The 115,343-nt window shown below is 67.6% G+C and carries 92 protein-coding genes (2 of these 92 only partly in view); 52 read left to right on the top strand and 40 right to left on the bottom strand.

The genetic code is table 11. The features are described 5' to 3' along the window. On the top strand, nt 1–602 hold the 3' portion of the coding sequence (locus tag AC1VVG_RS28345) for a SulP family inorganic anion transporter (protein WP_482836957.1). Its footprint begins 1,120 nt before the window's first position; 602 of the gene's 1,722 nt are visible here — the last part of the coding sequence; its start codon lies beyond the left edge, outside the window; the stop codon is at nt 600–602. Nucleotides 603–614: 12 nt separating this feature from the next. Here the strand turns inward: AC1VVG_RS28345 and AC1VVG_RS28340 are convergent, their stop codons facing one another. Continuing rightward, on the bottom strand, nt 615–1,490 hold the full coding sequence (locus tag AC1VVG_RS28340; RefSeq protein ID WP_482836955.1) for a LysR family transcriptional regulator: 876 nt from the start codon (nt 1,488–1,490) through the stop codon (nt 615–617). Nucleotides 1,491–1,532: 42 nt separating this feature from the next. On the opposite strand from AC1VVG_RS28340, the gene AC1VVG_RS28335 reads away from it, so the two are divergent. Beyond that, complete coding sequence (locus tag AC1VVG_RS28335) at nt 1,533–2,186, top strand: LysE family translocator (protein WP_082744623.1); 654 nt, start codon at nt 1,533–1,535, stop codon at nt 2,184–2,186. A 36-nt stretch (nt 2,187–2,222) separates the two neighbouring features. On the opposite strand, the gene AC1VVG_RS28330 is transcribed toward AC1VVG_RS28335, so the two are convergent. The 6 genes from AC1VVG_RS28330 to AC1VVG_RS28305 all read right to left on the bottom strand — a co-directional run bounded on the left by AC1VVG_RS28330 (nt 2,223) and on the right by AC1VVG_RS28305 (nt 6,655). After that, nucleotides 2,223–3,677, bottom strand: a complete 1,455-nt coding sequence (locus tag AC1VVG_RS28330) for a DHA2 family efflux MFS transporter permease subunit (protein WP_124608805.1) — start codon at nt 3,675–3,677, stop codon at nt 2,223–2,225. Further along, nucleotides 3,674–4,237, bottom strand: coding sequence for an isochorismatase family protein (locus AC1VVG_RS28325; protein WP_069704652.1), 564 nt, complete (start codon nt 4,235–4,237; stop codon nt 3,674–3,676). The genes AC1VVG_RS28330 and AC1VVG_RS28325 overlap by 4 nt, the downstream gene beginning before the upstream one ends. A gap of 68 nt (nt 4,238–4,305) precedes the next feature. Beyond that, nucleotides 4,306–4,749: a MarR family winged helix-turn-helix transcriptional regulator gene (locus AC1VVG_RS28320; protein WP_482837231.1), complete on the bottom strand. Its 444-nt coding sequence runs from the start codon at nt 4,747–4,749 to the stop codon at nt 4,306–4,308. Between the two features lie 85 nt (nt 4,750–4,834). Then, a complete protein-coding gene (locus tag AC1VVG_RS28315; RefSeq protein ID WP_200089013.1) occupies nt 4,835–5,068 on the bottom strand; it encodes a DUF7661 family protein in 234 nt (77 codons plus the stop codon). 42 nt (nt 5,069–5,110) lie between these two features. After that, complete coding sequence (locus AC1VVG_RS28310; protein ID WP_482836952.1) at nt 5,111–6,193, bottom strand: serine hydrolase; 1,083 nt, start codon at nt 6,191–6,193, stop codon at nt 5,111–5,113. A 183-nt stretch (nt 6,194–6,376) separates the two neighbouring features. Beyond that, nucleotides 6,377–6,655, bottom strand: coding sequence for a hypothetical protein (locus AC1VVG_RS28305; RefSeq protein WP_226252240.1), 279 nt, complete (start codon nt 6,653–6,655; stop codon nt 6,377–6,379). Between the two features lie 51 nt (nt 6,656–6,706). Between AC1VVG_RS28305 and AC1VVG_RS28300 the strand changes: the two genes are divergently transcribed. Both AC1VVG_RS28300 and AC1VVG_RS28295 read left to right on the top strand, forming a co-directional pair. Further along, nucleotides 6,707–7,582, top strand: coding sequence for a LysR family transcriptional regulator (locus AC1VVG_RS28300; RefSeq protein WP_049031348.1), 876 nt, complete (start codon nt 6,707–6,709; stop codon nt 7,580–7,582). A gap of 73 nt (nt 7,583–7,655) precedes the next feature. Beyond that, on the top strand, nt 7,656–7,940 hold the full coding sequence (locus tag AC1VVG_RS28295; protein WP_482836950.1) for a transcriptional regulator: 285 nt from the start codon (nt 7,656–7,658) through the stop codon (nt 7,938–7,940). Nucleotides 7,941–8,008: 68 nt separating this feature from the next. Here AC1VVG_RS28295 and AC1VVG_RS28290 read toward each other — a convergent pair whose 3' ends face one another. The 3 genes from AC1VVG_RS28290 to AC1VVG_RS28280 form a co-directional block, all read right to left on the bottom strand. Further along, on the bottom strand, nt 8,009–8,752 hold the full coding sequence (locus tag AC1VVG_RS28290) for a transporter (protein WP_482836948.1): 744 nt from the start codon (nt 8,750–8,752) through the stop codon (nt 8,009–8,011). Nucleotides 8,753–8,849: 97 nt separating this feature from the next. Beyond that, complete coding sequence (gene mgtA / locus AC1VVG_RS28285) at nt 8,850–11,615, bottom strand: magnesium-translocating P-type ATPase (RefSeq protein ID WP_034187994.1); 2,766 nt, start codon at nt 11,613–11,615, stop codon at nt 8,850–8,852. A 716-nt stretch (nt 11,616–12,331) separates the two neighbouring features. Next, the gene (locus tag AC1VVG_RS28280) at nt 12,332–13,993 is read right to left on the bottom strand and encodes a S8 family peptidase (protein WP_049034954.1); all 1,662 of its coding nucleotides are present in this window, start codon (nt 13,991–13,993) and stop codon (nt 12,332–12,334) included. A gap of 423 nt (nt 13,994–14,416) precedes the next feature. Here AC1VVG_RS28280 and AC1VVG_RS28275 point away from each other — a divergent pair, with 423 nt between their 5' ends. Further along, nucleotides 14,417–15,313 carry a glutamate/aspartate ABC transporter substrate-binding protein gene (locus AC1VVG_RS28275; protein WP_049034956.1) on the top strand — a complete coding sequence of 299 codons (897 nt, stop codon included), beginning with the start codon at nt 14,417–14,419 and terminating at the stop codon, nt 15,311–15,313. Between the two features lie 359 nt (nt 15,314–15,672). On the opposite strand, the gene AC1VVG_RS28270 is transcribed toward AC1VVG_RS28275, so the two are convergent. Then, entirely contained in the window at nt 15,673–15,810 is a 138-nt protein-coding gene (locus AC1VVG_RS28270; RefSeq protein WP_154233740.1) for a hypothetical protein, read from the bottom strand. Between AC1VVG_RS28270 and AC1VVG_RS28265 the strand changes: the two genes are divergently transcribed. The 4 genes from AC1VVG_RS28265 (at nt 15,809) to AC1VVG_RS28250 (ending at nt 20,055) form a co-directional block, all read left to right on the top strand. Further along, a complete protein-coding gene (locus AC1VVG_RS28265; protein WP_482836946.1) occupies nt 15,809–16,651 on the top strand; it encodes an ABC transporter substrate-binding protein in 843 nt (280 codons plus the stop codon). The two genes, AC1VVG_RS28270 and AC1VVG_RS28265, sit on opposite strands and share 2 nt — an antisense overlap. A gap of 77 nt (nt 16,652–16,728) precedes the next feature. After that, nucleotides 16,729–18,231, top strand: coding sequence for an amino acid ABC transporter permease/ATP-binding protein (locus AC1VVG_RS28260; protein WP_482836945.1), 1,503 nt, complete (start codon nt 16,729–16,731; stop codon nt 18,229–18,231). Between the two features lie 23 nt (nt 18,232–18,254). Continuing rightward, on the top strand, nt 18,255–19,595 hold the full coding sequence (locus AC1VVG_RS28255) for an amidase family protein (protein WP_482836944.1): 1,341 nt from the start codon (nt 18,255–18,257) through the stop codon (nt 19,593–19,595). Between the two features lie 61 nt (nt 19,596–19,656). Next, complete coding sequence (locus tag AC1VVG_RS28250) at nt 19,657–20,055, top strand: ectoine synthase (RefSeq protein WP_034187905.1); 399 nt, start codon at nt 19,657–19,659, stop codon at nt 20,053–20,055. Between the two features lie 49 nt (nt 20,056–20,104). On the opposite strand, the gene AC1VVG_RS28245 is transcribed toward AC1VVG_RS28250, so the two are convergent. The 3 genes from AC1VVG_RS28245 to AC1VVG_RS28235 form a co-directional block, all read right to left on the bottom strand. Beyond that, the gene (locus AC1VVG_RS28245) at nt 20,105–20,779 is read right to left on the bottom strand and encodes a GntR family transcriptional regulator (protein ID WP_034187904.1); all 675 of its coding nucleotides are present in this window, start codon (nt 20,777–20,779) and stop codon (nt 20,105–20,107) included. A gap of 85 nt (nt 20,780–20,864) precedes the next feature. Next, on the bottom strand, nt 20,865–21,725 hold the full coding sequence (locus AC1VVG_RS28240; protein ID WP_034187903.1) for an urea carboxylase-associated family protein: 861 nt from the start codon (nt 21,723–21,725) through the stop codon (nt 20,865–20,867). A 292-nt stretch (nt 21,726–22,017) separates the two neighbouring features. Continuing rightward, nucleotides 22,018–22,551 carry a hypothetical protein gene (locus tag AC1VVG_RS28235; protein ID WP_482836942.1) on the bottom strand — a complete coding sequence of 178 codons (534 nt, stop codon included), beginning with the start codon at nt 22,549–22,551 and terminating at the stop codon, nt 22,018–22,020. 295 nt (nt 22,552–22,846) lie between these two features. Between AC1VVG_RS28235 and AC1VVG_RS28230 the strand changes: the two genes are divergently transcribed. After that, nucleotides 22,847–24,094 carry a multidrug effflux MFS transporter gene (locus tag AC1VVG_RS28230; protein WP_034187900.1) on the top strand — a complete coding sequence of 416 codons (1,248 nt, stop codon included), beginning with the start codon at nt 22,847–22,849 and terminating at the stop codon, nt 24,092–24,094. A 17-nt stretch (nt 24,095–24,111) separates the two neighbouring features. Next, the gene (locus tag AC1VVG_RS28225) at nt 24,112–24,633 is read left to right on the top strand and encodes a GNAT family N-acetyltransferase (protein WP_482836940.1); all 522 of its coding nucleotides are present in this window, start codon (nt 24,112–24,114) and stop codon (nt 24,631–24,633) included. A 22-nt stretch (nt 24,634–24,655) separates the two neighbouring features. On the opposite strand, the gene AC1VVG_RS28220 is transcribed toward AC1VVG_RS28225, so the two are convergent. The 3 genes from AC1VVG_RS28220 to AC1VVG_RS28210 all read right to left on the bottom strand — a co-directional run bounded on the left by AC1VVG_RS28220 (nt 24,656) and on the right by AC1VVG_RS28210 (nt 33,788). Continuing rightward, on the bottom strand, nt 24,656–25,345 hold the full coding sequence (locus AC1VVG_RS28220; protein ID WP_482836938.1) for a hypothetical protein: 690 nt from the start codon (nt 25,343–25,345) through the stop codon (nt 24,656–24,658). Nucleotides 25,346–25,504: 159 nt separating this feature from the next. After that, complete coding sequence (pbpC, locus tag AC1VVG_RS28215; protein WP_482836937.1) at nt 25,505–27,742, bottom strand: penicillin-binding protein 1C; 2,238 nt, start codon at nt 27,740–27,742, stop codon at nt 25,505–25,507. 10 nt (nt 27,743–27,752) lie between these two features. Further along, the gene (locus tag AC1VVG_RS28210; protein WP_482836935.1) at nt 27,753–33,788 is read right to left on the bottom strand and encodes an alpha-2-macroglobulin family protein; all 6,036 of its coding nucleotides are present in this window, start codon (nt 33,786–33,788) and stop codon (nt 27,753–27,755) included. Nucleotides 33,789–34,093: 305 nt separating this feature from the next. On the opposite strand from AC1VVG_RS28210, the gene AC1VVG_RS28205 reads away from it, so the two are divergent. The 9 genes from AC1VVG_RS28205 (at nt 34,094) to AC1VVG_RS28165 (ending at nt 46,710) form a co-directional block, all read left to right on the top strand. Continuing rightward, a complete protein-coding gene (locus tag AC1VVG_RS28205) occupies nt 34,094–34,600 on the top strand; it encodes a sugar dehydrogenase complex small subunit (protein ID WP_049028374.1) in 507 nt (168 codons plus the stop codon). Continuing rightward, nucleotides 34,600–36,219: a GMC family oxidoreductase gene (locus tag AC1VVG_RS28200; protein ID WP_482836933.1), complete on the top strand. Its 1,620-nt coding sequence runs from the start codon at nt 34,600–34,602 to the stop codon at nt 36,217–36,219. Before AC1VVG_RS28205 ends, AC1VVG_RS28200 begins: the two co-directional genes overlap by 1 nt. A 2-nt stretch (nt 36,220–36,221) precedes the next feature. Further along, entirely contained in the window at nt 36,222–37,499 is a 1,278-nt protein-coding gene (locus AC1VVG_RS28195) for a c-type cytochrome (RefSeq protein WP_482836931.1), read from the top strand. Between the two features lie 172 nt (nt 37,500–37,671). Continuing rightward, entirely contained in the window at nt 37,672–38,091 is a 420-nt protein-coding gene (locus AC1VVG_RS28190) for a DoxX family protein (protein ID WP_034187892.1), read from the top strand. A gap of 63 nt (nt 38,092–38,154) precedes the next feature. Continuing rightward, the gene (locus AC1VVG_RS28185) at nt 38,155–39,258 is read left to right on the top strand and encodes a porin (RefSeq protein ID WP_034187891.1); all 1,104 of its coding nucleotides are present in this window, start codon (nt 38,155–38,157) and stop codon (nt 39,256–39,258) included. Between the two features lie 784 nt (nt 39,259–40,042). Then, nucleotides 40,043–42,547: a type VI secretion system Vgr family protein gene (locus tag AC1VVG_RS28180; RefSeq protein ID WP_175028123.1), complete on the top strand. Its 2,505-nt coding sequence runs from the start codon at nt 40,043–40,045 to the stop codon at nt 42,545–42,547. 59 nt (nt 42,548–42,606) lie between these two features. Continuing rightward, nucleotides 42,607–45,540 carry a glycoside hydrolase family 19 protein gene (locus AC1VVG_RS28175; RefSeq protein WP_482836929.1) on the top strand — a complete coding sequence of 978 codons (2,934 nt, stop codon included), beginning with the start codon at nt 42,607–42,609 and terminating at the stop codon, nt 45,538–45,540. Then, nucleotides 45,525–46,319, top strand: coding sequence for a hypothetical protein (locus AC1VVG_RS28170; RefSeq protein ID WP_156444727.1), 795 nt, complete (start codon nt 45,525–45,527; stop codon nt 46,317–46,319). Before AC1VVG_RS28175 ends, AC1VVG_RS28170 begins: the two co-directional genes overlap by 16 nt. 136 nt (nt 46,320–46,455) lie before the next feature. After that, a complete protein-coding gene (locus tag AC1VVG_RS28165) occupies nt 46,456–46,710 on the top strand; it encodes a PAAR domain-containing protein (RefSeq protein ID WP_059556635.1) in 255 nt (84 codons plus the stop codon). Nucleotides 46,711–47,329: 619 nt separating this feature from the next. Here the strand turns inward: AC1VVG_RS28165 and AC1VVG_RS28160 are convergent. Together AC1VVG_RS28160 and AC1VVG_RS28155 are read right to left on the bottom strand one after the other, a co-directional pair. After that, nucleotides 47,330–48,649: an MFS transporter gene (locus AC1VVG_RS28160; RefSeq protein WP_034187888.1), complete on the bottom strand. Its 1,320-nt coding sequence runs from the start codon at nt 48,647–48,649 to the stop codon at nt 47,330–47,332. Nucleotides 48,650–48,691: 42 nt separating this feature from the next. Beyond that, entirely contained in the window at nt 48,692–49,876 is a 1,185-nt protein-coding gene (locus AC1VVG_RS28155; RefSeq protein WP_034187887.1) for a M20 aminoacylase family protein, read from the bottom strand. A 180-nt stretch (nt 49,877–50,056) separates the two neighbouring features. Between AC1VVG_RS28155 and AC1VVG_RS28150 the strand changes: the two genes are divergently transcribed. Further along, a complete protein-coding gene (locus AC1VVG_RS28150; RefSeq protein ID WP_049034222.1) occupies nt 50,057–50,959 on the top strand; it encodes a LysR substrate-binding domain-containing protein in 903 nt (300 codons plus the stop codon). Between the two features lie 173 nt (nt 50,960–51,132). Next, nucleotides 51,133–51,453: a pyrimidine/purine nucleoside phosphorylase gene (gene ppnP / locus AC1VVG_RS28145; RefSeq protein WP_006478890.1), complete on the top strand. Its 321-nt coding sequence runs from the start codon at nt 51,133–51,135 to the stop codon at nt 51,451–51,453. A gap of 88 nt (nt 51,454–51,541) precedes the next feature. On the opposite strand, the gene AC1VVG_RS28140 is transcribed toward ppnP, so the two are convergent. The 4 genes from AC1VVG_RS28140 to AC1VVG_RS28125 all read right to left on the bottom strand — a co-directional run bounded on the left by AC1VVG_RS28140 (nt 51,542) and on the right by AC1VVG_RS28125 (nt 55,807). Next, on the bottom strand, nt 51,542–51,877 hold the full coding sequence (locus AC1VVG_RS28140; RefSeq protein WP_021162025.1) for a hypothetical protein: 336 nt from the start codon (nt 51,875–51,877) through the stop codon (nt 51,542–51,544). Nucleotides 51,878–52,289: 412 nt separating this feature from the next. After that, nucleotides 52,290–54,077: a chloride channel protein gene (locus tag AC1VVG_RS28135; RefSeq protein ID WP_482836926.1), complete on the bottom strand. Its 1,788-nt coding sequence runs from the start codon at nt 54,075–54,077 to the stop codon at nt 52,290–52,292. A gap of 20 nt (nt 54,078–54,097) precedes the next feature. Then, a complete protein-coding gene (locus AC1VVG_RS28130) occupies nt 54,098–54,511 on the bottom strand; it encodes a MarR family winged helix-turn-helix transcriptional regulator (protein WP_034187884.1) in 414 nt (137 codons plus the stop codon). A gap of 120 nt (nt 54,512–54,631) precedes the next feature. After that, nucleotides 54,632–55,807, bottom strand: a complete 1,176-nt coding sequence (locus AC1VVG_RS28125) for an HPP family protein (RefSeq protein WP_482836924.1) — start codon at nt 55,805–55,807, stop codon at nt 54,632–54,634. A 364-nt stretch (nt 55,808–56,171) separates the two neighbouring features. On the opposite strand from AC1VVG_RS28125, the gene AC1VVG_RS28120 reads away from it, so the two are divergent. Further along, nucleotides 56,172–57,140 carry a LysR family transcriptional regulator gene (locus AC1VVG_RS28120; protein WP_034187882.1) on the top strand — a complete coding sequence of 323 codons (969 nt, stop codon included), beginning with the start codon at nt 56,172–56,174 and terminating at the stop codon, nt 57,138–57,140. Between the two features lie 27 nt (nt 57,141–57,167). On the opposite strand, the gene AC1VVG_RS28115 is transcribed toward AC1VVG_RS28120, so the two are convergent. Continuing rightward, on the bottom strand, nt 57,168–58,532 hold the full coding sequence (locus AC1VVG_RS28115) for an MFS transporter (RefSeq protein ID WP_482836923.1): 1,365 nt from the start codon (nt 58,530–58,532) through the stop codon (nt 57,168–57,170). Between the two features lie 76 nt (nt 58,533–58,608). Then, nucleotides 58,609–59,547 (bottom strand): 2-hydroxyacid dehydrogenase, encoded by a 939-nt coding sequence (locus AC1VVG_RS28110; RefSeq protein WP_124608820.1) that lies wholly within the window; start codon nt 59,545–59,547, stop codon nt 58,609–58,611. Nucleotides 59,548–59,660: 113 nt separating this feature from the next. Between AC1VVG_RS28110 and AC1VVG_RS28105 the strand changes: the two genes are divergently transcribed. The 8 genes from AC1VVG_RS28105 (at nt 59,661) to AC1VVG_RS28070 (ending at nt 69,290) form a co-directional block, all read left to right on the top strand. Further along, nucleotides 59,661–60,569 (top strand): LysR family transcriptional regulator, encoded by a 909-nt coding sequence (locus AC1VVG_RS28105; RefSeq protein WP_482836921.1) that lies wholly within the window; start codon nt 59,661–59,663, stop codon nt 60,567–60,569. Nucleotides 60,570–60,845: 276 nt separating this feature from the next. Continuing rightward, on the top strand, nt 60,846–61,877 hold the full coding sequence (locus tag AC1VVG_RS28100) for a TRAP transporter substrate-binding protein (protein ID WP_034187878.1): 1,032 nt from the start codon (nt 60,846–60,848) through the stop codon (nt 61,875–61,877). A gap of 3 nt (nt 61,878–61,880) precedes the next feature. After that, nucleotides 61,881–63,767, top strand: a complete 1,887-nt coding sequence (locus AC1VVG_RS28095) for a TRAP transporter large permease (RefSeq protein ID WP_482836920.1) — start codon at nt 61,881–61,883, stop codon at nt 63,765–63,767. A gap of 8 nt (nt 63,768–63,775) precedes the next feature. Further along, nucleotides 63,776–64,858 (top strand): LacI family DNA-binding transcriptional regulator, encoded by a 1,083-nt coding sequence (locus tag AC1VVG_RS28090; protein ID WP_034187876.1) that lies wholly within the window; start codon nt 63,776–63,778, stop codon nt 64,856–64,858. After that, nucleotides 64,855–65,877 (top strand): NAD(P)-dependent oxidoreductase, encoded by a 1,023-nt coding sequence (locus tag AC1VVG_RS28085; protein WP_482836919.1) that lies wholly within the window; start codon nt 64,855–64,857, stop codon nt 65,875–65,877. Before AC1VVG_RS28090 ends, AC1VVG_RS28085 begins: the two co-directional genes overlap by 4 nt. Then, nucleotides 65,874–66,728, top strand: coding sequence for an amidohydrolase family protein (locus tag AC1VVG_RS28080; RefSeq protein WP_482836918.1), 855 nt, complete (start codon nt 65,874–65,876; stop codon nt 66,726–66,728). Before AC1VVG_RS28085 ends, AC1VVG_RS28080 begins: the two co-directional genes overlap by 4 nt. A gap of 637 nt (nt 66,729–67,365) precedes the next feature. Beyond that, nucleotides 67,366–68,136: a hypothetical protein gene (locus tag AC1VVG_RS28075; RefSeq protein ID WP_034187872.1), complete on the top strand. Its 771-nt coding sequence runs from the start codon at nt 67,366–67,368 to the stop codon at nt 68,134–68,136. Nucleotides 68,137–68,156: 20 nt separating this feature from the next. Beyond that, complete coding sequence (locus tag AC1VVG_RS28070; RefSeq protein WP_049028263.1) at nt 68,157–69,290, top strand: transporter substrate-binding and LysM peptidoglycan-binding domain-containing protein; 1,134 nt, start codon at nt 68,157–68,159, stop codon at nt 69,288–69,290. A 90-nt stretch (nt 69,291–69,380) separates the two neighbouring features. Here AC1VVG_RS28070 and AC1VVG_RS28065 read toward each other — a convergent pair whose 3' ends face one another. After that, a complete protein-coding gene (locus AC1VVG_RS28065) occupies nt 69,381–70,469 on the bottom strand; it encodes a calcium:cation antiporter (RefSeq protein WP_034187870.1) in 1,089 nt (362 codons plus the stop codon). A 549-nt stretch (nt 70,470–71,018) separates the two neighbouring features. Between AC1VVG_RS28065 and AC1VVG_RS28060 the strand changes: the two genes are divergently transcribed. From AC1VVG_RS28060 to AC1VVG_RS28040, 5 genes are all read left to right on the top strand, one after another. After that, nucleotides 71,019–72,575 (top strand): 3-hydroxyacyl-CoA dehydrogenase, encoded by a 1,557-nt coding sequence (locus AC1VVG_RS28060; protein WP_482836916.1) that lies wholly within the window; start codon nt 71,019–71,021, stop codon nt 72,573–72,575. A 55-nt stretch (nt 72,576–72,630) separates the two neighbouring features. Continuing rightward, complete coding sequence (gene paaK / locus AC1VVG_RS28055) at nt 72,631–73,953, top strand: phenylacetate--CoA ligase PaaK (RefSeq protein WP_059556627.1); 1,323 nt, start codon at nt 72,631–72,633, stop codon at nt 73,951–73,953. Nucleotides 73,954–73,991: 38 nt separating this feature from the next. Beyond that, nucleotides 73,992–74,792, top strand: a complete 801-nt coding sequence (locus AC1VVG_RS28050) for an enoyl-CoA hydratase-related protein (protein ID WP_049036087.1) — start codon at nt 73,992–73,994, stop codon at nt 74,790–74,792. A gap of 127 nt (nt 74,793–74,919) precedes the next feature. Next, the gene (locus tag AC1VVG_RS28045; RefSeq protein ID WP_034191227.1) at nt 74,920–75,600 is read left to right on the top strand and encodes a MarC family protein; all 681 of its coding nucleotides are present in this window, start codon (nt 74,920–74,922) and stop codon (nt 75,598–75,600) included. 145 nt (nt 75,601–75,745) lie between these two features. Further along, nucleotides 75,746–76,726, top strand: a complete 981-nt coding sequence (locus AC1VVG_RS28040; protein ID WP_482836913.1) for an aldo/keto reductase — start codon at nt 75,746–75,748, stop codon at nt 76,724–76,726. Nucleotides 76,727–76,761: 35 nt separating this feature from the next. Here AC1VVG_RS28040 and AC1VVG_RS28035 read toward each other — a convergent pair whose 3' ends face one another. From AC1VVG_RS28035 to AC1VVG_RS28020, 4 genes are all read right to left on the bottom strand, one after another. Further along, nucleotides 76,762–77,628: a CPBP family intramembrane glutamic endopeptidase gene (locus tag AC1VVG_RS28035; RefSeq protein WP_069704675.1), complete on the bottom strand. Its 867-nt coding sequence runs from the start codon at nt 77,626–77,628 to the stop codon at nt 76,762–76,764. 104 nt (nt 77,629–77,732) lie between these two features. Continuing rightward, nucleotides 77,733–78,389, bottom strand: a complete 657-nt coding sequence (locus AC1VVG_RS28030) for a VC0807 family protein (protein ID WP_034191647.1) — start codon at nt 78,387–78,389, stop codon at nt 77,733–77,735. 142 nt (nt 78,390–78,531) lie between these two features. Further along, a complete protein-coding gene (locus AC1VVG_RS28025; RefSeq protein ID WP_482836912.1) occupies nt 78,532–80,463 on the bottom strand; it encodes a sensor histidine kinase in 1,932 nt (643 codons plus the stop codon). A gap of 396 nt (nt 80,464–80,859) precedes the next feature. Further along, nucleotides 80,860–81,924, bottom strand: coding sequence for a 2,3-butanediol dehydrogenase (locus tag AC1VVG_RS28020; protein ID WP_069704677.1), 1,065 nt, complete (start codon nt 81,922–81,924; stop codon nt 80,860–80,862). 583 nt (nt 81,925–82,507) lie between these two features. Between AC1VVG_RS28020 and AC1VVG_RS28015 the strand changes: the two genes are divergently transcribed. Both AC1VVG_RS28015 and AC1VVG_RS28010 read left to right on the top strand, forming a co-directional pair. Beyond that, the gene (locus AC1VVG_RS28015) at nt 82,508–83,719 is read left to right on the top strand and encodes an MFS transporter (RefSeq protein WP_069704678.1); all 1,212 of its coding nucleotides are present in this window, start codon (nt 82,508–82,510) and stop codon (nt 83,717–83,719) included. A gap of 41 nt (nt 83,720–83,760) precedes the next feature. Beyond that, nucleotides 83,761–84,240, top strand: coding sequence for a DUF3331 domain-containing protein (locus AC1VVG_RS28010; protein WP_069704679.1), 480 nt, complete (start codon nt 83,761–83,763; stop codon nt 84,238–84,240). Nucleotides 84,241–84,269: 29 nt separating this feature from the next. Here AC1VVG_RS28010 and AC1VVG_RS28005 read toward each other — a convergent pair whose 3' ends face one another. Next, on the bottom strand, nt 84,270–85,472 hold the full coding sequence (locus AC1VVG_RS28005) for a GNAT family N-acetyltransferase (RefSeq protein WP_482836911.1): 1,203 nt from the start codon (nt 85,470–85,472) through the stop codon (nt 84,270–84,272). A 181-nt stretch (nt 85,473–85,653) separates the two neighbouring features. Between AC1VVG_RS28005 and pdxR the strand changes: the two genes are divergently transcribed. The 4 genes from pdxR (at nt 85,654) to AC1VVG_RS27985 (ending at nt 91,031) form a co-directional block, all read left to right on the top strand. Further along, on the top strand, nt 85,654–87,126 hold the full coding sequence (gene pdxR, locus AC1VVG_RS28000) for a MocR-like pyridoxine biosynthesis transcription factor PdxR (protein WP_482836910.1): 1,473 nt from the start codon (nt 85,654–85,656) through the stop codon (nt 87,124–87,126). 215 nt (nt 87,127–87,341) lie between these two features. Continuing rightward, on the top strand, nt 87,342–88,922 hold the full coding sequence (locus AC1VVG_RS27995) for a trypsin-like peptidase domain-containing protein (protein ID WP_482836909.1): 1,581 nt from the start codon (nt 87,342–87,344) through the stop codon (nt 88,920–88,922). Nucleotides 88,923–89,134: 212 nt separating this feature from the next. Next, entirely contained in the window at nt 89,135–90,361 is a 1,227-nt protein-coding gene (locus AC1VVG_RS27990) for an MFS transporter (RefSeq protein ID WP_482836907.1), read from the top strand. Between the two features lie 124 nt (nt 90,362–90,485). Then, on the top strand, nt 90,486–91,031 hold the full coding sequence (locus tag AC1VVG_RS27985) for a DUF4303 domain-containing protein (protein ID WP_034191238.1): 546 nt from the start codon (nt 90,486–90,488) through the stop codon (nt 91,029–91,031). Nucleotides 91,032–91,086: 55 nt separating this feature from the next. Here the strand turns inward: AC1VVG_RS27985 and AC1VVG_RS27980 are convergent, their stop codons facing one another. The 7 genes from AC1VVG_RS27980 to cobA form a co-directional block, all read right to left on the bottom strand. After that, complete coding sequence (locus tag AC1VVG_RS27980) at nt 91,087–91,785, bottom strand: fumarylacetoacetate hydrolase family protein (RefSeq protein WP_046548002.1); 699 nt, start codon at nt 91,783–91,785, stop codon at nt 91,087–91,089. A gap of 126 nt (nt 91,786–91,911) precedes the next feature. Continuing rightward, nucleotides 91,912–92,853, bottom strand: coding sequence for a helix-turn-helix transcriptional regulator (locus AC1VVG_RS27975; protein WP_482836905.1), 942 nt, complete (start codon nt 92,851–92,853; stop codon nt 91,912–91,914). A 91-nt stretch (nt 92,854–92,944) separates the two neighbouring features. Then, nucleotides 92,945–93,727, bottom strand: a complete 783-nt coding sequence (locus AC1VVG_RS27970; protein WP_482836903.1) for a YkgJ family cysteine cluster protein — start codon at nt 93,725–93,727, stop codon at nt 92,945–92,947. Between the two features lie 61 nt (nt 93,728–93,788). Then, on the bottom strand, nt 93,789–94,388 hold the full coding sequence (locus AC1VVG_RS27965) for a uracil-DNA glycosylase family protein (protein ID WP_482836901.1): 600 nt from the start codon (nt 94,386–94,388) through the stop codon (nt 93,789–93,791). A gap of 124 nt (nt 94,389–94,512) precedes the next feature. After that, a complete protein-coding gene (locus AC1VVG_RS27960; protein WP_343727173.1) occupies nt 94,513–95,565 on the bottom strand; it encodes a CmpA/NrtA family ABC transporter substrate-binding protein in 1,053 nt (350 codons plus the stop codon). A gap of 5 nt (nt 95,566–95,570) precedes the next feature. After that, nucleotides 95,571–96,167, bottom strand: a complete 597-nt coding sequence (locus AC1VVG_RS27955) for an ANTAR domain-containing response regulator (RefSeq protein WP_034191244.1) — start codon at nt 96,165–96,167, stop codon at nt 95,571–95,573. 120 nt (nt 96,168–96,287) lie between these two features. Then, on the bottom strand, nt 96,288–97,049 hold the full coding sequence (cobA, locus tag AC1VVG_RS27950; RefSeq protein WP_049030155.1) for a uroporphyrinogen-III C-methyltransferase: 762 nt from the start codon (nt 97,047–97,049) through the stop codon (nt 96,288–96,290). A 608-nt stretch (nt 97,050–97,657) separates the two neighbouring features. Between cobA and AC1VVG_RS27945 the strand changes: the two genes are divergently transcribed. From AC1VVG_RS27945 to AC1VVG_RS27930, 4 genes are read left to right on the top strand one after another with little or no spacing between them, the layout of a single operon-like run. Next, nucleotides 97,658–98,983 (top strand): MFS transporter, encoded by a 1,326-nt coding sequence (locus AC1VVG_RS27945; protein WP_175028562.1) that lies wholly within the window; start codon nt 97,658–97,660, stop codon nt 98,981–98,983. 21 nt (nt 98,984–99,004) lie between these two features. Then, nucleotides 99,005–101,590 (top strand): nitrite reductase large subunit NirB, encoded by a 2,586-nt coding sequence (nirB, locus tag AC1VVG_RS27940; protein WP_482836899.1) that lies wholly within the window; start codon nt 99,005–99,007, stop codon nt 101,588–101,590. A 31-nt stretch (nt 101,591–101,621) separates the two neighbouring features. Further along, nucleotides 101,622–101,966: a nitrite reductase small subunit NirD gene (nirD, locus tag AC1VVG_RS27935; protein ID WP_034191247.1), complete on the top strand. Its 345-nt coding sequence runs from the start codon at nt 101,622–101,624 to the stop codon at nt 101,964–101,966. Between the two features lie 16 nt (nt 101,967–101,982). Further along, nucleotides 101,983–106,170, top strand: a complete 4,188-nt coding sequence (locus AC1VVG_RS27930) for a bifunctional nitrate reductase/sulfite reductase flavoprotein subunit alpha (RefSeq protein WP_482836897.1) — start codon at nt 101,983–101,985, stop codon at nt 106,168–106,170. Nucleotides 106,171–106,215: 45 nt separating this feature from the next. On the opposite strand, the gene AC1VVG_RS27925 is transcribed toward AC1VVG_RS27930, so the two are convergent. After that, nucleotides 106,216–106,992 (bottom strand): SDR family oxidoreductase, encoded by a 777-nt coding sequence (locus tag AC1VVG_RS27925; RefSeq protein ID WP_034191249.1) that lies wholly within the window; start codon nt 106,990–106,992, stop codon nt 106,216–106,218. Between the two features lie 4 nt (nt 106,993–106,996). After that, on the bottom strand, nt 106,997–107,440 hold the full coding sequence (locus AC1VVG_RS27920; RefSeq protein ID WP_069704690.1) for a GlcG/HbpS family heme-binding protein: 444 nt from the start codon (nt 107,438–107,440) through the stop codon (nt 106,997–106,999). A 95-nt stretch (nt 107,441–107,535) separates the two neighbouring features. On the opposite strand from AC1VVG_RS27920, the gene AC1VVG_RS27915 reads away from it, so the two are divergent. The 6 genes from AC1VVG_RS27915 to mprF all read left to right on the top strand — a co-directional run. Further along, nucleotides 107,536–108,450: a LysR family transcriptional regulator gene (locus AC1VVG_RS27915; RefSeq protein WP_482837228.1), complete on the top strand. Its 915-nt coding sequence runs from the start codon at nt 107,536–107,538 to the stop codon at nt 108,448–108,450. Between the two features lie 83 nt (nt 108,451–108,533). Next, nucleotides 108,534–108,968 (top strand): hypothetical protein, encoded by a 435-nt coding sequence (locus tag AC1VVG_RS27910; protein ID WP_059556609.1) that lies wholly within the window; start codon nt 108,534–108,536, stop codon nt 108,966–108,968. A 516-nt stretch (nt 108,969–109,484) separates the two neighbouring features. After that, nucleotides 109,485–110,924, top strand: a complete 1,440-nt coding sequence (locus tag AC1VVG_RS27905) for a UbiA family prenyltransferase (RefSeq protein ID WP_124608874.1) — start codon at nt 109,485–109,487, stop codon at nt 110,922–110,924. Between the two features lie 15 nt (nt 110,925–110,939). Continuing rightward, nucleotides 110,940–112,130, top strand: a complete 1,191-nt coding sequence (locus AC1VVG_RS27900; protein WP_034191253.1) for a membrane protein — start codon at nt 110,940–110,942, stop codon at nt 112,128–112,130. Beyond that, on the top strand, nt 112,127–112,465 hold the full coding sequence (locus AC1VVG_RS27895; RefSeq protein ID WP_034191254.1) for a DMT family transporter: 339 nt from the start codon (nt 112,127–112,129) through the stop codon (nt 112,463–112,465). The genes AC1VVG_RS27900 and AC1VVG_RS27895 overlap by 4 nt, the downstream gene beginning before the upstream one ends. 494 nt (nt 112,466–112,959) lie before the next feature. After that, a protein-coding gene (gene mprF, locus AC1VVG_RS27890) for a bifunctional lysylphosphatidylglycerol flippase/synthetase MprF (protein WP_482836895.1) crosses the window boundary here: on the top strand, nt 112,960–115,343 show its 5' portion. Its footprint extends 211 nt past the window's final position; only the first 2,384 of its 2,595 coding nucleotides appear in the window; its start codon is at nt 112,960–112,962; its stop codon lies off the right edge, out of view.

Raw genomic sequence — 115,343 nt, 5'->3', positions numbered from 1 at the left:
ACGTGCGCAGCCTCGCGGCGATCCGCCAGGAAAGCCCCGGCGAATTCACGCTCGCGCTCGTGACGGCCACGGCCGTCGTGACCGTCGGTGTCGAGCACGGCATCCTGCTGGCCGTCGCGCTGTCGCTGATGCGGCACGTGCGCCACAGCTACCAGCCGCGTACGATGGTGCTCGAGCCTGTCGCGGGCAACGGGCGCTGGCTGCCGGTGCCCACGCGGCGCGGTGCGATGACGGCGCCGGGGCTGATCGTCTACCGGTTCGGTTCCGACCTGTTCTTCGCGAACGACCATCTGTTCGCCGGCGAAATCACCGAACTCGTCGACACGGCGCCGGTGCCGCCGCGCTGGTTCGTGATCGATGCGGGGGCGATCACCGATGTCGACTATTCGGCCGCGCGCACGCTGACCGATCTCGTCAAGACGTTGCACGCGCGCGGGATCGGCGTGCTGTTCGGGCGGGTGAACCGCTACCTGCGCGCGGACATGGATCGCCACGGGATCACCGACGTCGTCGGCGCATCGTGCATCTTCGCGACGCTGCATCAGGCGCTGGAGGCGGCGGGCACGACGCCGCCGGCGCCGCAGGAGCCGGGCACGGTGTAGCGCGAACGGGCGCTAGGCGGCCGCGCGCAAGCGCGCGAACCCGTTGCGCAGATAGCGGGCCAGTTCTGTCGCGGCCGGGGTGCGCTGGCCGCGCGGCACATGCAGGTCGATCGAGAAGTTCGGCAGCGCGGGCAGGCCGCTGCCGGCCGGCAGGATATCGAGGTCGGTCGGGACGGTGGACGCGAGCCAGACGGTCACGGCGAGATCGGAGCGCACGGTCGCGGCCGTGGCATCGAAGCTGCCGTTCTCGAACACGGTGCGCCAGGCGCGATCGCAGTCGCGCAGCGCGTCGAACACGGTCGGGCGGAACGCGCAGGTCTGCGCGACCATCGACACCGGCAGCGGCGTGTTGCGGTGCGCGGTGCCGCCTTTCGCGCCGACCCAGACCAGCCGGTCGACGGCAATGCACTCGCCGCGCGACGACCCGACCGGCGCCTCGATCAGCGCGACGTCGAGGTCGCCCCGCGTGAGCCCCCGGCGCAGTTCCGGCGACGCCGCGCACACGAGCGTGAGCGCGACCTGCGGATGCGCCTGTGCATAGTTTTTCAGGATCGGCGCGAGACAGGTGCCGACCAGGTCCTGCGGCGCACCGAGACGGACCGCGCCTTCCACGGCGCCCGCCGTCATGTCGGTGAGCAGCGCATCGTGTACGGCGAGCAGCCGGCGCGCCTGTTCGAGCAGCCGCTCGCCGGCCGCCGTGAGCAGCAGGTTGCGATGCTCGCGGACGAACAACGGGCCGGACAGCGCCTCGAGCCGCGCGACCTGCTGGCTGATCGCGCCTTGCGTCAGGTGCAGCGCGTGGCCGGCCGCCGTCATGCTGCGATGATCGGCGACCGAGACGAATGCGCGCAACAGCGCGATGTCGAGATTGCGTGCCATGCGTCGCATTATGAATGCTAATGGCAGGCATAAAAAGCTTTCGCTTTCGTAATGGAGGGATCGCGGGTAAAAACGGGGCTTCGACGACGACAACCGGGAGCCGCCGTGCCGCTTCACGACTACCTGCCGCTGATGCTGTTCGTGATCGTGTCCACCGTGACGCCGGGCGGCGCGACGACGCTCGCGACCGCGTCGGGCGCCCATTTCGGCTACCGGCGATCGCTGCCGCTGATGGCCGGGATCGCGGCCGGCCTGGCGTCGATGGCGGCCGCGGCGGCGGCCGGGCTCGGCAGTGTGCTGCTCGCGCTGCCGACGTTGCAGCTTGCGATGAAAGCAGCCGGTTCGCTGTACCTCGTGTGGCTGGCCGTCCGCATCGGGCGCGGCGGCAAGCCGCGGCTCGACGCCGCCGTGCACCGGCCGCAAGGGTTCGTCAGCGGGGTGTGGATGCTGTGGCACAACCCGAAAGGCTGGGCGATGACGCTCGGCGCGGCCGCGTCGTTTGCCGCGCTCGCGTCCGGCCCGGCCCGGCTTGGCGTGCTGCTCGGGCTGGCATTCGGCGTGGCCGCGATGGCGTCGTTGTCGTTATGGTGTTTCGCCGGGCTGCTGTTCGCACGCGTGTTGCGCACCGAGCGGCAGTGGCGTTGCCTGAATGCGGGACTGGGGCTGCTGCTCGTGATGTCGATCGTGCCGATGTGGCTGCCGTAGCGGGCCGCCGCGCCTGTCGCGCGACGCGCCCCGGGTTCAGCGCGAGCCGGCCCGCGCGGCGCCGGCAGGCTGGCTCCCGGCAGCGCTCGACCTCAACGGCAGCCGCAGCGTCGTGACGAAGCTCGCCGCATGCAGCGCGCACAGCAGGCCAAACGCCCATGCATACGCGACGGCCGGCGTGCCACCGGGCGACATCGATTCGGCCTGCAGTCGCCACGCGAGGAACAGCGTGCAGATCGTCGTGAACGTCGGGCCGCCGAGGCGCTGCACGATATTGAGCGAGGTGGTCGCCATCGGCAGGTTGCGGCGTTCGACCGATGCATACGCGGCCGAGATCGACGGCGCGCCGATCGCGCTCTGGCCCATGCCGCGCAGGAACAGCGCGGGCACGAGCACCAGCGGATCGTAGCCGGTCAGCGCGAGGAACACGAACGGCAGCGTCGCCGCCAGCGCGAGCAACGCGCCGGCGGCGGCCAGCCGGCGCACGCCGAACCGGCCCGTCAGCGCGCCCATCGACGGATAGGTGACGAGCATGCCGAGCCCGAGCGGCGCGAGCAGCCACCCCATCTCGCCCGGCGAGCGGCCGCACGCCTGGATCAGGAACACGGGAATCAGCATCTGGCCCGCGTACATCGCGCCGTTCGACAGGAACTGCGTGCCGGCCGCCGCGCCGAACACGCGCGAGCGAAACAGCGCGAGATCGATCAGCGCGTGCTCGCCCTGGCGGCGCTCGAAGCGCAGGAACGCGGCGAGCAGCAGCGCCGAGCACGCGAGCGCGGCGATGCCGGGTGCCGAGCCGATTCGTTCGGCGCCGTACAGGAACAGCACGAGGCCCGGCGACAGCAACGCGAGGCCGATCCAGTCGAGTGCGCGCGGCTGGACATCGTCGTGGTCGCCCGGCAGGAATCGCACGGCCAGGGCGAGTGCGAGCACGCCGACGGGCAGGTTCACGAGAAACAGCCAGCGCCACGACGCGTGCTGCAGGATCGCGCCGGCCACGACCGGCCCGAGGATCGGCGCAAGCAGCACGGGCACCGCCGCGTAGCCGATCACGCGCGCCATCTGCTGCCCGGCGACGCGCGCGATCATCATCTGCGCCATCGGCGCGAGCAGCCCGCCGCTGACGCCTTGCAGCACGCGGAATGCGATCAGCGACGGCGCGGACCACGCGAGCCCGCACAGCGCCGACGTGAGCGTGAACGCCGAGAAACACCACAGGTACAGCGCTTTCGCGCCGATGCGGTCGACGAGCCAGCCGTTCAGCGGCAGCACCAGCGTCAGCGCGAGCAGGTAGCCGCTCGTCACCCACTGGATCGTCGACAGGCCGGCATGCAGATCGGTCGCGAGGTTCGACAGCGACACGTTGACGATCGTCGCATCGAGCTGCGACAGCAGCGAACCGAGCGTCGCGACCGCGCTGACCTTCCAGATCGACGGATCGAGCCGGCCCGCCGCGAGGCCCGGCGCCGGCTGCGCGCGTTCGTCGCTCACGCGCCGCGCCGGTCGAGCAGCGCGACGATGTCCTGCGTCGTGCCGGTCTCGCCGAGGCGCGGGAACAGGCGCTCGATGCTGTTCACGTGTGCGTCCGCGTTGAGGTCGGTCATCGCATCGACCGCGAGCGTCACGTTGTAGCCGAGTTCGTGGGCCTGCCGCGCGGTCGATTCGACGCCGATGCTCGTCGCGACGCCGGTCAGCACGATCTGCGTGACGCCGGCGGCCTTCAGGTGCGCGTCGAGATCCGTGCCGGTGAATGCGCCCCAGGTCTTCTTCGTCACGACATGGTCGCCGGGTTGCCGGTTCAGCTCGGGCACGAGCTCGGTCCAGTCGGCGGGCAGCGCGTCCCGTCGCGCCGGCTGCTGCGTGCGTCCCGGCGCACCGCCGGCGACGTTGACGAGCACGACCGGCAGGCCGCGGCTGCGGAATGCGTCGAGCAGCGTGCGCGCGTGTGCGATCACCGGGGCGACCGGGTGGGCCGTGGGCAGGGCGACGATGCCTTTCTGCAGGTCGATGACGACCAGTGCCGTGTTCGTGTCGAGGCGGGTTGCGCTCATGATGGGGCTCCGTGGGAAAGGGCGGGGAACACCGGACGCGCGGATGCCGCGCGGCGCGCCGGCGGGATTCATTGCTCGCCGAGGCGGCGGATCAGCGGGATCGCGGCGGCGAGCGTGTCGATGTCCGCGGGCTCGAGCTTCTCGATCGCGGCGCCGAGCCACTTGTGTTTCGCGGCGTTGCGCTTGCGCCGGGCGTCGAGGCCGGCCGCGGTCAGCTTGAACAGGATCTGGCGGCCGTCGGTCGGATGCGGTTCGCGCTCGACGAGCGCGTCTTCCTCCAGGCTCGCGAGAATCGCCTTCATCGACTGCGGCTTCATCGCCTCGGCGCGCGCGAGATCGGCGGTCGTCATCGGCCCGTGCCGTTCGAGCCGCGCGAGCGCGCTCGTCTGGGACATGCCGAGCCCATCGGATTCGATCCCGGAGCGCAGACGGCGGATGAGCTGGCCGACCGCGAGGGTCAGGTCGGCGGCGACGGTTTCGGCGGAAGCGCCGGGTTTGCGTGGCGAGTTCATGCGGCGAATCTTAGAATACGACAGGAAAACTTGCAAGTTTAACTGTCGAATTATCCGCGAGACGACTGCGCGCGCCGGCGCGCGATTACGCGTCGTGCGGCGCGATCGGGACGACTTCGTTGTATTTCGGGGTCGCGCTCTCGTGCAGCAGGTCGCCGAGGTATTGCGCGAGTTCGTCCGCGCCGAGGGCGGACGGGACATGCAGGCCGGCGGGGCGCCGCTTGCCTTCGGCGCCGAGATCGAACACGGCCCAGCAGTCGTTCTTGCGTACGACGGCGAGCAGCCGTCCGAAGGCGTTGAAGCGGTATTCGTCCTGCATGGCGTCGCTCCCGTCGGTTGGGCGCGCCGGCTGCCCGCGCGCTTACTGGATCGAGCAGGACAGCCAGCGGTGGATCTTGAGCGCGTCGCTCGAGACGCCGGCCCGCGTCGGCGCGCCGAGCAGCACGACCGTTTCGCGGCGGCCCTTCACGCGCATGCGCATCACGACCCCGTGCCCGGATTCGTTGATGAAGCCGGTTTTCTGCAGCCGGATCGGCAGGCGGCGGTAGCGGACGAGCGGGTCGGAATTCACGTACACGAGTTCGCCGTCGCCGGGGCGCACGGTGGTCGACGTCTCCGTCGAGAAATAGCGGATCAGCGGATCCCGTGCGGCCGCGCCGACGAGCCGAGCGAGATCTTCCGCCGTCGACACGTTGTGCGGCGACAACCCGGTCGGCTCGCGGAAGTGCGTATGGCGCATGCCGAGCCGGCGCGCTTCGCGGTTCATCGCGTTGACGAACGCGGCGCGCCCGCCCGGATAGTCGCGGCTCAGCGCGGCGGCCGCGCGGTTCTCCGACGACATCAGCGCGATATGGAACATGTCGCGGCGCGACAGTGCCGAGCCGACCCGCAGGCGCGAGCCGGTGAACTTGATCGTGTCGCGATCGTGCGCGGTGACGCGCAGCACGCCGTTCAGCGGGCGATCGGCGTCACGCGCGACGACGGCCGTCATCAGCTTCGAGATCGACGCGATCGGCCGCACGGCGCGCGCGTTGCGAGCCAGCAGCGGTGTGCCGGAGTCGACGTCGAGCACGTAGGCCGCGCGTGAATGCAGCGCCCTGACCGCGCGCGGCGTGTAGCCGCAACTGGCGAGCAGCCTGGGTTTTGCGGCCGGGCGCGGCCGCACCGCGGTCGTGCGCTGCGCGCGCCGCTGTTGCGGCGCGGGTGCGGCGTGACGCTTGACGGCTTGATGCTTGACGCGCGGGCGACGGTGCTTGACGGCCTTTTTCGTGCGGTGAGGCTTCTTCTTGACGGCCTTCGAGTGCGCGTGCGCCTGGGCGTGTGCGGTGCGATGCGGCTGCACGTGCTGCGCGGACGCCTTCGCGGCGAACGCGAGCAGCAGGAACGAAAGGGCGAGGATCAGGGAGGTCCGGGTGCGAGGCAGGCGCGCGATGAGGCCGGTCAAGCGAAAGTCTCCTTTTCACGCGCAATGCGGCTGCGCGGAATGCGTGGGCGGTCGGCGGGTGCGGGAAATTATACGGTCGATCGCGTGGCGATGAGAGGGGACGAGTCGCAATGACGCGTGATGTGGGCGGATTCCGATCGTTTTCGTGCCGCCCGTCGGCGCGGCGCGCGGGGTGAAAGCCTTTCAGCGCGGCCAGTTCCGTCGCGACACGACCGCGAAACCGATCGCGATCGAGCCCGTCATGGTGCGCGGCGGCGGGTCTTCGATCGCATCGCCGAAGCGGAAACGCCGGCTGCGGCCGTCGGCGCGTTCGGCACGACGTTTCGGTGCGCGCGCATCGGTTGCGGCAGCGTGTTCGTTTGCGTCCGCACCGTCGCATGACGGCTCGGCCACACAATCAACGGCTTGATCGAAAGACATGACGGTGAATTCCGGGAAGGGCATGTCCGTATTGAACGTCACCGCGTTCAATCAGTAAAATGAATATTTCAATCGATCCGATTCCTTTCAAGAATGGAACTGAAACTGCTGCGCACGTTCCTGACGGTGACCGAGCTGTGCCATTTCAGCCGCGCGGCCGATGCGCTGCACATGAGCCAGCCGGCGCTGAGCAAGCAGATCGGCGCGCTCGAGGCGAGCCTGGGCGGCAAGCTGTTCGAGCGCGGCCGGCACGGCGCGGAGCTGACGCCGTTCGGCGAACGCTTCCTGCCCGATGCGCAGGCGCTCGTGCGAGACGCCGACGAGATCCTTGCGCGCGCGAGGGAAGCGACCAGCGGGCAGCGCGGGCATCTGCGGCTCGGTATCTGCCTGTCGGTGCTGATGCTCGTGCCGAAGCTCATCGCCGAGTTCCGGCGGCGCAATCCGGGCATTGCCGTCACGCTGAGCGACCTGTCGTCGTCCGAGCAGACGCGCCGGCTGCGCGCGGGCAAGCTCGACGTCGGGTTTCTGCGTTTGCCGTCCGACGAAGGATTGTCGTCGTTCAAGGTGGTCGACGAAGCGCTCGCGCTCGCGGTGCCGCCGCATCTCGGCTTCAAACGCGTGCCGGCCGACCTCGACGTGCTCAACGAGATCGGCTTCATCGCGCTGCAGCGTGCGCGCGGCCCCGGGCTGGCCGCCCAGATCGACCGGTGGTGCGTCGAGCGCCGCTTCGTGCCGCACGTGATGCAGCAGGCGGAGGACGTGCAGTCGGTGCTGACGTCGGTCGCGGCCGGCGTCGGCGTCGCGTTCATCCCGTCGAGCGCGCGATATCTGCTGCGCGATGCGACTGTGATACCGCTCGACGGCCGGGACGCGAAGTGGCGCGTGGGGCTCGCATGGTTGTCGGATCGCGACGATCCCGTCACCACGCGTTTCGTGTCGTTCATGCGCACCGCGCTCAAGGGCGCGTGACGCGGCGTATAGTATCCGCGATCGCCTTTCCTGAATGAAGGCCGGCCCGGCGCCGGCCGACGCACCCGAACCGATGACTTCAGAATCCGACGAATCCCTGCTCGATCCCGCGCTCGTTGCGACGCTCGCGACGCTGCACGAGGCCGCGAGCGATCCGGCTGGCAAGACGTGGTCGCTGCCGAAGATCGCGAAGCGCACGCAACTGCCGATGAGTACGCTGCGCCGCGTGCTGACGCAGCTCGACGCCGCGGGCCTGAGCGCCACGACGTTGAACGAGGACGGCACCGGTGGCGCCGCGCTGACCGACGAAGGGCGCGCGGTGTGCGCGCAACTGTTCGGCGCGAACGACGGCCCGTGAATGAAGAACGGGCCGCCGATGCGGCCCGTCGAATGGCGGCCCGCGCGTGCGCGGCGCCATGCCGCGTATTACCAGCGCGCCGTCACGCCGCCCATCACCGAATGACGATAGGTCTGGTCGTTCAGCCCGCGCCGGTAGCCGATGTCGAGATCGAGCCAGCGCGTCGGCGAATAGATCGCGCCCGCGAGCACGAATGCCGGATTCGCGCCGGCGGTGGTTTCCGTGTTGCGCGACGTGCCGATGTCGGCCACGAGTTGCAGCCGGTCGGTCGCCTTGTAGATCGCGGCGGCCGACACGGCCCAGGCCGACGTCAGGTCGCCCTGGCGATTCGGCTGGTACGCGATGCCCACGTTCGCGAGCAGCGAGACACGTGCGACGTCGGCCTGCGCGAGCAACGTCGCACCGGTGCCGACGCGGCCCGTGCCGAGCCCGCGGCTGTCGTTGCCGGTCGGCATCGTCACTTTCGGCTTCAGCGCGAGCGACAGCGGCCCGCGTTCGAAGAAGCGCCATTTCATGCCGATTTCGACATCGCCGATGCCGGCGCCGTTCTCGTCGGTGCGCGTTTGCAGATGCGTGTACGGCGCGTTGACGTACACGTCGGCGTGTTCGCCGAACCCGCGCGTGAGCGTCGCGTTCCACAACTGGTGGCGGCCGCTGTCTTCCTGTTTCGAGGTTTCCTCGCCGTTGAACTCGACCTGCCAGTTCGCGTTGCCCTGCGTGCCCGTGTCGTCGCTGACGAGCGGATGGGCGGCATGGGCTTCGAGGGGCGCAAGAAGGGCGCTCGCGGCGGCGAGCGGAAGGATTCTTTTCATCACATTACCCGTGGAGCGTCGTGAGTGTGCCGGCCCGCGGCGTGGCGCGGGCCGGCACGTCGTTATCCGGACGGAACCGGTACCGATCCGGAACGGATCAGAACCACTGCTTGTAGCGGCGCACGTAGATCGTCTTGACGATCTGCGCGAGCAGGATGTAGCCGATCATCGTCGCGGCGAGCCACAGCCAGTAGGTGCCCGGCAGGTGCATGAAGCCGATCGCTTCCGCGAACGGCGAGAACGGCAGCCAGCAGCCGATCGCGATCGCGGTGAAGGTCGACAGCAGCACCGGCAGCGACGCCGTGCTCTGCAGGAACGGGATCTTCTGCGTGCGCAGCAGGTGCACGACGAGCGTTTGCGACACGAGGCTCTCGATGAACCAGCCGGAGTTCATCACGACCTGGCCGCCCGTACCGCCGTTCAGGTGATACAGCGCGCCCGCGCCGAACACGGTCCACATCAGGACGTACGTCGTGATGTCGAATACCGACGACGTCGGCCCGACCCACAGCATGAAGCGGCTGATGTTGCCGGCTTCCCACTTGCGCGGCTTCTTCAGGAACTCGGGATCCATCCGGTCCCACGGCAGCAGCATCTGCGACGTGTCGTAGATCAGGTTCAGCACGAGCAGCTGGGTCGCGAGCATCGGCTCCCACGGCAGGAACGCGCTGGCGACGAGCACCGAGAACACGTTGCCGAAGTTCGAGCTGGCGGTCATGTTCAGGTACTTCAGGATGTTGCCGAACGTCTCGCGGCCCTTGATCACGCCTTCCTCGAGCACCATCAGGCTCTTTTCGAGCAGGATGATGTCGGCGGTTTCCTTCGCGATGTCGGCGCCGCTGTCGACCGAGATGCCGACGTCGGCGTCGCGCAGCGCGGGCGCATCGTTGATGCCGTCGCCAAGGAAGCCGACCGTGTGGCCGTTCGCCTGCAACGCCTTGACGATGCGCGCCTTCTGCAGCGGCGTGAGCTTCGCGAACACGGTCGTGCGTTCGACGACCTGCGCGAGCGTCGCGTCGTCGAGCGCTTCGATTTCCGTGCCGAGCATCGGCTTGCCGGGTTCGAGGCCGACCTGGCGGCACACCTTCATCGTGACGGTCGGGTTGTCGCCCGTCAGCACCTTCACCGCGACGCCGTTTTCGCGCAGCGCGGCGAGGGCCGGCGCGGCCGATTCCTTCGGCGGATCGAGGAAGGTCAGGAAGCCGCGCACGACGAGATCGTGTTCGTCGGCGGTGCGATACTGCGCGCGCTCGTCGCCGCGTGCAATCGTACGCGTCGCGAGCACGAGCACGCGGAAGCCGTCCTCGTTGTAGGCGGTCGCCTGTTCGAGCAGCCGCTTGCGCGCGACGAAGTCGAGCGGGCGTACGCCGTCTTCGTCCTGCACGTGGGTCGACACGGCGAGCATTTCCTCGACCGCACCCTTGCAGATCAGCAGGTGCGTGCCGTGCCGGTCCTCGACGACGACCGACAGGCGGCGCCGCACGAAGTCGAACGGCAGCTCGTCGATCTTCTTGTAGCCCTGCGGCTTCACGCGTTCGCCGATCTCGTCGGCACGCGCGACGACCGCGATGTCGATCAGGTTCTTCTGGCCGCTCTGGTGAAAGCTGTTCAGCCAGCCGAGCCGCAGGATTTCCTCGTTCTTGTGACCGGACAGGTCGAGGTGATGTTCGAGGATGATCTTGTCCTGCGTGAGCGTGCCGGTCTTGTCGGTGCACAGCACGTCCATCGCGCCGAAGTTCTGTACCGAATTCAGCCGCTTGACCACGACCTTGCGGCGTGCCATCGCCACCGCGCCGCGCGCGAGGTTCGCACTGACGATCATTGGCAGCATCTCGGGCGTCAGGCCGACGGCCACGGCGAGCGCGAACGTGAGCGCGCTCAGCCAGTCGCCCTTGGTCAGCCCGTTGATCATGAACACGATCGGCACCATCACGAACATGAACTTGATCAGCAGCCAGCTCACGCTCGCGACGCCGCGGTCGAAGCTCGTCTCGATGCGCTTGTGGCTCACGACGTTGCGCGCGAGCGAGCCGAAGTACGTGTCTTCTCCAGTCGCGACGACGACGGCCGTCGCCGTGCCGCTGACGACGTTGGTGCCCATGAAGCAGACGTTCTCGAGATCGAGCAGCGACGCCGACGCGTCGGGCGCCGAGCCGGCGGCCGGTGTACCCGCGGACTTGCCGGCCACCGCGCCGAGCGTGTCGTACTTCTCGACGGGCAGCGCTTCGCCGGTCAGTACGGCCTGGCTGATGAACAGGTCGCGCGATGCGAGCAGGCGGACGTCGGCGGGGATCATGTCGCCGGCCGACAGGTGCACGATGTCGCCGGTCACGACCTCGCGCATCGGCACCTCGCGCCGGGTCGGCTCGGACGTGTCGGTCATCGCGCGCTGCACGGTGGCCGTCGTGCGGACCATCGCCTTGAGCTTCTCGGCCGCGCGCAACGAACGGAATTCCTGCACGAAGCGCAGCAGCGCGCTGATCGTGACCATCGTCAGCAGGATCGTCATGCCGACATAGTCGCGATCGTCGGGCGCCGCGAAGTAGACGTCGGTGAAGAAGCTGATGGTGGCGAGCACCAGCAGCACGTAGACGAACGGATTGTGGAACGAGAGCAGCAACTGGCGGGTCCAGTGCGGCGGCTTGTCGTGCGCGATCTCGTTCGGGCCGTAGTGCTGCAGGCGGTCGGCGGCCTGGTCGTAGGTGAGGCCGCGCGTGCTGGTGTGCAGCGTCTTCAGCGTGTCCTCGAGCGGGCGGGCCGCTTCCTGTGCCGCGCGCATGATGCGCGGCGCGTTCTGCTGGCCGGCGCCGCTCTTGATGAAGCCGCGCTGTTTCTTCTGCGATGTGTTGTGTCGTGTTGTCATGAGTCGCTCCTTGCGCACGAGGCGGCGGGCGGGGAGCGACCGTGACGTTATCGACGCACGAGCGCTCCCCGCCGCGTCGCGCCAGGCGCGATCGGCTGTGGATCGGAAAAGGCGGGAACGCTCGCCGGCGCGCGTGAAGCGGTCGGCGTGTCGATGCGCGGCGTCGCATCGGCGAGCGGTAATCGACTACTGTCGTCTGAGTTCATCTGCACTCCTGTCGGTTGCGGATAATCGGCACGGGCGATCGGCGGCGCCGCGCGCAACGAGGCGCGCGGCCGGACGGCACGCGAACGGAGAGCGCGCGCGGCTGGCGCCGCGCGCAACGCGAACGCACGCGCGCAATGGCGCGTCGCGTGCATTCGACGATATCGAAAAATTCGGCGGGAGATCGGGCCGGTAGTCAGGCCGGAAGGACGCCGCATCCTGCTTCCCGGGATGCGGCAGAAGACGAGGCTCTGCGCGTTTTCCTCAGGCAGCAGTCAAGTTGGTCGAGCACCAACTACAACTCGCATCGGTGTTCACAGAACACTCCATGTATTGAGACGGGAGCGATGGTAATGGCTCGTCGTGCGAAGCGTCAACCCTTTTGTCAGGCGTTATTTCGAGATGCTTGGCCAGGCCGGCGTGGGTGCGCGGAATCGCCGGACGGACGGCAACGAAACGGCCGCGCGCACGCCATGCGGGCATGCGCGCGGCCGCGTCGGTCAGCGCGCCGGTTACTGGTTCGCCGACGCGATGGCCGCCCCCGCATCGAGGATGCCCGAGCCTGCCGGCATCGCGGTGCACGACGTCCCGGCTGCCAGCTTCGCCGCGCGCGTGCCGCCTTGCAGCTTCTGCTGGATCTGCGCGGGCGTGAGGTTGCCGTTCACCGACAGCATCAGCGCGGCGACCCCCGACACTTGCGGCGTCGCGAGGCTGGTGCCGTTCGCGGGGCCGTAGGTGTCCGTGCCCGGCGTCGTCGTGCCGGTGTTCGACGTCGACAGGATGTTGACGCCCGGTGCGCTCAGCGAGACATCGGCGCCGAAGTTGCTGAACGATGCGCGGCGGCCCGTCGCGTCGGTCGCGCCGACGGTGATCACGCCGCGGCAGTTCGCGGGCTGGTCGAGGCCGGTCGACAGGCCGTCGTTGCCGGCCGCGACGACCACGGTCACCCCTTTCGCGGTGACGTCGTCGATCGCCTGCTGGAACGTCGTGCTGCATGCGCCGACGCCGCCGAGGCTCAGGTTGATGACCTTCGCCGGCCGCGGGTTCGTCGGGACGCCGTTCACCGCAATGCCGGCTGCCCAGCGCATGCCGTCCGCGATGTCGCTCGTCACGCCGCCGCACTTGCCGAGGACGCGCACCGGCAGGATCTGGCCGAGCCACGACACGCCCGCGATACCCGTGCCGTTGTTGGCGGTCGCGCCGATCACGCCCATCACGCGCGTGCCGTGCCAGCTGCTGTCGCTCGGCTGGCTCGCGCAGTGATAGTACGGGCCGTTCGCGTTGTCGAGTTCCTGCTGCGTGACCCAGTCGCCCGGATCGGTTGCGTCGGGGCCGCGCGTCATGCCGTTGTTGCTGGTGTTGACGTTGCTGATGAAGCTGTAGCCGGACAGCAGGTTGCCCAGGAGGTCGGCGTGCGGCCGGTAGCCCGTGTCGAGCACGGCCGTGACGACGGTCGGCGAACCCTTGCTCACGTTCCAGGCGGGCGGCAGGTCGATCCCGGCCGTCGGGTCGGACAGGTACCACTGCTGGTTGTAGAGCGGGTCGCTCGGCGTGTCGCGAATCTGCATCGGGTGATCCGGTTCCGCGTAGTCGACATCGCTGTCGGCCGCGAATGCCTGCGCGAGTGCGGCTGCGTCGGTGGCCGCCATGCGCTGACCGAGCGACAGCACGGCCGCGCCGTTCGAGATCGTCCGTTCGACCTGCACGTTCACCGGCGCTTGCGCGACCGTGCTCGCATAGGCGCGCGCGCTGCCGGCCACCGGCGCCGTCCAGCGCGTCATCGCGCGCTGGATGACCGCGTCGAGCCGCGTCCCGTTGTCGATGGCCGACATCGCACGCGTGGCCGTCAGCGTCTTCAGCTTGACGATCAGGTGATCGACCGGCGGCTCGGCCGGTGCCGTCTGCGCAGCCATCTGCACGGCGGCCTGCTGCGTGGTGCATGCATTGCCGCCTGACGAGGCGGGCGGGGTCGCGGGGGGCGTGGGCGTGGGGGCCGGCGTCGGCGTCGGTGTCGGCGCCGGTGCAGCGTTGGAGGAGGAGGGGTTGCTGCCGTCGCCGCCGCCTCCGCCGCCGCAACCGGCGAGAGGCAGGAGGGCGGCGGCGGACAGCATGCCGGCGAGCATGCGCGCGTGTGCGGAGCGCGCCAGCGCAGAATTGAAACGTTTGGCTCTCATGTTGAAACTCGATCCTCGTAGATAACCGTCGTGCCGGCGGTGGCGCTGGTCCGGCTGATCCGGACCTAGTCTTTTTTGTCTGACGGTTGCAGCAGGGTTGCTGCGACGCGCCATGCACTGGGTAACGGCGTGCGCGGCGGCTTCTTGAGTGCGTTTCGCGAGAAAAACAGGGGGTGCCGCAAACGATTTCGTCGGTGCGGCGCAGCATGAACACGCGTTTGGAACGGGTGGCACAAAGGGCGGGGGCGAGCCCGTGCGAGGCCGGTCGGGGTGACCGTGCGGCGCGGAAGCGATTGGCGCGGCACGGAAAACCTCTTTCACGGTCCGGCCGGTGTTGAAAGTCGCTTACGCTTGCCCTGATGTGACGCGAATATTGTCGGGCGTACGATCGCGGTTCGATCAACGTTTCGTCAGGAGATACGCATGGATCGCCGTTTCCGTTGGCTGGCTGTCGCGCTGTCCTGCGCGCTGGCGGGCGCCGCGCACGCACAGGCCCTTACCGGTACGCTGAAGAAGATCAAGGAGACGGGCGTCGTGTCGCTCGGCATTCGCGAGTCGTCGGTGCCGTTCTCGTATTCGGACAACCAGCAGAAGAACATCGGCTACTCGCGGGACATCGCGTCGCGCATCATCGATCAACTGAAGACGGATCTGAATGCGCCGAACCTCACGGTGAAGGAAATCCCGATCACGTCGCAGAACCGGATTCCGCTGCTGCAGAACGGGACGATCGATTTCGAGTGCGGGTCGACGACGAACACGCTCGAACGGCAGAAGCAGGCCGCGTTCTCGAACAGCATTTTTCTGTACGGCATTCGCTTCAGCACGCGCAAGGACTCGGGCGTGAAGGATTTCGCGGACCTGGCCGGCAAGACGGTCGCGACGACGGCCGGCACGTCGGACGAGCGCCTGCTGCGCAAGCTCAACGAAGAGAAGGCGATGAACATGACGATCATCAGCGCCAAGGATCACGCCGAAGCGTTCATGAACGTCACGACCGGGCGCGCGGTGGCGTTCGTGATGGACGAGCCGCTGCTGTACGGCGAGATCGCGAAGGACCGCAACCCGGGCGCGTACACGGTGTCGGGCACGCCGCTCGTCCACGAAAACTACGCGTGCATGATGCGCAGGGACGATCCGGCGTTCAAGCGGGTCGTCGACGGCGTGATCGCGAAGATGCAGACGTCGGGCGCGGCCGAGAAGCTCTACGACCAGTGGTTCATGCAGCCGATTCCGCCGAAGGGCGTGAGCCTCAACTATCCGCTGTCGCCGGAGATGAAGCAGCTGTTCAAGAATCCGACGGACCAGGCGCAGTACTGATCGCTGCATCGTGGCGGTATCGCGCCGCACATGAAAAAACCGCCGGCACATGCCGGCGGTTTTGCGTTGCAGCCCCGGTGCCCGGATCCGCTGGCTTGCCGGCCTGCGAAGCAGCGGCGTCGGAGGCCGCGAACCCGCTCGGCGCCGTCCGTGCCGGATGCCGAAACCCGCCTCCTGATCCCCGCAACACGCATCGTGCCCGCGGCGCCGTATCTCGACGGACGCCGTCCCGGGCCTCGTCCGTGCGAGTTCCTTGCTCCTTTTTGATGACCCGTTCCATGCGCCGGGCGACCGGCTGTGCGTGCACGCCGGTGGCGTATCCGCCGGCGCCGTGTGCCGCGTAAACCCGAATTCAGATTTCAATTTGAACTGGTCAGAATCGGCCGAAATTGTTCAACAATCTTCGGCGAAAAATCCCGGAAAGCCGCGCAGGGCGGCGTGCGGGAGGCGTTGTGGCGTTTCAGCGCGGGAGCCGAATAACCCAGGAGCTTCGCCATGTCCGCTCGTCTTCCGCTTCGACGTTTCCTCCGCGGCGCGCTTGTGCCGCTGGCCTTCGCGTGCTCGCTCGCAGCGGCGTCGCCGCTGCAGACGGTGCGGCCCGGCACGCTGCTGGTGGGATCGGATCTCACGTATCCGCCGTACGCGTACCTGGATGCCGGCAAGCCCGCCGGCTTCGACGCCGAGTTCTCGCGGATGCTGGCGCACCACCTGCAACTGGAGCCGGTGTTCCTCGATACACGCTTTCCGGACCTCATCCTCGGGATGAAGGCGCGCCGCTTCGATGTCGTCGCGTCCGCGCTCTATGTGACGCCCGATCGCGTGAAGCAGGTCGATTTCGTGCCGTACCTGAAGACGGGCGCGTCGCTGCTCGTCGCAAAAGGCAGCGCATTTCTGCCGAAGACGCCGCAGGACCTGTGCGGCAAGCGGGTCGGCTCGATCAAGGGCGCGTCCTGGACGCCGAAGCTGCGCGCGGTCTCGCAGGACACCTGCAAGCCGGCCGGTCGCGACGAGATCGCGATCCTCGAGTTCCCGACGTCGCCGGAAGCGACGTCCGCGCTGATGGCAAAGGCGGTCGACGTCCAGATCGAGGATGCGGCCGTCGCGCAGGGGATCACGAAGCAGACGAACGAGCGCATCGAAATCAGCTCGACGACGCTGCTGTATCCGATCGTGATCGGCCTGGGCGTGACGAAGGGCGACAGCGGCCTGCAGGGCGCGCTCGAAGGCGCGCTGAGCGACGCGAAACGCAGCGGCGAATACGGCAGCCTCGTGAAGAAATACGGGTTGCAGGAGCCCACGCCGGCCGACGTTGCCGGGGCGCTGGGCGCCGCGAAATAAGCGCGAAGCAGGCACGACCCGACCATCGCGTGCCGCTCGGTGCGGCCGCAGCGCCCTTCGGGGTTGAGGAGTCTTCGATGCAGTTCGATTGGCACTATGCGTTTCAACTGTTGCGGGACACGGATTTCTGGCGCGCGTGCGTCGTGGTCGTCGAACTCAGTGTCGCCACGTGGGGGCTCGGCGTGTTGCTCGGGTTTCCGGTGGCGCTCGCGAGGCAGTCGCACCGGCTGCTGCTGAAGCGCGCGGCGGCCGGGTACATCTGGTTCTTCCGCAGCCTGCCGCTGCTCGTGCTGCTGGTCTTCATCTACAACCTCCCGCAGGTCTTCCCCGCGACCAGCGTGGTGCTGTCCGATCCGTTCACGGCCGGCCTGATCGCGATGGTGCTGAGCGAAACCGCGTATTTCGCGGAAATCCATCGCGGCGGGATTCTGTCGGTGCCGCCCGGGCAAATCGAGGCGGGGCGCGCGCTCGGGATCCGCTTTACCGGCATCCAGCGGCTGATCGTGATGCCGCAGGCGATCCGCATTGCGCTGCCCGCGCTCGCGAACGAGTTCATCACGATCGTCAAGCTCACGTCACTGGTGTCCGTGATATCGCTTGCCGAGATCCTGCTCGTCGGACAACGGCTCTACACGCAGAACTTCCTTGTGTTCGAAACGATGCTGGCCGTCGCGTTCTACTACGTGCTGATCGTCACGGTGTTCAGCCGGCTGCTGGGTTATCTCGAGAGGCACCTCGACGTCAGCCGCCGCACGCCCGCGCAGTCAGGCCACGCGGATCTCGAACTGCCGCTGTCGGTGCCTGCTGTCGCGCCCAGACCGCGGGCGAGCGCGGAATTCGCACTGCGCGTGAAAGGCGTGCAGCAGCGCTACGGCCGCCACGAGGTGCTGAAGGATATTCATCTCGACGTCGCGCCCGGGCAGGTCGTGTCGATCATCGGCCCGTCCGGCTCCGGCAAGACCTCGCTGATCCGTACCATCAACGGCCTCGCGCCGGTGAGTGCCGGCGAGATCGACCTGTACGGCGTATCGTTCATCCGCGCGTCCGCTTCGCATCCGCCGCGCGTGTCGGACGCGCGCATCCTGGATATCGGCATGGTGTTCCAGGGCTTCAACCTGTTTCCGCATCGCACCGCGCTTCAGAACGTGACGATGGCGCCGTGCTATCACCGGCAGGCCGATACGGCGGCGGTCCGGCTGCAGGCACTGTCGCTGCTGTCGAAGGTCGGGATGCTCGAACATGCGAACAAGTATCCGCACCAGTTGTCGGGTGGCCAGCAGCAGCGTGTCGCGATTGCGCGTGCGCTCGCGACACGGCCGTCGATCATGTTGTTCGACGAGCCGACATCGGCGCTCGATCCCGAACTCGTCGGTGAAGTGTTGAAGGTCGTCGAGACGCTGGCAGCAGAAGGGATGACGATGGTCATCGTGACCCACGAAATGAATTTCGCGTTCAAGGTTTCCGACCGGATCGTGTTCATGGAGAACGGACGCATCCTGTACGACGTGCCGCCGGAGCGGATCCGCGGCAGCGCGGACGCGCGCGTGAAGGATTTTCTGAAGCACGTTCACTTTGCATGACGGACCACTGGATCGGAGCAGGAATGGACCCGACGGCTTTCCGGCTGAGCGACATGCACGATCATGCGTGTGCCGAGCGACTGCGCGCCTGTCTGGAACGCGCGAACGCGCATCCCGGCGACATCGAAACGGCATGGCTCGCGCGTCGTGACGACGCGGCGACCCGCGAAGCGCGGGCAATGGACGCGTCGTTGCGCGCCGGGACGGCCGATGCGCCGCTGGCCGGGGTCGTACTGGCGGTGAAGGCCTGTTTCGATTGCGAAGGCTGGGTCACGCATGCCGGTTCGCGCGTGCTGGCGGACGCGCTGCCGGCGCGCGCCGACGCCGCACCGGTAGCGGCGCTGCGCCGTGCCGGTGCCGTCGTGGTGGCGCAGACGGCGATGACCGAGTTCGCGTATGGCGCGCTCGGCGTGAACCACGCGTACGGCACGCCGATGACGCCACTCGATGCACGGCGCGAGCGGGTCGCCGGCGGATCGAGTTCGGGCGCGGCCGTATCGTTGGCGCTCGGCGCGGCCGAGCTGTCGCTGGGTTCCGATACGAGCGGTTCCGCGCGCATTCCAGCCGCATTCTGCGGTGTGACCGGATTCAAGCCGTCGCGCGGACACTATGCGACCGGCGGCATGCAGCTTCTGTCGACCAGCTTCGACGTACCGGGCTTGCTGGCCGCGACGGTCCGCCTGTGCCGGCGTGCGGACGCGGTGCTGCACGGACGCGGCCCGCAACGGGCGGCGCCGGCAACCATTCGCGACTTCACGTTCATCGTGCCCGAGCCATTTGCGACCGACGACCTCGATCCCGTGGTCGGCCGCGCGTTCGACGGATGGTTGTCCCGGCTGTCCGCGCAGGGTGCGCGCATCCTGCGCAAGCGGCTCGATTGCGTGGCCGAGGCCGGTGCCGTCGCCCGCACGGGCGGCATCATCGCCGCGGAGGCGTTCATGCTGCATCGCGCGCGCCTCGCAACGGCCGCGGACCGCTACGATCCGCTGGTCGGGCCGCGCATCGCGGCGGGCGAGCACGTGCGCGCGCACGACTACGCGGCGGCTTTGCTGCGTCTCGCCGCGCTTGCCGATACATACCACGCCGAACTCGGCGACGCGGATGCGGTGTTGACGCCGACGGTGCCGATGCTGCCGCCGCGCCTGGCCGATCTGGCCGACGAAGCCGTGTATCTCGCACAGAATGCGCGGGCGTTCAGGCTGACCGAATTCGCCAACCGGCTCGATCTGCCGAGCATCAGTGTGCCGGGCGACCTGCGGAACAGGCAGCCTGTCGGCTTGCTGATCACCGGGCGCCGCGGCGAAGACGCACGACTCTTCGATGTCGCGGCCACGGTCGAACGGACGCTGACCGGTTTCGCATGACGCGTTTCCCCGCGGCAAGGATCGCCTTGTCATCTTTCATCGTCACTATTCAGAGGTACTTATGATCGTCGTGAGATCGGCCGATATTGCCAATACCGAACGCCATGCGCGCGGCCCGGGCTGGGACAGCAAGCGCATGATCGTCAGGCAGGACGGCGTTGGCTACTCCGTCCACGAAACGCGCGTGCATGAAGGCGCGGAACTGCATCTGCATTACAAGAACCACTTCGAGACCAACTACTGCGTGGCCGGGGAGGGCGAGGTGGTCGACACGGCGACCGGCACCGTGCATCGGATCACGCCCGGAACGATCTATGCGCTGAATTTGAACGATCCGCATATCCTGCGTGCGACGCGCGGCGACCTGCATCTCGTGTGCGTGTTCAATCCGCCGCTGACGGGGCTCGAGACGCATCGGGAAGACGGCAGCTACGCGCTTCCGGCTGAACGGCAAGCCTGACCCCGTGTGCGGTCGGGCCGTTGCGCACCGCATCGTGCGGTGCGTGGCGTCAGGCTGCGTCGCGATGGCCGCGCTTGATCGCTTCGACGAGCATCCGTTCGGAATCGTCGAGATAACGCGCCAGCGTGGTAACGGCTTCGCTGCGGCGGTTCTGCGTGAGCAGGTCGTAGATCTGGTATTCGCGCTGGATCCAGTCAGGCGTTTGCACGCGCTTCTCGTCGGGATCGGCCGCGAAGACGAGACGCAACTGCGCCGAGATGGTCCGGAAGAATTCGTCGAGCAGCGCCGACTTCTGAAGCGCGACGATGTGCTGGTGAAACCGCAGGCTGTGCGTGCCGACGGCTTGCCAGTTTTCCTTGTCGAGTTCCCGCTCGGCCGCGCGAATGGCGGTCTGCATCTTTTCGAGCAGCGCCGGCTGGGCGAGTTCGGCCGTGTTCAGCGCATGCAGTTCGAGCGTCCGGCGCGCGACATAGAGATCGCGCACGTCCTGGCGGTTGAGCGTGCGCACGACGACGCCCTTGTGCCGCACGAACGTGACGAGCCCTTCACGGCCGAGCTGATGCAGGACTTCGCGAAGCGAGTTGCGCGACGTGTCGTATTCGGCGGCGAGGTCCATCTCGATCAGCGCCGTGCCGGGCGGCAGCTTGCCGCTGATGATGTGCTCGCGCAGTTGATGGCTGATCCGGTCGGCGACCGACTGTCCTCTCGCTTTTTCGCTTGCCATTCCGTTCGTTCGCTCCTCTCCTGATCGTGCGCCGCCGGCGTGGCCGGCCGGCGGCGTTTCGCCATTCTACGGGCTGCGGCTCGGGTTACGCCGTTTCGCCGTGCTGCCAGTCGGCCTGCGGCTGCTGCATGCCGTGCTGGCCGCGGTACGGCGCGACGGACGGCGACGACCAGCCTTCGAGCAGGCTCGGGTCGAGCCGGTACACCTCGACGCCGAGTGGCCGGCACACGTCGATCGGATCGCGCGCGCCGGGCCCCCACATCGGCACCGACAGATCGCCGCCGGGGCAGGTGGACATCGCGCACAGCACGTCGATTTCGGCGAAGAATTCGAGGTAGTCGCCCGGTTTCGCGGGGCACGCCTTCATGAAGTACTTGTCGTCGTCGTTCAGGCCCGTGCACTGGAACACGTTGAGCACGTCGTGCACGTCGAATTCGGTGAGCCCGTACGGCGCGACCGCGCGCACGAGGTTCGAGTGGCAGTGGAAATGAAAATCCTCGCCGGTCAGCAGCTTGTTCACGTACGGGTCGCAGCGCGTGCCGAGCAGGTCGTGCACGCGGCCGCCGTCGCCGTCGACGCCGTAACCGGCGAGCGTGTCGTCGGTGATCGTGACCATCGGGCGCAGATACGGCAGTGTCGACCAGAGCCGGTCGAACGTCGTCACGTGCGCGGCCTGCAACTGGCGCGTGCGCGACGCCCACATGCGTTCGCGCGGATTGTGCAGGTTCCAGATGTTGAAATCCGCGACTTGCGGGCCCTCGAGCGTGACGATCCGGAATACGTGGCCGGCCGGCACTGTCCAAGCGAAGCCGCTGCGGATCGGCACGACGTGCGAGGCAATCCGTTCGCGCGCGTCCTGGCGCCGGGCAATCGCGGAATAAAAGGCTTCGTCGACGTTCAGGACGGAGCCCTTGGTGACCTGGTAGGCAGCGGGATAGTTCGACATGACGCGGTACTCTCGGGAAAGGTTGGCAGATGCGTCGATCCGGCTGTAACCCTTTATGGTGGCCGGTCAGGCGTCAATTCGCATGATTGATTGTTCAACAATTGATCGGCGCTCCGGGGAGTATAGGGGGAAGGCGGGGAGGTGTGTCAATCGGAGGAAAGTCCGGAGGATCGGGGGCGGTGGCGCACGCGCCGCCTCTGGCGACACGCCGGGCGTCGCACATGAAAAAACCGCCGGCACATGCCGGCGGTTTTGTTTTGCAGCCCGGTCGCTCGTGCGCCGGCGTCGCGCGTCAGGCCTTGATTTCGGGCCCGCGCGCAGCCGGCCGGGCCGGTGCCGACGGCGCCGCCGACCGCACCGAAGGCCGCGCCGGCACGATGACGAGCACCGGTTGGGGCACGGCCCACGCCGGCATCGCGAACCCGACCGGTTGCGGCATCGGCATGGCGAACGCGTTGGCGAGCGCGATGTGCTGGAGTGCCAGCATCTGCTGCTGCATCGCGACCATCTGCGCCTGGGCTGCCTGCATCCGGTACTGCACGGCCTGCATCTGCCGCAACGCTGCCGCAGGCGGAATGCCGCCCGACGACGACGTCTGCATCTCGAAGCTCGCGCCGCCTTGCGGGCCGTGCCAGCTCCACGTGCTGACCTTCATCGGGCCGACGGCCGTCTGGACGACGCGCGTTTCGGCTTTCACGGGCACGGCCTGCCCGTCGACGTCGACGAACATCGGTTGGGCGGCGGCTGCCGCGCCGGCCTGGCCGGCCAAGGCGAGCACGGGCACCAGTGCCAGCGCGCCCGCTGCCATATACGAACGGAATCGCATCTTCGTATCTCCATCAAACGAGACTGATCGAATCAACAATGACGTGCGGCTCACGGAGTGAGCCATCCGGGACAATGCCGCCGTCGGCTTAAATCAACATTAAAACCGCGGCCGGCCGCCCCGGTCAGCGCCTTTCCGGAAGGGCCGCGCGGCATTCAACCTCGCCCGCGCCAGGGGGAATCCGGTCGCCTGGCGCCACAACAGGCACAATACGGGATTCGCCACGATCGCACGCCTGTTCGACATTCGAACATCGACGGTGCGGCACCGCTGCCCGATCTCCTTCCCAGTCGTCATGAACGCCACGCTCACTCCCGCGCGCGAGTCGAATTCGCCGCGCTTCCTGCTGTTCCTGATCTGTCTGTTCGCATCCGCCGGCCAGCTCGCGATCGACATCTACGTGCCCGCGCTGCCCGACATGGCGCGCTCGTTCGCGACCACGCCGCAGGCGATCCAGTCGAGCGTGTCCGGCTACATGGCGGCCTATGCGCTCGGCCAGCTGATCTTCGGCCCGATCGCGGACGCGTACGGGCGCAAGCGCGTGCTCGCATTCGGGCTCGTGATCTACACGATCGGCTGCCTGCTGTCGCTCGGCGCGCCGAACCTCGAGACGTTCATCCTGGCGCGCTGCCTGCAGGGCTTCGGGATCGCGACCACCAACCTGCTGGCGAAGGCGATCATCACCGATTCGTTCTCGGGCCAGGCGCTGATGCACGCGTTCACGTACATGTCGATCGCGTGGGGGCTCGCACCGATCATTGCCCCGGTGATCGGCGCGCACCTGCAGGAATGGTTCGGCTGGCGGGCGTGCCTCGTGTTCCTGCTCGTCTACTCGCTGGTGATGTGGGCGCTGCTGTGGCACTACCGCGAAACCTTGCCGAAGCCGGTGCATCTCGAGCCGCGCACGCTGATGACGAACGCGGGCAAGGTGCTGGCGAGCCCGGTGTTCCAGAGCTGCTTCCTCGCCCAGGGGCTGTGCTACAGCATCCTGCTCGTGTTCAACATCGTCGGGCCGTTCATGGTGCAGACCACGCTGCACAAGCCGCCGACCTTCTTCGGTTATCTCGCGCTCGGGATCGGCTTGATGTATTTCCTCGGCGGGCTGTCGAACCGGATTCACGGGCGCGGGCTGCCGAGCGCCGAGCAACGGCTGCGCATCGGCGCGCGCGTGATGGCCGGCGCATCGGTCACGATGCTGGTGCTCGCGCTGACCGTCGGCCTGCGCGTGTGGACGCTCGCGACCCCGGTACTCGTGATGGGTTTCTGCGCGGGCGCGATGTACCCGACGCTGATGGCCAAGGGCAATTCGCTGTTTCCGCATATCGCCGGGCTGACGAGCGCGATCCTCGGCTGCGCGCTGCTGCTCGTGTCGTCCGCGATGATGGGGCTGGCCGGCTTCGTGTCGATCCATGTGCTGACGCCGCTTGCGGTGTTCTTCGTCGCGCTGTCGTTCATCGTCGTGTGGATGGTGACGAAGCTGCTGCGCTACCTGTCGCAGCAACAGGCCGCGCCGGTCGTTTGCGGGCGCGGGGAGGCCGCGTAAGCGCGGCCGGCCGACCCATGAGCCGAATCCTGCTGAACCGCGTCGCCCGATCCGACGCCGCCGACCTGATCGCCGCCAATCGCGCAAGCCGCAATCATCATCTGCCGTGGGTCGACTCGTTCGTCGACCAGGCGGGTTTCGACCCATGGTTCGCCCGCTGCCTGACGGGGCCGAACGTCGGCCTCGTCGCGCGCGAGCAGGCGTCCGGCGCGGTGGTCGGTGTCGTGAACCTCAACGAGATCGTCGGCGGCGTGTTCCAGAGCGCGTATCTCGCGTACTACGGGATGGCGGATTTCAGCTGCAAGGGGCTGATGACGGATGCGCTGCGCGCGGCGATCGCCGTCGCATTCGGCGAGCTGGGACTGCATCGGCTCGAAGCGAACATCCAGCCCGGCAACCACGCGTCGATCGCGCTGGTGCGGCGGCTCGGCTTCGCGAAAGAGGGCTTTTCGCCGCGCTATCTGCGCATCGGCGGCGAATGGCGCGACCACGAGCGCTGGGCGCTGCTGGCGGACGACGCGCGCGAAAGCGGCACCTGACGGCTGATTCGCGTCGCTCCCGTTACAGCGGATGCGCGGCGCCGGCCTGCTGCAACAGCGAAACGGCAACCGGATCCGGCTGTCCGTTCGAGTCGATCGCGCCGGCCTTGGCCAGTGCGACGAGGTCGCTGTCGACGCCCGGTTGCCCGACCACGAACGATGTGGTCAGGAACGCCGGCGCCGCGAGCGTGACCGCATAGCGCTGCTGCAGGTTCGACACGACGGCCGATTGCGCGGCCTGGACCGCGTTCGGGTCGTTCATCACCTGCTGATCGTGCAGGCTGCCCTGGAAATGACCGATCAGCCCGGCCGTGTTCGTGCCGAGCTGGGCCGCGAGATAGACCAGCATCAACTCGGTCTCGGGCGTCGTATTGAAGGTGCCGCCTGCATACGCGAGCGAATGAAGGCGCGTGCCGCCCGACGCCACGGTGATCACGCACGGCAGCGTCGCGTTGAGCGTCACGCGGTAGTTGCCGCCGCCGTCCGTCAGCGTCGTCGCCGAGCCGGCCGCGCAGTTGACCGTCACCTGCGCGCTCGCGAGCGCGCCGCCCGTCGCGGCCGTACCCGACAGCGCGACGGTTTGCGTATTGTTGTTGAAGCAGACATCGACGCCGAAGCAGGCATCGCCGTTGCACGCCTGGAGGGCGGCGAGCGTTGCGACGCACAAGACGCCCAGCGCGGGGCGGGTGAAGCGTTCGTGGCGAATGTTCATGGTCGCGGACGATCGGAAGAATGGGGCAACCGGTGCGCGTCGGGAAGGCGGCGCTGTTCTCATTCTAGGCCCCGGATCGGCGCGCTGCTGGCTCGTTTGACCCGGTCGCGACGACAGCGACGCACATGCCTCTGCACCGGGGTTGGCCGGTTCACGTGCTCAGGGCTTGCGCGCGGCCGTCTTCGCGAACGCGCCGCGCACCTCGAAGCTGATCGCATCCGCGACGTTGCCGCGTGCGTCGACGAGCTCGAGCCGGTGCCGCCCCGGCCACGGCAGCCATGCGATACGGTCGGCATGCCCGATCACCTTGTCGTCGAGCCGCCACGCGAACTTCGTCGCGCGCCCGGCCGAGCGCTCGAACCAGATGCGCTGATTCCTCGGCGGAATGTCCGGGTCGATCGCGAAGATCGTGCCGTCGGTCGGCGCGCCGATCGTCAGCGGCGCGCGCGCGCCGTCCTTGCCCGGCGCGACGGGCGCCGCGAGCCGGATCGTGTCGACCGCCGTCCCGGCGAGGAACCACTCGTTGCGTGCAGGCTCGATGTCGCGCTCGAACGCGATGCGGCGCGTCTCGACGCCGGCCGGCGCGCGCGGCGCGCGGCTCGGCAGGTCGCGGTGCAGATAACCGACGACGGCCGACCACACGGGCGACGCGCCCGTGACACCCGACACGTCCCACATCGGCGAGCCGTCCGCATTGCCGACCCACACGCCGACCGTATAGCGCGACGTGTAGCCGACGGTCCAGTTGTCGCGCATGTCCTTGCTCGTGCCGGTCTTGACGGCGGAGAAGAAGCGCGTCGCGAGCGGGTTGTCGAAGCCGAACGTGCGCACGCGCGCGTTGTTGTCGGACAGGATGTCGGTGACGATGAAGCTGGCCGCCTCGCTGAACACGCGCGTGCCGTCATTCGTCCCGGCGGGCGTCGATGCGCCGGATGCCGGTGCCGCGGCCGGCAGGTCGACGACCTTGCGCGCGACGCCGCCGTTCGCAAGCGCGCGATAGGCGTTGGTCAGCGAGAGCAGCGTGACGTCGGCGCTGCCGAGTGCGAGGCTGAAGCCGTAGTAGTCGCCTTCCTGCGCGAGCGGCAGGCCGAGCGCGGTCAGCGTGCGCGCGAAGCGGTGCGGCGTGACGAGCACGAGCGTGCGCACGGCCGGCACGTTCAGCGAGCCGCCGAGCGCGCTGCGCACGCTCACCCAGCCCTTGAAATCCTTGTCGTAGTTCTGCGGAATGTACAGGCCGCCGCCGGCGGCGAGGTTGATCGGCGCATCGTCGAGCAGCGACGCGGCCGTCAGCCGTTTCTCGTCGAGCGCCTGCGCATAGAGGAACGGCTTGAGCGTCGAGCCGGCCTGGCGCGGCGCGAGCACGGCATCGACGTCGCGCGCGCTCGACAGTGCGCCCGACGACCCGACCCATGCACGAATCTCGCCGGTCGCGTTGTCGATCACGACGACCGCGCCGTCCTGCACGTTGCGCCGGTGCGCGGGCGCATTGAGTTCGGTCAGCGCGCGCATCAGCGTGTCGCGCGCGAAGCGCTGCAGCGGCGCATCGAGCGTCGTGCGGACCTGCGCGCCGGCCGCCGGTTTGACCTCGGCCGCGATGCGCCGCGCGAAGTGCGGGGCGAGGGCGGCGCCGTCATCGCGCACGGCGCTGGCGGGGCGCGCAACGACGAGCTGCACGTAACCGTCGAGCGATGCGCACGCCGGTTCGGCGTGCATGTCGCGCAGGATCCGGCACGCACGTTCGGCGATCCTCGCGGGCGCCGCGTTCGGCGCACGCACGAGCGCAGCCGCGATCGCCGCCTCGCGCGCGTCGAGGCCCGACGGTGCCTTGCCGAACAGCACCTGCGACAGCGCGCCGAGCCCGACCGTCTCGCCGCGGAACGGCACCAGGTTCAGGTAGGCCTCGAGAATCTGGTCCTTGCGCCAGCCGCGTTCGAGCAGCAGCGCGTTCATCGCCTGCGTGGCCTTTTGCGGCAGCGAACGCTGGCCCGAGCGGCGCGGCGAATCGCTGAGCAGCCCGGCGAGCTGCATCGTGACGGTCGACGCGCCGCGCGTGCGCTCGTTCCACAGGTTGCCCCACGCGGCGCCGGCGATCCCGCGCCAGTCGACGCCGCTGTGTTCGTAGAAGCGCTTGTCCTCGGACACGACGATCGCCTCGCGGAACGCGGGCGAGACATCCGCGAGCGATACCCAGTCGCCGCGCCGTTCGGCGAGGTCGACGCGCGTGCGCTGCAACGGCGTGCCGTCGCGCGCGAGCAGCACCCAGTCGGAACTGCGCCAGTTGCGGCGCACGTCGTCGTAGCCGGGCAGCGCATGTGCAACCAGCGGCGCGGCGAGCACGACGGCGACGAATACGCGGCCGGCGAAACGCGCCGGCCGCGGCCATGCCAGATCGATCATCACGGTCTCGTTACTTGCCCGCGTCGGGCGCCTTCACGGTCATCGGCGGGTTCGGCCACAGGCCGTGGACGGACGGCGCGTACAGCGCCTCGACGCGCGTCGGCGGCAGCCCGAACGTGCCGACGTTGTTCAGCCGCACCGTGTACTCGACCGAGAATTTGCCCTTCGGCAGATAGTCGTAGTACGCGCGGTAGCCGTCGAAATCGCGCTCGATGAATGCCGGCCATGCGCCGTCCGGCGTCTTCTCGCCCTGCGTTGCCGCTTCGGAGTCGCGGCCGAGGCCCGAACCGAGGATCGTCGCGCCGGCCGGGATCGGATCGTTGACGGCGACCCACGTCATGTCGCTCTGCGCATCGATGTCGAGATGCACGCGCACGACGTCGCCGCGCGTCAGCACGCCCTTGACGGCCGGCGACACGGGCGTGACGGTCTTCGTGATCCGGTAGCCGGCCGCGAACGGCGCACGCAGCGGCACGGCCGCGAGGCTCTCGACCGTCGCCCACGGGCGGCCCGTGCCGTCCTGCGTGACGGACAGCGTGGCTGGCCCCTGCGACGCACGCGGCCACGGCAGCATCACGCTGCGCGCGGCGGCGGCGCGGGTCGCGGCGGTGGCCGACACCGGTGCGTCGGCAGGCGCCGGCGCCTGCGACCACGAGATCGAACGCTCGTCGCCGCCGAGCGCGACCTTCGTCGCGCCGGCGACCGGCGTGCTCTCGTAGGTGCGCGAGAAGCGCTCGACCGCGAGCAGCCCGAGGGCGTTCGACGTCGTCGTCTGCCATGCGCCCTGGCGCTGCAGCGCGAGCAGGCCGGCCGTCACCCGCGGCATCTCGTCCTTCCATGCCGGGTCGCCCGCGAATTCCAGCGCGAGACGCGCGGCGTTGGTCTCGTTGCTGGTCATCAGCCACCACAGTTCGTCGTCGCGCGCGGTCGAGAACACGAGCTGCGTGCCCTGGTACGTCAGGCGCGCCCGCAGGATCTGTTCGACCTGCGCGCGTTTCTCGTCGCGCTGCGGGATGTCCTTCACGCGCGTCAGGATCGCGTGATAGTCGATCACCGCCGACGTCGGCCACTGGTTCGGCGCGATCTCGATCGAGCCGAGCATGCGGCCCTGCGCGGCGCCGAAGCGCGACAGCGCCTCGATCGCGGCGAGCTTGCGCAGGTCGCGATCCTGGCGCGGCGCCCACGCGTTGCGCTCGATGCGGCCGTCGACGAAGCGTGCAAGCCCGGCCTCGAGCTGCGTGCGCAGGTCTTCCGGCAGCGCGAAGCGCGGGTCGAGGCGGCTGGCTTCGTCCGACACCACGAGCAGGTACGACGACAACGTCGGGCTGCCGTGGTGCGAATCGTCGGACGACGGCGGGAAATAGCTCGCCAGCCCGTCACCGTCGAGGTAGACCGGCATGCGGGCGATCAGCGCCTGCCATTGCGCCGGGTCGCGCAGGCCGATCGCGCGTGACGTTTGTTGTTCGAGGCAACGGTACGGATAACGCTCGAACCAGCGCCGCACGCCGGGCAGGCCGTCGGCGAGCTTCGACTGCAGCGAGACGGCGATGCCGCCGCGCGGCGAACCCTGCGCGTTGTTCACGGCGCCGGCCGGGGCCGACACGGGCACCGTCAGCGTGCCGTCGACCTGGGCGAGCGTGGCCTGCTGCACGGTCACCGGCAGGGCCGGCACGACCTTCTGCGCGACCGCCAGCGCGTCGGACGCGCGCTTGCCGCCTTGCTCGGCCGCCTCGATGCGCCAGTTCAGCGCACCGGCCGCATCGAGCGCCTGCTCGGGCACGGTGATGGTCCAGGCAACCTCGGTTGCCATATTGGCCGCGAGCGACACGGTTTGCGGCGCGACGTCGAGACCCGTCACGCGCGGCGTCACGACGACCTGCATCGCGCGGTCGGTCGTGTTGCGCAGCGTGACCTGCGCGCGGAACGCGTCGCCTTCGCGCACGAGCGGCGGCAGGCCGGAGATCAGCTGCAGATCCTGCGTGCTGCGGATCGACGTGCTGCCCGTGCCGAAACGGTCGGGGCCGACCGCCGCGATCGCGACGATCCGGAAGCGCGTGAGCGCGTCGTTCAGCGGCACCTCGACGGTCGCGCTGCCGCTTGCATCGAGCGTCACGCGCGGATTCCACAGCAGCAGCGTGTCGAACAGCTCGCGCGTCGGCGCGCTGCCGCCTCCGCCGCCGGCCGGCACGGCCTTGCGGCCGAAGTGGCGGCGGCCGACGATCTCCATCTGCGCGGTGGCCGTCTCGACGCCGTACGCGCGCCGGCGCAGCATCGCGTCGAGCAGGTCCCAGCTGTTGTTCGGCATCAGTTCGAGCAGCGCCTCGTCGACGGCCGCGACCGCGATCTGCGTGCCGGCCGGCGCAGGCTGGCCGTTCGGCAGCGTGACCTTCACGTGCGCCTGCGCCTTGCCGCGCACCGTGTAGCGCGTCGCGTCGGTCGTCACGGTCACGCCGAGGCGATGGACGCCCGTGCCGACCTTGATCTCGCCGAGACCATAGCGGAACGCGGGCTTCGACAGGTCGACGAACGCCGTCGGCGCTTCATAGTGGCGGCCTTCGCGCCAGAACGCGCGCGCCCATTCGACCGGCGCTTTCCAGCCCCACGTGAAGAACGAATACCACGGCACCTCGCGAATCCGGCCGCGCAGCGCGAGCACCGACACGTACACATTCGGCCCCCACGAATCGCCGACCTTCAGGTCGACGGTCGGATTCTTGCCGTTCAGCTCGACGATGTGCGTTTCCATCACGCCGCCGCGTTCGACCGCGACGAGCGCCGTCGCATAGCGGAACGGCATCCGCACCTGGAAGCGGGCCGTTTCGCCCGGTTCGTACGACGTTTTCTCGGGGATCACGTCGATCCGGTCGGTGTTGTCGCCACCGAACCAGAGTTCGTCCTCGCGTGTGACCCACACCGACGTCGACGCATTCGACGTGCGGCCGTCGCCGTCCTTCGCGACCGCGATCAACTGCACGTTGCCGGCCTGTTCGAGCGTCGCGTCGCAGGCCATGCGGCCCTTGTCGTCGGTCTTGCCCGAGCACAGCACGCCGAGCTCGCGCGTGTCGCTCTTGTTGTCGTACGCATAGAAGCCGCCGACCATCCGCTTGCGCGACGAGGTCGTGATGTGCGCGACGCCCTTGATCTCGATCGGCACGGACGCGCGCGGCTTGCCCTGCAAATCGACCGCCAGTGCCTGCACCGGCACGCGCTGGCCGACCGACACCCAGCGGCCGGCCTTGATGCCGGCCACCACCGCGGCCGGCCACAGGATCGTGTCGCCGCGGATCGTCTGCACTTCGCCGTTCGGATCGGCGAACGTCGCTTCCAGCGCGATGCGCTTCGGCGCGTCGACGTCGGGCAGACCCTTGAGCGTGACCGAGCCCGCGCCGTTGCGGTCGAGCGTCAGCGGCAGCTTGTCGGCGATCAGCTTCGTCGCGTCGGGATCGTGGTTCGACGAGGACGCGTTGTCGCCGTCCTGCGAATCGTCGTCGGCGTTGCCGTCGCTCGAGTCGGGACGGTACGGCGTGAAGCTGAAATCCTCGAAGCGGTCGGCGAACGGCGGCGATGCCCATTTCATCAGCGCCGATACCTGCACGGGCAGGTTCGATGCGCCGCCGCCCGACACGTAGTCGATCTGCACCGCGAGCGGCGCCTCCTTCGCGGCGACGAGCGGGCTCTTCTGCGCGTCGCGCGCGCCGATCGAGCCTTTCAGCACCGGCAGGCGAAACGCCTCGACGCGGAAGCTGCCGCTGTAGTAGGTGGCGGTCGGTGCATCTTCCGGGCCGCCTTCGAGCTCGACGCTGTATTCGCCGAGCTTCGCGGCGGCCGGCAGCGTGAACTGCGTGTCCGCGCTATGGTCGGCCGCCCACGTGAGCGGCAGCTTGTACGTCTGGCCCGTGCCGAGATGGCGGATCGTCACGCGCGTCGGGGTTTGCGACGGGAACGCGAGACTCTGCAGCGTCTCGGTGCGGATGAAATGCTTCATCGACACGGTTTCACCGGCGCGCAGCAGCGTGCGGTCGAACACCGTATGCGCACGCACGGTCGGCGCGCTGTCGGTGTCGGTCGGCACGTTGAAGCGCCACGATTCGATCCCGCGGTTCCAGCCCGAGCTGACGAACGCCATGTCGGGGCCCGTTTTCGGATCGTTGACGCGCGCCGACACGAAGTAGTCGTCGAAGCGCTGCTCCGACGAGCTGCATGCGCGCTTCGGCTCGAACGGCCCGTCGATCTTCAGCAGGCCCTGCGCGTCGGTCGTGCCGGCCGCGATTTCGTCGCCGTTGCAGTCCGACACGCGGATCTGCGCGTTCGGCACCGGCTTGCCCTTGTCGAGCGTCGTGACCCAGACGAGATTGTTCTCGCGGCCCTGTTTGAGGTGCACGCCGAGGTTCGTCACGAGCACGGCGGTGCGCACGTACATGCTCGACGGTTTCGCGAGCAGCGAGCGGCCGAGCGCGGGCGACGCGAGTTCGAGCACGTAGAAGCCGGGCTTGTCGATCGGCACGCCGACCACCTCGAACGGGCGCAGCGTCTTCGGATCGGCCTGCGGCAGCGTCAGCGTTTGCGCGCCGGGCTCGCCCTCGAGCAGCGACAGCGAGCGCACGTCGATGCGGCGATTCTTCGGCGCGGGTTGTTTTTCGCCGGCTTCGAGCGGCACGTAGACGGGGTGCTGGCCCTTGCGGTCGAGCAGGCCGGGAATCTGGCTGTCGATCGAGCCGGCCGTCATCGACCAGTTGTCGAAGCGGTCGACGGTGCGCATCCACTGGCGAATCGCCGTATCGTTCTCGACCTTCAGGTTCGCGAATTGCGCGCCGCCCGCGTTGAGGCCCGCGATATGCAGGTCGGCCTCGACGTTGCGCAGCGTGACGGGCACGAGCGCGGGCGTGTCGGGTTCGGCGAAGCGCTCGACGATCCCGAACGTGCCCGACGAGAATTTCGCGAGCGGCGGCATCGGCGCGGTGCGTGTCGCCAGCGGGAACAGGTCGGCGTTGGACAGCGAGCGGTCGGTCACGTCGCGCAGGCCCGACGGCAGTTCGATCGTCAGGCCGGCCTGCGCGGGCAGCGGCGGGTTGAACGTGACGGTCGTCACTTCCTCGCTGTGGTCGTCGGCCGCGAAGGTCGGGCTCAGCGAGCCGTCGGGGCCGCGCAGCTTGATCGCTTCGGCGTTCTTGCGCGAGATCGGCGCATTGAACGACAGCGTGAGCGGGCGCAACGGCGTGCAGGGCGCCTTCGCGTTCTCGCGTTCGCACGAGAAGCTCGCGGCGAACGGCGCGCGTACGGTGAAATCGAAGCGGCGTTCGGTTTCGTTCGCGATGCCGCTCGGGCTCGCGACGCCCTTGCCGTAGACGAGCTGCATCTTCGCGCTGGCCGGCAGCGCCTGCGAGCACGACAGCGTCAGCACGCGCGCGGCTTCCTTCTTGAACCCGAAATGATCGAGCAGCGCGTTGCGCGTATCGTCGTCGGCGGCCGTGACCGGAATGCGGTTGCCGATGCCCGCCGCTTCGCACCAGATGTTCGCGAGCGCCGAACGCGGCTCGGCCGGGCCGTTCAGCTTCAACACGAAAACCTGGTGTTCCTCGATTTCCCGCGAGCCGGGGCGCACCGACACCGGGAACGGGCCGCCCGTCTGGAACGTGAAGCGGCGCGGGCCGCTGGCTGCATTGCCGGCGACCGAGCGCAGCGTGTCGTTGAGCGCGACCGAGCAGCGCACGCCGGGCGGCAGGTCGTTTTCGAAGTCGTAAACCCAGGTCTTGTCGTCGAGCCAGTGACCCTGGCCGCGCGCGGCCGTCGAGTCGTTACAGGTCACGCGGGCGGGGTTCGGCGCGGAGGCCGAGCCGAACGCGACCATCGGTTCGTCGAACTTGACGACGCTCTGCCGGACTTCGGTGACGGTGCCTTGCGGCGACACGCTCACCGTGCGCGCCGCGCCCGCGTGCAGCGAAAGCGCCGCTGCGCCGCCGAGCGCCGCGACGGCGCCGATGTGCCAGAGCAGCCGGATGGTGCGGTCGGTTCGATCGGCTTTGTTGTGTTTGTCGTGCTGCTTCATCGCTCGATTGCCCTCGGAGGGAAGCTTTCTGTTTGATTGCACGCGATTCTAACCGACCGTCATGCGCGCGCATCGCGGCGCGCGGGGTGTCGCCGGCATGCGACACCGGGGTTGCGCGCCGCAGATTTGTCGCGCCGACGACACAAAAATGCATCGAAATTTCGATTGTCTCGGATTGCGGAACATTAAATGGACTATAAAAAGATTGTTCGATCCGATTTGTGCGCGTACATTTCAGGTCCGCGCCAATGTTTGAGAAATATCAAGCGTGGTTTTCCCGAATCCGGTGTTCGAGAGAAGGAAACATGCACAACGACAACACTCCCCACTCGCGTCGCGAAAGCGACGCAACCGCAAGCGGCATCACGCGGCGTCAATGGCTGCAGGGCGCACTGGCGCTGACGGCGGCGGGCCTCACCGGCTCACTGGCGTTGCGGGCCCTGGCCGACGATCCCGGCACAGCGCCGCTCGATACGTTCATGACGCTCTCGGAAGCATTGACCGGCAAGAAGGGGCTGAGCCGCGTGCTCGGCGAACGCTTCCTGCAGGCCTTGCAGAAGGGCTCGTTCAAGACGGCCGACAGCCTGCCGCAACTCGCCGGCGCACTTGCGTCCGGTTCGCTGAACCCCGATCAGGAAGCGCTCGCGCTGAAGATTCTTGAAGCGTGGTATCTCGGCATCGTCGACAACGTCGTGATTACCTACGAAGAAGCATTAATGTTCAGCGTCGTCTCCGATACGCTCGTGATTCCCTCGTATTGCCCCAACAAACCCGGCTTCTGGGCCGAAAAACCGATCGAGAGGCAAGCCTGATGGCCGATACCGATACGCAAAAAGCCGACGTCGTCGTCGTCGGATCGGGTGTCGCAGGCGCGATCGTTGCCCACCAGCTCGCGATGGCCGGCAAGTCCGTGATCCTGCTGGAAGCCGGCCCGCGCATGCCGCGCGGCGACATCGTCGAGCGCTTTCGCAACCAGGTCGACAAGACCGATTTCATGGCGCCGTACCCGTCGAGCGCATGGGCGCCGCATCCGGAATACGGCCCGCCGAACGACTACCTGATCCTGAAGGGCGAGCACAAGTTCAACTCGCAGTACATCCGTGCGGTGGGCGGCACGACGTGGCACTGGGCCGCGTCGGCGTGGCGCTTCATCCCGAACGACTTCAAGATGAAGACCGTGTACGGCGTCGGCCGCGACTGGCCGATCCAGTACGACGACCTCGAGCATTGGTACCAGCGCGCCGAGGAGGAACTCGGCGTGTGGGGCCCGGGCCCCGAGGAAGACCTGTACTCGCCGCGCAAGGCGCCGTACCCGATGCCGCCGCTGCCGTTGTCGTTCAACGAGCAGACGATCAAGAGCGCGCTCAACGGTTATGACCCGAAGTTCCACGTCGTGACCGAGCCGGTCGCGCGCAACAGCCGCCCGTACGATGGCCGGCCGACCTGTTGCGGGAACAACAACTGCATGCCGATCTGTCCGATCGGCGCGATGTACAACGGCATCGTGCACGTCGAGAAGGCCGAGCAGGCCGGCGCGAAGCTGATCGACAGCGCGGTCGTCTACAAGCTCGAGACCGGGCCGGACAAGCGCATCGTCGCCGCGATCTACAAGGACAAGACGGGTGCCGACCATCGCGTCGAGGGCAAGTACTTCGTCGTGGCCGCGAACGGCATCGAGACGCCGAAGATCCTGCTGATGTCCGCGAACCGCGATTTCCCGAACGGCGTCGCGAACAGCTCCGACATGGTCGGCCGCAACCTGATGGACCATCCGGGCACCGGCGTGTCGTTCTACGCGAACGAGAAGCTGTGGCCGGGCCGCGGCCCGCAGGAGATGACCTCGTTGATCGGTTTCCGCGACGGCCCGTTCCGCGCGACCGAAGCCGCGAAGAAGATCCACCTGTCGAACATGTCGCGCATCAACCAGGAGACGCAGAAGATCTTCAAGGCCGGCAAGCTGATGAAGCCCGCGGAACTCGACGCGCAGATCCGCGACCGCTCCGCGCGCTACGTGCAGTTCGACTGTTTTCACGAAATCCTGCCGCAGCCCGAGAACCGCATCGTGCCGAGCAAGACGGCCACCGACGCGATCGGCATCCCGCGCCCCGAGATCACGTACGCGATCGACGATTACGTGAAGCGCGGCGCCGTGCACACGCGCGAGGTCTACGCGACGGCCGCGAAGGTGCTGGGCGGGTCCGAAGTCGTCTTCAACGACGAGTTCGCGCCGAACAACCACATCACGGGCGCGACGATCATGGGCGCGGATGCACGCGACTCGGTCGTCGACAAGGACTGCCGCACGTTCGACCATCCGAACCTGTTCATCTCGAGCAGCTCGACGATGCCGACCGTCGGTACGGTGAACGTGACGCTGACGATCGCGGCGCTTGCGCTGCGGATGTCGGACACGCTGAAGAAGGAAGTCTGACCGTGCGGAAATCTACTCTCACCTTCCTCCTTGCCGGCTGCCTCGCGTTGCCGGGTTTCGCACGCGCGGCCGACTCGGCCGATCCGGCGCAGGTCAAGCGCGGCGAATACCTCGCGATCGCGGGCGACTGCATGGCGTGCCACACCGCGAAGGGCGGCAAGCCGTTCGCGGGCGGTCTCGGCATGCCGGTGCCGATGCTCGGCAAGATCTATACGAGCAACATCACGCCCGATCCGGATACCGGCATCGGCAACTGGACGTTCGACGACTTCGAGCGCGCGGTGCGCCACGGTGTCTCGAAGAACGGCGACAACCTGTACCCGGCGATGCCGTACGTGTCGTACGCGAAGATCAACGACGACGACGTGCAGGCGCTGTATGCGTACTTCATGCACGGCGTCGAGCCGGTCAAGCAGGCGCCGCCGAAGAACGAGATCCCCGCGCTGCTGAGCATGCGCTGGCCGCTGAAGGTCTGGAACTGGCTGTTCCTGAAGGACGGCGTGTACCAGCCGAAGCCGGCGCAAAGCGCCGAATGGAACCGCGGTGCGTATCTGGTGCAGGGCCTCGCGCACTGCAGCACATGTCACACGCCGCGCGGCATCGCGATGCAGGAGAAATCGCTCGACGAAACCGGCGGCAGCTTCCTGTCGGGTTCGGTACTCGCAGGCTGGGACGGCTACAACATCACGTCCGACCCGAACGCGGGGATCGGCAGATGGACGCAGCAGCAGCTCGTCCAGTACCTGCGCACCGGCAGCGTGCCGGGCCTCGCGCAGGCGGCCGGCCCGATGGCCGAGGCGATCGAGCACAGCTTCTCGAAGATGACGGAAGCGGACATCGGCGCGATCTCGACGTACATCCGCACGGTGCCGGCGGTGGCCAGCGGCGACGCGAAGCAGTCGCGCTCGTCGTGGGGCAAGCCGGCCGAGGACGGGCTGAAGCTGCGCGGCGTCGCGCTCGCGTCGTCGGGCATCGATCCGGCGCGGCTGTACCTCGGCAACTGCGCGACGTGCCACCAGATGCAGGGCAAGGGCACGCCGGACGGTTATTACCCGCCGCTGTTCCACAACTCGACGGTCGGCGCGCCGAATCCGACCAACCTCGTGCAGGTGATCCTGAACGGCGTGCAGCGCAAGGCCGGCAGCGAGGATGTCGGGATGCCGGCATTCCGTCACGAGCTGTCGGACGCGCAGATCGCCGCGCTGACGAACTACCTGACCGGGCAGTTCGGCAATCCGGCCGCGAAGGTGACCGAGCAGGACGTCGCGAAGCTGCGCTGACGCGGCGCGCGGCGAAGCAGGGCAACAATAGACAAGAGGAGGCGCACAGCACATCGGGCGGGCCCGATGCCGGTTGTTGCAGAGCGGGGCGGGCGGCGCAGGCGGCCGCCCGTCCTGGATCGTTGGCAATCCGGTGCGCGTAGACCGTGCATCGCTTTCGTTGATCGAGACCATGACACCGAATCAACCGTTTCTCGCGTCCCAGCGCGATGTGCTGCTGCTGTTGTCCCGAATCCTGCTCGTGATCCTGTTCGTGATGTTCGGCTGGAAGAAGATCGTCGACTTCTCGGGTACGATCGCGTTCATGGGTTCGGAGGGCGCGCCCGCGCCGATCGTGTCCGCGGCGATCTCCGTCGTGATGGAGCTGTTCGCCGGCATCGCGATCCTGGTCGGCTTCCAGACGCGCCCGCTCGCGCTGCTGCTGGCGCTCTATACGATCGGCACCGGCATCATCGGCCACCACTACTGGACGATGACGGGCGGCGAGCAGATCAACAACATGATTCATTTCTACAAGAACATCGCGATCGCGGGCGGCTTGCTTGCACTGTGCGCAGCAGGCCCCGGCCGATATTCGATCGATCGCGGATAAACGGACCCTGGGCGCGCGCATGGGGCGCGCGCGGGAAGGTCGAGACTCCGAGGGGGCATCATTTTGCGACTTAAACATTTCGCATGGCTGATCGCGGCCGCCACACCGGCGGCCGCCTTTGCACAGACGAGCGTGACGCTGTACGGCCGGATCGACGGCGGCATCGAATACCTGAATCACATCGCGACGCCGAACGGCAGCAAGTCGCGCTGGAGCGCGGAAGGCGGCGACTGGGGCACCAGCATGTTCGGCCTGAAGGGCGTCGAGGATCTCGGCGGCGGGCTGTCGACGGTCTTCAACCTGGAAACCGCATTCCAGGTGATGAACGGCACGACCGGCGGCGGTCGCATGTGGTCGCGGCGCGCGTATGTCGGGCTGAAGAGCAACACGTGGGGCCAGCTGCAGGCCGGCCGCAACCTGTTCATCGACAGCGACGGCGTGTGGGAATTCGACCCGTTCGTTCAGCAGGCGTTTTCGTCGGCGTCGCTCGTGCGTGGCCGCAACTGGCAGCAGAGCAGCAACAACATCGAATATCACAGCCCGGTGATCGGCGGCTTCGACGTGCAGGCGCAGTATGCGTTCGGCAACCAGTCGCGCGGCTTCAACTACGGCGCGGCCGACGATTTCGGCCGCTCGGACGGGATCATGATCTCGTACCATTCGCCGGTGCTCGACGTACGCGGCATCTACGACGAACTGCGCGACAACAACGGCAAGTTCAGCAACATCTTCACCGCGTCGCGCGAGTATTTCGTCGGCGCGAACGTGAAGGTGCAGAAGTTCAAGATCCAGGGCGCGTATACGCACTACCAGGCGCCAGACAGCCCGGCCGGCGTGGCCGATCGCGCCGATCACTACTGGCTCGGCGCGACCTATGCGGCGAATCCGCAATGGGCCGTGACGGCCGGCGGCTATTACGTGAAGGTGGGCGACGGCGGCAGCGACGCATCGCACGATCCGTCGGGGCACGCGATGATGTACGTGCTCGGCACCACGTACAACCTGTCGAAGCGCACGTTCCTGTACGGCACGGTCGCGTATGTGCGCAACGGCGGGAATTCGAACTTCTCGCTGCTCGCGACGCCGCGCGATGCGACGTCGGGCACGAGCCCGCTGGCGGGCGAGTCGCAGACGGGGGCGTATGTGGGGATGATGCATACGTTCTAAGCGGGCAACGGCAGATACGTAAAAGGCACGGGTGGTCGCACCCGTGCCTTTTTTGCGTTTACGGCGACTGCGAAGATGATTGCGGCGAGCATATTGGTGTCGACGCGGAATTCGAATGCATCTTGCGAGCCGGGACGGCTGTTATATCGCTGCCGTACATCGAGCGGCCATCGGTTCGCTCATAGCGTATGGCGTACCTGAGTAGTGCGCTGCCGGTGATGCGCACTCGATGGATTCACACTCCGAAACGTTTACGGTCCGGAAATCCGAAGCAGACAACGGATCCGCGATTCGTCGCTATCAACTGATATCGCCACTATTCGATCCGTTCGGCCGACAGCACGGACGTGTCCATGAAGATCGTGCACAGGCGACCATTACCGCACGAAAACCGAGGCTGGCGCCCGTACGGCATGCCATGTCCATCTTCATCCCGGCAATCACGACTTTGCCGACGCTGCCGAATGCAGCTGCTCGACCAGTCGCGAGCCGATGCTTCCCGCGACATTGCCGCAATCGAAAGCAGGATGTAAGTTGTGCGGGATTCATTCCGGCGCGTTGCGACGCTGAATGGGAAAGCATCATCAGCGTACGACGGGACGGATCACGATTGGATGCGATGAATGCCGATTCGGTCCGATTCAGTGGTTTGAATCGCGCCGGTGCCCGAAGGTTCTCACCAGTGGTGGCAATTCCGGGCCTTTTCCTCTTTTGACGAGATAGCAATCAGCTCGTGGCGTTGCCCGGCGGTCGTTTCTGTTACTACATGGTACGGGGTAGCCTGATGGTTTCCGATTTGCTGAACAAGGCGCTGCGCGCGCAATACACGCAACACGGACGGATTGTCCGTCTTGACACGCCGCTTGGCGAGGACCGGTTGATTCCGCTCTATGTCCGGGGGCGTGCGTGCTTGGGGCGAGACTTCGAATTCACGATCGATGCAACCTCGACCCGGCTCGAATTGATTCAGGCCAAGGCCCTGATTCGGCAATCCGTGACGCTGTGGATTCGGCAGACGGACGGGAGCGAAATGCCGATTCACGGTTATGTGACTGCGTTCAGTCGCTTGGGCGCGGACGGTGCCAACACCTACTACCAGCTTCGGTTCAATTCGTTCCTCGCGCTGCTTCGGCTGGGCAGCGACCGTCGGGACTGGGTCGAGGCGCCCGCACAGCAAACCGTGTCCGACGTGCTCGCAAAGTATCCGCAGGCATCCGGTAACGTGACCTGGCAATTGCGTCGAGCGCTACGTTCGTATTCTCAGCGCATGCAATGGGAATCCGACTGGAACTACGTCCACCGCACGTTCGAGGAACTCGGCCTGTTTCCGCGTTTCGACATTGCACCGGACGGCAAGTCGCATCGGGTCGTCATCATGGACGACCTTTTTTCAGTTCCCGAATTGAAGCGCAGGACCATCTCGTTTAGCGGTTCGGTGCAGGACGAGGAATTCGACGGCCTGAGCGAATGGATCGATTCGCAAGAAATCCAGTCCGCCGAACTCGACACGGGCACGTTCGATTACAAGCGTCCGGATCTTTCCAAACACGTCACGATGCCCGCATTCGATCTCGACGATGTTCCAGGCTTGGGCGAGCAATACGAATACACGGGGTCGCACACGTGGTCGGATCGCGACATGGGCGAGGCTCAAGCGAACTTTATCGCCGAGGAATGGCGCTCACGCGCTCAGCGCTTCTACGGAGTGGGTGCGCTGCGTTGCGCATGGCCGGGTCGCTATGGTCTGCTGACCGGGCACCCGGTGCACGATGCGCAGTTGGAACAGGATCGCGAGATGGCGATTCTTTCCGTGAGCTGGCTCATCCAGAATAACGTGCCGGGGCTGGAAAACCTGATGCGATTTCGCAAGAGCGTGCGCGCGGAGGTCGAGCAAGTGCGTACGAATGGTGCAGGTTCGGTGGTGCGCCATACCGACGGTGGCGTTGGATTTTTCCACGTCGAAATCGAAGCGCAGCGGCGTCGCGTCGCGTTTCGCAGTCCGTTCGAACACAAGAGGCCCGTCATGCAGCTTCAGACCGGCATTGTCGGCGGACCGGGCAGCGAGGAAATCCATACGGATGCGATGTTGCGAGCGAAGGTTCGATTGACATCCGATCGACTCAATGACGGCGACCAGAACGTCTCGGCGTGGATACGCGCGGCGATGCCCGATGCGGGCCACAAGCGCGGCGGCATGTTTCCGCTGCGCAAGAACGACGAAGTCCTGATCGGCTTCGTTAACGGTGATTGCGATCGCCCCGTGATTCTGTCGAGAATGCACGGTGGCGAAAGCATGCCGGAATGGCACACGCACGGGCTGACCTCGGGCTTGCTGTCGCGCGAATACGGGGGTGAAGGTTATAACCAGCTGATGATGGACGACGCCAGCGGGCAGAACCGCGTGCACTTGTATTCGACGAGTTACAGCTCGCATTTGCACCTGGGCTACCTGATCCAGCATTCGGGCAACACGCGCGGTGCATTCATCGGACAGGGCTTCGACCTCAAGTCATTGGGCTACGGTGCGGTGCGGGCCGAACAAGGGCTCTATGTGTCGACGCAACCGGCAGCCACGCAACCGATGCGTGCGACGGCGGCATCCGAACAGCTTACTCGCGCCGAAGCGATGCTGGCGACGACGTCGCAGGCGAGCCAGACGAATCGGGCGCAGAGTCAGCAAGACGGCCACGATGCACTGAAAACTTTCACGGACGCAACGCGGCACCCGGTGGCTGGCACGATCAAGGGTGGGCGCACGGCAGGCGGTGGCACGGGCAACGCGAACGGCTTCGCGAAGCCGATCATGCTGCTGTCGAGTCCGGAAGGCATTGCCGTATCGACACAAGGGTCGGCACACGTTACGGCAAACAAGCAAGCCAATGTGGTTGCCGGCGAGAACATCAACCTCGCGGCCGGGCGAGCATTGCTCGCCAGTGTGCTGGAGCGAATCAGCCTCTTTGCGGAAAAACTCGGTGTCAAGATCTATGCGGGGAGCGGGCCGATAGACCTTCAGGCGCAGAACGATTCGATGAGCTTGGCCGCATCGCAAGACGTGAAAATTACGGCGGGCAAGAGGATGTATCTGTCGGCTGACGAAATCTGGATCGGCGCAAATGGTTCGTACATCAAACTGACGGCGAACATGATCGAGAACGCAACCTCCGGCCAGATTGTAGAAAAGTGTGCGGATTGGGAGAAAGCGGGAGCGGCAAGCGGCGCGCTGCGAAACCCGCTGCATTCGTCGCCGGTATCGGCCGATGGCGGTCGTTTCACCGTGTTCTCCGGTTAAACCGCGCGGCGGGCTCGTTCCAATACAAAAATCCTGAAACCGAATCCGAGTCGGGAATCATGAGCAAGACAACACCCAAAAAGAAGCACCATCCGGCGTCCGCCCCAAAATCGGCCACCAAACCTGCGGAACCGGCGGATACGGCACTGAGCTGGGCCTACCCGTTCACGCCGGTAGGCAAAAACGACGCGGCCGACCCGATGACCTATTTCAGGGCGCTGGCCAAGTGCGAAAACGGCTTTTATCCGCTCGGCGTCAGCGGCATGTGGCACGGTGGCGTGCACTTCGCCGACGGCAGCGCGGAAATGCTGAAGCAGGACAGCGGCGTGCGCGCGATTGCGGACGGCAAAATCGTGGCGTATCGGCTGAACGCGAAATACGAGGAAACGACGTACCCGAACAGTGCTGGTCGGGCGCACTACTCGACCGGCTTTGTACTGGTCCGCCACGAACTGAAGTTGCCGCCGAAGCCGGCCACGAAGGAATCCGCGAAATCGGCTCCCGCATCGGCCCCCGCGCCTGCATCGACTGACACCGCGCCCCCGACAGCCGCCCCTGCCAATAACGCGCCGTCCAACGGCAAACCGGCGAACGACAAATCCCTCGTGTTCTTCAGCCTGTACATGCACACGATGGATTGGGCCGGCTATCAGAAAGCAATTGAACAGGCGAAATCGAACCCGAAGCCTGACCCGGCGCTTCCGGTACCGATGTCGTATTGGGAAGGCGATCGCTACTATCGAGTGGGCGGCAAGGCGAAGGACAAGCAAACCGTTCCGAAGCGGAAGGCGCCTGCGCAGCCATCCGCGAAGCGGATCAATGGTGCCGACGATCTGCCTGTCAACAACACGAACCAGAACGAGCCTCCGCCCGCAGATAGCGGTCAAGATGCCACTCCTCCAGCGCCGGAGACAGGCTTGCACATTCGAGAGTTGCCGAACGGAAAGAGCAAGATTATCGGGATATTACCGATCGGGGCCGAAATCGTTGCGGGCGAAGGCGATCCCACGCACCTGGACTGGATCAAGATCAAGTCCATTAAATCGGGCACGGTTTTGTCTGCCGAAGTCGGTAAGCCGGTGTCCCCCCAAGCGCCGTGGAGCTACGTGTTCAAAGGGGACCTGGACGCTGTTGTCGATCCGAAACCGCTCGATACGGTAGTGATCCTGAAGGAGCCGCAGCGCGTCAAGGCAGGCGAAGTCGTCGCGCATGTCGGCCAGTATCAATGGCCCAGTAAGGCGAGCCCGATACCGCCGAAGCCGAACTATCCGATGTTGCATCTCGAAGTGTTCGCGGGGCCGGACCTGAAAGACTTCATCGATCAAAGCCGTGCGCGCGCGAAAGAATTGAACGATAAAAACAAACCGCTTCTGGAAATCGAGCCGGGGGCCAAGCTGGTCAGCGAAGTGCCCGCGCCGGATCAGAAACTGACCCAATCCGGATTGAAGCTTGTACCGATAGGCGACGCAAAGGGTTCGCGCTGGATCAAGGTGCAGCCAAAGAGCGTGATGACTGTGCCCGCGAAAGGCAAGCAGAAGGCCAAACAAACCTTCGCGGACGTTGGGAACCCGATGTGGGTTGAAAGCAGTCTCGCGAACACGATCAGCACGTCGAATGTCGCGGGATGGCAGAACTTTCCGCTGGACGTTTCCAAGGCAAGCGGGCCGGGAGCGGATTTCCGGGATGTGCTCCGCCGTACGGATCTCGACAAGCTTGGGGCGGACAATGTCGCGATCGACGACAAGGGGCATCACTGGTGGAACATCACGATTGGTTCGAAGGACGGTTCCGCACGACAAGGATGGGTATGCGATACCGGTCATGACGGCGTGCAGTTGCGTAGCCCTTGGGAATGGCCGGGTTTCGAATTGGTCGACAACGGCAGCGTCAGCCCTGCCGACATGTTCAAACGCCATATCCATACGACCGAACAATATCTGGCGGATGAGGAAGGTACCGAGTTCAAGGGCGCGGCGGGGAAGGTCAACGCTGGCGAACTCATCACGAAACTTGAAACGGCGATCGATACGAACCACGACGGGAAGGTGACTGCACAGGAACTGAAGCATGCGCTGGAAACGCGGTGGATGGCTGAAGCGGTTTCGCACCTTGTTGTGCGCAATGAAACCGAATGGGGTGGCGGTATGGGCAAGTGGGAGGAACTCACCCCGCTCATGAAGAAACAGACCGAGATGTGGAAGACGGAACTTGATCGGCTTGCCAAGCTTCAGTGGTGGGAACAAGTCAAGGGAGTTGATGGCTTTCCTACGGACCTCTCGCCTTGGCACTTCCATCCGATTGGGTTGCTGGGGAATTTTGCGAACACGGATTGCTGTGCAATTACGGTCGAGCTATTGGAAAAGATGTACGGAAAATCGGGAGACTGGTTTACGGGGAAAGGCGGATCAAGGACCTTTGTGCAGGAGTTTCCGGAAAAATACCCGAATATATATAAATACGAAAAATATAAATTCGTTTCGCTGCTTAATAATAAACTTAAGGAATATGGAATTGTCGGTTGTTATCATAAAGCTCATTTTCTCGCGCAATGCTTCCATGAATCGGCTAGATTCGAGACAACAATAGAGTTCGCCTCTGGCGAGGGTTATAATCCCGGGGTGCATCCGGATGCTATTAAAAATGGAAATACTAATCTCGGGGATGGGCCGAAATACAAGGGGAGGGGAATAATTCAACTGACATGGAAAAATAACTATGCAGCATACTCGGCTCACAGGGGGATCGATTTTGTAACCGATCCTGAGCTTATTGCTACCGATATGGAAAACGCTATTGACGCATCTTGCTGGTACTGGCGCAACAAAGGAGCGATTTCGGAAAAATATGACGCCAAGGGTGATATAAATATCATCGTGGATCACGAGAAAAATAATGTCAGATTGGTTACGCTGGCCGTTAATGGTGGACATAATGGATTGCCCGAGCGTCAGGAGCTTTTTGATCGAATCAAGAAAGAGTGGGGATTGGTTTGATGATTTTAAAAATAAATATATTGCTAAAATTTGGCTTGATTTATGCGATCTTTGTGATTGTGTCATCAGTTGCTTCTGCTGAGATTTCCAATGGACTCTCGATAAATAAAAAAGGGGAAATCCGTGATTGTAGCGGTTCGTCAACGTGCAGAAGCATTGAGCCAGCCGGCGATCTAAAAAAGGCCATTGAGGACGGTTACGAGAATTTGGCTATTGTTGATATTTATAAAGATGGAAGTAAAGAAATTGCAGCCACGAGTGGTGGGGCGGATGGTTGTTCGAAATTTTTCTCTTATGATCGTACGTCGCGCAGATTTTCCGTCTTGAGATTCTCGGATCGGGATATATGTAATTTTCGAGTCGAAGGAGGTAGATTGATTAGTTCGTATCGGTTTGATGGAAAGCAATATGAGGATGTCTATAAACTCGAGAATGGAGGATATCAAATCGCAATAAGTGATGCGTGTGTTGGATGTGATGAGGTTTCTCGTTCTGTGTACACTGATGGGAAAATTTCTGAAAAAATAATCGTCACCAATCAGCGGGACTATGTGAAGCGCACGCCGGTAATTACGACGGTTGTTGCGGATAAGGCTGGATTATACGATGACCATTCGGGTTCTTCCTTGGCAAAAATGTATTTGCTGAGAGGGGATAGAGTTCAGCTCGCAGATTTCAATAGTGAAAACGGCCTTTGGTATCTTGTAAAATATTTTACGAGGCGGCATGGTGCTATACTCAAATGGATTAAATGTGAAGACTTGGCTATATGCGAGTAGATCAGATTCCATTAAAAGATGCTGAGTCGATGGGTAAGGTATTGAGATTGAATGGCGTTAGGTGGGGGTGTGAAATTATGAATATAGGATGGAATTTCTGTTGTCGTGAACTCGGATATCCGAGATAGGGTGAGATATGTCCATTAATTTCGTTCGAGTCGGTGATTCTACGGACCACGGAGGCAAAGTCGAAACTGGCTCGTCATCAATGAAATTCGATGGCCGCTACGTCGCGCGTAAAGGCGACCGCGTATCGTGTCCGCAGCATCCGGAGGTGGCGCCGAACGTTATCGAGGAAGGCGACGAATCGATGAAGGACGACGGCATTCCGGTTGCGCGACACGGTCATCGAGCGACATGCGGCTGTCATCTGATTTCGAGTCTCGGGTGACGCTACAACGGCAGTGGGAAACTGGCCATTGATGCGGGCGTGTCCATGCAGTATTGCGTCTTTACCCCCAGAATCACGATTTCGCAGATATCGACCGCGTGCCCACGAAGCAACTCGATCGGGTCTTGTCGAATACGATATCGCGTGCCTTATCGATCACAAGTTTCGGCAACGGCACAGCGAGTCGGGAGCGATCGGCGAGCCGGCGGACCCGGTGCGACTCACGGCGAACATCGACCCACTCGCGTCGTGTGCACGACAGGTCAACCGGTTGACGTTGACCAGCAAGCGTTCGCTGCCATGCGGACGATCGGAATCGTGGAACATCCCGCCTGCATGTTGAGCGAAAGCAGCGCTCGTTTTGGGGAGACGGTGTCGGACATTACGTTTCTCCTGAGTGGCCGATGCAGAAGGAGAATCGAAAAGACCCCGTCCGGAACCGGTGGGGCCTGTGGGAATCGGTGACGCTACGATATTGCGCGCACTTGCCGCACGAGCCCGCCGAAGGCGATCGTGCGTGTGGTCGTCGAAAGGGTGATCGTGGTGTTGTGTATTGGTCAATGATGTCCGATGCGCGCGGCGTCAATGACGCTTCACACACCGGGCATCCCCCCACCGCTCAGTCCAACGCCTTCCCCGCCTTTTCATCCATGCAACGAATCGCGAGCAACGTCATCGCGCCACATCCGATTGCATACCACGCCGGCGCATTCGGATTCCCGGTTGCCGCGATCAGCCACGTGACGAAAAATTGTGCGAAGCCGCCGAAGATCGCGACGCCCACGCTGTACACCAGCGCACCGCCCGTCGCCCGCACCGCACGCGGGAACAACTCGCCGAGCATGGCCCCCGTCGCGCCAATGTTGATCGCATGCACGATCGACAGCGCGGCGATGATCGACAGCAGCGACGTGGCGCCCGGCCAGCGGTTCAGCGCGATGAACGCCGGGTAGATCGCGGCCATCAGCGCGATGCGCGTCCACCAGACGATCCGGTTGCGCCCGAACAGGTCGGACAGGTGGCCGCCGATCGGCGTCACGAGCATCAGGATCGCGCCGGCGACGCAGCCGGCCGTCATCGACAGCCAGGTCGGCAGATGCAGCACCTGCACGCCGTAGATCGCCATGTAGAACACGATGATGTAGTGGATCGACGTGCCGCCGATCGTCACGCCGAGGCCCGCGAACACCGCCTTGCCGTGATGGCGCAGCACGTCGGCGAGCGGCAGCGACGCGACCGGCTCGTCGTGCGCGGCGGCAGGTGCGGCGGCCGGTACCTCCTCGACGGTGCGGCGCAGCCAGTAGCCGAGCGGCACGAACAGCGTGCCGATGATGAACGGCACGCGCCAGCCCCAGCTTTCGAGTTGCGCGGCGTTCAGCGTCGACGTCAGTGCAACGCCGGTGAGCGCGCCGGCGAGCGCGGCGAGCCCCTGGCTCGAGAACTGGAACGACGCGTAGAAGCCGCGCCGATGCTGCGGCGCCTGCTCGAGCAGCAGCGTCGTCGACGCGCCGACTTCGCCGCCCGACGCGAACCCCTGCAGCAGGCGCGCGAGCACGAGCAGCAGCGGTGCGGCGATGCCGATCTGCGCGAAGGTCGGTGCAACCGCGATCGTCGCGGTGCCGAGCGCCATCAGCAGCAGCGTGAGGATCATCGCGCTCTTGCGGCCGGCACGGTCGGCGTACATGCCGATCACGAGCCCGCCGAGCGGACGCGTGACGAAACCGACGCCGAAGCTCGCGACCGCGAGCATCAACTGCCCGAACGGCGAATGCACGGGAAAGAACAGCTTGCCGATCAGGATCGCGAAGAAGCTGTAGACCGTGAAGTCGTAGAACTCGAGCGCGTTGCCGACGGCGGCGGCCGCGATCAGCCGGCGTTTCTTCGCGGCGGCGCGGGCATCGACCGGCGTGCCGGCGAACGGAAGGGCAGACGTTTCCATGGGGTTCCCCCGATAAGCGCGAAACTGCGTGATGAAGGGCCGTCAGGCGGCGAGCCAGGCTTCGGCGACGCGCACCCAGTAGCTGGCGCCGATCGCGAGGATGTCGTCGTTGAAGTCGTAGCCGGGGTTGTGCACCATGCAGCCGCCCTTGCTGCCGATCCCGTTGCCGATGAACGCGTAGCAGCCGGGGCGCGCTTCGAGCATGAACGCGAAATCCTCGCTGCCCATCAGCGGTGCGGCTTCGGTTTCGACGCGTTCGGCGCCGAGCATCTGGCGCGCGATGTCGGCCGCGAACGCGGTCGGTTCCGCGTGATTGACGAGCACCGGGTAGCCGTAGTCGTAGTCGACTTCCGCGCTCACGCCGAAGCTTTCCGCCTGGCCTCTCGCGAGTGCTTCGATGCGGCGCGCGAGCAGCGCGCGCACGTCGGCGTTCAGCGCGCGTACCGACAGCTTCATCACGACGGTCTCGGGAATGATGTTGAACGTCTCGCCGGCCTGTACGCTGCCGACCGTGATCACGGCCGCCTGCTGGGCGTCGACCTCGCGCGCGACGATCGTCTGCAGCGCGACCATGATGCTGCCCGCGGCCGACATCGGATCGCGCGCGAAATGCGGCATCGCGCCGTGGCCGCCGACGCCGCGCAGCGTGATCGTCACGCGGTCGGCCGACGCCATCGCGGCGCCGGTGCGGAAGGCCATGTCGCCGGCCGCGCGGCCCGGCATGTTGTGGATCGCGAAGATCGCGTCGCACGGGAAACGGTCGAACAGGCCGTCGTCCATCATCGCCTTCGCGCCGCCGAAGTTTTCCTCGGCCGGCTGGAAGATCAGGTTCAGCGTGCCGGAGAACTGGCGCGTCGCCGCGAGGTGACGCGCCGCGCACAGCAGCATCGCGGTATGGCCGTCATGGCCGCACGCGTGCATCTTGTTCGCATGGCGGCTCGCGTACGGCAGGCCCGTGGCTTCGGCGAGCGGCAGCGCGTCCATGTCGGCGCGCAGCCCGACCGTGCGCGTGCCTTGCCCTTCGCGCAGCACGCCGACGACCCCCGTCTTGCCGATGCCGCGATGCACTTCATAGCCCCAGCCGGTGAGCAGCTCGGCGACGAGGTCGCTCGTGAGCGTCTCTTCGAACGCGAGCTCGGGATGGGCGTGGATGCGGCGGCGCACCTCGACCAGTTCGGGGGCGATCGCGGCGATACCGGGGATGACTGGGTTCACGGCTTGCAGCATGGGGTCTCCAGTGGGGCCGAAGGGCGTTTGACGCGTATATGACGAGCAAGCATATAAATTTCTTTTGCGTACCAGAAGCTGATAAATTGCTTTGGTGCACACCACCGGTTGCCGCTCGGGAATACCCTGAGCCGGTAACGCCGCGATGCACGGGGTTTCCACGGATCACGCGTTGCCGCCATGAAATACCATCAGTTGAAAGCGTTCGTCACCGTTGCCGAAGAAGGCAGCATCCGTGCGGCCGCACGGCGCCTGAACGTGTCGCCGGCGGCGCTGACGAAGGCGGTCAAGGAACTCGAGATCGCGCTCGGCGTGTCGCTCGTCGTGCGTACCGCGCGCGGCGTTCAGCTCACCGCGTTCGGCCAGCAATTGCAGGTGCGCGCGCGGCTGATCGTCGCCGAAATGCAGCGCGCCCGCGACGACATCGAGCAGGCACAGGGGGCGATGACGGGCTCCGTGTCGGCGGCGATCACACCGGCGGCCGCGGTGACGATCCTGCCCGACGCGTTTCGGGCATTCCGGCGCCGCTTCCCGGTGGCGCGCGTCAACCTGATCGAAGGGTTTCCGGGCGTCGCGCTGCCGCGCCTGCACGACGGCTCGCTCGATTTCGCGGTGGCGGTCGTCGTCCCCGAACTGCTGGCGGCCGAGTTCGACCATGCGGAGCTTTACGCGAGCCGCTCGCTGATCGTCGCGCGCAAGGGGCATCCGCTCGCGTCGGCCACGTCGCTCGCCGATCTCGTCGACGCCGACTGGCTGATGAACCCGTCGCCGGAAAGCTCGACGCAGGTGTTGTTCAATTCATTCGTCGCGTACGGGCTGCCGGTGCCGGCGCGCGTCGTCGAATGCCCGAGCTTCGGGCTCGCACACAGCCTGATGACCGGTTGCGACCTGATCGCATCGATGCCCGAGCAATTGCTGCAGGGCGAGTGGGCGCGCGACCAGCTCGCGGTGTTGCCGATCCGCGAGCGGCTGCCGGGTGTCTCGGTACAGGTCGTCACGCGCCGCGACAGCCCGCTGACGCCGGCCGCGGCGATGCTGCTCGACTGCCTGCGCGATTCCGCGCGGCGCAAGGGGTTGCGGTGAACCCGAGTTCCACGGCAATCATGTAGTCATCCTGATGATGATCACCCTGACAAGCGACCGGCGGCCGGCCGTTCCGACGTATGCCGCGCGAGCCGGTATGATATCGGCCGGCCCGCCGCTCCGGCCGGCCTCCAATCCATCACTATCCGGCATCCAGCAATCAGAGGCATCACATGACCAGTGCAACCCAATTCGACAACGTATCGGTCGTCAAACGCGCGAACGTCTATTTCGACGGCAAGTGCGTGTCGCATACCGTGCTCTTCCCGGACGGCACGCGCAAGACGCTCGGCGTGATCCTGCCGTGCGCGCTCAACTTCGGTACGGACGCGCCCGAATTGATGGAAGTGCAGGCCGGCAAGTGCCGCGTGAAACTCGACGGCAGCAGCGAATGGCAAACCTATGGCGCCGGCGAGTCGTTCTCGGTGCCGGGCAAGAGCCGCTTCGACATCGAAGTGCTCGAGACGCTCGATTACGTCTGCAGCTACCTGTAAGCGCGGGCGGCAGAAAAAGAAAAAGCCCCGTCGAAACGGGGCTTGTCGCAAGCGGATGGCGCAAGGCCATCCGGAGCGCCTGTTCGATTTACAGGCAGGCGTTGATGTCGCCGGCCGACGAGGCATCGCCGCCGCGGAAACCGACCCAGGTTTTCGCGTTCGCGGCGTTGGCCGGGCGCACCACGGCGGCAGCGCCGTTCGGCGGCTGCTGGCCCGGTGCATAAACGGCCATGGCGAGGCCGTTCGCCAGTTCGTACTGCGACGTCACTTGCTGTTGCGACTTGTCGGCCCACGTCTTGGCGATGCACTGCGCGACCTGGTCGGCGGGCTTTTGGCTTTGTCCCACGTTCTGCAGGGCAGAATCGGCTGCATGAGCAGAAAATGCCACGGTCAATGCGATGAGCGGTAAGTATTTCGCGTTCACGTTATCTCCCTCGAGTCGTGATTGATTAGGTGGGATCCGCAGTAGTACTGCGTGCTAGTGAGATCGCATCGGGCGAGCACGGTTCCGGCTATTCCGAAACAAGTTGCTAACGCGCTTGCCAAATGGCGGCTCCGGTGCTGTGCAGCGTTGCTGCGATGCGGCATGCGTCGTCTGCGACTCGACGTCATGTGTTGCCCGGTCGGCGCGCGGTCCGGTCGTGTGGTGTCGTGATGGCCGCGGCAAACGGCATGTGCGTGCATGCCGTGCCGCGACTCTTTATCAGATGGCGAAGTGGAATGGCTGATTGATGGCCCCGTCGCATGGACACCATCATGACAAACTTTCGCCCGTCGAACCGTTAACCAACTTTAAACGCGGGACGCGACCGAATGCGATGCAGCACGCGGGGGCATCAGCCCGCCTCGCGGGTGCCTGCGTCGCGCAGGTTGACCGGGACGATGGGGCGGAAGCGCTCGCGCTTCTGTTCGTCGTCGAAGTGATGGCGCGCGGGCTTGATCAGGTCGCTGCGCGACACGATGCCGATGACGCGCAGCGATTGCTCGTCGTCGACGACGGGCAGGCGTTCGAGGCCGAGCATCGCGAGTCGCGATGCGACGACGCGGCACGTTTCGTGCGCGAGCGCGACGACCGGCACGCGGTTGGCGAATGCATCGGAGATCGGCGACTCGGCGCCTGCCTCTGCGCGCCGCGCATCGAGCGTCGCACGATCGACGAGGCCGAGCAGGCGGCCGTGCTGCACGACCGGGTACGCGCGATGCGTCTGCTTCGCGCCGAAGTAGCGCGACTCGACGGTATCGAGCGTCGTCGCGCCGTCGATCGCGACGACCCGCTCGGCCGACGTCATGACTTCGCCGATGTCATGGCGCTCGAGCGGATCGACACCGTATTCGCGATAGATGTGATAGCCGCGACGCGCGATCTTCTCCGTCATGATCGAACGCTTCATCACGATGGTCGAGAAACCGTGCGCGACGAGCGTCGCCGCGAGCAGCGGCAGCAGCGCGTTCGCGTCGTGCGTGAGGCCGAACGCAAACACGATCGCGGTCAGCGGAGCGCCGAGCGTGGCACCGAGCGTCGCGGCCATGCATACGAGCGGCCACAGCGCCGGATCGCCGCCCGGCAGCATCGGCGACAGCACGGTGCCGAGGCCGGCGCCGAGCATCAGCAGCGGCGCCAGCACGCCGCCCGACGTGCCCGAGCCGAGCGCGATCACCCACATCACGGCCTTCACGACCAGCAGCGCAAGTGCGATCTTCAACGCGATGTGCTGATGAAGCAGATCGCCGATCACGTCGTAGCCGACGCCGAACGCGCGCGGTTCGAGCCAGCCGCCGAAGCCGATCGCGATCGCGCCGAGCGCGGGCCACCACATCCAGTGCACGGACAGCTTCGCGAAGGTGTCCTCGACGCGATAGAGCGCCGCCGACAGGCCGCACGCGAGCATGCCCGACAGCAGGCCGGCGACGATGCACGACAGCAGCGCGACGGGCGTCGGCACGGCCGTCGTCAGCGGAAACAGCGGATCGACGCCGAAGCACACCGCGCGTGCGAACCCGGCCACCGCGCACGCCAGCGCGACCGGCAGGAAACTGCGCGGACGCCATTCGAACAGCAGCAACTCGACCGCGAGCAGCACCGCGGCGACCGGCGTGCCGAACACGGCCGTCATGCCGGCGGCCGCACCGGCCACGAGCAGCGTCTTGCGCTCGGCGGCGGTCACGTGCACGCATTGCGCGACCAGCGAGCCGAGTGCGCCGCCCGTCATGATGATCGGGCCTTCGGCGCCGAACGGGCCGCCGCTGCCGATCACGACGCCGGACGACAGCGGCTTCAGGATCGCGACCTTCGGCGACATGCGGCTCTTGCCGAACAGGATCGCCTCGATTGCTTCGGGAATGCCGTGGCCGCGGATCTTCCGCGAACCGAAGCGCGCCATCATCCCGACGATCAGCCCGCCGATCACCGGGATCACGATCACCCATGCGCCGAGCGTGTTGTTCGCCGGGGAGCGGTCGGCGAACGAGAGCTGCTGGAAGAAGAACAGGTTCGTGAACAGGTGGATCAGGCTCGACAGCACGAACGCGGCGAGCGTGCTGAGCAGGCCGATCCCGGCGGCAAGCAACGCGATCCCGGGCAGGCGTTCGTTGGGCGCGAAATCGCGTTTGTGTGGTGCGTTCATCGGCGTGACAAGGGCAAGGGTCAGTAATCGATCCGGGGCACCTGGAACGTGTCCTTGAGCGACTTCAGCTCGGCGCGATGCATGGCCGCGAGGCGGGCGAGCAGCGTTTCGCCGGCCGGCTCGAGGTGGACCTCGACCTGGCGGCGATCGGCTTCGCTCGGCTTGCGCTTCACGAGCCCGAGCGCTTCGCAGCGCGTCACCAGTGCGACGACGCCGTGATGCTGCGCCTGCAGGCGTTCCGCGAGCTCGCCGATGGTCGCCCATTCGCGATGCGGATAGCCCTTGATGTGCAGCAGCAGCAGGTATTGCAGCGGCGTCACGCCTTCGCTTTGCGCGGCGCGTTCGGAGAAGCGCTCGAAGCGGCGCATCTGGTAACGGAACTCGGACAGTTGCTGGAAATCGCTCTTGTTCAGCGCGCGTCGGGTATCGTTCATCGAGGTCGGTCGTACGGGGGACGGTAGCGTCAAATATATCACAACATGATATAAATGAACGATATTGGGCGGAATGGAGACGTTCCGCGCTGCGTCAGCCGTTTTGTGGCGTCACGTGCGTTACGCGGCCTCGAGCATTTGGGTCTGCCGATAAAGGCCCGTCACGAGATCCGTCTGCGTCATGATCCCGACGAGCCGGCGCGACGCATCGACGACCGGAATGTGGTGGTGGCCCGAATGCGTGAACAGCGGCACGAGCGCGGTGAGCGGCATCGTTTCCGGCACGCACGCGACGTCGCGCGTCATCACGGTGGCGACGCTCGCAGGCCGGCCGCCGAGCGATTGCGGTAGTCGCGCGGACAGGCGTTGCCACAGCGGGGCCGAGCGGTGCGGCTGGCGCGTGAGGTCGGTGCGCGTGACGATGCCGGTCAGGCGGCCTTCGCCATCGACCACCGGCAGTGCCTTCACGCAGTGACGGTCGAGCAGTGTCAGCGCGGCCGTTACCGACGTCGACGGTGCGACCTCGATCGCGTGTTTCGTCATGAGGTCGGCGCAAGTGAGCTGGCCGAACGTGCGCGTATAGGCCTGCATCTCGGTTTCGCGCAGCAGCGTTTCGAGATCGTCCGGATCGACGTCGAGCCATTCGCCGCGGCGCTTCAGCACCGCGTCGAGATCGCCGCGCGTGAAGCCGCCGTGCGCCGGCACGGCGCCGCCCGCCCGCGGTTTCGCTTCGGGATGTACGCCGCCATGCGGGTAGCGGTGCCCGGTCAGCGCGTGATACGCGAGCGCGGCCGACAGCAGGATCGCCGATTGCAGCGCGATCGGCTCCAGCACGAAACGGAAGCCGAGCGAGTGGATGGCCGGGCCGCCGACCACGGCTGTGAGCGCGACGGCGCCCGACGGCGGGTGCACGCAGCGCAGCGCGAACATGCCGCCGATCGCGCACGCGATCGCGACCGCGGCGGCGGTGACCGGATCGGCGAGCCATTGCGCGCAGGCAACGCCGACCGTCGCCGCGACGAGATTGCCGCCGATGATCGACCACGGCTGCGCGAGCGGGCTTGCCGGCACCGCGAACAGCAGCACCGCCGATGCCCCCATCGGCGCGACGAGCAGCGGCACGAGGCCCGGCCCGCCGGGTAGCAGCCGCATCGTGGCGCCGACCGTCGCGATTCCCACGAGCGCACCCGTGCACGAACGCAGGCGCTCGCGCCAGCCAAGCGATATCGGATGCGGAAGGAAGCCGTGCAGCCATTGCCGCAACGTGCGGCGCGATGGAGGGGAGCCTGGTGACATGAACGGGCGAGCGGTAAAGGTGACGGCGCGGTGCGCGCGCGGTGACGAGAGCGGAATTATATCGTGTTGTGATATAAATTGCCGCGCGGCATCAAGCCGTTGCGCACGGGGGAGCCCGAGTCTTGCGAAAACCTTTCGTCCGATGAAAGCTTCGGGGGCGAACAATCGCGCAAATTTGTCTGCGGCGGCGTACAATTCCGGCCACTGAATCCCCCGTCACGCCAGAACCACGTACGCGATGCCCGCTCTCCCGCCTTTTCCCCGGCTCGCTGATCGATTCGACGTGGTTCGCGGCCGCGTTCCGTTTCCCCTCTGACGCGAGCGCCGCCGACGCCTCCCCACTGACTCTCCCCAAGCCAATCCAATGGACATGCTCGAAAACATGCGCCTGTTCGTGCGCGTTGTCGAAGCCGGCAGTTTTACTGCGGTCGCGAAGGAAATCGACGCGACCACCGCGCAGGTGTCGCGCGCGGTCTCGAACCTCGAAGCGCACGTACAGACGCGCCTGCTGCATCGCACGACGCGCCACCTCGGTCTGACCGAAAGCGGCGAACGCTATTTCGAGCGCGCGAAGTCGATCCTCGCGGAAATCGACTACGCGAACGCCGAGGCGCGCAACGCGCTGCTGCGGCCGAGCGGCAAGATGCGCATCCATGCGATGACGGGGCTCGGGCAGAGCCATGTCGTGTCGTCGATCGTCCGGTACCAGGAGGACAATCCCGACGTGTCGGTCGAGCTGACGCTTGCGCAGCGGATGCCGAATCTCGTCGAGGAGGGTTACGACGTGTCGATCGTGACGGCGTCGCAACTGCCCGATTCAGGTTATGTCGCGCAGACCTGCGGCACGAGCTGCAGCGTGCTCGTCGCGTCGCGCGAATACCTGGCGCGGCACGGTACGCCGCAGACGCCCGACGAACTGCCGAACCACGTGTGCCTGCGCCTCGACACGCCCGCGTCGCCGGCCGGCGAATGGCGGCTCGAGCGCAGCGACGGCGAGGAGGCGGTCTACGAACTGCAGCCGGCGCCGTTCCAGGTCAACGTGCCGGACGCGCTGTGCGTCGCGGTGCGCGCCGGGCGCGGGATCGCGTGCGTCGCGCTGTACACGGTGCTCGACGACATTCGCGAAGGGCGGCTGATCCGCGTGCTGCCCGAGTATCGGCTGCAGACGGTGAGCGTGTACGCCGTGTATGCGACGCGCCGTTATCTCGACGCGAAGATCCGCACCTTCCTCGATCACCTGCGCACGACGCTCACGCCTGCGCTGGAGAACGACCTGCGCGAGCTCGAGCGGCTGACGATCGAACCGGCACCGGGCGGCCGCAAGCGCGCGTGACGGCGCGCCTGCGCGCGGCGGCGGCGTTCACGCGGCCGGCGTGATGCGGATCCGCTCGAAGCGGCCCGCGAGCCACGTGTATGCGGCGATGCCGATCAGCCCGTGCGCGGCGACGAACCACAGCGCGCCGGCAAACGAACCCGTGCTGGCGACGAAGTAGCCGATCGCGAGCGGCGTGACGATCCCGGCGATGTTGCCGAGGCCGTTGAACACGCCGCCGCTCAGCCCGACCATGCCTTCCGGCGCCGTATCGGCGAGCACGGCCCAGCCGACCGCCGCCAGCCCCTTGCCGAAGAACGCGATCGTCATCAGCGCGATCACGATCGCGTTCGACGACGCGCCGTTCGCGAGCACGAGCAGCGTCGCCATCGCCATCCCCGCGACGAACGGCGTCTTGCGTGCCTTCGACGGATGCAGTCCACGCCGGATCAGCCAGTCCGACAGCACGCCGCCGAGCACGCTGCCCGTGAACCCGCAGATCGCCGGCAGCGCGGTGACCCAGCCGGCTTCCATGATCGTCATCCCGCGCCCCTTGATCAGGTAGATCGGAAACCACGTGATGAAGAAGTACGTGAGTGCCGTGATGCAGTACTGGCCGATATAGATCGCCCACAGGTTCCGGTGGCGGAACAGTTGCGATGCGTCGTGCCACGACACGCGCGGCCGGTGGCGCACGCGATTCGCCTCGAGATCGACGAGCGCGCCGTGTGCGCGCAGGTAGTCACGCTCCGCATCGGTCACGCGCGGGTGGCCGTGAGGTTCGCGATACCACGCGAACCACAGCACCGCGAGCGCGATGCCGAGCAACCCCATCCACAGGAACACGTGCTCCCAGCCGAGCGCGTGCGTGAGCCAGGCCATCGCGGGCGTGAACAGCACGACGGCCATGTACTGCGCGGAATTGAACAGCGCCGACGCGGTGCCGCGTTCGGCGGTCGGGAACCAGCAGGCGACGATCCGCGAATTGGCGGGGAAGGCCGGCGATTCGACGAGGCCGAGCATGAAGCGCATGACGAACAGCGCGAGCGTCGCGCCCACACCCTGCACGGCGAGCCAGCCGACCGTGCCCTGCAGCATCGTGAAGACCGACCACAGCAGCAGGCTCAGGCCGTACACGCGCCGCGCGCCGAAGCGGTCGAGCAGCCAGCCGCCCGGGACCTGGCCGATCGCATAGGCCCAGGCGAACGCGGAAAAGACGATGCCGAGCTGCACGGGCGTCAGCCCGAGGTCGTGCGCGACGCCGGTGCCGGCGATCGACATCGTCGCGCGATCCGCGTAGTTGATGACGGTGACCGCGAAAATCAGCGCGAGGACCGTGTAGCGGACGCGGCCGATCGTGCGCGACGCGGCGGGGGAGGCGGCGAGGGCGGCGCCGCTGGATCGATTGGGCATGCGTGTCTCCTGGCCTCCGTCGGGCGGAGGCATCGGTTGTCGTATCGAGGATGCCGGCCGTACGGCCGCGCCGCGGTCAGCCGGTGACGCTGGTCGGCGGGCGCTGGCCCGCGAAACACGCGGCGAGGTTGGCGAGCACGATCCGGCCCATCTCTTCGCGCGTTTCGTGCGTGGCGCTCGCGCGGTGCGGCTGCACGACGACGCGGTCGAGTTCGAGCAGCGCGGCCGGGACGTGCGGCTCGTTCGCGAACACGTCGAGGCCGGCGCCGGCGATCGTGCCGTCGGCCAGCGCGCGTACGAGCGCGGCCTCGTCGACCAGCTTGCCGCGCGCGACATTGATCAGGAATCCTTGCGGGCCGAGCGCGGCGAGCACGTCGGCCGTCACGAGCACGTTGCCGTGATCGGCCGATGCCGCGATCACGAGCACGTCGCTGTCGCGCGCGAGGGCGGCGAGATCGGGCACGTAGCGATAGCCGCTGTCGCGGTGCTCGCGCGGGCCGAAGTAGCTCACGGGCATCCGGAACGCCTGCGCGCGCTGCGCGATCGCGCGGCCCACGCGGCCGAGCCCGACGATGCCGAGCCGCTTGCCGGTGACCTGCGTCGCGAGCGGCTGGGCCGTCTTGCCCCAGCGGCCGGCGCGCACGATCCGCTCGCCGGCGCCGAGATCGCGCAGCGTCATCAGGATCAGCCCCAGCGCCATGTCGGCCACGTCGTCGGTCAGCACGTCGGGTGTCGTCGTCACGTGGATGCCGCGTGCGCGGGCGCGATCGAGATCGACCGCATCGGTGCCGATGCCGTTGATCGCGACGATCTCGAGCGCGCTCAGCCGGTCCATCAGCGCGGCGGACAGGCCGTTCGCGCCGCCGGTCACGACACCCCGAATGCGCGAGGCCACGCGATCGAGCAGCGCGTCGGGTTGCGCGGCCGCATACGGCCGGTGCACCGCGTAACGGGCGGACAGTTCGGCGTCGATGGTGTCGGGGAGCGGCTGGGTCAGCAGGATGTCGATGGTCATGAAGGTCTCGGTCGTCTTGTTCGGCGCGGGCCGTGCATCAGGTGGAACCGAGTATAGGAATCGCATCGATATCGGTCTAACATCAAAAGACTATCGATTGATTCAAGATTTGGATGATTGAACTACACCAGCTTCGCTGCTTCGTCGCGGTGGCCGAGGAACTGCATTTCGGCCGCGCGGCCAAGCGGCTCTTCATGACCCAGCCGCCGCTCAGCCGGCAGATCCAGCTGCTCGAGCACGCGCTCGGCATCGCGCTGCTCGAACGCAGCAGCCGGCAGGTCAGCCTGACCGCGGCCGGCGAGCGCTTCCTGCGCGATGCGCGGCACATCCTCGAATTCTCGGCACGGGCCGAGCAGGCCGCGCAGCGCGTCGCGCACGGCGGGGCCGGCCGCATCACGCTCGGCTTCACGGCCGTCAGTGCGTACCGGATGATTCCGGTGCTGCTCGCGCACGCCGCGCATGCGCTGCCGGACGTCGACGTCGAATTGCGCGAAATGGTGTCGACCGTGCAGATCGACGCGCTCGCGTCGCGGATGCTCGACGCGGGTTTCGTGCGCCAGCGCGCGGCGCGCCAGCCGCTGGAATACCGGCTCGTGCAGCGCGAGCCGATGCTCGTCGCGGTCGCGCAAGGCGCGCCGCTCGCCGGCTACGAGCAGATCGGCCCCGACGAGCTCGACCGGCAGCCGTTCATCGCGTACTCGCCGAACGAGGGGAAGTACTTCCACGACATGATCTCGGGGATGTTCGCGGGCGCCGGGCGGCTGCCGAACTACCTGCATTACGTCGGGCAGACGCATACGATCCTCGGCCTCGTGCGCGCGGGGCTCGGCGCGGCGCTGGTGCCGGCATCGGCGCGCGAGCTTCATGTCGACGGCGTGGTGTTCCGGCCGCTGGCGGGCGTCAATGTCGCGGCCGAGCTGTATCTCGCGTGGCGGGCGGACAACGACAATCCGGCGCTGCCGGTGTTCAACGCGATGGTCGAGCGGTTTCTGACCGAGAGCACGAACGACGTGGGCGTCTAGCGGCGTTTGCTCGCGCGAGCGGGCGCCGGCGTGCGCCGAAAAGTCTGTCGTCTGACGATTCGAGCCGCCGTTCGAATTGTTTCGGCTGCAGCCGAAAATGTGCGGGAAGCGGCCAATTTTTGTCCGATTTTCGCGAAAAAACGCGCTGCACGCCCCCTTGGTTTTCATTTTAGGCAGGGGAAACCCTCATTTTTCCTTATCGGTCATCGTATTACTGTATCGATACACTAAATCGATACAGTGACGTCGCGAGGCGCACTGCAAAGGAGACGGCTCATGAATACCTACACCCGGCGGCGCTTCCTGCAGACGGTGTCGGCGGCCACGCTCGCGGCCGCGGGCGGCTTGCCGGAAAGCGTGCGCGCGCAGCAGCCGGTCGTCGCGCTGCGCTGCTCGTCGTCGATGCCGGCCGACCGGAACGCCGCGCACTACGTGTGGTACGAGCGTCTCGCCGCGAACCTGAAGGCGAGCGTGGGCGATGCGATCCGGGTCGACTACTTTCCGAACAGCCAGCTCGGCAAGGAAAACGACGTCGTGCAGCAGGTCAAGATCGGCGCGATCGACATGATGATCGCGGGCTCGTCGATCTGGGCCACGATCGCGCCGGAGCTCGGGATGCTCGATCTCGGCTACCTGTTCGACAGCTACGCGCATGTCGCGAAGGCGCTCGACGGGCCGGTCGGCACGAGCCTGAACACGCTGCTGCAAAAGCGCGCCGGATGTTCGGTGCTGACCTGGGGCTCGCATTTCGGCGGCCGCTGCGTGTTCACGAAGCAGCCGGTGACGGCGCTGGCGGGACTGAAGGGGACGAAGCTGCGCGTGCTGCCGACGCCCGCGTTCATGGACACCTTCAAGGCGATGGGCGCGGTGCCGACGCCGATTCCGTTCGGCGAACTGTACATGGCCGTGCAGACGGGCGTCGTCGACGGTCTGGAACACGATCCCGCCACGGTGCTCGCGAGCCGCTTCGACGAGACCGTGAAGTCGTGCTGGCAGTCGCACCACGTGTTCGCGGCGATGACCGTCGTGATGGGGCGGCGTGCGCTCGACCGGATTCCGGCTCATCTGCGGCCGGCGTTCGAGCGCGCGGTGGCCGACGCGACCGTGCAGCAGCGTGCGATTGCCGCGCAGAAGGCCGCGCAGGCGGAGCAGGCGCTGAAGCAGCGCGGCATGTCGTTTTACCCGCTGGCCGATGCCGAGCGCGCGGTGCTGCGGCAGACGATGCGCGACCGCCTGTATGTCGCGTTCGCGAAGCAGTATCCGGCCACCGCGCCGCTGTTTCCGGCGATCGCCGCCGCGCGGGGTTGAGCGATGGACATGCATTCCGTCTCGGGTGCCGCGTCGGTGCCCGCTGCAGGCCAACCGGCGCATCGCGCCGCCCGCGTGCTCGATGCGGCGCTGCGCTGGATTGAAATCCTGTCGGCGGCGGTGCTCGCCGTCGACGTGCTCGTCGTGTTCGTGTCGGTCGTGTTCCGCTATTTCCTGCACGACCCGGTCGACTGGGCCGAGGAAGTGGCCAGTGCGCTGATGATCGTGCTGGTGTTCTTCGGCGCGGCGACGGTGCTGGGGCGCAGCCAGCATGTCGGCATCGACGTGTTTCGCGGCCGGCTGCCGGCACGCTGGCAGGGCGCGCTGATCCAGGTCGGTCACTGGATCGTGGCGGCCGTCGCGCTGAACCTGCTGGTGTCGTCGTGCCAGTTGCTCGCGGATTCGTACGACCAGATGACGACGGGCGGCTTGCCGGGCTGGATCAACGGGTATCCGATGATGTTCGGCGCGCTGTTCATGACGGTATTCGCACTCGCCAATGCGCTGAACGCGCCGCGCCGCCGGGTGATCGGCACGTTCGCGTGCTGTGCGGCGCTCGCGGTCGCCGTGTACGGCTGGAATGCACTGTGGCCCGCGCATGCGGTCGCGCCGGGCACGCTGCTCGTCGCGGGCTTCGTCGGCGGGCTGGTGCTCGGCGTGCCGATCGGGTTCGTGCTGGCGTTTTCCGCGCTGCTGTATTTCCTCGCGGATCCGACGCTGCCGCTGCTCGTCTACTCGCAACAGGTGATGGCCGGTGCCGATCACTTCGTGCTACTGGCGGTGCCGTTCTTCGTGCTGGCGGGGCTGCTGATGGAGTCCAACGGCATGTCCGCGCGGCTCGTCGAGTTGCTGCTGCGGATGTTCGGACGCGTGCGGGGCGGGCTCGGCCTGATCGTGATCTTCGCGACCGCGTGTTTTTCCGGCGTGTCGGGCTCGAAGCTGGCCGATATCGCGGCGGTGGGCGGCGTCGTGATGCCCGCCGTGCGCCGCGCACGGCAGGACCCGAACGAAACCGCCGCGCTGCTCGCGTGCAGCGCGGTGATGGCCGAGACGATTCCGCCCTGCGTGAACATGATCATCATGGGCTTCGTCGCGAACATCTCGATCGCCGGGCTGTTCGTCGCCGGGATCGTGCCGGCGGCCGTGCTGGCCGCGTCGCTCGCGGTCGTGACGGTGATCACCGGGCGCAAGATCGACGTGGCCGAGGTGTTCGTCGAGCGTCGCGCGTGGCTGCCGCTCGCGGGCGGCGCGCTCGTCGCGCTGGTCATGGTCGCGATGATCGGCAAGGGCGTGACGTCGGGTGTCGCGACGTCGACCGAGGTGTCCGCGTTTGCGGTGGTCTACGCGCTGGTCGTGGGCTGGCTCGCGTTCCGCGAACTGACGTGGCGTTCGGTCGGCCGCGTGTTCGTGCGCGCCGCATCGATGGCGAGCGGCATCCTGTTCATCGTCGCGGCGGCGTCGAGCGTGTCGTTCGCGCTGTCGATCGAGCAGATTCCGGCGCTCGTCTCGGGCACAATGACGGCGTTCGCCCATCAGTACGGCGCGACGATGTTCCTGCTGTTGTCGGCGCTGCTGATGATCGTGTTCGGCGCCGTGCTCGAAGGCGCGCCCGCGCTGATCATCTTCGGGCCGCTGCTCGCGCCGATCGCGCTGCAGCTCGGCATCAACCCGCTGCATTTCGGTACGGTCGTGGTGGTGGCGATGGGGTTCGGGCTGTTCGCGCCGCCGGTCGGCCTCGGGTTGTTCACGACGTGCGCGATCACGGGCACCGAGGTCGGGCGCGTGGCCCGGCCGATGGTGAAATACCTGCTGGTGCTGTTCGTCGCCCTGGTGGCGCTGATCTTCGCACCGGCGTTTTCGTTGTGGCTGCCGGCCCGTTTCGGCCTGTAGCCCGTTCCATGCAAGACGACATGAGTACGATTCAGGACGTGGCCCGTCATGCGGCCGTTTCGGTCAGCACGGTTTCGAACGTGCTCAACGGCCGTACCGATCAGATGAAGCCGGAAACGCTCGAACGCGTGAAGGCCGCGATGGACGCGCTGCGGTACCGGCCGAGCACGCTCGCGCGCCAGCTCAAGACGGGGCAGACGCCGCTCGTCGGACTGCTGGTGCCGTCGATGGCGAACCCGATGTACGGCTACATCGCGCGCGAGGTCGAGGCCTGCGCGCAGGAACAGTACGGTCATCGCGTGCTGATCGGCAACACGTATCGCGACGCGCGCAAGGAGGCGTCGTTCTTCGACGATCTCTACGCGCATGGCGTGCGGCGCGTGATCGTGATCTCGTCGCTCGCCGACGAAAGTCACCTCGAGCGCGCGGCCGAACGCGGGATGACGGTCGTCAGCTACGACCGCCGCGCGACGCCCGGCGAGCCATCGAAGGTCGACCATGTGACGGCCGACAACGAGGCGGCCGCGCGGCTCGCGACGCGCCGCCTCGTCGAGGCGGGCCATACGCGGCTCGCGTTCGCGACGGTGGCCGGCATCACCGTGAGCCGCAGCGACAAGATCCGCGGCTTTCTCGCCGTGGCAGGCGAGGCGGGCGGCGCCACCCAGGCGCGCGTGCTCGACGGCGGCCCCGCCAACGAATACGGCGATTCGGTGATCGTCGATGTCGGGCGTGCGCTCGGCGTCGAGCTCGCGGCCGATCCCGCACGGCCGACCGGCATCGTCGCGGTCAACGACCTGTTCGCGCTCGGCCTGATGGCGGGGCTGCGCGACGGCGGGTTGCGGGTGCCGGACGATGTATCCGTCGTCGGGATGGACGGTCATTTCCTGTCGGCGATCTCGTGGCCGGCGCTGACCACGGTGCAATTGCCCGTTACCGAAATGGCCGGCGAGATGGTGCGGCGCGTGATGCGGCAGGAGGGCGACGCGCCGTCGGCCGCCGGGCAATGCGTGTTCGCGGACGTGACGCTCGTCGAGCGCGCGTCGGTGGCGCCGCCGCCGCATGCGGCCGGCACGAGCGGAGGCCGCGCATGACGCGCGTCTACGTCACGCATCCGGTCGGGATGATCGACCACTACTTCGGCGCCAGGGCGCTCGACGCGCTGCGCGCGATCGCGGATGTCGCCTGCAACCCGCACGATCGCGAACTCGACACGGACGAGCTGATTGCCGCCGCGCAGGGATGCGACGCGATCGTCGCGTACCGGCAGACCCCGGCACCGCGCGCGCTGTTCGCGGGGCTGCCGGTACTCGCCGCGTTCCTGCGTTGCGCGGTCGACATCCGCACGGTCGACGTCGCCGCGGCGAGCGCGTTCGGCGTGCTGGTCACGCAGGCGAGCCCCGGCTTCGGGCCGGCCGTTGCCGAATGGGTGGTCGGCGCGATGATCGACCTCGCGCGCGGGATCGGTGGCTACGCGGACGCGTACCATCGTGGCGCGCCGCCCGCGCCCCGGATGGGGCGCGAATTGCGCGGCAGCACGCTCGGTCTGATCGGCTACGGGCAGATCGCGCGCCATCTCGCACCGATCGCGACGGCGCTCGGCATGCGCGTGCTCGTCAGCGATCCGTACGTGCAGGTCGACGCGCGGCCGCTCGAACAGGTCGACTCCGCCACGTTGCTGCGCGACGCGGATTACGTCGTCTGCCTTGCCCCGGCCACGCCGGCCACCGCGAACCTGATCGATGCGGCGGCATTCGCCGCGATGAAGCCGGGCGCGTGCTTCATCAATGCGTCCCGCGGCGAACTCGTCGACGAGCAGGCGCTGGCCGACGCGCTCGACGGCGGCCGGCTGGCAGGCTGCGCGCTCGACGTCGGCCGCGCGGCGGACCAGATGCCGACGCCCGCGCTGGCCGCGCATCCGCGCGTCATCGCGACCCCGCACATCGGCGGGCTGACGCTGCCGGCGATCGAGCATCAGGCGCTGGAGACGGTCGACCAGCTCGCCGCGCTGCTCGACGGGCGCGTGCCGACCGGCGCCGTCAACGCAGCGCAGGCGACGCGGCTGGAGCGCTGGCGTTCGGCCGTCGCGTCTGCCGCACGGGGCATGCGATGACGCACGACACGACGGGCAGTCGGCCGCCGGACCCGTGCGATTGCCATATCCATATCTACGACGATGCGTATCCGCTCGCGCCGACGGCGACCTTCCGTCCTCCGCACGCGCCGGTGGACGCATATCGGCGCATGCAGCAGGCGCTCGGTCTCACGCGTGTGGTCGTCGTGCAGCCGACCGGCTATGGCTTCGACAACCGCTGCACGCTTGACGCATTGGCCGCGTTCGGCCCGCAGGCGCGCGGCGTCGCGACGGTGCCGGTCGACGTGCCGGACGCCGAGCTCGAGCGGCTGCATGCGGCCGGTATCCGCGGCGTGCGCTTCATGACGCTCGCAGGCGGCGTCGCGCGCTGGGACGAACTGGAACGCCTGGCCGCGCGGATCGCGCCGCTCGGCTGGCACGTCGACGTGCAGCTCGACGGCCGGACGCTGCCGGACGTCGGGTCGATGCTGGCGTCGTTGCCGGCGCGTGTCGTGATCGATCACACGGGCAAGTTCCTGACGCCGGTTGAAACGGAGGCGCCGGCGTTCGTCGCGTTGAGGCGCCTGCTCGATCGCGGCCACGTGTGGGTGAAGCTGTCCGCGCCTTACGAAACGTCGCAGTCCGGTGCGCCCGGTTACGGCGACGTCGCGCGCCTCGCCGCGGTGCTCGCGCGCGAGCACGCGGCGCGTTGCGTGTGGGGCAGCAACTGGCCGCACCCGAATGCGTCGCCAGTGCCCGACGATGCAAACCTGCTGGGCTGGCTGTACGCCTGTGCCGCGGACGACGCGGCGGCCCGTACGATTCTCGTCGACAATCCGGCGGCGCTCTACGGGTTCGATGCGCGCACCTCGCCCGACGCCGCGACGTAGCGGCCGGTCGACCGGCCGGCCGCAGGCTGCGGGACGATGCCAAGCAATCCTGACCGGGCACGGGCGCTTGCCGTGCCGGCAACATGCTTACGGTGTTGAAAGTTGACGTGCGGTGCACGCTTTCGAGCGGGAAAGCCACGGGCCATGCCGACCGCTTGACGCTGAATGCCGGTCGGCGCAGGATACGTTCGTGCATTTGGAGCGGGACGCGCCGGCCGCGCGGTTCCTGCACCCGCGACACGCAAAAGAACAACGATGAGCCTTTACGCCCTCGTACCGGAATACCGGCGCCGCATCCGTTCGCGCGCCGCGACGACGCTTCACCCGACGCCCGCCGCGTCACGTATCCGTCATCCCGTTTCGTACCGCACGTCGGTACACTTTCCCGTCCGCGCACGGGCCGCGACGATGAACGGCGCCGGTTCGGCCTGCCGCATCGCTCCGTCGCACGCCGCCCCCGATCACCGCATTCCGAACGGCGCCTACACCGGCGTCTCGTGACGTCCGCACGCGCCCATCCTTGCATTGCGCCGCCGGCTTGCCTGTCTGCCGGGCGGCACCGGAGTCCGAAGCATTTCGATTGAGCTTGAAAAAGCACACGTACGCAGTTCGGTTCGAGGTTCCAGGAGAAAAACTCATGTCGCAGCTTTCGAATGAAGCAAACGGCAGTTCGGGGAGTGGCAAGGTCAAGCTGATCAAGTGGGCGATCATCGTCGCCGGCGTCGCGATCGCGGCACCGGCCGCGCTGTTCATCCTGAAGGGGGTGATCGCGCTGGTCACGGCGGGCGTGATCGGTCTCGGCGCGATTTATCTGGCGCCGGTCGTCGCGATGAAGCTCGCGAACCAGAAGGTGAAGATGATCGTCGAGGAGGCGCAGTCGAATCCGATCGAGACGCTGATCAACCAGCTCGCGGAAAAGCGCCAGGACGCGCAGAAGTTCGCGGACAGCATCACCGCGTTTCGTACCGAGGTGAAGAACTTCGAGGGCAAGACGGAACTGTTCGAGAAGCAGTACCCGGACGACGCGCCACGCTTTCGCGCGCAGCTCGACACGATGAAGCAGCTGCTCGCGTTTCGCGAGGGCCGCTACAAGCAGGTGCAGGTCGAACTGAAGAATTTCGCGGCGGCGATCGACCGAGCGAAGGCGATGTGGGACATGTCGCAGGCGGCGCAGAAGATGAACAAGCTCGCGGGCCGGCAGGCGTCCGATACGTTCGAGCAGATCAAGACCGACGTGGCCGTCGATTCGGTGATGCGCTCGGTCAACAAGGCGTTCTCCGAGATGGAGACGTCGCTGATGGATAACCCCGAGGTCAAGCAGGCGCAGCAGCAGGCGGTGCTGAACGGCGGCCGCGCGCCCGGACTCGATGCGGCGAACCCCGCGCAGTTGCCGTCCAAACAACAATAACTTCCCGCGGGCCCTCAACCATGAAAAAACTTCTTGGCGCAATCGCGTTTCTGGTCGTGCTCGTCGGCGTATGGATCGTGCATCAGGGCGGCCTGTCGACGCTGATTCCCGCGCATGACGCGGCACCGTCCTCGACATCCGCCCAAAATGCCGACACTGGGCAGTCCGCGCAGACACCGCCGTCGGCGAACGTGCTGCCGGCCGGCTTCACGCCGCAGGCCAGCACGCTGAAATCGATTGCCGAGAACGGCATCGTGCGAATCTCGGTGCAGAACCCGAGCGAGCCGTTCTTCGGCGAGGACAAGGGAGCACCGCACGGCTTCAACGTCGAATTCGCGCGGCTGCTGTTCGCGGATCCGTCGTTCTCGCGCGGCGGCAAGCCGGTCGTCGTCGATACGCGCCACGAGGTCGACACGTACCCGGGCGTGCCGAAACAGCTGCTCGATACCGACGCGAAGGGGAACCACGTGGTCGACGTCGCGATGGACGGGCTGACGTTCCCGGACAACTCGCCGGCCGGCGTCGTTTATTCAGTGCCGTACGTCGACGATTTCGGCTATTCGCTGATCGTGCGGCAAGGCTCGGCGATCCGCTCGACCGACGATCTCGTCGGCAAGACGGTCGGCATCCTGAAGGGCGACCCCGACGTGCGCGCGTTCGTCACGCGCCAGTATCCGAACGTGCACTTCGTCGAGGTCGACGATTCCGATCCGGCGTTCATCGCGAAGAGCATCGACGGCCGCACGGTCGACGCGTTCATCTACGACTATCCGTTCGCGGTCAGCTCGATCAGGAATACCGACCTGAAATTCGCGGTGACCAAGCTCGACGGCTCGAGCATCGCGTACAAGATCGGCGTGCGCGCCGACGACCAGGATCTGCTGATCTACCTGAACGCCGCGATCGCGAAGCTCAAGCAGTCGCCGCAGTATCTCGACCTGTTGCGCAAATACTTCGTCAGCGACCAGACGGTGACGACCGCGGCCGCATCGGGCGAACATACGTACGTGGTGAAGGCGGGCGACACGCTGAACATGATCGCGGCGAGCAAGCTCGGCAGCGGCCAGCGCTATCGCGAGATCCAGCGCCGCAACAACCTTGCCAATCCGAACCTGATCCTGGCGGGCCAGCATCTCGTGATTCCGGTCCGGTAACGATGGCGTGACGTGAACGCGGGCGGGTGAAGGGACGTAAACGAGCGCGGCCCGGCGGAGGTGATCCGCCGGGCCGCGCGTTTTCGGGCGTCAGTGAGTGATCGACAGGAACAGGTACGCGGCGAACAGCGCGAGGTGAACGACGCCGTGCAGCACCGTCGTGCGCCCCTGGCTGAGCGTGAGCGTGCTGACCAGCAAGGTGAGCGCGAGCAGCACGGTTTCCATCGGCCCGATGCCGAGCGTGAGCGGCTGGCCGACCCAGATGAACACGGCCGCGACGGTCGGGATCGTGAGCCCGATGCTCGCGAGCGCGGAACCGAGCGCGAGGTTCATGCTGGTCTGCAGGCGGTTCGCGCGCGCGGCGGTGACGGCCGCGAGCCCTTCCGGCAGCAGCACGAGCGCGGCGATCACGATGCCGACCGCGGCCTCGGGCGCACCGAGCTTCATGACCGCATGCTCGACGGCCGGCGACAGCAGCTTCGCGAGCAGCACGACCGCGACGAGGCTCGCGAACAGCAGGATCATGCTGGTCACCGCGGTGCGGTTGCTCGGCGCTGCCGCGTGCACCGCCTCGTTCGCGCTGTCGTGCGCGGCGAGGAAGTAGTCGCGGTGGCGTACGGTCTGCACGAACACGAACGCGCCGTACAGCACGAGCGACGCGACGCCGGCGAACGCGAGCTGCGATTTCGAGAAGAACGGGCCCGGCGCGGCGTTCAGGTAGTTCGGCATCACGAGCGACAGCACCGACAGCGACGCGAGTACCGCGAGCGCCTTGCTCGCGCCGCGCCCCTGGAAGTCCTGCTCGCCGTGCTTCCATGCGCCGACCAGCAGGCAGATGCCGACGATGCCGTTGCAGATGATCATCACGGCGGCGAACACGGTATCGCGTGCGAGGCCCGATTTCTCGGGGCCCGCGCCGAGCATCACCGACACGATCAGCGCGACCTCGATGACGGTCACGGCGACCGCGAGCACGAGCGTGCCGAACGGCTCGCCGACGCGATGCGCGACGACTTCCGCATGATGGACGGCGGCGAACACGGCGCCGGCGAGCGCGGCGGCGAGCACCGCGATGACGAGGCCTTCGGCCGGCACGACGCGCGACAGCGCGAGTACCAGCCAGGCGGCAAGCGGGGCCAAGAGGGTCCAGCGCGGGAGCTGGTTGGACGAGAGCGGCATGGAGGGTTTCCTGGTGCGAGTGGCGGCGCGCGACGCGCCGTCACGGGTTGACGAAGCCCGGCCGTACTATCCGCCGAACGAGGACGATGAAACCGAAGGGGGGCAGTGCGCAATGCGCTGCCCTGGGTTCGCCGCGGTGAGGCGGCGAGGGGCGCGGGCGGGCCGAAGCCCGTCGCTGGATGAAACGGTTCAAGGCGGCCGGCCGCGGACGGCGAGGCGAGTCCACGGGACGACGCGCGGGCCGTAGGCCCGGTTCCGACCCCGCAAGGGTGGCCGGCGATGGACGGCGGTGGCGGCGTGACACGCGGTTTCCCCCTGAAATCCGGCGGTTTGTCGAATTTTATCAGGCGTTCCGGGGTCACTATCTCATATTCGAACCCTTACGTTGACCTTTCGGTTCACAAAAAGTGCCCCGATCTTTCGATTTTTTATCTTTGCAGTCTCCGTAACGGTCTCTTGCACGACATATTCGGGCACGCCCTGACATAAATCTACCGACCGGTCGGTTTATAATCGCTCGCACCTCCACTTCATGACGGATCGCAAGCGATGGCTGTTTCCTCTGCACAATCGGTGAACTCGGGCGCGCTGGCGCCGTCGGCCGTCGTCGGCGTGATCGGCGCCGGCGCGATGGGGGCGGGCATCGCGCAGGTCGCGGCCGCGGCCGGCCACACGGTGCTGCTGTACGACCTGAGCGAAGTGGCCTGCGACAAGGCGCTCGCGGGCATCCGCGCACAGTTCGCGCGACTCGCGGAGAAAGGCCGGCTCGAACCGGCGGACGCCGATGCGGCAGGCAACCGGATCCGTCCGGTGCGCGCGCTGGCCGACTTCGCGGGCGCCGCGCTGGTGGTCGAGGCGGCGGCCGAGCGGCTCGACGTGAAGCGCGAGATCTTCGCGACGCTCGAACGCCATGTCGACGACGCCTGCATGCTGGCGACCAACACGTCGTCCATTTCGATCACGTCGATCGCGGCCGGGCTGCGCGTGCCGCGGCGCGTCGCCGGCCTGCATTTCTTCAATCCGGCGCCGCTGATGGCGCTCGTCGAAGTGGTCAGCGGGCTGGCGACCGCTGCCGATGTGGCGCAAGTGCTCTACGCGACTGCCGCCGCGTGGGGCAAGCGGCCCGTGATGGCGAAATCGACGCCCGGTTTCATCGTGAACCGCGTCGCGCGGCCGTATTACGCGGAGGCGCTGCGCGTGCTGAACGAGCAGGGCGGCGCACCGGCCTCGATCGACGCGGTGATGCGCGAGGCCGGCGGTTTCCGGATGGGGCCGTTCGAGCTGATGGACCTGATCGGCCACGACGTGAACTTCGCGGTCACCGAATCGGTGTTCCGCGCGTACTTCAACGATCCGCGCTACACGCCGTCGCTGATCCAGCAGGAACTCGTGAACGCGGGCTTCCTCGGGCGCAAGTCGGGGCGCGGCTTCTATTCGTATGCGGATGGCGCGACGCCGCCCGCGCCCGATCTCGAACCGCCGCGCGCCGCGCCGGCCGACGTCGTGCTGTTCGCGCAGGACGGCCCGGCCGCCGTGTTGCATGCGCGCTTCGCCGAACGCATCCCGGGTGCCCGGCAGGCGGGCATGCAGCAGGACGACCTGCTCGCGACGGCCGGCCGCGCGTCGATCGCGCTGACCGACGGCCGCACCGCCACCGCGCGCGCCGCACAGACGGGCGTGGCCGATCTCGTGCTCGTCGACCTCGCGCGCGATTACGCGCAGGCCGGGCTCGTCGCGCTGACGCGCGCGCTCCAGTGCGGCGACGCGGCCTATGCGGATGCGGTAGGCCTGTTCCAGCAGGCGGGTTTTCGCGTCGTCGGCGTCGCCGACGTGCCGGGGATGGTCGCGATGCGTACCGTCGCGATGCTCGCGAACGAGGCGGCCGACACGGTGAACCAGGGCGTGTGCTCGCCCGCCGATCTCGATCTCGCGATGGAAAAGGGCGTGAACTACCCGTGCGGCCCGCTCGCGTGGGCCGATGCGATCGGCATCGGCCGCGTGTTTCGCGTGCTGTCGAACCTGGCGGCGAGCTACGGCGAGGACCGTTATCGCGTGTCGCCGCGCATCGCCGCGCTGCACGCGGCCGGCCGGACGTTCCGGTCGTGATCGTCTTGCCATTTCGAACACGATAACGACATCACTCCATTGGAGGAGCACCCCGATGACTCACCCGACGCATCCCGCCGCCGCCCTCGAACCGATCGAGACCGCCAGCCGCGACGAACTGCAGGCGCTGCAGCTCGAGCGCCTCAAGTGGTCGTTGCGCCACGCGTACGACAACGTCCCGCACTACCGCCGCACGTTCGACGCGGCCGGCGTGCATCCGGACGACCTGAAGTCGCTCGCCGATCTCGCGAAATTCCCGTTCTCGACCAAGAACGACCTGCGCGACAACTATCCGTTCGGGCTCTTCGCGGTGCCGCGCGAGCAGGTCGTGCGCGTCCATGCATCGAGCGGCACGACCGGCAAGCCGACGGTGGTCGGCTACACCGCGCGCGACATCGACACCTGGGCGAACGTGACCGCGCGCTCGATCCGCGCGGCCGGCGGCCGCCCGGGCGACACGCTGCACAACGCGTTCGGCTATGGCCTGTTCACGGGCGGTCTCGGGATTCACTACGGTGCCGAGCGGCTCGGCTGCATGGTCGTGCCGATGTCGGGCGGACAGACCGAGAAGCAGGTGCAGCTGATCCGCGATTTCGAGCCGAGGATCATCCTCGTCACGCCGTCGTACATGCTGAACCTGATCGACGAGATGGTGCGGCAGGGGATGGACCCGGCCGAATCGTCGCTGAAGATCGGCATCTTCGGCGCCGAGCCATGGACGCAGGCGCTGCGCGAGGAGGTCGAAACGCGCGTGGGCATCGACGCGCTCGATATCTACGGGCTGTCGGAAGTGATGGGCCCGGGTGTCGCGTGCGAATGCGTCGAGACGAAGGACGGCCCGGTGATCTGGGAAGACCATTTCTATCCGGAGATCATCGATCCCGTCACGGGCGAAGTGCTGCCCGACGGCAGCCAGGGCGAGCTCGTCTTCACGTCGCTGACGAAGGAGGCGATGCCGGTGATCCGCTACCGCACGCGCGACCTCACCGCGCTGCTGCCGCCGACCGCGCGCGCGATGCGCCGTCTCGCGAAGATCACGGGCCGCTCCGACGACATGCTGATCGTGCGCGGCGTGAACGTGTTCCCGAGCCAGATCGAGGAGATCGTCGTCGCGCTGCCGCAGCTGTCGGGCCAGTTCCAGATCACGCTGTCGCGCGACGGTCACATGGACCGGCTCGACCTCGCGGTCGAGCTGCGCTCCGAGGTGGCGGCGTCCGTCACCGACGGCGATCGCGCGGCGCTTGCGCGCGAGCTGCAGCACCGGATCAAGACGATGGTCGGCGTGTCGTCCGGCGTGACGGTGCTGGCGGCCGGCGGCATTCCCGCCACCGCGACCGGCAAGGCGCGTCGCGTGATCGATCGTCGCCAGGCCGCCTGATGCCGATATTTGCCGTTCACCCCGAGGAAACCTGTTCGATGGATGGATTGAAGACCCTGGCCGTCACGGTCGATGCGCGCGGCATCGCGACCGTCGCGCTGCAGCGCGGCGACGTGCTCAACGCGTTCGACGAGACGATGATCGCCGAGCTGACCGATGCGTTCACGGCGCTCGGCCGGCGCGACGACGTACGCGCGATCGTGCTGCGTTCGGACGGCCGCGCATTTTGCGCGGGCGCCGACCTGCAGTGGATGCAGCGGGCGAGCGCGAACGACGCGGCCGCGAACCTGCGCGATGCCGAGCGTTTCGCCGCGATGATGCGCGCGATCCGGCAGTGCCCGAAACCGACGCTCGCACGCGTGCAGGGCCACGCGTTCGGCGGCGGCGTCGGCCTGTGCGCGGCCTGCGATATCGTGATTGCGAGCGACCACGCGCGCTTTTCGGTCAGCGAGGCGCGCTTCGGGATCCTGCCGGCCGTGATCGGCCCGTATCTGGTCGAGGCGGTCGGCCAGCGCCAGGCGCGCCGGCTCGCGTTGACCGCGACGCAGCTCGCCGCCGCCGAAGCCGTCGCGATCGGCCTGATCCACCAGGCCGTGCCGCTCGATGCGCTCGACGAAACGCTCGACCGCACGCTCGCCGAACTGGGCCGCAACGGCCCGCACGCGCTGATGGAGATCAAGCGCTTCTTCGACGCGATCGGCGAGTATCCGCCGTCGGACGAGCGTGCGGCATTCACCGCGCAGACGATTTCCCGCGTGCGGGCGACGCCGGAAGCGAAGGAGGGCTTCGCCGCGTTCTTCGCGAAGCGGCCGCCGGCCTGGGAGGCGGGCGCCGAGTAAGGCGGCGCGCCCCCGATCGGCGGCGAAACGGGCCGGTCCGCGAATTGCGTCTCGGGCGCGGGCGCTTGCTCTACAATGCGTGACCCCCGGCGCGCTGCCGGCCCAGCCCCGACCGATGCTTCGCACGATGATCGTCAACCGCCTTATCTCCGAGATCCTGTTCGGCTTCACCGGCCTGATCGGCATCATCAATCCGATCGGCATCGCGTTCCTGTTTCTCGAACGGACCGAGGCGCTCACCGAGCACGAGCGCGACCTGCTCGCGAGAAAGGTCGCGTTCAACTCGTTCGTCGTGCTGCTGGTCGCGTTCTTCGCCGGCACGCCGGTGCTGCATTTCTTCGGCATCTCGATGGAAGCGCTGCGGATCGGCGGCGGCTTCGCGGTTGCGGTGGCCGGCTGGCAGATGCTGAACGAGCCCGACGGGCCTGGCGGCCCGGGCGGCGGCGACACGCCGGTCAAGCCGATCGACGCGAACGCGATCATGACGCGCGCGTTCTTCCCGCTGACCGTGCCGCTGACGGTCGGCCCCGGCTCGATCGCCACCGCGATCGCGCTGAACGCGAACCGCACGCACAAGCTGTCGGAGTTCATGCTGTCGAGCATCGTGTCGATCGCCGTCTCCGTGCTCGTCGCGGTCGTGATCTGGCAGGTCTATAGCCGCTCCGCGCTGCTCGCGCGCTACCTCGGCAGCGAAGGGACCAAGGTCGCGAAGCGCGTGTCGGCGTTCCTGCTGCTGTGCATCGGCGTACAGATCATGCTGACCGGCTTCTCCGCGTTCCTGCAGCCGATCGCCGACCAGGCCAAGTAACCGGATCGTCCCGGTTCATCCTTTCACGCAGCCTGCACGCGTGCGCGTGCCGTACGCGTTCGCGCGGTGCGGGATACCATGCGACGTCCGGCGGATGCGCGACGCGCATGTCGCCGCAATCCCAACTTGAGTGGCGAGGCGTGCAATGGAATACGTGAAATTCGGGTCGACCGGGCTGGACGTGTCGAAGCTGGTGCTGGGTTGCATGACGTTCGGCGAGCCGCTGCGCGGCACGCACCCATGGACGCTGCCGGAAGCGGAAAGCCGGCCGATCATCCAGCGGGCGGTCGAAGCCGGCATCAACTTCTTCGACACCGCGAACATGTACTCGGACGGCACGTCGGAGGAGATCGTCGGCCGTGCGCTGCGCGATTTCACGAAGCGCGACGACGTCGTGATCGCGACCAAGGTGTTCTACCGGATGCGCCCGGGGCCGAACGGCGCCGGCCTGTCGCGCAAGGCGATCATGACGGACATCGACCAGAGCCTGAAGCGGCTCGGCACCGACTACGTCGATCTTTACCAGATCCACCGCTGGGACTACGGCACGCCGATCGAGGAGACGCTCGAGGCGCTGCACGACGTCGTGAAGGCCGGCAAGGCACGCTATATCGGCGCATCGTCGATGTTCGCGTGGCAGTTCGCGAAGGCGCTGCACATGTCGAAACAGAACGGCTGGGCCCGCTTCGTCAGCATGCAGAACCACCTGAACCTGCTGTATCGGGAAGAGGAGCGCGAAATGCTGCCGCTGTGCGAGGACGAAGGCATCGCGGTGATTCCGTGGAGCCCGCTCGCACGCGGCCGGCTGACGCGCAGCTGGGACGAATCGTCGGAACGGCAGCGGAAGGACGACGTCGGCCAGCGGCTGTACGACGCGACGATCGAGGCGGACAAGGCGATCGTCGACGCCGTTGCGGCGATCGCCGCCGCGCGCAACGTGCCGCGGGCGCAGGTCGCGCTGGCGTGGGTGGCCCAGAAGCGCGGCGTGACCGCGCCGATCGTCGGCATCTCGAAGCCGCAGCAACTGGACGACGCACTCGGCGCGCTCGAGTTGAAGCTGACCGACGACGAAATCGCCACGCTCGAGCGCCCGTACGTGCCGCACGCGGTCGCCGGGTTCAACTGACCGAGCGGCCCCGCTGGCGCCGCCGCGCACCGCGTTCAGCGCGCGGCGGCGAGCATCGGGTAGGTGAACAGGCCGAAGTGGACGACGTTCAGCCCCGCATGCGCGATGGCGGCTGCGAGCAGGCCGCCGCGCCGCCACGCGAGGCCGTAGCCGGCGCCGGCCAGCGTGCCGAGCACGATCCATTGCCAGCCGCCGGCCGCGTGCGCGGCGCCGAACAGCACGGCGCCGGTCGCGAGCGCGGCCCACGGGCCCCACGAGAACGCGCGGAGCGCGCGCGTCAGCCCGCCTTGCACGTAGCCGCGGAACAGCGCTTCCTCGGCCAGCGTCACGAGCAACAGGTTGTTCACGAGCCACAGCCAGCCCGACGCCGGCCACTTGGGCGCCCAGCCGACCATGCCGAACGCGAGCGCGCCGGCCAGGCACGCGACGGCCGTCGCGACGGCCGCCATCGCGCCGGTGCGCAGCGCGCGCGGCAGGGCGACGTCGGGCGCGACCCACGGCAGTGCCCACAGCAGCCACAGGCCGACCAGCGGCTTGTCGAGATTCAGGTACATCGTGAACGGCACGGCGTCCGGCGTGAAGCGCGTCGGGCCGATCACGAGCGGATTGTGGAACCCGGGGATCAGGTGCAGGCTCAGCGCGATCGCCAGCGCGGCAAACACGGCGTGCGCGGCGATCCGCACCGCGCGCGGGCGTGCGGGCAGCACGCCCCACGCGGCCGCGGCCAGCAGCGCGAGCGGCGCCAGCGCGAGCGCCCCGAGCTTGCCGAACGCCAGCGCGACGGCATAGCCGAACGTCGCCAGGATGATGCTCAGGCCGTGCAGCGGACGATGCCAGGCGAATGCGGCGGCCGCGAACAGGGCGAGCCAGATCGTGGCACACGGAAGGAGCGAAAGGGACATGACGGGACAGGCTTGGGTCGGACGAGACGCCGCGCATCATACAGCAGCCGTCGCGACTGCCGCCGGCGCGCGACGAACGGGTGGAGCCGGCAGCGGGCCGGGCGTCAGCGGCCGGCGGTCTCGGTGACGCCGTTGCGGCCCGGGATGTCGACGCTGTTGCGCACGCGCATTCGCCGCCGGTACCAGAACGTCCACGCCAGCAGACAGCCGAACACGGTGTAGCCGACGATCGGCGACACGACGAGCACGCGCTCGACCGGCCAGGTCATCACCATCCAGCAGCGCAGCAGCATTTCCAGCGTCATGACGCCGCCCCACACGAACGTCATCCGCCGCAGCATCTGCCGCAGCCCCGGCTGCGCGGCCCAGACCGCTTCGAAATGTGCGGCGCCGCCGTCCATCTCGCGGGCCACGGTCGCGCGGGCGAGATAGAAGATCAACGGGCGTGTGCGGAACAGCGACAGCAGGAACACGACGCCGATCGTGCCCGACGCGAGCGATTCGCGCATCAGCAGCGTGCGCGGGCTGCCGCCGAGCGCCATCCCGATGATCGACAGCGCGATGCCGAGCAGCACGATGGCCGCCACCGCGTCGACGCGGCGCGAGCGGACGAATTCGACGATCGACCAGACGATCGGCGGGACTGCCGACGCGTACAGCGCGCCGGTTTCGCCGAAATGCGGTTGCGCGACCCGGTAGGCCACCCACGGCAGCACGAGGTTGACGAAGAGTTCGAGTATCAGTCCGGCTCGCGGTTTCACGGTGCGCCATTCCACGCAGGTTGGGGCGAACGCGCGACGGACGGGGTGGCCCGCGGTTGCCCCGAAAAGGGTTCGGTCCAGTATATCGAAGAATCGTGCGCGGCTGCGGCGCCGCAATCGCCGTCTGCCGCGTCCGGTTGCGTCACGCGTTGGCGACCGACGGCAGCGTGATCGTGACCGCGGTGCCTTGCAACACGGCGCTTTCCACCTGGATCGTGCCGCCATGCCGCTCGACGACGGCCTTGACGAACGCCATGCCGAGCCCGACGCCGCTGGTTTCCGGTTGTCCGGCGGTGCGAAAGCGCCGGTAACGCTCGAACAGCCGCGTCTGGTCCGCGCTGCTGATTCCGCATCCGCTGTCGCGGATCGTGCAGCGTACCGTCTTGCCGTCGGCGCCCGGCTCGACCCGGCATTCGACGCTCGTCAGCGACGCGCTGTACTTGATCGCGTTGTCCAGCAGGTTGATCAGCGCGCGCGACAGCAGGGCCGGGTCGCCCGGCACGACCGTATCGTCGCGTCGGGGCACGTCGTCGATCGACATGTGCTTGCGGTGCGCGAGCGGCCACACCGCGTCGCGGGCCTCGTTCATCAGGTCGGCGAGATTGACCGGCACGTGTTCGTATTCGCCGGCCTCGGCACGCGACAGCTGCGCGAAACCGTCGGCCATCGCCAGCGTGTGCCGCGCGATCCTGGCGATCCTCGCGAACTGCTGCTTCGTCCGTGCATCGCGCGCGTGGTCTTCCTGCGCGTCGATCAGGATGATCAGCGACGTCAGCGGCGCGCGCATGTCGTGCGAGAACAGCGTCAGCATGTCGTTGCGCTGGCGCTCGAGCATGTCGCGGCGGACATACGCGTGGCGCAACGTCTCCAGCGCATCGTGGATGCGGGCGATCTCGGGCCCGATGCCGCGCGGCATCGCGACGTGCGCCGTATCGCCGTCGCTGAGCGCGACGATCCGGCGGCCGAGCGCATCGAGCGGTTTCGACAGCAGCCGCTGCGTGCCGCGCGCGAGCGAGATCAGGATCGCGACGCTGAGCGCGGTCGCGAGCGCCGATATCGCGACCTTGATCCGGGCCGTGTCGCGGTCCGAAACGGCCTGACGCCGGGCGACGTCGATGACGCGGTCGCGCAGCAGTTCGCATGGCCGGAAATACGGGACGATCGTCCTCGAGAAGTCGGCGGCGCTCATCGCATAAGTGCCGGTCCGGCCGCTCGCGACGATCGTGTCGACGAGCGGGAGCAGGTGAGTGTCGAACGCCGCGTCGAGCTGCGCGTACTCGCGCGCGACGTCGGCATCGTCGAGCTGTGCGCCGATCGCGCCGTCGATCAGGGCGCGCAATTGCTCGATGCGCCCGCGCATCAGCATGATGTCCGCGAACTGCGCGCGATCGAGTGCCTGCCGTTTGAACATCGGCGCGATGAGCACGGAGCCCGTGCGGCCCGCGTATTCCCGGAGATCGCTCAGGAGCCGCGCCAGCAGGATCGCGCCAGACGTGCGCGGATCGCGCATCGCCGTGTCGGCCATCGCGCCGTCGATCAGCCGCGACACGGTGTCGACGACACGGAACAGGCGCGCCTGCGCGTGCTGGATATCGCGAACGGTGCGTGACGCGAGCGGTCGGGCGGCGAGCGCGTCGACTTCCGCGCGCGCATCGGCGAGCGTGATCCGGATGGCGTCGAGTGCGTGCAGCAGGTTGCCGCGCTCGCGGTCGTCGAGCGCGGCCGCCTGCCCGATGGCGGTGCGTAAGCGCGCGAGCGCCTGGTTGGAACGGTCGCGGGCGGCGAGCAGGTTGCGCAGTTTCGTCGTCTCGTCGTTCTGCGGGCGCACCAGCAGGTCGTTCGTCGGGCCGCGCTCGGCCGAGAGCAGGTTGGCGGCGACCATCGTGCCGTGGATGAATTCGAAGCTTTGCAGGTCGGCGTTTTCCTGCCGGTATTGCCGGAAACTTCCCCAGATGATCGTGCCGCACAGCACGGCCAGCAGCGTGGTGACGAGCGCGAAGCCGATATGGGTCTTCTGCTGGATCGTCAGCGTTCGAACGTTGTTTGCGTGATCCCGATGGAACGAGAGGGTCATGACACACCATGTTTGCAAGCTATCCCGGGTAGGCCGTATTGTCGGCCTGTCGGCGCCGTTGCACCGTGAGGTTCAACAGGGGCGCCGCCGTTTCGCGGCGGCACCGATCGCGGCCGGGAAGCCGCATCGCGCGTTGCACAGGATCGCCTTGCGCCACGGTCCTGTCGATACCGGGTGAAACATGGTTGATCGGGAGAAACCCTGATCGCATGTCAGGCAGGTGGCGCGTCGTGGTTGATTGTATGGATAACGAAGTTTATTCGAAACCGTGTCCGCGTCGGAAAACGAGATGCGGTTCGTTTCGGATGGTGGCAGCGGGAAATCGGGAGAGGGCGGTCGGATGCGTCGCCCGGGAATCGGGCGACGGTCGGCCATGAAGCGGTGAGGCGCGTGCTATCAGGAAACGGCGGGCTGCACGATGATCTTCACGTTCCGGTCCTTGTGGTTGACCAGTTCCTCGAACCCGCGCGCGACGATGTCGCCGAGCGCGATGCGCCCGGTGATGAGCGGCTGCACGTCGATGCGGCCGTCCGCGATGAAACGGATCACGTCCGCGAACTCGCCGTTGTAGGCGAGCGAGCCGATCACTTCCTTCTCGGTCGACACGATGTCGAAGAAGTTGAAAGGCGTCGGCTCCTCGAAGATGCCGACCATCACCGACTTGCCGGCCTTGCGGATCACGTCGATCGCGAGCTTCGCGGTGGCCGTGTGCCCGATGCACTCGAACGACACGTCGGCGCCGTAACCGCCCGTCAGCGCCTTGACTTCCGCGACCGCGTCCGACGTCTTCGGATCGATGACGACGCTCGCGCCGACTTCCAGCGCCTTCTGCTTGCGCGCGGCCGACATCTCCAGCGCGATCACGCGCCCGGCGCCCGCGGCCTTCGCGCACATGATCGTGCACAGGCCGATCGTGCCCGCGCCGACCACGACGACGGTCTGCCCGACGATGTTGCCGGCCTTCTTCACCGCATGCAGCCCGACCGCGAGCGGCTCGATCAGCGCGCCGGCCTCGGTCGGGAAGTTGTCGGGCAGCTTGTACAGCAGTTCGGCCGGCACGTTGACGAATTCGGCGAACGCGCCGTTGTTCATCAGCCCGGTGAACGCGAGGTTCTCGCAGATGTTGTACAGCCCGTGCCGGCAATACCAGCAGGTGCCGCAATGCTGGCACGCATCGGCCGTCACGCGGTCGCCGACCGCGAAGCCGGAGACGCCTTCGCCGAGTTCGGCGATCTCGCCGCTGAACTCGTGGCCGAGGATGCACTGGCCTTTCAGTCCCGTCAGCGGATGCGGCGCGTCGACCGGGATGAACACGGGGCCCGCGACGTATTCGTGCAGGTCGGAGCCGCAGATGCCGCACCAGTGCACGCGAATCGTGACCCAGCCGGCCGGCGGGCGCTGCGGAACGGGAACCTCTTCGACGCGGATGTCGTGGCGGCCGCGCCAGACGGCGGCTTTCATGCTGCGGGCGGTGATCGGTGCCGGTGTACTCACGTTGTTGTCTCCGTCAGGTTGTCGTCGGGCGCGTGGCATGGCTGCCGCGGCGCCCGTCGTGCGAATGCGCGCTCGACCGATATGCAGGAACGGGGCCAGCGTGGATCGGTGTCCGTTACGGTGTGCCGACAAGTGGGAAGGTGTGCGGTGCGGTATGTTTCCGTGCATTGACCGTGGATGATCCGACCGGAAGCGTGCGCGGAATTTGCTGCACCCGCGAAACGGAGGATTGCGTGAGACGCCGGGACATTCGTCTCAATGCAATGAGACGAATGGCGAGACGAACGGCGGCGCGTGGCGGGCGTCGATACGCGCTCAGGCGACGATTTCGTCCGCCGCGACCGACGCGAGCGGCGTGACGCCGGCGGCACGATGCCGCGGCTGACCGGTCGCGGCCGGTGTGCCGACCGATTGCCACGGTCGCCGAAACGCATCGTTGCGCAAGTTACCTCTTTACTTGAAGTTAACTTCAATTTGTATCATGTGCGCCAGTCCGACTGCGGGCGCGTGAGACATCCCGTTGCGCGCGCCCGCTTCAACGGAGGTGGAGATGACCGAATCGCCTGTCGCGGCCGATGCCGCCGCGCTGCCGTCGCGCGGTTACCGGGCCGCCGTCGCGAACGTCGTGCTGGCGAGCATCGTAGCGGCGCTGCACGTCGGCAAGGCGACGATCGCGTTACCGTCGTTGCAACACGAGTTCGGTGGCTCGCTTGCATCGCTGAGCGGGATCATGTCGGTGTTTCCGTTCGTCGGCGTGTTCGGCGGGATCGCGGCCGGGTTGCTGGTGCGGCGCTGGGGCGACCGGCGGTTGCTGACGACGGGCCTCGTTTTCCTCGGGGCGTCGAGCGTCGCAGGCGCGTGGGCGGGCAGCTTCGCGCTGCTGCTGGCCACGCGCTTCGCCGAAGGGCTCGGTTTCGTGATCGTGGTTGTTGCCGCGCCGGCCGTGCTGAATCGCGTGACGCCGCCCGAGCGGCGCAATCTCGCGTTCGGCCTGTGGAGCACGTTCATGCCGGCCGGCATGGCGCTGTCGATGCTCGTCGGGCCGCTGCTCGGCGGCTGGCGCAACGGCTGGCTCGCGGCCGCGGTCCTGACGTTCGTCGCGGCGGCCGCGGTACCCGTGACGACATCGGCCGGCACGCCGTCGCGTCAGGCGGCTGCGACACGCATCGGGCCCGCGCTGCGCGACGTGCTCGGGTCGCGCTCGACCACGCTCCTGGCGCTGGGCTTCGCGACCTACAACGTGCAGTTCTTCGCGGTGATGACGTTCCTGCCGGTGTTCCTGATGCAGCGCCTCGGCGTCACGGTCGGCGCGGCGGGGCTGATCAGTGCGGCGATCGTCGCCGCGTGCGTGATCGGCAACCTGACGGCCGGCTGGTTGCTGTCACGCGGTGCGCGGCCGGGAATCGTGATGGCCGCGACGTCGGTTGCGATCGGTGCGGCCGGCGCGGGGCTCTTCGGCGCGGCGACGCCCGCGCCGCTCGCGGTCGCGCTGGGCTTCGCGTTCTCGGCCCTGGCCGGGATGCTGCCCGCGACGATTCTCGCCTGTGCGCCGGGTTCCGCGCCTTCGCCGTCGCTGGCGCCGCTCAGTATCGGCTGGGTCGTGCAGGGCAACTATCTTGGCCAGGTGATCGGGCCGCTGGCGATCGGCGCGATCGTCGGTGCGTTCGGCTGGCCTGGCGGCATCGGGCTGATGCTCGCGGCCGCCGCGGCCGGTGCGGCGATCGGCGTGGCGTTGCTGCGCGAACCGCTGGGCCGGCGCTGAGTGCGCCGGTGCCGTTCAACCTGCACGGAAATTCGTCAAGCATGCTCAACACCCTGGAAAGCCCGACCTGCGAAGAAGACGTGTCGTGCGACGCGTCTGCATATGGCGAGCACGAAGCGAGGCCGCCGCGCGATGGCGTCGTCGCCCAACCGTTCGTGACGATCGGCCGTGCGTCGGGGCCGGAGCACGCGGCGGCGGTTTCGCCGTTGCGTCCGCAACTGTTCGTCACGGTGCTGGAGGCCGGTGACGACGGCCTGCTGATTCGATGGGTCGAGAGCGGCCGTTGCCATTACGGCGAACAACGCTGGCGTTTGCGCGTCGCGCTGCAGCCGGGCCGCTGCGCGATCTCGGGGCAGCCGATCGCGCCGGGCGAGCCCGTGTTCCGGCCGGTGCGGCGGCCCGTGCCGGCCAATGGCGACGAGATGATCTGCCCGGCGTCGGTGCCGGGCACGGCCGCCGCGACGCGCGACGTGGCCGCGGGGCACGACGACGCGCACGACTCGGCCGACGTGCTCGACTGAGCGGAACGCCGGCCGGCCGCGAATCCGCGTTACTTCTTCAGATCGTGCCGGTACTGGATGAACCCCGCATTGTTCGCGAGCTTGTCGTACAGTGCGCGCGCGGTCGTGTTGGTTTCGTGCGTGAGCCAGTACACGCGGCTCGCGCCGGCTTCGCGGGCGCGTGCGTAGACGGCCTCGATCAGCGCGCCGCCCGCGCCTTGCCCGCGCGCGTCGGGGGCCGTGTACAGGTCCTGCAGATAGCAGTATGGCCCTTCGGTCCAGCACGAACGGTGGTAGATCGAATGCACGATCCCGACCAGCTTGCCCGACGCGTCGAAGGCGCCCAGCACGAACATCGGTTCGGCGGGATCCATCAGGCGTGCCCACGTCGTGGCGAATACCGCATCGCTCAGCGCGGTGTCGTAGAACTTCTGATAGCCCTGCCACAGCGGGCGCCACGCGGCTTCGTCGGCGGCGACGAGCGGGCGTACCGTGACGTGCGTGGCGTCGTTCGCACGGCTGGCCGCGTCGCGCGCGTCGGCCTGCGCGTGGCGGATCGCGGTGAGCGAGCGGCGCTGGTTGCCCTGCGCGTCGAAGTTGTCCGGCGCGAGCCACGCTTCGAACGCGGCGCGCACGTCCGGCCATTCGCCGTCGACGATCGAGAACCAGGCGGTGTCGCGATTGCGGCCCTTGTAGACGATCGCCTGCCGGAACGTGCCTTCGTAACGGAAGCCGAGCCGCGCGGCCGCCTTGCGCGACGGTTCGTTGAGGTCGTCGCACTTCCATTCGTAGCGCCGGTAGCCGAGCGTGTCGAACGCGTACTTCATCAGCAGGAACTGCGCTTCGGTCGAGACCGGCGTGCGCTTGAGCAGCGGCGAGAACGTGACGGAGCCGACTTCGATCACGCCGTTGGCCGGATCGATGCGCATCAGCGCGAGCGTGCCGACCGCGCGGCCCGTGGCGCGATCGATCACCGTGTAGTGCAGCGGATCGGCGCTCGCCTGCGCGCCGCGTGCGTAGTCGCGGTAGCTTGCCTCGTCGGTGTACGGGCCGTGCGCGAGATAGGTCCAGTCGCTGCCGTCGGGCGCTTGTGCGTAGGCGGCGTACAGGTCGGCCGCATGGCGCTCGGCGTCGAGCGGTTCGAGCCGGCAGTAGCGGCCTTCGAGCGCGATGCGCTCCGGGTGCGGGCGCGCGGACCAGTCGGGGACGGGGTGGCCGATGGATTGCTGGAAGGCGTTGGTGAGCGTGGACAAGGTCGATCTCGCTTCGGTTGGCGGCCGGCGACATGCCGGCATGCAGACGATCGTAGTCCCGGCGAGGTACCATGAGAAGCGCCAGGGATCGGCAAATTTATGGTGCCACGATCTGGCGGCCGCCGGCTTCGCGCCACTCGCCGCGCGCCACGTTCCGACATTTTCACGCTGCGATGTTCCGATGACGACTGCCTTTCCTTCCGGCGACGCGCCGTTGCTGCCGCTCGACGCACCGCTGGCGCGCGCACCGGGCGCGCCTTCGCTGCAGCGCCAGTTGCTGCGCCGCGTGCGCGACGCGATTCTCGGCGGAGCGATGCCGGCCGGCACGCGGCTGCCTGGCACGCGCGCGCTGGCGGAGACGCTCGGCGTGTCGCGCAACACGACGGCCGCCGTCTACGAGCAGCTCGTCGCCGAGGGGTTCCTGCAGTCCGACCGTCGCGGCACACGCGTGGTCGGGCTGTCGCGGCCGGCGCCGCCGCGCCGGCGAGCGGCGCCGCCGGCCGTCGCCCAGCGGCTCGGCCGGATTCGTCCGAGCCTCGTCGGCGCCGGCGAGTCGGAGGGGTTCCGGCCGGGCGTGCCCGCGCTGTCGCATTTCCCGGTGGACGCGTGGCGGCACGCGATCGACCGCGCATTGCGCCGTGCCGGCCGCGACCTGCTGGCGTACGGCGACCCGCTCGGCGAGCGCGCGTTGCGCGAATCGATCGCGCGCCATCTGGCCGTGACGCGCGGCGTGCGCTGCGATCCCGAGCAGATCGTGATCACGGAAGGCGCGCAGGGCGCGATCGCGCTGTGCGCGCAGCTGCTGACCAACCCGGGCGATACGGTGTGGGTCGAGGAGCCCGGCTATCGCGGCGCGCGTACGGCGATGCAGGCGGCCGATCTCGAGGTCGTGCCGATGCCGGTCGACGCGGAGGGACTGCGCGCGGAAGCGAACGACTGGCGCGAACGGACGCCGCGCCTCGTCTACACGACGCCGTCGAACCAGTTCCCGACCGGCGCCGTGCTGTCGATTTCGCGCCGGCTCGCGCTGATCGATGCGGCGCGCCGGCATCGCGCGTGGATCATCGAGGACGACTACGACAGCGAATTCCGTCACACCGGCGAGCCGATCGGCGCGATGCACGGGCTTGCTCCCGATTCGCCCGTCGTTTATCTCGGTTCGTTCAGCAAGACGATGTTTCCGGCGTTGCGGATCGGTTTTCTCGTGCTGCCCGAGGCGCTGTTGGCCGCCGTGCGACCGGCGCTGCCGGAGATGCTGCGCGGCGGGACGCGTCACGTGCAGCTCGCGCTGGCCGATTTCATCGAGACCGGCGAGTACGGCCGGCATCTCGGGCGGATGCGCCGGCTGTATCGCGACCGGCGGCGTTTGTTGCTCGCCGCGCTCGACAGCAGCCTCGGCGTGCCGCACCAGGTGGAGGGCGGGCCGTGCGGGCTGCATCTCGCGTTGCGGATGCCGGCGCGCTATCGCGACCGCGCGATCGTCGACGCGGCCCGCGCGCACGGCATCGGGCCGTTTCCGCTGTCGGGCTTTTCGATCGACGCGGGGCGGGCGGGCAACGGGCTCGTGCTCGGGTTCGGCAATACGTCGGCCGATGCGTTCGAGCCGATGTTGAGGATGCTGTCGGCGCTCGCGGAGCGGGTGGCCGGGAGTTGATTCGTTGCCGGACTTGTGCGGATTGACGAACCGCGCACTTTGTCCGGAACGAACGCCATCGCGGCTCCGCGCCCGCCGCCCCATCCGGCATACGGGTTTCGATTCATCTGTTCGAACAGGCCGCGTGGACTATAAATGGATGCGTGTACCGGTGCTTGTCGGGCGCCTGCGCGTTTCGCGCAGGCCGGCGCCGCGACTGCCGGGGGAGGTGCACCGTGGTTTGCCAGACGCTTGCTCGCGCCGTGCTTCGCACCGCGTTGATCGGGGGCGTGCTTGCCGTTTTCTCGCCGCCGCCCGCTGCCGTTGCCGCCCCCCTCGCACCGCCCGCCGCGCCACGCGCGATGAAGCAGCGGGCGCCCGCCGCGCCTTACGCGATGCCGGTCGATTTTCCGGCGATCGTCGACCGCTACGGTCCGGCTGTCGTGACCATCATGGCTGCCGCGCCCGACCAGCAAACGGGCGGTCCGTCCTTCGCGATGCTCGATCCCGACGATCCGCTCGCCGCATTTTTCCGGCACGACGCGCCGCCGCCCGCGCAGGGAGCGCAGGCGCCGCAGACGCCGGCACCCGATACGGCGCCGCGTGCGGTGTCGGGTAGCGGCTCGGGCTTCATCGTCAGCGCCGACGGCCTGATCCTCACGTCGGCCCACGTGGTCGACGAGGCGACCGACGTGACGGTGCGGCTGACCGACCGCCGCGAATTCAAGGCGACCGTGCTGGCCGTCGATCCGCAAAGCGATGTCGCGTTGCTGCGCGTCAGCGCGACGAAACTGCCGTTCGTGCGCACCGGCGATGCGTCGAAGGTCCGCGCGGGTGAGCCGGTGATGACGATCGGCGCGCCGGACGGGTCGGGCAACACGGTCACGGCCGGCATCGTCAGCGCGACGTCGCACCGCTTGCCGGACGGCAGCACGTTCCCGTTCTTCGAAACCGACATCTCGCCGAATCCCGACAACTCGGGCGGCCCCGTGTTCAATCGCGCGGGCGACGTGATCGGCATCGCGGTGCAGGTCTACACCGGCAACGATCGCTACGCGAGCATGACGTTCGCGATTCCGATCGCATTCGCGGCAAAGGTGCGCGCGCAGTGGCAGGCGCAACAGCAGACACAGATGCAGGCGCAACAGGCTCAGGCGTCCGCCCCCGGGGCGTCGCCCGGCAACGCGTTCGGCGTCGACGTGCAGGACGTCGGCGTCGGGCTGGCCGCGGCATTCGGGCTGCCGCGCCCGGCGGGCGCGCTCGTCAACGGCGTCGCGCCGGGCTCGCCGGCCGCCGCGGCCGGTCTGAAGCCCGGCGACGTGATCGTGAAGTTCGGCGACAAGGCGATTGGCCGTTCGGCCGAACTGAACGACCTGGCCGCCGCGCTGCCGCCCGGCGAGAAGGCGCCGCTGCGCGTGATCCGCAACCGCGCGCCGGTGATGCTGACGATCACGGGCGCCGATGACGCGGCCGGGAACGCACCGGCCGCGACGGCGGGCATGGCCGCGCCGAAGGCTGCGGCACGATCGGGCCCGGGGGCGGGCGACCGGGGCGACCGGCTGGGACTGACGATGCACGCGCTGAGCGACGACGAGCGCCGTTCGACGGGGCTCGCGGTCGGGATGATGGTGGACGCGGTGCACGGGCCGGCCGCGAGCGCGGGCATCCAGCCGGGCGACGTCGTCCTGGAACTCAACGACACGCTGCTCGAGACGCCGGACGACGTGCAGTCGCTCGAAGCGAGCGGCGGTAACGTGATCGCCGTGCTGATCCAGCGCAACAACGCGCGGAAGTTCGTGTCGGTGCGCGCGCGTTAGGGCGTTGACGCGGCCGGCGTCGTCCGCCTAACATCGTTCGATATCGCGGGCGGTCTGCCCGGCATTCAGGAGCCATTCGGCATGAAAACGGCTTGCTTCATCGTCGTAGTCCACAGGCGCAGGGTCCGGTAGCGGCACCGCGCCGGCACCCATGCGCCCCCGACTCGTTCGGGGGCTTTTTTTTGCTTTGCGCACGGCCGTCGGGCACGTGCATGGAGGGCATCCGCTTGTCATCGAACCCGCCGATCGATTCCGCCCCGGCGTCGCCGCGACAGGCGACGCTGATCCTGCTCTGCGCGCTCTCGGTGCTGCCGCTGAGCCTGTTCCTGCCGTCGTTGCCGGCGATCGCGCGCGACCTGCGCACCGACTATGCGCTCGTCGCGCTGTCGCTCGGCGGTTACGCGGCGGTGGCCGCGTCGCTCGAGTTCGTGATGGGACCGCTGTCGGACCGGTTCGGGCGGCGGCCGGTCGTGCTGACGAGCGTCGGCATATTCGCGCTCGGTTCGCTCGGCTGCGCGATGGCGGCCGATGTCCGCGTGTTTCTCGCGTGCCGGGTGATGCAGGCGGCGATCACGTCGGTCTACCCGGTGTCGATGGCGACGATCCGCGATACCGGCGGCGGCGCGCGCGCGGCGAGCCGGATCGGCTATGCGGCGATGGCGGCCGCGTTCGCGCCGATGCTCGGCCCGACGCTCGGCGGCGCGCTCGACCAGGCGGCCGGCTGGCGGGCGAGCTTCTGGCTGCTCGGCGCGGCCGGCATCGCGCTGTTCGGCTGGTGCGCGTTCGATCTCGTCGAAACCCATACGCAGCGTTCATCGAGCTTCCGGCAGCAGCTTCGTGCCTATCCGGCGCTGCTGCGCGCGCGCCGTTTCTGGGCCTATGCGCTTTGCATGGCGTTCTCGACGGGCGCGTTCTACGCATTCCTGGCCGGCGCGCCGCTCGCCGCGAAAACGCTGTTCGGCATCCCGCCGGCGGAGATCGGCTTCTGCATGGGGACGATCACGGCCGGTTTCGTCGGCGGCAGCTTTCTGGCCGCGCGTGTCGCGCGCCGCTACGCACTGGCCACGACGATCCTGTGCGGACGCGTCGTCGCGTGTGCGGGGCCGCTGATCGCGCTTGCGCTCGTGTTCGGCGGCGCGACGCATGCGCTCGCGTGGTTCGGCCCGTGCGTGCTGGTCGGCATCGGCAACGGGCTGACGAATCCCGGCGCGCATGCCGGCGCGGTGTCGGTGCGCCCGGAGCTGGCGGGCACCGCGTCGGGGCTGGCCGGTGCGATGACGATCGCCGGCGGCGCCGCGTGGTCGTCGCTGACGGGCGCGGTGCTGACCGCCGGCAACGCGGGTTACGCGCCGCTCGCGATGATGCTGCTGTCGACGGCGATCGCGCTGGCGGCCGCGATCTGCGTGAGGATATTCGATGCGCGGGACGCCGCACGCTGACCGCGGGTGCGGCCCGGTACCGCGGCGCGGCCGATTGGCGGACAATCCGTCGAATACCGGGAGACGATGCACCTTCCGCGAGCCGTATTCGCCGACGCGCGAACGGTGCCTGGGCGAGGAAGCGATGAGCGATTTTTCAGATTTCCAGCGGGACATTGCCGATGCCGCGAGGGCGACCTTCAAGGCGCTGCGGGCGTTGCACCCCGACGAACATTTCTACGCGTTCGCGCTTTATACGGACAGCGGCGCGATGACGGTGGTGCCGGCCGCCAATTCGATCGAGGGGCTGCGCCGGATCCGCGCGCAACGGGCGATCGCGGACGACGATCCGGCGCCGTGGTGCACGTGGGGTTCCGCCGAATGGGCGTACGAGGCGGCGGAGGCCTCGCCGTTCAACGCGATCTGCGGCAGGCTGGCCGACGAAGTGCTGAGCCCGCGGTTCGTCCAGTCGCGATTCGCGGCATTCTCGCGGCAACTGCAGACCGACATGATCGAGGCATTGCGGCTGCTCGACCGCGAGGGCCTGTTCGGTACGGGCGAGGACAGGGCGGCCATCACGCTGTTCGTGTCGATCAGCGACGACGACGCGGCCGAGGCGCTGGAAAACGCGTCGGCGAAAGCGCTGAATCCGCCGGCCGTCGCCGACGCATTCCTGCGCCGTTACGGCTGACCGGCATCGGGATACCGCACGGCGGCCCGGACGGGCGGCCGCCGTGCGTGCCGCATTACGGCTTCGCGCCCACCACGAATTCGAACGTCGCGACGCCGTCGACGCCGCCCGTCACGCGGTCGCCCGGCTGCAGCGCGCCGACGCCGGCCGGCGTGCCGGTGAAGATCAGGTCGCCGGCCTTCAGCTCGACCGAACGCGACACGTAGGCGATGACGTCGGGCACGGCCCAGATCATGTCGGCCAGATCGCCTTGCTGGCGCGTGTCGCCGTTCACGGCGAGCCAGATGCGGCCCGTCGCCGGGTGGCCGGTGGCCGACGCCGCGCGCAGGGCGGTCACGGGGCCCGATGCGTCGAAACCCTTCGCCCAGTCCCACGGGCGGCTCAGCTTCTTCGCCTCGGCCTGCAGGTCGCGGCGCGTGAGGTCGACACCGACGCCGTAGCCCCAGACGTGCGACAGCGCGTCGGCCGGGTCGATCGACCGGCCGTCCTTGCCGATGGCGACCACCAGCTCGATTTCATGATGGAGGTCGTTCGTCAGCGGCGGATAGGCGACGGTGCCGCTGGCCGGGACGATCGCGTCGGCCGGCTTCGTGAAGAAGAACGGCGGTTCGCGGTCGGGATCGGCGCCCATTTCGCGGGCATGGTCGGCGTAGTTGCGGCCGACGCAGAATACGCGGCGCACCGGAAAGCGCGCGGACGACTGGTCGACTTCGACGGAAGGACGCTCGGCGGCGTCGATGACATAGGCGGACATCGGATGGCCTCGTTCGGTGGGAAGACGGATACCGGTGCCCGTGCGGCGCCCGGGTCGGCATGCGTGCAACGATACCCGACGCGCGGGCGGCCGGATGCGACGCAACTGCGTTTTACCGGGACAAAACTACGTGTCGGCGGCCGCCGGCGCATCGTCGCCGTCCGGGAGTGCGGCGTTCGCGTCGCGGTAGGCCTTCGGCGACACGCCGACGCGCGCCCGGAAGCGCCGCGCGAAATAGCCTTCGTCGCGGAAGCCGACCGAGCGCGCGATGTCCGCGATGCGCCGGCTCGTGTGGGCCAGCAGCGATTGCGCGAGCGCGATCCGGCGCTCGGTCACGAGATCGGTGAACGTGCTGCCGGTTTCCTTGCGGATCAGGTGCGCGAGATAGTTCGGCGACAGGAACGCGGCCTCGGCGGTCGCGGCGAGCGTCAGGTCCTCGCGGGTCAGGTTCGCGCGGACGTGCCGCAGCACGCGCGCGAGCGCGTCGCGCCGGCCCGCGCGCTGGGCGCCGCGCTGCGCGAGCTTGTCGAGCGCACCCGCATACTGCGTGCAGACGAGCCCGATCAGCTGCAGCAGATAGCCGCGCAGCAACGTGGTCGAGCCGAACGTGCGCACGCGATCGGTGTCGAGCATGCACAGCGCGAGGCGGCGTGCCTCGTCGAACGTGTCGCCGGTCAGGATGAAGTCGAGATGCTCCTGGAAGCGGAACGGCGTCAGCTCGGGGAAGCGGTGTGCGGGCACGTCCTCGAGATCGAGCGGATCGACGTCGGGATCGGCGCGCAGGAACGCCTGGCTGAAGTTGATCACGATGAAATGCGCGCCGTCCGGATGCGGGATCAGGTGCTCGCGGTGCGGCAGCACGAACGCGAGCGCGCCGCGCGGAAACGGCCGCGTGACGCCGCCGATCCGTTGCTCGGTGTCGCCGCCGAGGTTGAACTGGATCTGGAAATACGCGTGCCGGTGCGGCTCGGTGATCGCCTGCCGCGATGCCTGGTCGCGGATGTAGAAGTCGAGCCGGTCGCTGCGTTCGGGCATCCCGTACAGGCGCGGCGGGGCGGTGGAGGACATGAGGGATTCTGCTGTGGATGACGCGGTTGAGCCGCGATGGTACAGCGAATCGGACGCGGCCGGAACGTGCGGGCGCGTGGCGGCGCGGCGATCAGGCGTCCGGATGGAAGCCGAGATAGCGGGCGTGCGGCTCCGTGCCGCGGGCGGCGAGCATGCTCGTTGCACCGACCGACACGAGCGTTTCCACCGTGGGCGCGCGGTTCGACACCAGCGTCCATTCGATTGCGGCGCCGGTTTCGGCCGGCAACGGGGTGCGCAGGTCGGTCAGCGCGGCGAGCAACGCGGCGGCCGGCGGCGCATGAACCATGAAGCCTTCGTTGGCGACGGCCGCGGTGTCGATGCCCAGCGCCGCGCACAGCCGCGCGCGCAACGGCGTCTCGGCTTCGCTCGCCGCGCGCGAGCGTGCGATGGTCTCGTGCGTTGCCGCGTCCACGAGCATGCCGCCGCGGACCAGCGGCGCGCGCTGCCAGGCGTCGGGCGGGCATTGCTTGCCGCCGGGCATCAGCGGCACGAACGGATTGACTTCGGCCGGATAGATCCGGCACACGAGCGGGCGTTCGTCGTAGATTCCGCAGCGCAGGTCGTCGCGCAGGTTCGGGCACGGGCCGGCATGCGACGCGGTGAGCACGGCCGTGATGCGCACGGGCAGCGAACCGCTCGTCGCGGGCGTCGAACGCGCGCGCTTGTAGGCAGCGAACGCGTCGCCGGGCTCGGGTTCGACGGGCCACGGCATCGCGTCGCACAGCAGTTCCACGTGGCCGCCGCGTTGCAGCCATGCGATCGCCTCGTCGAGCGTCAGCGGAATGCGCAGGTCGCGGCAGCATGCGCCGCATCCGGTGCAGGCAAAGTCGAGGTCGGTCGAGGTGGTATTCATGAGGGGATGGCGGGGACATCGGGCGGGACGCGAGGCATGGCGAGGCCGCCGGTGATTGCGTTCATCGGCCGAGCAGCGGTGCCACGCGGCGGCGGAGTTCGGGCACGACTTCGGCGTCGAACCACGGGTGGTGCTTGAACCACGCCTGGTTGCGCGGCGACGGATGCGGCAGCGGCACCACGCCGGGGCCGTAGTCGCGCCACGCGTGCACGGTGTCGGTCAGCGTCGCCTGGCGCGTGTCGCGCAGGAAATGCCCCTGCGCGTACTGGCCGACCAGCAGCGTCAGGCGGATCGACGGCAGTTCGGCCAGCAGCCGGTCGAGCCACAGCGGCGCGCACTCCGGGCGCGGCGGGTTGTCGCCGCTCGCGCCGCGGCCCGGATAGCAGAAACCCATCGGCACGATCGCGAAGCGTGCTTCGTCGTAGAAGGTGTCGGCGTCGACGTCGAGCCAGCCGCGCAGCCGCTTGCCGCTCGCGTCGTCCCACGGGATGCCGCTCGCGTGGACGCGTGCGCCCGGCGCCTGCCCGACGATCAGGATGCGTGCGTCGCGATGGGCGCGCACGACGGGGCGCGGGCCGAGCGGCAGGTCGGCTTCGCAGGCACGGCACGCGCGGATTTCGGTGAGCAGCACGTCGAGCGGCGCGCGCGTACGTTTCGGCATCGATTCGGATCGGGGACGGAGTGGTCATGCGGTGTCGCCCGGGCGGTGCCTGCCGGCCGCCGCCGGGTGGCCCGGAGCGGTGTGGCGCGGCCCGGGAGCGCGCCTTCGGCTTCAGGCGCGCGCATTACGCGCGCGACGGGCCCGATGCGCCGCCTTCGGTGACCGCAGCATCATACAACGCGGTCTGCGCGATTGCCGCGGCGATCGCCGCATCGTCGTGCGGGCCGTCGAGCATCCCCCAGCGCCGGTATTGGGACAGGAACCAGCGGCCTTCGAGCGGATCGGGCCGGTTCACGGTACCGCCGTCGTGGAAGCGGATCGGCAGTGGCGGCGTGGCGAACGGCCCGGCGCCGTAGTCGCCGAGCAGGCGCGGCGCGATCAAGCGGGCCGGCACGCCGAGCGCGTCGGGCGACGCGAGCCAGTCGGCGGCCTCGCGGCGATGCGCGGCGCTGTCGAGCCACGCACACGCATCGACGAGCGTGCGGATCAGCGCTCGCGCGGTGGCCGGATACAGCGCGACGAAGTCGCGCCGTGCCGCCAGCACCTTTTCCGGATGATCGGGCCAGATCTCGCTCGTGACCGCGACGGTGCGGCCCGCGCCGCATGCGTCGGCCACCGCGTGCCATGGCTCGCCGGCACAGAAGCCGTCGAGCTCGCCGCCGGCGAGCGCGGCGACCATCTCGGGCGGCGGGATCACGACGCTGCGCACGTCGCGCAGCGGATCGACGCCGTGCGACGCGAGCCAGTGGTTCAGCCACATCGCGTGCGTGCCGGTCGGGAACGTCTGCGCGAGCAGCGGCTTGCGGCCGAGCGTCGCGAACGTGTCGCGCAGGCTGCCGGTGTCGCGGAACGCGTCGGCGAGGCCGCGCGACAACGTGATCGCCTGGCCGTTGCGGTTCAGCACCATCAGCGCGGCCATGTCGGCCTGCGGGCCGCCGATGCCGAGCTGCAGCCCGGTGACGAGGCCGTACAGCGCATGCGCGGCGTCGAGTTCGCCGCTCAGCAGCTTGTCGCGCACGGCGGCCCAGGACGGCTGGCGGCTCGGCTCGAGCGTGAGGCCGTGCCGCGCGCCGAGGTTCAGGCGCTGCGCGACGATCAGCGGGGCCGCGTCGCTCAGCGCGACGAACCCGAGGCGAAGATGGGCGCGTTCCGGCGCGGCGGGAGGTGAGGTATCCATGGCACTCATGACTGGGGTGAGGCGTCGAGCAGTTGGCGCGCGACGTCGACGATGCGCAGGCCCTGATCCATCGCGCGCTTGCGCAGCGCCGCGTACGCATCGTGCTCGGACAGCTTGCGCTGGTCCATCAGCGCGCGTTTCGCGCGGTCGATCAGCTTGCGTTCGGCGAGTTCGCGCTCGACGTCGGCCAGCCGGCGGCGCAGCGCATCGTCGTGCGAGAAGCGCGCGAGCGCGACTTCGAGAATCGGGGCGAGCCGCTCGGCCGACAAGCCTTCGACGAGATACGCGCTGACGCCCGCGCCGACCGCCGCGCGGATCAGTTCCTGGTCGGCGTCGTGGCTGAACATCAGCACGGGGCGCGGCGCGGTCGTGTGCATCACGGCGAGCTGTTCGAGCGTGTCGCGCGACGGCGAATCGGTGTCGATGATCACGACGTCGGGGCGCTGCTCCTCGACGGCTGCCGGCAGGCGCGCGGGTGTCGCGACGTCGTTCAGCATCTCGTAGCCGAGGCGCGCGAGCGCGTCGCCGAGCTCGCCGATCGGCTTGTCGGTGTCGGTAACGAGCAGCACGCGCAGGCGGGGGGGCTGGGCAGGCGAACTCATGAGGCAGGCGACGGGAGCGGTGAAGCCGCGGGGCCGCGCGCGAACGACGCATGCAGGCCGCGCGCGTGGCCGTTGGCGGCGGGAACGGAGAGCGGCCGAAGCCGTGCGAAGCCGCGCATGTCAGGCGGCCCGCGAAAACACCGTGCCGACCGCGGCATCCGCATCCTGCGCGGCGGCTTCGCCGATCGCGCCGCCGACGAGGATCACGGCCGGGCTGCCGAGCCGCGCGGCGTCGATGCCGTGCGCAAGCGTGCCGAGCGTGCCGGTCCAGCGGCGTTCGTCGGGCGTGCCGGCCCATTGCACGGCCGCTGCCGGCGTCGACGCCGGCAGCGCGGCGAGCAGGCCCGACGCGATGCGGTCGATGCGGCTCATCCCCATGTAGATCGCGAGCGTCGTGCCGGTCGCCGCGAGCCGCGCCCAGTCGGGTTCGCCGTGATCCTGGCGGTGTGCGGTGACGAACGTGACGCCCTGGCAGTGCGCGCGGTGCGTGAGCGAGACGCCGAGGCTCGCGGCGGCCGCGAATCCCGACGAGATGCCGCTGACGATCTCGACCGGAATCGCGGCGGCGCGCAGTGTCGCGAGTTCTTCGCCGGCGCGGCCGAACAGCAGCGCGTCGCCGCCTTTCACGCGCACCACGTGCGCGCCGCGCAGCGCATAGCGGCGCATCAGCTTCTCGATGAATGCCTGCGGCGTGGAGCGGCAGCCGCCGCGCTTGCCGACGCGGATCACGCGCGCCCGCGGCGCGAGTTCGGCGATGCCGGGCGCGACCAGGTCGTCGAGCAGCAGCACGTCGGCGGCGGCGAGTGCCTTTACGGCCTTCAACGTGAGGAGATCGGGATCGCCGGGGCCGGCGCCCAGCAGCGTGACTTTGCCAGTCGTCATGTCGTGTTCCATTGCCGCATGCGTGCGTGCGGCGGTCGATAACGGTCTGCGCGGTGGCGGCGGGCGATCGAAACGCACCGGCATCCGCCGTGCCGCGCACGGGAGGGACGCCGTTGTCCTGGGGGAGCCTGTCCCGAAGGGCGGGCAAGGGTTTGCGGGAACTGCCCACCGGCGCCGTTGCCGGTGTCGCGCACGAGATCGAGCAATATCCGGGCCAACCGGTGCACGGCCCGGCACGCACCGCGCGCGGGCAGCCGCCATGCCGTATCGCGTGCGTCGCGCGCCACGTGTGCGCACCGCGATGTCGCACGGCGACAGTGCTGCAGCGCACCACATCTGTGCCTCGCTGCCTCACCGCGCAGCGTCCGCCGCGCGTCGCCGGGCGCCGCATGCCGGCCGGCGAGCCTTGTACGGCGGGGCTGCGGGCCCGATTGGCGGCAACATGGCATGGCGTTTGCGTAAGCCGATTCGGGCGGATCAACGGCGATTCGTCCGCAGTACCGATTACCGACGCGCCCGGCAACGGGCTTCTTGGGCAACGGCGTCCTACGCATCGGGTCTCGACGAGACCGGGTGCGCAGGACGCCGTTTTTCGTTTGGCGGATGACATGACCGACAAAGCTACCCGTATCGATCTCTTCAGCTTCCGCACCGCGCCGATGCGCGCGTTCCACATGACGTGGATGGCGTTCTTCGTCTGTTTCTTCGCGTGGTTCGCGTGCGCGCCGCTGATGCCGCTCATTGCACGCGAATTTCACCTGACGGCGGCTCAGGTCGCCAACATCAACATCGCCGCAGTGGCTGCGACGATCGCCGTGCGGCTGCTCGTCGGCCCGTTGTGCGACCGCTTCGGCCCGCGCCGCGTGTATGTCGGCCTGCTGCTGCTCGGCGCGATTCCCGTGTTCGCGGTGTCGTTCACGCACGACTACCTGTCGTTCCTGATCTGCCGGCTCGGCATCGGTGCGATCGGCGCGGGCTTCGTGATCACGCAGTACCACACGTCGGTCATGTTCGCGCCGAACGTCGTCGGCACCGCGAACGCGACGACGGCGGGCTGGGGCAACGCCGGTGCCGGCGCGACGCAGGCGCTGATGCCGCTGCTCGTCGCCGCCGGCCTGATGCTCGGCCTCGGCGAGGATTCGTCGTGGCGCGTCGCGCTGGTCGTGCCGGGCGTCGCGATGCTCGTGATGGCCTGGGCGTACTGGCGTTTCACGCAGGACTGCCCGCAAGGCGACATCATCGCGCTGCGCAAGGAAGGCGTGACGGTCGACAGCGGCAAGAAGGGCGGCTGGGCGAGCTTTGTCGCCGCTTGCGCGAACTATCGCGTGTGGATGCTGTTCGTCACCTACGGTGCGTGCTTCGGCGTCGAGGTATTCATCCACAACATCGCCGCGCTGTACTACGTCAATCACTTCAGCCTGTCGCTGAAGGACGCCGGTTTCGCGGTCGGCCTGTTCGGGCTGCTCGCGCTGTTCGCCCGCGCGCTCGGCGGCTGGCTGTCCGACAAGATCGCCGCGCGCCGCAGCCTCGACGTGCGCGCGGCGCTGCTGTGCGCGCTGATCGTCGGCGAAGGGCTCGGGCTGATCTGGTTCTCGCATGCGCAAAGCGTCGGCGTCGCACTCGTCGCGATGCTGGCCTTCGGCCTGTTCACGCACATGGCCTGCGGCGCGACCTACGCGCTGGTGCCGTTCATCGACCGCAAGGCGCTCGGCGGCGTCGCGGGGATCGTCGGCGCGGGCGGCAACGTCGGCGCGGTGGCGGCGGCTTTCCTGCTGAAGGGCGTGGGTGACGTGCAGCAGACGCTGAGCCTGCTCGGCCTCGTCGTGACCGCGACCGCGCTGTGCGCGATGGCCGTGCGCTTCAGCGAAGAACACAAGGCACGCGAAGCCGAGCTGCGCGATCGCGCGCTGGCCGCCGCCAACGCCGCGAACTGATCGAGCGAAGGAACCTTCACCATGAAACTCATCGTCATCGGCCACGGCATGGTCGGCCACAAGTTCCTCGAATGCGTCGCGGCGCAAGCGGGCGCGGCGGGCGCGCTGCAGGTCACCGTGCTCGGCGAGGAGCCGCGCCCGGCCTACGATCGCGTGCACCTGTCCGAGTTCTTCGCGGGCAAGTCGGCGCACGACCTGTCGCTGGTCGAGCCGGGCTTCTTCGAGCGTCATCCGCAGTTCGACCTGCGGCTGAACGCGCAGGTCGCGTCGATCGACCGCGCCGCGCATACGGTCACGCTTGCGTCGGGCGAAACGCTTGCGTACGACAAGCTCGTGCTCGCCACGGGCTCGCGCCCGTTCGTGCCGCCGGTGCCGGGGCGCGATCGCGCAGGCTGCTTCGTGTACCGGACGATCGAGGATCTCGAGGCGATGCAGGCGTGCGGCGCGCACGCGAAGCGCGGCGTCGTGATCGGCGGCGGGCTGCTCGGCCTCGAATGCGCGAAGGCGCTTCGCGACATGGGGCTCGACACCCACGTCGTCGAATTCGCGCCGCGGCTGATGGCCGTGCAGGTCGACGACGGCGGCGGCCGGATGCTGCGCGCGAAGATCGAGGCGCTCGGCGTGACCGTGCATACGGGCAAGAACACGCTGGAAATCGTCGACGGCGAGGACGGCGCGCACCGGATGGCATTCGCCGACGGCACGCATCTCGACGCCGACATGATCGTGTTCTCGGCCGGCATCCGTGCGCGCGACGAACTGGCCCGTGCGTGCGGGCTCGACACCGGCCCGCGCGGCGGCATCGCGATCGACGACGCGTGCCGCACGAGCGACGCCGACATCTACGCGATCGGCGAATGCGCGGCCTGGAACGGCATGGTGTACGGCCTCGTCGCGCCCGGCTACGACATGGCGCGCGTGGTCGCGACGCAGCTTGGCGGCGAGGTCGGCGCGGGGGCCGCAGCCGCGTTCGCGGGCGCCGACATGAGCACGAAGCTGAAGCTGATGGGCGTCGACGTCGCGAGCATCGGCGACGCGCACGGCACGACGGCCGGCAGCCGCACCTACCAGTATGCGGACGAGCGCCGCCAGGTCTACAAGAAGCTCGTGGTATCCGACTGCGGCAAGTTCCTGCACGGCGCGGTGATGGTCGGCGACGCGGCCGAGTACGGCACGCTGCTGCAGATGATGCTGAACCGCATCGAGCTGCCCGAGTCGCCCGAATTCCTGATCCTGCCGTCGTCGGACGGCGCGGCGAAGCCGGCGATCGGCGTCGACGCGCTGCCCGCGGCCGCGCAGATCTGCTCGTGCAACAACGTGTCGAAGTCGCAGATCTGCGCGGCGGTCGCCGACGGCGCGACGAGCCTCGGCGCGCTGAAGACGTGCACGGGCGCCGGCACGTCGTGCGGCGGCTGCGTGCCGCTCGTCACGCAGATCATGAAGGCCGAGATGCGGAAGCAGGGCCTCGCGGTCGACAACCATCTGTGCGAGCACTTCCCGTATTCGCGCCAGGCGCTGTTCCACCTGATTCGCGTCGAGCGCATCACGACCTTCGACGACCTGCTCGCGAAGCACGGCCGCGGGCTTGGCTGCGACGTGTGCAAGCCGGCCGTGGCGGGCATTCTCGCATCGTGCTTCAACGAGTTCGTGCTCAAGAAGGCGCACGCGGGGCTGCAGGATTCGAACGACTATTACCTCGCGAACATCCAGCGCGACGGCACGTACTCGGTCGTGCCGCGCATGCCGGGCGGCGAAGTCACGCCGGAAGGGCTGATCGCGGTCGGTCAGGTCGCGAAGAAGTACGGCCTGTACACGAAGATCACCGGCGGCCAGCGCGTCGACCTGTTCGGCGCGCGCGTCGAGCAGTTGCCGTCGATCTGGGAGGAGCTGATCGCGGCCGGCTTCGAGTCGGGGCACGCGTACGGCAAGGCGCTGCGCACGGTGAAATCGTGCGTCGGGTCGACCTGGTGCCGCTACGGCGTCGGCGATTCGGTCGGTCTCGCGATCGACCTCGAGCATCGCTACAAGGGGTTGCGCGCGCCGCACAAGATCAAGTTCGGCGTATCCGGCTGCACGCGCGAATGCGCGGAAGCGCAGGGCAAGGACGTCGGCATCATCGCGACCGAAAAGGGCTGGAACCTGTACGTGTGCGGCAACGGCGGGATGAAACCGCGCCATGCGGAGCTGCTCGCGTCCGACCTCGACCGCGACACGCTGGTCCGCTACGTCGACCGCTTCCTGATGTTCTACGTGCGCACCGCCGACCGGCTGCAGCGCACCAGCGTGTGGCGCGACAACCTCGAAGGCGGTCTCGACTACCTGATCGACGTCGTCGTGCACGACAAGCTCGCGATCGCGGCCGAACTCGAAGCCGACATGCAGCACGTGGTCGACACCTACGAATGCGAATGGAAGCGGGCCGTCACCGATCCGGATACGCGCAAGCGTTTCCGCCACTTCGTGAACAGCGACGCGCCCGACACGACCATCGAATTCGTCGAGACGCGCGGCCAGATCCGGCCCGCGACACCCGGCGAGCGGGCGGGCGGCAAGCGCGTGCCGATTCCCGTCGTGGCCGACAGCGCGACCGAACCGGCAACCGCCTGACCGATATCCGCATCACTTCAAGGAGCCCGTCATGAACGATCGTCTTTCGCCATCCTGGACCCGCGTGTGCGCGCTCGACGACATCGTGCCGAACACCGGCGTGTGCGCGCTCGTCAACGGCGCGCAGGTCGCGGTATTCCACGTCGCGCATGCCGACGGCGGCGTGTTCGCGATCGACAACGTCGATCCGGTATCGCAGGCGGCCGTGATGTCGCGCGGGCTGATCGGCAGCCTCGGCGAGCGCATCGTGGTCGCGTCGCCGCTGTACAAGCAGCACTTCGACCTGCGCACCGGCGAATGCCTGGAGGCGCCCGAGCAGTCGGTGAATGCGTATCCGTCGCGGGTCGAGGACGGTTTCGTATGGATCGCGGCCTGACCGTCCCGGAGCGCGCATGACCGCCACCCCCGTCAAGAGCGTGTGCCCGTACTGCGGCGTCGGCTGCGGAATGGTGCTGCACGTCGAGGACGGCGAAGTCGTCAAGGTATCCGGCGACGCCGACCATCCGGCCAACTTCGGGCGGCTGTGCACGAAGGGATCGTCGGCGCACGTGGCGCTGCGCCGCTCGGGACGGCTCGACCGCGCGTTCGTGCGCCGCGCGCGCGAGGACGACCTCGTACCGCTGCCGGCGCGCGACGCGATCGCCGAAACCGCGCGCCGGCTGCGCGCGGTGCTCGATGCGCACGGCCCCGACGCGCTGTCGTTCTACGTGTCGGGGCAGATGTCGATCGAGGCGCAATACCTCGTCAACAAGCTCGCGAAGGGTTTCGTCGGCACCCACAACATCGAGTCGAACTCGCGTCTCTGCATGGCGAGCGCGAGCACCGGCTACAAGCAGTCGCTCGGCGCGGACGGCCCGCCCGGGTCGTACCAGGACTTCGATCGCGCGAACCTGTTTTTCGTGATCGGCGCGAACATGGCCGACTGCCACCCGATCCTGTTCCTGCGGATGATGGACCGCGTGAAGGCCGGCGCGAAGCTGATCGTGGTCGATCCGCGCCGCACCGGCACCGCCGACAAGGCCGACCTGTTCCTGCAGATCCGGCCTGGCACCGATCTCGCGCTCGCCAACGGGCTGCTGCATCTGCTGCATGCGAACGGCCGCACCGATGCCGCGTTCATCGACGCATACACGGAAGGCTGGGACGCGATGCCCGCGTTTCTCGCCGACTACACGCCCGAACGCGTGGCCGCGATCACCGGGCTCGCGGAAGCCGACCTGCGCACGGCCGCGCAATGGATCGGCGATGCGCAGGAATGGATGAGCTGCTGGACGATGGGGCTCAACCAGAGCACGCACGGCGTGTGGAACACCAACGCGATCTGCAACCTGCATCTGGCAACCGGCAGGATTTGCCGCGCCGGCAGCGGCCCGTTCTCGCTGACCGGTCAGCCGAACGCGATGGGCGGGCGCGAGATGGGCTACATGGGGCCGGGCTTGCCGGGCCAGCGCTCGGTGCTGTCCGACGACGACCGCCGCTTCGTCGAGCACCTGTGGCGCGTGCCCGCCGGCACGCTGCGCAAGGACGCCGGCAAGGGCACGGTCGACCTGTTCGAGCGAATGGCGGCCGGCGACATCAAGGCGTGCTGGATCGTTTGCACGAACCCGGTCGCGACCGTGCCGAACCGGCGGAACGTGATCGCCGGTCTGCAGGCCGCGGAGCTCGTGATCGCGCAGGACGCGTTCCTCGACACCGAGACCAACCGCTACGCGGACATCCTGCTGCCCGGCGCGCTGTGGGCCGAGGGCGACGGCGTGATGGTCAACTCCGAGCGCAACATGACGCTGATGCGCGCGGCGGTCGCGCCGCCCGGCGACGCGCTGCCCGACTGGCGCATCGTCGCGGAAGTCGCGCGTGCGATGGGCTTCGGCGAGGCCTTCGACTATGCGTCGGCGGCCGACGTGTTCGACGAGATCGTGCGCTTCTCGAATCCGGCGACCGGTTACGACCTGCGCGGCGCGAGCCATGCGGCGCTGCGCGACGGCCCGGTGCAATGGCCGGTCGCGCCGGGCACCGCGCGCGAGCGGCATCCGGTCCGCTACCTGAACGACGGCGTGAGCCAGACGCCGCGCACGGCCGCCGACGGCGGCGATGCGCCGCGCATCGCATTCCCGACACCGTCGGGCAAGGCGCGCTTCTTCGCGCGGCCGCACGTCGACCCGGCCGAACTGCCCGACGACACGTTCCCGATCGTGCTGAACACCGGGCGGCTGCAGCATCAGTGGCACACGATGACGAAGACGGGCAAGGTCGCGATGCTGAACAAGCTCAACCCGCGCCCGTTCGTCGAACTGCACCCGGACGATGCGCGCGCGCTCGGCATTGCGGCGAAGGACGGCGTCGAAATCCGTTCGGCGCGCGGCCGCGCGGTGCTGCCGGCCGTCGTGACCGAACGCGTGCGGCGCGGCAACTGCTTCGCGCCGATGCACTGGAACGACGTGTACGGCGACGACCTGTGCATCAACGCGGTGACGAACGACGCGATCGATCCGGAATCACAGCAACCCGAACTGAAATATTGCGCGGTCGCGCTGCGGCGCGTCGACACGGATGCGTTCGCGTCCGCCGATGACGACACGGCGCAACCCGATGCATGCGCCGACGACGCGGGGCCCGCGCCGGCGCCGGTGCAGGCTGCTGCTTCACAGGAATCCGACATGGCAGACATCGACACTTTCGCGGCCGCGCTCGGCGTCGCCGATCTCGCGCCGCCGCCGTTGACCGATACCGAACGGCTGTATGTGGCGGGCCTCGTCAGCGGGCTGAAGGCCAGCGCCGGCCGGCGCGAGGGCGGTGTGCCGGTGCTGCCGGCCGCCGCGCCGTTGACGCCGCCGGTGCGGCTCTGGCTCGACGGGATGCTCGCGGGCCTGTTCAGCCGCTCGCTGCCTGCGCATGCGCAGGGTGCCGCCACCGCCGCGCCGCCGGCCGAGACCACCGCATCCGGCGGCGTGCGGATCGTGCGCACGCGACCGAAGGTCGTGCTGCTGTGGGCGTCGCAGACCGGCAACATCGAATCGCTGACCGACGATTACGCGACGCGGTTGATGAACGCGGGTTTCGAGATCCGCAGCGCGTGCATGTCCGACTATCCGGTCGCGTCGCTTGCCGGTGCGCAATACGTGCTGCTGATGACGAGCACGTTCGGCGACGGCGACGCACCCGACAACGGCAGCGAGTTCTGGGACGCGCTGCGGGCCGGCAGCGCGGCACGGCTCGACGGCGTGCATTTCTCGGTACTCGCGTTCGGCGACCGCAACTACGACCAGTTCTGCGGCCACGGCCGCCGCCTCGACGCGCGGCTCGCGGAACTCGGCGCGGCGCGCCTGTGCGCGCGCGTCGATTGCGACGTCGAATTCCAGCACGATGCCGACCAGTGGCTCGAACGCGTCGTCGCGCGGATCAAGGAGGCCGACGCGGCGCTGCACGCGGTGCCGTCCGGCGGGATGAGCCCGCCGGGGCTGCTGCCGACGAAGGCGCAGCCGGCGCCGTCGAAGCTCGTCGCGAACGTGCGGCTCAATCGCCCGGGCGCCGCGAAGGACACGCGCTACGTGTCGCTGTCGACCGACGGCGCGAACCTCGAATACGAAACCGGCGATGCGCTCGGCGTGTGGCCGACCAACTGCCCGGAACTGGTCGACGAACTGCTGTCGGTGACCGCGCTGAAGGCCGATGCGCCGGTGTCGGTGGCGGGCGCCGGCGAGATCCGCCTCGGCGACGCGCTCGCGCGCCACTTCGACATCACGCGTCCGCATCCGGATACGCTCGCGTTCATCGCGTCGCGCAGCGCGAACGGTGCGCTGACGGCGCTGCTCGGCGACGATCGCAAGGGCGACCTGAAGCAATGGCTGTGGGGGCAGCAGCTCGCGGACGTGCTGCACGCGTTTCCGGTCGATCTGTCGGGCACGGAGCTGGTCGGCATGCTCAAGCGCATGCAGCCGCGCCTCTATTCGATCGCGTCGAGCCCGAGCGCGCACCGGGGCGAGATTCACCTGACCGTGTCGGCCGTGCGCTATCACAACGGCCGTCGCGCACGCAAAGGCGTCGCGTCGACGTTCCTCGCCGATCGCGCGGACGATGGACGCGTGCCGGTGTTCGTGCAGAAGTCCGCGCATTTCCGGCCGCCGGTGAACGGCGACGTGCCGATCGTGATGGTCGGCCCCGGCACCGGCGTCGCCCCGTTCCGCGGGTTCCTGCACGAGCGGCAGGCGCGCGGCGCGCGCGGGCGCAACTGGCTGTTCTTCGGCGAGCAGCACGCGCAGACCGACTTCTACTACGGCGACGAACTCGGTGCGATGCACGACAGCGGCTTCCTGACGCGGCTCGATCTCGCGTTCTCGCGCGACCAGGCCGACAAGATCTACGTGCAGGACCGGATGCGCGAGCAGGGCGCCGAGTTGTTCGCGTGGCTGGAGGAAGGCGCGCACTTCTACGTGTGCGGCGACGCCGCGCGGATGGCCAGGGACGTCGATGCGGCGCTGAAGGCCGTCGTTGCCGAGCACGGCGGGATGTCGGACGAAGCCGCGAACGACTATGTCGCGCGGCTCGCGAAGGCTCGGCGCTACATGCGCGACGTGTACTGACCGCGCGAGCGGCGGCGCGCCGTCCGGCGCCTGCCGCCCGGCTCGTCATTGCTGCCGTTCCCATGCGCGCGCCTGTTCGGCGCGTACGAATGCTTCCGACGATTCCGGCAGCAGGTTGCGGAACGCGCCGCCGTCGCTGTCGATCACGTCGACCATCTTCGCGATCATTTCCTCCGGGTCGTGCTGTTCGAGCGGGAACGTCAGCCGCTCGGGCGTCACGGTATGCACGGCGGGATCGCGCCAGCGCCGCGTCGTTTCCATCATCCGGTCGTTGAAGCCCGTGCGGTACGGGCCGGGGTTCACGACCGCGACGCGGATCCCGTGCGGTGCCAGTTCCGCCTGCATCGCCTCGGCCACCGCTTCGACCGCGTGCTTCGACGCGCAATACGCACCCGTGAACGGCCCCGTGATCAGGCCCGCGATCGACGACACGAACACGATCTTGCCGTGCCCGCGCGCGAGCATGCCGCGCGCGATCTGCTGCGTGAGTTCGAGCGGACCGAACACGTTCACGTCGAACAGCTCGCGGACGATCTCGACCGGCAGGTCGACGAGCGCACCGGCCTCGCCGACGCCCGCGTTGTTTACGAGCACGTCGATGTCGAGTTCCGCCGCGCGGGCGCGATCGTGCGCCGACGTGACGTCGAGCTTGATCGCGCGCAACGCGGCGCCGCGTTGCGCGGCGGCGGCCGTCAGTGCGTCGATTTCGGCGGTGACGCGAACGCCGGCCGTCACGTCGTGACCGCGCGCGGCGAGCCGTAAGGCGACCTCGCGGCCGAACCCGGTGCCTGCGCCGGTGATGAGGATGCGCTTCTGTGTCATGGGCTTACCCTGTGGTTGGGAGGTGGAGCGTTGCCGGAAAGCGGTCGCGGCCGTGTCGCGCGATCGCGGTGTCTTCATCGACGCTGCCGCCCGAGACGCCGATCGCGCCGACGCAGCGCCCGTTGCCGTCGATCAGCGGTTCGCCGCCGCCGAACGTGACGAGCCCGCCGTGACTGTGCTCGATGCCGTGCAGCGGACCGTCGCCCGACATCGCGCCGAGCGCATCGGTCGACGCACGGAAGCGGACTGCCGTCAGCGCCTTGCGCTGCGCGAGATCGATCGCGCCGAGGAAGCAATCGTCGGTGCGCACGAAGGCGAGCAGGTTTGCACCGGCATCGACGATGGCGATGGCGACGCCGTCGACCTGCAGCGACGCGGCGTGCGCGAGGGCCGCATCGATCGCGTGACGGGCGGCTGCGAGCGGCAGCGCGGCGGTAACGGGTGACATGCGAAGCTCCGGTGAGACGATAGCGTCAGTGTAGGCAGTTGCGGTATATGGGAGAATCCGTATTCCGCTCGAAAGAGTTTCAAGTTTTTCTAATGATGGGCAGACGCGATCCGATGGCCGGGCTGCACGTGTTCATGACCGTCGCGACGGCCGGCAACTTCACGCGGGCCGCCGCCGCGCTCGGCTTGACGCCGGCTGCCGTCAGTCTCGCGATCGGGCAGCTCGAGGGCGAGCTGAACGTGAAGCTGTTCAACCGCAGCACCCGCGGCGTCAGCCTGACGGAAGCCGGGCAGCGCTACTGGCGGCAGACGGAGCCCGCGTACCGGCAGGTCATGCAGGCGCGCGACGAGCTGAAGGAGGCGCGCAGCGAGCCGAGCGGCGTGTTGCGCGTGACCGCGCTGCCGCTGGCGCGCTCGCTCGTGATCGCGCCCGTACTCGCCACGTTTCGCGAGCGTTTTCCGAAAGTCCGGCTCGAGATCCGCTACGAGAACGAACTGGTCGACATCGCGAAGGACGGGTTCGATGCGGGAATCCGGCTGGCCGACCGGTTGCAGCCGGGCATGATCGGCGTGCGCATCGCGCCGGCGCTGACGTGTGCGTTGGTCGCGTCGCCCGGTTATCTGGCACGGCATGGCGTGCCGGCGTCGATTGCGGCGCTCGGGCGTCATGCGTGCATCCGGTTCCGTTTCTCGGAAAGCGGACGCCTGCACAAATGGCTGCTGCAAGACGGGCCGCGCGACGTCGACCTCGATCCGGACGGCGTGTTCGTGACGAACGATGCCGACGCGGTCATCGATGCGGCGCGCGCGGGTGTCGGCATTGCATTCGCGTTCATGCGCGAGCGCATCGAACAGGATCTGCTTGATGGCTCGCTCGTCGAGGTGCTGCCGGGCGTGTGCCGCACACTGCCGCCGATGTGGCTGTACTACGTGAATCGCAAGCACGTGCCGGCCAAGCTGCGCGCGCTCATCGACGTGTTGCGCGAGCGCGACGGCGCGGACGCGGCGTGATCGCCGCAGCGGCTGGCTGACTGCAGCGCTGGCCGAGGCGGCGCATGATGGCGGCTCCAGCCACGAAGCCACGGAGTCGCGTCATGACGGCAGCCCGGTATTTCCCGATTCGAACCCTTGTGATCGCCGCAGCGCTGGCCGGTGCCGCGACCGGTAGCGCGCCGGCCGTCGGCCAGACGTCGACCGTGCCGGCGGGCTCGGCCGCTGCGACGCCGGATAACGCGATACTCCTGACGGTTTTCCTGAAACACGACCAGGCGCGCCCGCTCGCCGAGCTGAATGCGCAACTCGCGAAGCAGGGGTTCTACAAGGCGTTTCCGCCGCCGGGCGTCGAAGTGGTGAGCTGGACCGTGACGATGGGGATCGGGCAGATCGTCGTGCTGCGGCTGCCGGCGTCGCGGCTGCGCGAGGTCAATCGCGTGCTCGAGGATACGGCGTGGGGCGCCTATCGGACGGAGTTCTATCCGACTTACGACTACAAGGCGATCGCGTTGGGGGAGCGTGAGCGGGGGAGGTGAAGCGTGATCCGGCGTGTCGTGGTCCCGCGATATCGTCCGGTATCGACCGTGTCGAAATTCAGCCGGGAAATGGCCGGAACAGAATTGAGGCGAGTGTCTTTCGATTTTGTCCTGGAGGGAGCCGGGGGATTATGTGTCTTCGTAAATGCATTGCGCATTGAGCGTGACGGAATAACGTGGAATGTTTTGGAGAGAGTCGCCATTTGGTGACATTCTTTAAAAAATAATAGAAATGGCTGCCTGCCGCCCGTCACGTTATCGTGAGTGGGGGCGTCTGTAGCTGACGCGATCATGCTGACAAGGGTGACACGGGACAAAAGTGGTCGTATTGTTGCGGGTTCGGCTTATCGGACCCCGTTTTCTGGTAAGATCCCGCGATTTGAAAAGTATTCACAATGAAGTCGGGGCTGGTGTAAATAAAAAAGAACGCCGATATCGCTTTCTGCCGATAAATTTGGCGCAAGGAACGGATTGACCAGTTTGGCGTCGATGTCAAACGGAAATGAATCACACATGATGCGAGAGACCAGAAAATTGCCGCTTGTCGTCGATCTCGACGGCACGCTGACGACGTCGGATACCTTGATGGAATCCGTGATACGCGTCGTCAAGCATCAACCTGCAAACCTGCTGAAATTGCCTTTCTGGCTCGTGGGCGGCCGCGCTGCATTCAAGGGCAAGGTCGCGGAACAGGTTGGTTTTCGGGCCGAGACGCTTCCCTACCGCGAGTCGCTTGTCGATTATCTGGCCCACGAGCGTAAAAGTGGTCGCAAGATCGTGCTGGCAACGGCGGCCCATCGTTCGATTGCCGAGCAGGTGGATGCTCATCTCGGTTTGTTCGACCTCGTCATTGCAACCCATGGCGATACGAACCTGAAAAGCGAGACGAAGCTTGCCGGCATTCGTCAACAAGTCGGCGACGATTTCGTCTACGCCGGAGACAGCAAGGCCGACATGCCGATCTGGGCGAATGCGAAGGGCGCCATTCTGGCGGGCGTCGCCCCCGGTATTGCCGCGGACGTCCGGAGCAACATTCCAGTCGAACGCGAGTTTCCGAACGAGCCTGTCGGGTTCCTGACCTGGTGCAAGGCGTTGCGAGTCCATCAATGGTTGAAGAACCTGCTGCTGTTCGTCCCGCTGTTGACGGCCTTTGCATTCTTTGACGTCGCCAAGGTTGCCACGCTCGTGCTCGCGTTTCTGTCGATGTCACTGGGGGCATCCGCAACGTACATTGCCAACGATCTGTGGGATCTGGACAACGACCGGCGCCATCCGCGCAAGCGCAATCGCGCGTTCGCGAACGGCACGTTGTCGATCGCCCAAGGTATCGGGGGTGCCGCGCTACTGCTCGTGATCGCGCTTGCATTGGCATTCGCGGTGTCGTCCGAGTTTGCGGGAATGTTCGTGCTGTATCTGATATTGACGACCGCATACAGCTGGAGCCTGAAATCCGTCGTGCTGCTCGATGTGGTGGCATTGTCGCTGCTGTATACGCACCGGATCGTCGCGGGAGCGGTTGCAGCTGAAATCCAGGTCAGCCGCTGGCTTCTCGCGTTTTCCGTGTTTGCCTTTCTCAGCCTGGCGCTCGTGAAGCGTTGCTCGGAACTGGTGTTCCTCCGCCAGAACGGAAAACCCGTATCGGCGGGCCGTGACTATCGTGTAAGTGATCTCGAAGTACTCTGGCCGTTCGGGATCGGCGCGTCGCTTGCCGCGGTGGTCGTGTTCGGCTTGTTTATCAATGCGCCTGAAACGGCCGCCCGTTACACGATTCCCCATCTGCTCTGGTTCGTTCAGATCGGCCTGATCTACTTGTTCGGCCGACTTTGGATCGCAACGGTGCGTGGCGCGATGCACGACGATCCAATCGTCCATATTCTCGAAAACCGGGGTAGTCTCGGCATGCTTTGCGTCATGGTGGCGCTCGTGCTGGCTGCTCACTTTCTGCCCGTGCTGTAAGTAGCGCGGATCCCTATGACGGAAATGAACCGAAACCGCGTGCGGGCATTCTGCCGCTTCGCCATCGTCTACGTGTTGCTCTTCGTGTGCGCCGGTAACATCACCAACAGCATGTTGTTGAAGTGGGGGTTCCGTGACGATCAGAAAGGCGATTTTGCAACGAGCTACAGTCTCGTGGGAATGATGAACGGCGATGCGCCGAAACCCTTTGTCTATCGTTCATCATTTCCGAAAGCCGCGAAATGGATGGTCGAACGCCTCGGGCAAGCCAGGCAGGACAAGCTGTTCAAATCGATCATCCGCCATGATTCGCTGCGCAACGCCTATTTCACGAACGTGCCGGACAAGTATTGGACACCGGTCGTGGCGCTTGTCTATCACCTGACCTACATTGCGATCGTGCTGTCGACGCTGCTGGCGCTGTGGATGGTGTACAGGCTGGCCCGGCTGCATGGGTTGAGCTTCGGGCATTCCGTCGGATTTCTGGCGGCGTTCAGTTTCGTTTACCCGCTCACATTTCAGCAGGGCGGCTACTACTACGATTTCTTCGAACTCCTGGGTGTGCTGGCGGCGTGCTACTTCGTATTGACGAAGCGCCTGCTGGCTTGCACGCTGACGATTGCCGTTTTCTCGCTGAACAAGGAGACGTTCTTCCTGGTTCCGCTCGCATTTTTCTTCCTGCATGAACGCGACGTCGCGTTGTCGAGGCGCGTTGCATGGCTGGTTGTGCAATTGGGCATTTGCGCGGTGACCCGGCATTTAGTCATGAGCGGTTATGGCGGGAACGCGGGCGGCTTCGTTGAATATCATATATGGGACAACCTTAAGTTCTGGCTGAATCCGGTGTCCTATTTGTCGTTCTATAACCTCGTCGGCAAGGGAATTTTTACGCCGAGCCTGGAAAACCCGTTGATGCTCGTGCCGCTTGCGGTGTTCTTCCGGGCGGCTTGGCGAGCGACGCCCGCACGTTATCGAGCTTACTTCCTTGCGGCGTTCCTTCCGGTGCTGCTGCTGTTCTGCTTTTTCGGTTATCGGGACGAGGCGCGAAACTTCTCGGTCGTCTTTCCTGCGATCGTGTTGATCGCTCTCCATGGCGCGAATCGGTTCAATGCGATCTTTGGCGGGGGCGCCGGCGAGCCGGACGGCGTTCGTGTCCGGTCCGGTCGTCGGCCCGACGTTGCCACGGTGACGGAGGTCGCGAGATGAATTGGCTGATTGTGATCGCGAGTGGTGCTTTCGGCGGGCTGGCCAGCCTGCTGCTCAGAGTGGCGGCGCTCAAGGGGATTGCGCTTGGCGAGTCGAGCGTATTGCCGTGGATGGTGCGCGGCGCGGCGGTAGGGGCTTATGGTATCGGGTTCGTGCTCTACGCGGTCGCTCTGCGCAAGACTTCGCTCGGCGTTGCGTATCCGACCATGGTTGCGATCTCGATGCTCGTCGTGCTGGGGTTCACGGCGCTGCATGAGCATCTGTTGCGACCGATGCAGGCAGTCGGTGCACTGGTCATCCTGATCGGTGTCTGGATGGTCACGCGTTACGCGTAAATCATAAATGGCCTGGCGTTCGGGGTACCACCGTTGTCGCCACGTGGTCCAGACTGCATCACCGGCCAATCGTCGAAGCCGGGATTGCAACCTTTCAAGCGACGGGCGGCACGTCAGATGACCCGGCCCCGTTTCAGCAGCGCCCACTCCCCGACAAATTCGTCCTCGCCCTCCGCGCCCCGTCCGGCAGATTTTTCCCAAATGCATCACAAGTCATTCATCCGATGAAAAAACTGCCCGTGTTCCCGGTATGATGCGCACCTTGCGTTTGTGCGGTGCACGATTTTTATGTGTTGTCAGCTCGCCCGGCGAGCCACAAAAGCGCACAATGCGAACCTGAAAGATTCTGTAATATAAATTCCGTATACTCGTAAGTTCTGATCCAGGCGCCGCCGGGCCCCGTCTTCGGCCGACCGCCCACGCAGAACAACCAGATACGTCGCCGCTTGGCTTGCCTGCGCCGCGACACGCTATGCACCACCACTGAACAATTTATGTCTTCCCGCCACTCTGGTTCGCCCGGCCGCGCCGCGGCGGTGATCGCCCGTGCCCGGGCGTTGATCCGCAACGAGCGCGTGCTGTCGCCGCTGCTCGCGCTCGGCATCGGCCTGCTGCTGATCGTGGTTTTCCAGCATCTGTCGGAATCCGTCGACTACCGGTCGGTGATCCGCCAACTGCGTCACCTGTCCGCCGGCGAGTGGGGCGCGTCGCTCGCCGCGACGGTCCTCAGTTATCTCGCGCTCGTCGCCCGCGACGCGGTCGGCCTGCGCTATGTCGCCGCGAAAGTGCCGCGCGTCGCGCTGTGGATCGGCGCGATCGCCGGCTCCGCGCTCGGTAACGCAACCGGTTTCGGCGCACTGACGGGCGGCGCGGTTCGCGCGCGCGTGTACGGCGTATCGGGCGTGACGCCCGCGCAGATCGGCCGGATGACCGTCTTCACGAGCGGCACGCTGGCGCTCGCGATGGTGCTGATGACGGCGGTCGGCATGGTCTGCGTGCCGGAGGCCCTTGCCGCGATGCTGCACGTGGCGCCCGGCGTGCTCACGTGGACCGGTGCCGCGCTGCTCGTGGTGCTGGCCGCGATGGTCGCGATGTGCGGCCACACCGCGCGCCCGGTCGTCACGCGCTTCAAGTGGCTGTCGTTCGACGTGCCCGCGCGGCGCGATCTCGTCGCGCAGGTCGTCTACGCGGTGCTCGACGTCGTCGCGGCAGGTCTGACGCTGTGGGTGCTGCTGCCGGCCGCGCCGGTCGGTTTCCCGACCTTCATCACCGTCTACGCGGCCGCCTTGCTGCTCGGGATGATCGGCCATACGCCGGGCGGGATCGGCGTGTTCGAAGCCGCGATGGTGTTCACGCTCGGCCGCGAAGTGCCCGCGCACGCGATGGTCGCCGCGCTGATTGCCTATCGCGCGATCTATTTCGGCGTGCCGCTCGTGTTGTCGGCCGGCCTGCTGGCCGGTTTCGAGGGCCGCGCGCTGCGGCGCCGGCTCGTCACGCGGCAGGCCGTGCGCGTGTCGCAGCTCGCACCGGTGTTCCTGAGCCTCGTGACGTTCGCGGTCGGCGGGATGCTGGTGATCTCGAGCGCGACGCCGGCGTTCTGGCATCGGATCGCGATCCTGCGTCATATCGTGCCGCTGTGGGTGCTCGAAGGCTCGCAGGTGATCTGCAGCGTGCTCGGCGTCGCGCTGCTGTTCGTCGCGCGCGGGCTGCTGCGGCGGCTCGACGGCGCATGGTGGATGACCTTCGCGTTGACGCTCGCGAGCCTCGCGCTGTCGCTCGCGAAGGGTCTCGCGTTCGTCGAGGCCGGCGTGCTCGGCACGCTGCTCGTGCTGCTGCTCGTCAGCCGCCGACGCTTCAACCGTCATTCGTCGCTGCTCGCCGAGCGCTTCACGGTGAGCTGGTTCGTGTCGGTGACGATGGTGCTGATGCTGGCCGTGTGGGTGCTGTTCTTCGCGTTCCGCGACGTACCGTACACGCGCGAGCTGTGGTCGCATTTCTCGTTCGATGCGCGTGCGCCGCGCGCGCTGCGCGCGACGCTCGCGGCCGGCGTGTTCGTTGCGCTGTTCGCGCTGTGGCAACTGCTGCGTCCGGCGCCCGGGCGTTTCGTGAAACCCGCGGAGCAGGACCTGATCGACGCGGAGCAGATCATCCGCGCGCAGGAATGCAGCGACGCGGGCCTCGCGCTGATGGGCGACAAGTCCTTCCTGTTTTCCGAATCGCGCCGCGCGTTCCTGATGTACGCGAAGAACGGCCGCACGTGGGCCGCGCTGCACGACCCGGTCGGGCCGCGTGAAGAATGGCCGGCGCTGATCAGCAAGTTCATCGCGCTCGCACACGCGTACAGCGGCCGCGCGGCGTTCTACCAGGTGCGCGCGAACGCGCTGCCGCTGTATCTCGACGCGGGCCTCACGCTGATGAAACTCGGCGAGGAAGCGCATATCGCGCTCGACCGGTTCGACCTGAAGGGTTCGAACCGCTCCCACCTGCGCTACGCGCTGCGCCGCGGCGACAAGGACGCGCTGACGGTCGAGGTGATCGCGCCGGGCGACGTGCCGGCCGCGCTGCCGGCGCTGCGCGACATTTCCGACGGCTGGCTCGATAGCCGCGATGCGCGCGAGAAAAGCTTCTCGGTGGCCGCGTTCCACGACGGCTATCTCGCGACGCAGTCGGTGATGCTCGTGCGGCAGGCCGACAAGCCGATCGCGTTCGTCACGTTCATGACGACCGATCTCAACACCGAGGCGACGGTCGGCGTGATGCGCCACCTGCCGGATGCGTCGCCGTACGCGATGGAGTATCTGTTCACGCAGCTCGCGCTGCATCTGAAGGAAGCGGGTTTCCGCAAGCTGAGCCTGGGCATCGCGCCGTTCTCGGGAAT

It is taken from the genome of Burkholderia sp. L-4 (genome assembly GCF_056856535.1).
Note: the sequence above shows the minus strand (reverse complement) of the source record. Positions and strands in the feature narration are given on the sequence as shown.

Coding starts and splice junctions, on each gene's coding strand:
- AC1VVG_RS28015 (WP_069704678.1), top strand. CDS start 82,508: ATGACCGAATCGCCTGTCGCGGCCGATGCCGCCGCGCTGCCGTCGCGC.
- AC1VVG_RS28025 (WP_482836912.1), bottom strand. CDS start 80,463: ATGACCCTCTCGTTCCATCGGGATCACGCAAACAACGTTCGAACGCTG.
- AC1VVG_RS28280 (WP_049034954.1), bottom strand. CDS start 13,993: ATGAGAGCCAAACGTTTCAATTCTGCGCTGGCGCGCTCCGCACACGCG.
- AC1VVG_RS27980 (WP_046548002.1), bottom strand. CDS start 91,785: ATGTCCGCCTATGTCATCGACGCCGCCGAGCGTCCTTCCGTCGAAGTC.
- nirD (WP_034191247.1), top strand. CDS start 101,622: ATGAACGATCGTCTTTCGCCATCCTGGACCCGCGTGTGCGCGCTCGAC.
- AC1VVG_RS27985 (WP_034191238.1), top strand. CDS start 90,486: ATGAGCGATTTTTCAGATTTCCAGCGGGACATTGCCGATGCCGCGAGG.
- ppnP (WP_006478890.1), top strand. CDS start 51,133: ATGACCAGTGCAACCCAATTCGACAACGTATCGGTCGTCAAACGCGCG.
- AC1VVG_RS28075 (WP_034187872.1), top strand. CDS start 67,366: ATGTCGCAGCTTTCGAATGAAGCAAACGGCAGTTCGGGGAGTGGCAAG.
- AC1VVG_RS28320 (WP_482837231.1), bottom strand. CDS start 4,749: ATGAACTCGCCACGCAAACCCGGCGCTTCCGCCGAAACCGTCGCCGCC.
- AC1VVG_RS28265 (WP_482836946.1), top strand. CDS start 15,809: ATGTCCGCTCGTCTTCCGCTTCGACGTTTCCTCCGCGGCGCGCTTGTG.
- AC1VVG_RS28115 (WP_482836923.1), bottom strand. CDS start 58,532: ATGCCCAATCGATCCAGCGGCGCCGCCCTCGCCGCCTCCCCCGCCGCG.
- AC1VVG_RS28190 (WP_034187892.1), top strand. CDS start 37,672: ATGACACCGAATCAACCGTTTCTCGCGTCCCAGCGCGATGTGCTGCTG.
- AC1VVG_RS28105 (WP_482836921.1), top strand. CDS start 59,661: ATGATTGAACTACACCAGCTTCGCTGCTTCGTCGCGGTGGCCGAGGAA.
- AC1VVG_RS28290 (WP_482836948.1), bottom strand. CDS start 8,752: ATGAAAAGAATCCTTCCGCTCGCCGCCGCGAGCGCCCTTCTTGCGCCC.
- AC1VVG_RS28205 (WP_049028374.1), top strand. CDS start 34,094: ATGCACAACGACAACACTCCCCACTCGCGTCGCGAAAGCGACGCAACC.
- AC1VVG_RS27990 (WP_482836907.1), top strand. CDS start 89,135: ATGGAGGGCATCCGCTTGTCATCGAACCCGCCGATCGATTCCGCCCCG.
- AC1VVG_RS28090 (WP_034187876.1), top strand. CDS start 63,776: ATGCAAGACGACATGAGTACGATTCAGGACGTGGCCCGTCATGCGGCC.
- AC1VVG_RS27915 (WP_482837228.1), top strand. CDS start 107,536: ATGGGCAGACGCGATCCGATGGCCGGGCTGCACGTGTTCATGACCGTC.
- AC1VVG_RS28125 (WP_482836924.1), bottom strand. CDS start 55,807: ATGTCACCAGGCTCCCCTCCATCGCGCCGCACGTTGCGGCAATGGCTG.
- AC1VVG_RS28315 (WP_200089013.1), bottom strand. CDS start 5,068: ATGCAGGACGAATACCGCTTCAACGCCTTCGGACGGCTGCTCGCCGTC.
- AC1VVG_RS28210 (WP_482836935.1), bottom strand. CDS start 33,788: ATGAAGCAGCACGACAAACACAACAAAGCCGATCGAACCGACCGCACC.
- AC1VVG_RS28160 (WP_034187888.1), bottom strand. CDS start 48,649: ATGGAAACGTCTGCCCTTCCGTTCGCCGGCACGCCGGTCGATGCCCGC.
- AC1VVG_RS28040 (WP_482836913.1), top strand. CDS start 75,746: ATGGAATACGTGAAATTCGGGTCGACCGGGCTGGACGTGTCGAAGCTG.
- AC1VVG_RS28180 (WP_175028123.1), top strand. CDS start 40,043: ATGGTTTCCGATTTGCTGAACAAGGCGCTGCGCGCGCAATACACGCAA.
- AC1VVG_RS28230 (WP_034187900.1), top strand. CDS start 22,847: ATGAACGCCACGCTCACTCCCGCGCGCGAGTCGAATTCGCCGCGCTTC.
- AC1VVG_RS28110 (WP_124608820.1), bottom strand. CDS start 59,547: ATGACCATCGACATCCTGCTGACCCAGCCGCTCCCCGACACCATCGAC.
- pdxR (WP_482836910.1), top strand. CDS start 85,654: ATGACGACTGCCTTTCCTTCCGGCGACGCGCCGTTGCTGCCGCTCGAC.
- AC1VVG_RS27905 (WP_124608874.1), top strand. CDS start 109,485: ATGCGAGAGACCAGAAAATTGCCGCTTGTCGTCGATCTCGACGGCACG.
- nirB (WP_482836899.1), top strand. CDS start 99,005: ATGAAACTCATCGTCATCGGCCACGGCATGGTCGGCCACAAGTTCCTC.
- AC1VVG_RS28155 (WP_034187887.1), bottom strand. CDS start 49,876: ATGCTGCAAGCCGTGAACCCAGTCATCCCCGGTATCGCCGCGATCGCC.
- AC1VVG_RS27925 (WP_034191249.1), bottom strand. CDS start 106,992: ATGACACAGAAGCGCATCCTCATCACCGGCGCAGGCACCGGGTTCGGC.
- AC1VVG_RS28250 (WP_034187905.1), top strand. CDS start 19,657: ATGATCGTCGTGAGATCGGCCGATATTGCCAATACCGAACGCCATGCG.
- AC1VVG_RS28080 (WP_482836918.1), top strand. CDS start 65,874: ATGACGCACGACACGACGGGCAGTCGGCCGCCGGACCCGTGCGATTGC.
- pbpC (WP_482836937.1), bottom strand. CDS start 27,742: ATGATCGATCTGGCATGGCCGCGGCCGGCGCGTTTCGCCGGCCGCGTA.
- AC1VVG_RS28070 (WP_049028263.1), top strand. CDS start 68,157: ATGAAAAAACTTCTTGGCGCAATCGCGTTTCTGGTCGTGCTCGTCGGC.
- AC1VVG_RS28175 (WP_482836929.1), top strand. CDS start 42,607: ATGAGCAAGACAACACCCAAAAAGAAGCACCATCCGGCGTCCGCCCCA.
- AC1VVG_RS28295 (WP_482836950.1), top strand. CDS start 7,656: ATGACTTCAGAATCCGACGAATCCCTGCTCGATCCCGCGCTCGTTGCG.
- paaK (WP_059556627.1), top strand. CDS start 72,631: ATGACTCACCCGACGCATCCCGCCGCCGCCCTCGAACCGATCGAGACC.
- AC1VVG_RS27965 (WP_482836901.1), bottom strand. CDS start 94,388: ATGCCGAAACGTACGCGCGCGCCGCTCGACGTGCTGCTCACCGAAATC.
- AC1VVG_RS27900 (WP_034191253.1), top strand. CDS start 110,940: ATGACGGAAATGAACCGAAACCGCGTGCGGGCATTCTGCCGCTTCGCC.
- AC1VVG_RS28135 (WP_482836926.1), bottom strand. CDS start 54,077: ATGAACGCACCACACAAACGCGATTTCGCGCCCAACGAACGCCTGCCC.
- AC1VVG_RS27895 (WP_034191254.1), top strand. CDS start 112,127: ATGAATTGGCTGATTGTGATCGCGAGTGGTGCTTTCGGCGGGCTGGCC.
- AC1VVG_RS28020 (WP_069704677.1), bottom strand. CDS start 81,924: ATGAAAGCCGCCGTCTGGCGCGGCCGCCACGACATCCGCGTCGAAGAG.
- AC1VVG_RS28225 (WP_482836940.1), top strand. CDS start 24,112: ATGAGCCGAATCCTGCTGAACCGCGTCGCCCGATCCGACGCCGCCGAC.
- AC1VVG_RS28050 (WP_049036087.1), top strand. CDS start 73,992: ATGGATGGATTGAAGACCCTGGCCGTCACGGTCGATGCGCGCGGCATC.
- AC1VVG_RS27975 (WP_482836905.1), bottom strand. CDS start 92,853: ATGTCCTCCACCGCCCCGCCGCGCCTGTACGGGATGCCCGAACGCAGC.
- AC1VVG_RS28275 (WP_049034956.1), top strand. CDS start 14,417: ATGGATCGCCGTTTCCGTTGGCTGGCTGTCGCGCTGTCCTGCGCGCTG.
- AC1VVG_RS28270 (WP_154233740.1), bottom strand. CDS start 15,810: ATGGCGAAGCTCCTGGGTTATTCGGCTCCCGCGCTGAAACGCCACAAC.
- AC1VVG_RS28165 (WP_059556635.1), top strand. CDS start 46,456: ATGTCCATTAATTTCGTTCGAGTCGGTGATTCTACGGACCACGGAGGC.
- cobA (WP_049030155.1), bottom strand. CDS start 97,049: ATGACGACTGGCAAAGTCACGCTGCTGGGCGCCGGCCCCGGCGATCCC.
- AC1VVG_RS27910 (WP_059556609.1), top strand. CDS start 108,534: ATGACGGCAGCCCGGTATTTCCCGATTCGAACCCTTGTGATCGCCGCA.
- AC1VVG_RS28235 (WP_482836942.1), bottom strand. CDS start 22,551: ATGCGATTCCGTTCGTATATGGCAGCGGGCGCGCTGGCACTGGTGCCC.
- AC1VVG_RS27960 (WP_343727173.1), bottom strand. CDS start 95,565: ATGGATACCTCACCTCCCGCCGCGCCGGAACGCGCCCATCTTCGCCTC.
- AC1VVG_RS28200 (WP_482836933.1), top strand. CDS start 34,600: ATGGCCGATACCGATACGCAAAAAGCCGACGTCGTCGTCGTCGGATCG.
- AC1VVG_RS28240 (WP_034187903.1), bottom strand. CDS start 21,725: ATGTCGAACTATCCCGCTGCCTACCAGGTCACCAAGGGCTCCGTCCTG.
- AC1VVG_RS28010 (WP_069704679.1), top strand. CDS start 83,761: ATGCTCAACACCCTGGAAAGCCCGACCTGCGAAGAAGACGTGTCGTGC.
- AC1VVG_RS28325 (WP_069704652.1), bottom strand. CDS start 4,237: ATGAGCGCAACCCGCCTCGACACGAACACGGCACTGGTCGTCATCGAC.
- AC1VVG_RS28060 (WP_482836916.1), top strand. CDS start 71,019: ATGGCTGTTTCCTCTGCACAATCGGTGAACTCGGGCGCGCTGGCGCCG.
- AC1VVG_RS28095 (WP_482836920.1), top strand. CDS start 61,881: ATGGACATGCATTCCGTCTCGGGTGCCGCGTCGGTGCCCGCTGCAGGC.
- AC1VVG_RS28220 (WP_482836938.1), bottom strand. CDS start 25,345: ATGAACATTCGCCACGAACGCTTCACCCGCCCCGCGCTGGGCGTCTTG.
- AC1VVG_RS28340 (WP_482836955.1), bottom strand. CDS start 1,490: ATGCGACGCATGGCACGCAATCTCGACATCGCGCTGTTGCGCGCATTC.
- AC1VVG_RS28255 (WP_482836944.1), top strand. CDS start 18,255: ATGGACCCGACGGCTTTCCGGCTGAGCGACATGCACGATCATGCGTGT.
- AC1VVG_RS28150 (WP_049034222.1), top strand. CDS start 50,057: ATGAAATACCATCAGTTGAAAGCGTTCGTCACCGTTGCCGAAGAAGGC.
- AC1VVG_RS27930 (WP_482836897.1), top strand. CDS start 101,983: ATGACCGCCACCCCCGTCAAGAGCGTGTGCCCGTACTGCGGCGTCGGC.
- AC1VVG_RS28245 (WP_034187904.1), bottom strand. CDS start 20,779: ATGGCAAGCGAAAAAGCGAGAGGACAGTCGGTCGCCGACCGGATCAGC.
- AC1VVG_RS28130 (WP_034187884.1), bottom strand. CDS start 54,511: ATGAACGATACCCGACGCGCGCTGAACAAGAGCGATTTCCAGCAACTG.
- AC1VVG_RS28335 (WP_082744623.1), top strand. CDS start 1,533: ATGGAGGGATCGCGGGTAAAAACGGGGCTTCGACGACGACAACCGGGA.
- AC1VVG_RS28085 (WP_482836919.1), top strand. CDS start 64,855: ATGACGCGCGTCTACGTCACGCATCCGGTCGGGATGATCGACCACTAC.
- AC1VVG_RS27955 (WP_034191244.1), bottom strand. CDS start 96,167: ATGAGTTCGCCTGCCCAGCCCCCCCGCCTGCGCGTGCTGCTCGTTACC.
- AC1VVG_RS27920 (WP_069704690.1), bottom strand. CDS start 107,440: ATGTCACCCGTTACCGCCGCGCTGCCGCTCGCAGCCGCCCGTCACGCG.
- AC1VVG_RS28045 (WP_034191227.1), top strand. CDS start 74,920: ATGATCGTCAACCGCCTTATCTCCGAGATCCTGTTCGGCTTCACCGGC.
- AC1VVG_RS28065 (WP_034187870.1), bottom strand. CDS start 70,469: ATGCCGCTCTCGTCCAACCAGCTCCCGCGCTGGACCCTCTTGGCCCCG.
- AC1VVG_RS28300 (WP_049031348.1), top strand. CDS start 6,707: ATGGAACTGAAACTGCTGCGCACGTTCCTGACGGTGACCGAGCTGTGC.
- AC1VVG_RS28035 (WP_069704675.1), bottom strand. CDS start 77,628: ATGTCCCTTTCGCTCCTTCCGTGTGCCACGATCTGGCTCGCCCTGTTC.
- AC1VVG_RS27945 (WP_175028562.1), top strand. CDS start 97,658: ATGACCGACAAAGCTACCCGTATCGATCTCTTCAGCTTCCGCACCGCG.
- AC1VVG_RS28120 (WP_034187882.1), top strand. CDS start 56,172: ATGGACATGCTCGAAAACATGCGCCTGTTCGTGCGCGTTGTCGAAGCC.
- AC1VVG_RS28100 (WP_034187878.1), top strand. CDS start 60,846: ATGAATACCTACACCCGGCGGCGCTTCCTGCAGACGGTGTCGGCGGCC.
- AC1VVG_RS28260 (WP_482836945.1), top strand. CDS start 16,729: ATGCAGTTCGATTGGCACTATGCGTTTCAACTGTTGCGGGACACGGAT.
- mgtA (WP_034187994.1), bottom strand. CDS start 11,615: ATGACAACACGACACAACACATCGCAGAAGAAACAGCGCGGCTTCATC.
- AC1VVG_RS27970 (WP_482836903.1), bottom strand. CDS start 93,727: ATGAATACCACCTCGACCGACCTCGACTTTGCCTGCACCGGATGCGGC.